Annotated in this window: 99 protein-coding genes and 1 tRNA gene (2 of these 100 only partly in view); 80 read left to right on the forward strand and 20 right to left on the reverse strand. The window is 71.1% G+C overall.

The genetic code is table 11. The features are described 5' to 3' along the window. The 3 genes from ACFYR3_RS11660 to ACFYR3_RS11670 form a co-directional block, all read left to right on the forward strand. A protein-coding gene (locus ACFYR3_RS11660; RefSeq protein ID WP_355839616.1) for a carbohydrate ABC transporter permease crosses the window boundary here: on the forward strand, positions 1 to 353 show its 3' portion. Its footprint begins 553 nt before the window's first position; the window shows 353 of its 906 coding nt (coding positions 554-906); the start codon falls outside the window, past its left edge; it ends in the stop codon at positions 351 to 353. Between the two features lies 1 nt (position 354). Beyond that, positions 355 to 1,017: a hypothetical protein gene (locus tag ACFYR3_RS11665; RefSeq protein WP_355839614.1), complete on the forward strand. Its 663-nt coding sequence runs from the start codon at positions 355 to 357 to the stop codon at positions 1,015 to 1,017. Positions 1,018 to 1,118: 101 nt separating this feature from the next. Continuing rightward, positions 1,119 to 3,857, forward strand: coding sequence for a Tat pathway signal sequence domain protein (locus ACFYR3_RS11670; RefSeq protein WP_389282587.1), 2,739 nt, complete (start codon positions 1,119 to 1,121; stop codon positions 3,855 to 3,857). A 21-nt stretch (positions 3,858 to 3,878) separates the two neighbouring features. Here ACFYR3_RS11670 and ACFYR3_RS11675 read toward each other — a convergent pair whose 3' ends face one another. Then, positions 3,879 to 6,458, reverse strand: a complete 2,580-nt coding sequence (locus tag ACFYR3_RS11675) for an SCO7613 C-terminal domain-containing membrane protein (protein WP_389282589.1) — start codon at positions 6,456 to 6,458, stop codon at positions 3,879 to 3,881. A 146-nt stretch (positions 6,459 to 6,604) separates the two neighbouring features. Here ACFYR3_RS11675 and ACFYR3_RS11680 point away from each other — a divergent pair, with 146 nt between their 5' ends. Next, entirely contained in the window at positions 6,605 to 7,051 is a 447-nt protein-coding gene (locus tag ACFYR3_RS11680) for an SRPBCC family protein (protein ID WP_355839608.1), read from the forward strand. Positions 7,052 to 7,090: 39 nt separating this feature from the next. Next, positions 7,091 to 7,162: transfer RNA gene (locus ACFYR3_RS11685), tRNA-Val, on the forward strand. 66 nt (positions 7,163 to 7,228) lie between these two features. Here ACFYR3_RS11685 and ACFYR3_RS11690 read toward each other — a convergent pair. Further along, positions 7,229 to 7,954, reverse strand: coding sequence for a 3'-5' exonuclease (locus tag ACFYR3_RS11690; protein ID WP_356785638.1), 726 nt, complete (start codon positions 7,952 to 7,954; stop codon positions 7,229 to 7,231). A gap of 170 nt (positions 7,955 to 8,124) precedes the next feature. Here ACFYR3_RS11690 and ACFYR3_RS11695 point away from each other — a divergent pair, with 170 nt between their 5' ends. The 3 genes from ACFYR3_RS11695 (at position 8,125) to thrS (ending at position 11,995) form a co-directional block, all read left to right on the forward strand. Beyond that, positions 8,125 to 8,691, forward strand: coding sequence for a DUF4365 domain-containing protein (locus ACFYR3_RS11695; protein ID WP_355839604.1), 567 nt, complete (start codon positions 8,125 to 8,127; stop codon positions 8,689 to 8,691). Next, complete coding sequence (locus ACFYR3_RS11700; RefSeq protein ID WP_355839602.1) at positions 8,688 to 9,905, forward strand: hypothetical protein; 1,218 nt, start codon at positions 8,688 to 8,690, stop codon at positions 9,903 to 9,905. The genes ACFYR3_RS11695 and ACFYR3_RS11700 overlap by 4 nt, the downstream gene beginning before the upstream one ends. A gap of 113 nt (positions 9,906 to 10,018) precedes the next feature. Then, positions 10,019 to 11,995, forward strand: a complete 1,977-nt coding sequence (thrS, locus tag ACFYR3_RS11705) for a threonine--tRNA ligase (protein ID WP_355839600.1) — start codon at positions 10,019 to 10,021, stop codon at positions 11,993 to 11,995. Between the two features lie 55 nt (positions 11,996 to 12,050). On the opposite strand, the gene ACFYR3_RS11710 is transcribed toward thrS, so the two are convergent. Beyond that, a complete protein-coding gene (locus tag ACFYR3_RS11710; RefSeq protein ID WP_355839598.1) occupies positions 12,051 to 12,707 on the reverse strand; it encodes a potassium channel family protein in 657 nt (218 codons plus the stop codon). Positions 12,708 to 12,774: 67 nt separating this feature from the next. Between ACFYR3_RS11710 and ACFYR3_RS11715 the strand changes: the two genes are divergently transcribed. Next, a complete protein-coding gene (locus ACFYR3_RS11715) occupies positions 12,775 to 13,335 on the forward strand; it encodes an HIT domain-containing protein (protein ID WP_355839596.1) in 561 nt (186 codons plus the stop codon). Positions 13,336 to 13,395: 60 nt separating this feature from the next. Here ACFYR3_RS11715 and ACFYR3_RS11720 read toward each other — a convergent pair whose 3' ends face one another. After that, positions 13,396 to 15,063, reverse strand: a complete 1,668-nt coding sequence (locus tag ACFYR3_RS11720; RefSeq protein WP_355839595.1) for a hypothetical protein — start codon at positions 15,061 to 15,063, stop codon at positions 13,396 to 13,398. Between the two features lie 171 nt (positions 15,064 to 15,234). Beyond that, complete coding sequence (locus ACFYR3_RS11725) at positions 15,235 to 17,430, reverse strand: elongation factor G-like protein EF-G2 (RefSeq protein WP_355839593.1); 2,196 nt, start codon at positions 17,428 to 17,430, stop codon at positions 15,235 to 15,237. 218 nt (positions 17,431 to 17,648) lie between these two features. On the opposite strand from ACFYR3_RS11725, the gene pgsA reads away from it, so the two are divergent. The 15 genes from pgsA (at position 17,649) to ACFYR3_RS11800 (ending at position 33,888) form a co-directional block, all read left to right on the forward strand. Beyond that, positions 17,649 to 18,371, forward strand: a complete 723-nt coding sequence (gene pgsA, locus ACFYR3_RS11730; RefSeq protein WP_355839995.1) for a phosphatidylinositol phosphate synthase — start codon at positions 17,649 to 17,651, stop codon at positions 18,369 to 18,371. Beyond that, positions 18,368 to 19,318, forward strand: coding sequence for a phosphatidylinositol mannoside acyltransferase (locus ACFYR3_RS11735; protein WP_355839591.1), 951 nt, complete (start codon positions 18,368 to 18,370; stop codon positions 19,316 to 19,318). Before pgsA ends, ACFYR3_RS11735 begins: the two co-directional genes overlap by 4 nt. Then, the gene (locus tag ACFYR3_RS11740; RefSeq protein ID WP_355839589.1) at positions 19,315 to 20,475 is read left to right on the forward strand and encodes a glycosyltransferase family 4 protein; all 1,161 of its coding nucleotides are present in this window, start codon (positions 19,315 to 19,317) and stop codon (positions 20,473 to 20,475) included. Before ACFYR3_RS11735 ends, ACFYR3_RS11740 begins: the two co-directional genes overlap by 4 nt. Positions 20,476 to 21,296: 821 nt before the next feature. Then, positions 21,297 to 21,842 carry a hypothetical protein gene (locus tag ACFYR3_RS11745; protein ID WP_355839587.1) on the forward strand — a complete coding sequence of 182 codons (546 nt, stop codon included), beginning with the start codon at positions 21,297 to 21,299 and terminating at the stop codon, positions 21,840 to 21,842. Positions 21,843 to 21,972: 130 nt separating this feature from the next. Further along, on the forward strand, positions 21,973 to 22,887 hold the full coding sequence (pdxS, locus tag ACFYR3_RS11750; RefSeq protein ID WP_355839993.1) for a pyridoxal 5'-phosphate synthase lyase subunit PdxS: 915 nt from the start codon (positions 21,973 to 21,975) through the stop codon (positions 22,885 to 22,887). A gap of 4 nt (positions 22,888 to 22,891) precedes the next feature. Next, entirely contained in the window at positions 22,892 to 23,497 is a 606-nt protein-coding gene (pdxT, locus tag ACFYR3_RS11755; protein WP_351130312.1) for a pyridoxal 5'-phosphate synthase glutaminase subunit PdxT, read from the forward strand. Between the two features lie 76 nt (positions 23,498 to 23,573). Next, positions 23,574 to 24,326: a YebC/PmpR family DNA-binding transcriptional regulator gene (locus ACFYR3_RS11760; protein ID WP_328556626.1), complete on the forward strand. Its 753-nt coding sequence runs from the start codon at positions 23,574 to 23,576 to the stop codon at positions 24,324 to 24,326. A gap of 132 nt (positions 24,327 to 24,458) precedes the next feature. Beyond that, positions 24,459 to 25,055: a crossover junction endodeoxyribonuclease RuvC gene (gene ruvC / locus ACFYR3_RS11765; RefSeq protein WP_355839585.1), complete on the forward strand. Its 597-nt coding sequence runs from the start codon at positions 24,459 to 24,461 to the stop codon at positions 25,053 to 25,055. Beyond that, positions 25,052 to 25,663 carry a Holliday junction branch migration protein RuvA gene (gene ruvA, locus ACFYR3_RS11770; protein WP_356785649.1) on the forward strand — a complete coding sequence of 204 codons (612 nt, stop codon included), beginning with the start codon at positions 25,052 to 25,054 and terminating at the stop codon, positions 25,661 to 25,663. Before ruvC ends, ruvA begins: the two co-directional genes overlap by 4 nt. A gap of 97 nt (positions 25,664 to 25,760) precedes the next feature. Then, entirely contained in the window at positions 25,761 to 26,855 is a 1,095-nt protein-coding gene (gene ruvB, locus ACFYR3_RS11775; protein WP_389282596.1) for a Holliday junction branch migration DNA helicase RuvB, read from the forward strand. 164 nt (positions 26,856 to 27,019) lie between these two features. Beyond that, the gene (gene yajC, locus ACFYR3_RS11780; RefSeq protein ID WP_355839579.1) at positions 27,020 to 27,541 is read left to right on the forward strand and encodes a preprotein translocase subunit YajC; all 522 of its coding nucleotides are present in this window, start codon (positions 27,020 to 27,022) and stop codon (positions 27,539 to 27,541) included. 141 nt (positions 27,542 to 27,682) lie between these two features. Beyond that, positions 27,683 to 29,440, forward strand: a complete 1,758-nt coding sequence (gene secD, locus ACFYR3_RS11785; protein ID WP_355839577.1) for a protein translocase subunit SecD — start codon at positions 27,683 to 27,685, stop codon at positions 29,438 to 29,440. Between the two features lies 1 nt (position 29,441). Beyond that, positions 29,442 to 30,557, forward strand: a complete 1,116-nt coding sequence (secF, locus tag ACFYR3_RS11790; protein WP_355839575.1) for a protein translocase subunit SecF — start codon at positions 29,442 to 29,444, stop codon at positions 30,555 to 30,557. Next, positions 30,554 to 31,093 (forward strand): adenine phosphoribosyltransferase, encoded by a 540-nt coding sequence (locus ACFYR3_RS11795; protein ID WP_355839573.1) that lies wholly within the window; start codon positions 30,554 to 30,556, stop codon positions 31,091 to 31,093. The genes secF and ACFYR3_RS11795 overlap by 4 nt, the downstream gene beginning before the upstream one ends. A gap of 230 nt (positions 31,094 to 31,323) precedes the next feature. Then, complete coding sequence (locus tag ACFYR3_RS11800; protein ID WP_389282599.1) at positions 31,324 to 33,888, forward strand: RelA/SpoT family protein; 2,565 nt, start codon at positions 31,324 to 31,326, stop codon at positions 33,886 to 33,888. Between the two features lie 116 nt (positions 33,889 to 34,004). Here ACFYR3_RS11800 and ACFYR3_RS11805 read toward each other — a convergent pair whose 3' ends face one another. Together ACFYR3_RS11805 and ACFYR3_RS11810 are read right to left on the reverse strand one after the other, a co-directional pair. Beyond that, positions 34,005 to 35,234 (reverse strand): DUF349 domain-containing protein, encoded by a 1,230-nt coding sequence (locus tag ACFYR3_RS11805; RefSeq protein ID WP_356785655.1) that lies wholly within the window; start codon positions 35,232 to 35,234, stop codon positions 34,005 to 34,007. Positions 35,235 to 35,368: 134 nt separating this feature from the next. After that, the gene (locus tag ACFYR3_RS11810) at positions 35,369 to 36,187 is read right to left on the reverse strand and encodes a peptidylprolyl isomerase (protein WP_355839569.1); all 819 of its coding nucleotides are present in this window, start codon (positions 36,185 to 36,187) and stop codon (positions 35,369 to 35,371) included. Between the two features lie 180 nt (positions 36,188 to 36,367). Between ACFYR3_RS11810 and ACFYR3_RS11815 the strand changes: the two genes are divergently transcribed. After that, positions 36,368 to 37,075: an MBL fold metallo-hydrolase gene (locus ACFYR3_RS11815; RefSeq protein WP_355839567.1), complete on the forward strand. Its 708-nt coding sequence runs from the start codon at positions 36,368 to 36,370 to the stop codon at positions 37,073 to 37,075. A gap of 12 nt (positions 37,076 to 37,087) precedes the next feature. Beyond that, the gene (gene hisS, locus ACFYR3_RS11820) at positions 37,088 to 38,350 is read left to right on the forward strand and encodes a histidine--tRNA ligase (RefSeq protein ID WP_355839565.1); all 1,263 of its coding nucleotides are present in this window, start codon (positions 37,088 to 37,090) and stop codon (positions 38,348 to 38,350) included. Positions 38,351 to 38,597: 247 nt separating this feature from the next. Here the strand turns inward: hisS and ACFYR3_RS11825 are convergent, their stop codons facing one another. Then, entirely contained in the window at positions 38,598 to 39,443 is an 846-nt protein-coding gene (locus ACFYR3_RS11825) for an ABC transporter permease (RefSeq protein ID WP_355839563.1), read from the reverse strand. Further along, positions 39,440 to 40,306: an ABC transporter ATP-binding protein gene (locus ACFYR3_RS11830; protein ID WP_355839561.1), complete on the reverse strand. Its 867-nt coding sequence runs from the start codon at positions 40,304 to 40,306 to the stop codon at positions 39,440 to 39,442. Before ACFYR3_RS11830 ends, ACFYR3_RS11825 begins: the two co-directional genes overlap by 4 nt. Before the next feature lie 139 nt (positions 40,307 to 40,445). Between ACFYR3_RS11830 and ACFYR3_RS11835 the strand changes: the two genes are divergently transcribed. The 3 genes from ACFYR3_RS11835 to rpsD all read left to right on the forward strand — a co-directional run bounded on the left by ACFYR3_RS11835 (position 40,446) and on the right by rpsD (position 43,454). Beyond that, a complete protein-coding gene (locus ACFYR3_RS11835; protein ID WP_355839559.1) occupies positions 40,446 to 41,081 on the forward strand; it encodes a vitamin K epoxide reductase family protein in 636 nt (211 codons plus the stop codon). Positions 41,082 to 41,159: 78 nt separating this feature from the next. Next, positions 41,160 to 42,515, forward strand: coding sequence for a replication-associated recombination protein A (locus tag ACFYR3_RS11840; protein ID WP_389282603.1), 1,356 nt, complete (start codon positions 41,160 to 41,162; stop codon positions 42,513 to 42,515). Positions 42,516 to 42,839: 324 nt separating this feature from the next. Next, complete coding sequence (gene rpsD / locus ACFYR3_RS11845; RefSeq protein ID WP_328556643.1) at positions 42,840 to 43,454, forward strand: 30S ribosomal protein S4; 615 nt, start codon at positions 42,840 to 42,842, stop codon at positions 43,452 to 43,454. A 39-nt stretch (positions 43,455 to 43,493) separates the two neighbouring features. On the opposite strand, the gene ACFYR3_RS11850 is transcribed toward rpsD, so the two are convergent. Then, the gene (locus ACFYR3_RS11850) at positions 43,494 to 45,662 is read right to left on the reverse strand and encodes an ATP-binding protein (protein WP_389282606.1); all 2,169 of its coding nucleotides are present in this window, start codon (positions 45,660 to 45,662) and stop codon (positions 43,494 to 43,496) included. 162 nt (positions 45,663 to 45,824) lie between these two features. Between ACFYR3_RS11850 and ACFYR3_RS11855 the strand changes: the two genes are divergently transcribed. From ACFYR3_RS11855 to nusB, 13 genes are all read left to right on the forward strand, one after another. Next, positions 45,825 to 46,259 carry a DUF948 domain-containing protein gene (locus ACFYR3_RS11855; protein ID WP_261702773.1) on the forward strand — a complete coding sequence of 145 codons (435 nt, stop codon included), beginning with the start codon at positions 45,825 to 45,827 and terminating at the stop codon, positions 46,257 to 46,259. Between the two features lie 7 nt (positions 46,260 to 46,266). After that, positions 46,267 to 46,638, forward strand: coding sequence for a DUF6167 family protein (locus ACFYR3_RS11860; RefSeq protein ID WP_355839553.1), 372 nt, complete (start codon positions 46,267 to 46,269; stop codon positions 46,636 to 46,638). Further along, a complete protein-coding gene (gene alaS, locus ACFYR3_RS11865; protein WP_355839551.1) occupies positions 46,638 to 49,310 on the forward strand; it encodes an alanine--tRNA ligase in 2,673 nt (890 codons plus the stop codon). Before ACFYR3_RS11860 ends, alaS begins: the two co-directional genes overlap by 1 nt. 11 nt (positions 49,311 to 49,321) lie before the next feature. Further along, the gene (gene ruvX, locus ACFYR3_RS11870) at positions 49,322 to 49,786 is read left to right on the forward strand and encodes a Holliday junction resolvase RuvX (protein ID WP_355839549.1); all 465 of its coding nucleotides are present in this window, start codon (positions 49,322 to 49,324) and stop codon (positions 49,784 to 49,786) included. 123 nt (positions 49,787 to 49,909) lie between these two features. After that, positions 49,910 to 51,862 (forward strand): endolytic transglycosylase MltG, encoded by a 1,953-nt coding sequence (gene mltG / locus ACFYR3_RS11875; RefSeq protein WP_389282609.1) that lies wholly within the window; start codon positions 49,910 to 49,912, stop codon positions 51,860 to 51,862. Continuing rightward, positions 51,843 to 52,682, forward strand: a complete 840-nt coding sequence (locus ACFYR3_RS11880; RefSeq protein WP_355839545.1) for a shikimate dehydrogenase — start codon at positions 51,843 to 51,845, stop codon at positions 52,680 to 52,682. The genes mltG and ACFYR3_RS11880 overlap by 20 nt, the downstream gene beginning before the upstream one ends. 270 nt (positions 52,683 to 52,952) lie before the next feature. Further along, complete coding sequence (gene aroC, locus ACFYR3_RS11885) at positions 52,953 to 54,137, forward strand: chorismate synthase (RefSeq protein ID WP_355839543.1); 1,185 nt, start codon at positions 52,953 to 52,955, stop codon at positions 54,135 to 54,137. A 29-nt stretch (positions 54,138 to 54,166) separates the two neighbouring features. Continuing rightward, positions 54,167 to 54,649 (forward strand): shikimate kinase, encoded by a 483-nt coding sequence (locus ACFYR3_RS11890; protein WP_389282718.1) that lies wholly within the window; start codon positions 54,167 to 54,169, stop codon positions 54,647 to 54,649. Continuing rightward, positions 54,646 to 55,737 (forward strand): 3-dehydroquinate synthase, encoded by a 1,092-nt coding sequence (gene aroB / locus ACFYR3_RS11895; protein ID WP_355839541.1) that lies wholly within the window; start codon positions 54,646 to 54,648, stop codon positions 55,735 to 55,737. The genes ACFYR3_RS11890 and aroB overlap by 4 nt, the downstream gene beginning before the upstream one ends. Before the next feature lie 192 nt (positions 55,738 to 55,929). Next, on the forward strand, positions 55,930 to 56,835 hold the full coding sequence (locus tag ACFYR3_RS11900; protein ID WP_355839539.1) for a Pro-rich N-terminal domain-containing protein: 906 nt from the start codon (positions 55,930 to 55,932) through the stop codon (positions 56,833 to 56,835). A gap of 90 nt (positions 56,836 to 56,925) precedes the next feature. Continuing rightward, on the forward strand, positions 56,926 to 58,032 hold the full coding sequence (locus tag ACFYR3_RS11905) for an aminopeptidase P family protein (protein WP_355839538.1): 1,107 nt from the start codon (positions 56,926 to 56,928) through the stop codon (positions 58,030 to 58,032). 60 nt (positions 58,033 to 58,092) lie between these two features. Then, positions 58,093 to 58,659 (forward strand): elongation factor P, encoded by a 567-nt coding sequence (efp, locus tag ACFYR3_RS11910; protein WP_355839536.1) that lies wholly within the window; start codon positions 58,093 to 58,095, stop codon positions 58,657 to 58,659. 2 nt (positions 58,660 to 58,661) lie between these two features. Beyond that, the gene (gene nusB, locus ACFYR3_RS11915; protein ID WP_389282613.1) at positions 58,662 to 59,096 is read left to right on the forward strand and encodes a transcription antitermination factor NusB; all 435 of its coding nucleotides are present in this window, start codon (positions 58,662 to 58,664) and stop codon (positions 59,094 to 59,096) included. A 237-nt stretch (positions 59,097 to 59,333) separates the two neighbouring features. Here nusB and bldD read toward each other — a convergent pair whose 3' ends face one another. Beyond that, the gene (gene bldD / locus ACFYR3_RS11920; RefSeq protein ID WP_037621142.1) at positions 59,334 to 59,834 is read right to left on the reverse strand and encodes a transcriptional regulator BldD; all 501 of its coding nucleotides are present in this window, start codon (positions 59,832 to 59,834) and stop codon (positions 59,334 to 59,336) included. A gap of 245 nt (positions 59,835 to 60,079) precedes the next feature. Between bldD and pyrR the strand changes: the two genes are divergently transcribed. From pyrR to ACFYR3_RS11990, 14 genes are all read left to right on the forward strand, one after another. Next, on the forward strand, positions 60,080 to 60,670 hold the full coding sequence (gene pyrR, locus ACFYR3_RS11925; protein ID WP_356783099.1) for a bifunctional pyr operon transcriptional regulator/uracil phosphoribosyltransferase PyrR: 591 nt from the start codon (positions 60,080 to 60,082) through the stop codon (positions 60,668 to 60,670). Positions 60,671 to 60,752: 82 nt separating this feature from the next. Further along, on the forward strand, positions 60,753 to 61,730 hold the full coding sequence (locus ACFYR3_RS11930; protein ID WP_355839530.1) for an aspartate carbamoyltransferase catalytic subunit: 978 nt from the start codon (positions 60,753 to 60,755) through the stop codon (positions 61,728 to 61,730). 4 nt (positions 61,731 to 61,734) lie between these two features. Beyond that, entirely contained in the window at positions 61,735 to 63,021 is a 1,287-nt protein-coding gene (locus ACFYR3_RS11935; protein WP_355839528.1) for a dihydroorotase, read from the forward strand. Then, a complete protein-coding gene (locus ACFYR3_RS11940) occupies positions 63,018 to 63,587 on the forward strand; it encodes a hypothetical protein (protein WP_389282616.1) in 570 nt (189 codons plus the stop codon). Before ACFYR3_RS11935 ends, ACFYR3_RS11940 begins: the two co-directional genes overlap by 4 nt. Further along, positions 63,584 to 64,741: a glutamine-hydrolyzing carbamoyl-phosphate synthase small subunit gene (carA, locus tag ACFYR3_RS11945; RefSeq protein ID WP_355839524.1), complete on the forward strand. Its 1,158-nt coding sequence runs from the start codon at positions 63,584 to 63,586 to the stop codon at positions 64,739 to 64,741. Before ACFYR3_RS11940 ends, carA begins: the two co-directional genes overlap by 4 nt. Further along, on the forward strand, positions 64,734 to 68,042 hold the full coding sequence (gene carB / locus ACFYR3_RS11950) for a carbamoyl-phosphate synthase large subunit (RefSeq protein ID WP_355839522.1): 3,309 nt from the start codon (positions 64,734 to 64,736) through the stop codon (positions 68,040 to 68,042). The genes carA and carB overlap by 8 nt, the downstream gene beginning before the upstream one ends. A 99-nt stretch (positions 68,043 to 68,141) precedes the next feature. Further along, positions 68,142 to 69,248, forward strand: a complete 1,107-nt coding sequence (locus tag ACFYR3_RS11955; protein ID WP_355839520.1) for a quinone-dependent dihydroorotate dehydrogenase — start codon at positions 68,142 to 68,144, stop codon at positions 69,246 to 69,248. Continuing rightward, complete coding sequence (pyrF, locus tag ACFYR3_RS11960; RefSeq protein ID WP_355839518.1) at positions 69,245 to 70,087, forward strand: orotidine-5'-phosphate decarboxylase; 843 nt, start codon at positions 69,245 to 69,247, stop codon at positions 70,085 to 70,087. Before ACFYR3_RS11955 ends, pyrF begins: the two co-directional genes overlap by 4 nt. Before the next feature lie 310 nt (positions 70,088 to 70,397). Then, positions 70,398 to 70,721, forward strand: a complete 324-nt coding sequence (locus ACFYR3_RS11965) for an integration host factor (RefSeq protein WP_016638838.1) — start codon at positions 70,398 to 70,400, stop codon at positions 70,719 to 70,721. Between the two features lie 37 nt (positions 70,722 to 70,758). Next, on the forward strand, positions 70,759 to 71,316 hold the full coding sequence (gene gmk, locus ACFYR3_RS11970) for a guanylate kinase (protein ID WP_355839516.1): 558 nt from the start codon (positions 70,759 to 70,761) through the stop codon (positions 71,314 to 71,316). Positions 71,317 to 71,353: 37 nt separating this feature from the next. Continuing rightward, a complete protein-coding gene (rpoZ, locus tag ACFYR3_RS11975) occupies positions 71,354 to 71,626 on the forward strand; it encodes a DNA-directed RNA polymerase subunit omega (protein WP_003982715.1) in 273 nt (90 codons plus the stop codon). Positions 71,627 to 71,717: 91 nt separating this feature from the next. Continuing rightward, the gene (gene coaBC / locus ACFYR3_RS11980) at positions 71,718 to 72,920 is read left to right on the forward strand and encodes a bifunctional phosphopantothenoylcysteine decarboxylase/phosphopantothenate--cysteine ligase CoaBC (RefSeq protein ID WP_389282620.1); all 1,203 of its coding nucleotides are present in this window, start codon (positions 71,718 to 71,720) and stop codon (positions 72,918 to 72,920) included. Positions 72,921 to 73,158: 238 nt separating this feature from the next. Further along, the gene (metK, locus tag ACFYR3_RS11985; RefSeq protein ID WP_355839512.1) at positions 73,159 to 74,367 is read left to right on the forward strand and encodes a methionine adenosyltransferase; all 1,209 of its coding nucleotides are present in this window, start codon (positions 73,159 to 73,161) and stop codon (positions 74,365 to 74,367) included. Positions 74,368 to 74,776: 409 nt separating this feature from the next. After that, the gene (locus ACFYR3_RS11990; protein ID WP_389282622.1) at positions 74,777 to 76,933 is read left to right on the forward strand and encodes a primosomal protein N'; all 2,157 of its coding nucleotides are present in this window, start codon (positions 74,777 to 74,779) and stop codon (positions 76,931 to 76,933) included. A gap of 321 nt (positions 76,934 to 77,254) precedes the next feature. On the opposite strand, the gene ACFYR3_RS11995 is transcribed toward ACFYR3_RS11990, so the two are convergent. Next, a complete protein-coding gene (locus ACFYR3_RS11995) occupies positions 77,255 to 77,797 on the reverse strand; it encodes a hypothetical protein (RefSeq protein ID WP_355839508.1) in 543 nt (180 codons plus the stop codon). 431 nt (positions 77,798 to 78,228) lie between these two features. On the opposite strand from ACFYR3_RS11995, the gene fmt reads away from it, so the two are divergent. Further along, entirely contained in the window at positions 78,229 to 79,161 is a 933-nt protein-coding gene (gene fmt / locus ACFYR3_RS12000; RefSeq protein ID WP_355839506.1) for a methionyl-tRNA formyltransferase, read from the forward strand. 135 nt (positions 79,162 to 79,296) lie between these two features. Next, the gene (locus ACFYR3_RS12005) at positions 79,297 to 80,730 is read left to right on the forward strand and encodes a transcription antitermination factor NusB (RefSeq protein ID WP_355839505.1); all 1,434 of its coding nucleotides are present in this window, start codon (positions 79,297 to 79,299) and stop codon (positions 80,728 to 80,730) included. Positions 80,731 to 80,994: 264 nt separating this feature from the next. Here the strand turns inward: ACFYR3_RS12005 and ACFYR3_RS12010 are convergent, their stop codons facing one another. Further along, complete coding sequence (locus ACFYR3_RS12010; RefSeq protein WP_389282625.1) at positions 80,995 to 83,337, reverse strand: MMPL family transporter; 2,343 nt, start codon at positions 83,335 to 83,337, stop codon at positions 80,995 to 80,997. A gap of 134 nt (positions 83,338 to 83,471) precedes the next feature. Here ACFYR3_RS12010 and rpe point away from each other — a divergent pair, with 134 nt between their 5' ends. From rpe to ACFYR3_RS12050, 8 genes are all read left to right on the forward strand, one after another. After that, entirely contained in the window at positions 83,472 to 84,158 is a 687-nt protein-coding gene (gene rpe, locus ACFYR3_RS12015; protein WP_389282627.1) for a ribulose-phosphate 3-epimerase, read from the forward strand. Positions 84,159 to 84,236: 78 nt separating this feature from the next. Beyond that, positions 84,237 to 85,280: a sugar-binding domain-containing protein gene (locus tag ACFYR3_RS12020; RefSeq protein WP_355839499.1), complete on the forward strand. Its 1,044-nt coding sequence runs from the start codon at positions 84,237 to 84,239 to the stop codon at positions 85,278 to 85,280. Between the two features lie 52 nt (positions 85,281 to 85,332). Beyond that, entirely contained in the window at positions 85,333 to 85,779 is a 447-nt protein-coding gene (locus ACFYR3_RS12025) for a ribonuclease domain-containing protein (RefSeq protein ID WP_389282629.1), read from the forward strand. Continuing rightward, positions 85,776 to 86,153 carry a barstar family protein gene (locus ACFYR3_RS12030; RefSeq protein WP_389282631.1) on the forward strand — a complete coding sequence of 126 codons (378 nt, stop codon included), beginning with the start codon at positions 85,776 to 85,778 and terminating at the stop codon, positions 86,151 to 86,153. Before ACFYR3_RS12025 ends, ACFYR3_RS12030 begins: the two co-directional genes overlap by 4 nt. Positions 86,154 to 86,260: 107 nt before the next feature. Then, a complete protein-coding gene (locus ACFYR3_RS12035) occupies positions 86,261 to 87,703 on the forward strand; it encodes a GuaB1 family IMP dehydrogenase-related protein (RefSeq protein ID WP_355839987.1) in 1,443 nt (480 codons plus the stop codon). 174 nt (positions 87,704 to 87,877) lie between these two features. Continuing rightward, the gene (locus ACFYR3_RS12040; RefSeq protein ID WP_389282632.1) at positions 87,878 to 88,276 is read left to right on the forward strand and encodes a hypothetical protein; all 399 of its coding nucleotides are present in this window, start codon (positions 87,878 to 87,880) and stop codon (positions 88,274 to 88,276) included. A gap of 282 nt (positions 88,277 to 88,558) precedes the next feature. After that, positions 88,559 to 90,061: an amino acid permease gene (locus ACFYR3_RS12045; RefSeq protein ID WP_389282634.1), complete on the forward strand. Its 1,503-nt coding sequence runs from the start codon at positions 88,559 to 88,561 to the stop codon at positions 90,059 to 90,061. A gap of 10 nt (positions 90,062 to 90,071) precedes the next feature. Beyond that, entirely contained in the window at positions 90,072 to 90,524 is a 453-nt protein-coding gene (locus tag ACFYR3_RS12050; protein ID WP_351131036.1) for an Lrp/AsnC family transcriptional regulator, read from the forward strand. Between the two features lie 131 nt (positions 90,525 to 90,655). Here the strand turns inward: ACFYR3_RS12050 and ACFYR3_RS12055 are convergent, their stop codons facing one another. Then, on the reverse strand, positions 90,656 to 91,396 hold the full coding sequence (locus ACFYR3_RS12055) for a GntR family transcriptional regulator (RefSeq protein ID WP_355839490.1): 741 nt from the start codon (positions 91,394 to 91,396) through the stop codon (positions 90,656 to 90,658). Between the two features lie 211 nt (positions 91,397 to 91,607). Between ACFYR3_RS12055 and ACFYR3_RS12060 the strand changes: the two genes are divergently transcribed. From ACFYR3_RS12060 to ACFYR3_RS12105, 10 genes are all read left to right on the forward strand, one after another. Continuing rightward, positions 91,608 to 92,765 carry an extracellular solute-binding protein gene (locus ACFYR3_RS12060; protein ID WP_355839488.1) on the forward strand — a complete coding sequence of 386 codons (1,158 nt, stop codon included), beginning with the start codon at positions 91,608 to 91,610 and terminating at the stop codon, positions 92,763 to 92,765. Continuing rightward, on the forward strand, positions 92,762 to 93,670 hold the full coding sequence (locus tag ACFYR3_RS12065; protein ID WP_356783113.1) for an ABC transporter permease subunit: 909 nt from the start codon (positions 92,762 to 92,764) through the stop codon (positions 93,668 to 93,670). The genes ACFYR3_RS12060 and ACFYR3_RS12065 overlap by 4 nt, the downstream gene beginning before the upstream one ends. Then, a complete protein-coding gene (locus ACFYR3_RS12070; RefSeq protein ID WP_355839484.1) occupies positions 93,658 to 94,476 on the forward strand; it encodes an ABC transporter permease subunit in 819 nt (272 codons plus the stop codon). Before ACFYR3_RS12065 ends, ACFYR3_RS12070 begins: the two co-directional genes overlap by 13 nt. A 3-nt stretch (positions 94,477 to 94,479) precedes the next feature. Further along, positions 94,480 to 95,541, forward strand: a complete 1,062-nt coding sequence (locus ACFYR3_RS12075; protein ID WP_389282638.1) for an ABC transporter ATP-binding protein — start codon at positions 94,480 to 94,482, stop codon at positions 95,539 to 95,541. 623 nt (positions 95,542 to 96,164) lie between these two features. Next, positions 96,165 to 97,646 (forward strand): HAD-IA family hydrolase, encoded by a 1,482-nt coding sequence (locus ACFYR3_RS12080; protein ID WP_389282640.1) that lies wholly within the window; start codon positions 96,165 to 96,167, stop codon positions 97,644 to 97,646. A 175-nt stretch (positions 97,647 to 97,821) separates the two neighbouring features. Next, positions 97,822 to 100,134: a nitrate- and nitrite sensing domain-containing protein gene (locus ACFYR3_RS12085; RefSeq protein WP_389282642.1), complete on the forward strand. Its 2,313-nt coding sequence runs from the start codon at positions 97,822 to 97,824 to the stop codon at positions 100,132 to 100,134. After that, complete coding sequence (locus tag ACFYR3_RS12090) at positions 100,124 to 100,624, forward strand: roadblock/LC7 domain-containing protein (RefSeq protein WP_355839476.1); 501 nt, start codon at positions 100,124 to 100,126, stop codon at positions 100,622 to 100,624. Before ACFYR3_RS12085 ends, ACFYR3_RS12090 begins: the two co-directional genes overlap by 11 nt. A 7-nt stretch (positions 100,625 to 100,631) precedes the next feature. After that, positions 100,632 to 101,012 (forward strand): DUF742 domain-containing protein, encoded by a 381-nt coding sequence (locus ACFYR3_RS12095; RefSeq protein ID WP_389282644.1) that lies wholly within the window; start codon positions 100,632 to 100,634, stop codon positions 101,010 to 101,012. 923 nt (positions 101,013 to 101,935) lie between these two features. After that, on the forward strand, positions 101,936 to 102,763 hold the full coding sequence (locus ACFYR3_RS12100; RefSeq protein WP_389282646.1) for a carbon-nitrogen hydrolase family protein: 828 nt from the start codon (positions 101,936 to 101,938) through the stop codon (positions 102,761 to 102,763). 61 nt (positions 102,764 to 102,824) lie between these two features. Further along, on the forward strand, positions 102,825 to 104,519 hold the full coding sequence (locus ACFYR3_RS12105) for an NAD(P)/FAD-dependent oxidoreductase (RefSeq protein WP_355839472.1): 1,695 nt from the start codon (positions 102,825 to 102,827) through the stop codon (positions 104,517 to 104,519). Between the two features lie 30 nt (positions 104,520 to 104,549). On the opposite strand, the gene ACFYR3_RS12110 is transcribed toward ACFYR3_RS12105, so the two are convergent. Together ACFYR3_RS12110 and ACFYR3_RS12115 are read right to left on the reverse strand one after the other, a co-directional pair. Next, positions 104,550 to 105,479 carry an LLM class F420-dependent oxidoreductase gene (locus ACFYR3_RS12110; RefSeq protein WP_356783120.1) on the reverse strand — a complete coding sequence of 310 codons (930 nt, stop codon included), beginning with the start codon at positions 105,477 to 105,479 and terminating at the stop codon, positions 104,550 to 104,552. Positions 105,480 to 105,571: 92 nt separating this feature from the next. Continuing rightward, positions 105,572 to 106,246, reverse strand: a complete 675-nt coding sequence (locus ACFYR3_RS12115; protein WP_389282648.1) for a DUF5995 family protein — start codon at positions 106,244 to 106,246, stop codon at positions 105,572 to 105,574. A 173-nt stretch (positions 106,247 to 106,419) separates the two neighbouring features. Between ACFYR3_RS12115 and ACFYR3_RS12120 the strand changes: the two genes are divergently transcribed. Continuing rightward, complete coding sequence (locus ACFYR3_RS12120) at positions 106,420 to 107,529, forward strand: glycoside hydrolase family 6 protein (RefSeq protein ID WP_355839983.1); 1,110 nt, start codon at positions 106,420 to 106,422, stop codon at positions 107,527 to 107,529. On the opposite strand, the gene ACFYR3_RS12125 is transcribed toward ACFYR3_RS12120, so the two are convergent. Further along, the gene (locus tag ACFYR3_RS12125; RefSeq protein WP_389282650.1) at positions 107,511 to 108,902 is read right to left on the reverse strand and encodes a uracil-xanthine permease family protein; all 1,392 of its coding nucleotides are present in this window, start codon (positions 108,900 to 108,902) and stop codon (positions 107,511 to 107,513) included. The two genes, ACFYR3_RS12120 and ACFYR3_RS12125, sit on opposite strands and share 19 nt — an antisense overlap. Before the next feature lie 254 nt (positions 108,903 to 109,156). Between ACFYR3_RS12125 and ACFYR3_RS12130 the strand changes: the two genes are divergently transcribed. After that, positions 109,157 to 110,365, forward strand: a complete 1,209-nt coding sequence (locus ACFYR3_RS12130; protein ID WP_389282721.1) for an alginate lyase family protein — start codon at positions 109,157 to 109,159, stop codon at positions 110,363 to 110,365. Positions 110,366 to 110,464: 99 nt separating this feature from the next. Further along, the gene (locus ACFYR3_RS12135; RefSeq protein ID WP_389282652.1) at positions 110,465 to 110,923 is read left to right on the forward strand and encodes an acyl-CoA thioesterase; all 459 of its coding nucleotides are present in this window, start codon (positions 110,465 to 110,467) and stop codon (positions 110,921 to 110,923) included. On the opposite strand, the gene ACFYR3_RS12140 is transcribed toward ACFYR3_RS12135, so the two are convergent. Beyond that, positions 110,883 to 112,094 (reverse strand): MFS transporter, encoded by a 1,212-nt coding sequence (locus ACFYR3_RS12140; protein WP_389282654.1) that lies wholly within the window; start codon positions 112,092 to 112,094, stop codon positions 110,883 to 110,885. The two genes, ACFYR3_RS12135 and ACFYR3_RS12140, sit on opposite strands and share 41 nt — an antisense overlap. Positions 112,095 to 112,225: 131 nt before the next feature. Between ACFYR3_RS12140 and ACFYR3_RS12145 the strand changes: the two genes are divergently transcribed. Continuing rightward, positions 112,226 to 113,458: an ROK family transcriptional regulator gene (locus ACFYR3_RS12145; protein WP_389282656.1), complete on the forward strand. Its 1,233-nt coding sequence runs from the start codon at positions 112,226 to 112,228 to the stop codon at positions 113,456 to 113,458. Positions 113,459 to 113,978: 520 nt separating this feature from the next. On the opposite strand, the gene ACFYR3_RS12150 is transcribed toward ACFYR3_RS12145, so the two are convergent. Both ACFYR3_RS12150 and ACFYR3_RS12155 read right to left on the reverse strand, forming a co-directional pair. Continuing rightward, entirely contained in the window at positions 113,979 to 114,728 is a 750-nt protein-coding gene (locus ACFYR3_RS12150) for an SDR family oxidoreductase (protein ID WP_389282658.1), read from the reverse strand. A gap of 289 nt (positions 114,729 to 115,017) precedes the next feature. After that, positions 115,018 to 115,343, reverse strand: partial view of an RNA polymerase sigma-70 factor gene (locus ACFYR3_RS12155; RefSeq protein WP_389282660.1) — the final stretch only. The gene runs 604 nt beyond the window's last position; 326 of the gene's 930 nt are visible here — the last part of the coding sequence; its start codon lies off the right edge, out of view; it ends in the stop codon at positions 115,018 to 115,020.

A 115,343-nucleotide genomic window follows, 5' to 3' on the forward strand; every position in this document is an offset into this window, starting at 1 on the left:
TGCGGAACCTGCCGCGCGAGCTGGACGAGGCGGCGCGGCTCGACGGCTGCGGGCATCTTCGGATCTACTGGTCGATCGTGCTGCCGCTGTGCCGTCCGGCCCTCATCACCAGCGCGATCTTCACCTTCATCAACGCCTGGAACGACTTCATGGGCCCGCTGATCTATCTCAACGAGCCCGGCAAGTACACGGTCTCCCTCGGCATGATGATGTTCCGCGACCAGGAGGGAGTCGCCAACTACGGCGGCATGATCGCGATGTCGCTGGTGGCGCTGCTGCCCGTGCTCCTCTTCTTCCTGGCCTTCCAGCGGTATCTGATCGACGGTATGGCGACGTCCGGACTGAAGGGCTGACATGGCCGTCACCCAGCCGAGATCCCGAGCGGGGGCCCGGACGACCGCGCGAGGCGGTGCGAGGCGGCGGGCCAGGGCGGCCAAGGCCCGCAGGGCGCCCAGGGAATCCGTCCTCGCCGAGAGGTTCGCCGTCTTCGCGGAGTGTCTGCTGACCGGTGTGTGGATCACGGTGGCCTCGCTGCCCCTCGTCACCGTTCCCGCCGCGTTCGCGGCCGGCGCGCGGCATCTGCGCCGGCGCACGGCTCATGAGGGCGGCGGACGGCGGGAGTTCGTGGCCGACTTCCGGGCGGCCGTACGGGGCGGCTGGCTCGTCGGAGCCGCCGGGTGGGCCGGGGCGGCGGCGGTCTGGGTGGACGTCCAGGCCGTGCGCGCCGGAATCCCCGGTGGTCCGCTCGTCGGCGCCGTCGGGCTGTTCGCACTGATCGGGGGAGCCGTCGCGGGACTGCGCGCGGCCGCGGTCTGGGAGCCGGGGGCGGCCTGGCGCGAGCTGCTCGCGGACGCCGGGCGCCGTACCGTCCTGGATCCCGCGGGGTCCTTCCTGCTCGTCGGCGGGCTGGTCGTGGTGGCCTGTTCCGCCCTGATCGTCGCGCCGTTGGCGGTCCCCGTCCTGGGGGCCGTCGCGGCGGCGGCCGTCGCCGTCGAGGAGCGCCGGCGACGCCGCTGAGTCCGCACTCCCATGGGCCGCGGCACCGAGCGCCCGGCCCACCTCCGTCATGCCCTCACCTCTGTCATGCCCCTGACCATCCCGTAAGGAAAGGAAAGGCCATGTCTCCCATCCCCCGCAGGTCCCTTCTCAAGGCGGCCGCCGTCGCCGGAGCCGCCGCGCAGTTCAGCTGGGCCCTCGGAACCACGAACGCGCAGGCCGCCCCCAGGGCCGGGGCCGCCGATGCGGACCCGGTGACCCTGGACTGGCTGGAGGACGGCGGCCTCGGCGCAGCCCCCGGTTCCACGGTCGGCGTGCCCTGGCCGAGGGGCACCCACCAGCAGGACCAGACGTTCGCGCTGACGGATGCCGACGGAAAGGCCGTCCCCGTGCAGTCCTGGCCGATCGCCTACTGGCCGGACGGCTCCCTCAAGTGGACCGCGCACGCGGTGAGTTCGGACGCGGGCAAGCTCACGCTGACCGCGGGCGAACCCGTCGAGCCCGAGCGGAAGGTCACCGTCGACAAGAGCGGCGGCACCATCGACATATCGACCGGGGTCATCGCCGCGAAGATCGGCAAGAGCGACTCCACGCTGGTCAAGTCCGTGACACGCGGCACGACCGAGATCGCCAGGAACGGCCGCCTCGTCCTCGTCCGCCAGCCGGAGATCGAGGACGAGGACCAGGGCGCCGAGAAGTTCGAGCGCTTCGAGAGCGCGATCTCCGCGGTCGAGGTCGAACAGGAGGGCCCGGTGCGGGCCGTCGTCCGCATCGACGGCAAGCACCGCAAGGGCGACCGGAGTTGGCTGCCGTTCTCGGTCCGCCTGTACTTCTACGCGGGCGCCGACTCCTTCCGCATGGTGCACACGATCACCTTCGACGGAAAGCAGGAGCCCGGGAAGAGCAGCGGCGACTTCGTCCGCGGGCTCGGCGTCCGCTTCACCGTGCCGATGCGGGACGCCGCCTACGACCGGCACATCCGGATCGGCGGCGACGGCACAGGCCTGCTCCGCGAGGCCGTCAAGGGCATCACCGGGCTGCGCCGCGACCCCGGAGCCGCCGTCCAGGCCGCCCAGTTCGCGGGGGAGAAGCTCGCCGACCCGTCCACCTGGGACCAGCGCGTCACCACCCGGCTCCAGTACATCCCCGAGTGGGGCGACTACACCCTCTCCCAGCTCTCCGCCGACGGCTTCACCCTGCGCAAGCGCACCAAGAAGGGGCACGGCTGGATCGGCGCCGGCGGCGGCCGGCGCGCCTCCGGCTTCGGCTACGTCGGTGGGCCGAGCGGCGGATTCTCCTTCGGGCTGCGGGACTTCTGGGAGAAGTTCCCCGCCCAGCTAGACATCCGGGACGCCCACACCGACGAGGCCGAGGTCACCCTCTGGCTCTGGTCGCCCGAGGCGCGGCCCATGGACCTGCGCTTCTACCACGACGGCATGGGCCAGGACACGTACGCCGAACAGCTCGAAGGCCTCAACATCACCTACGAGGACTACGAGCCGGGCTTCGGCACTCCCTACGGCATCGCCCGCACCTCCGAACTGCTCTTCTGGGCCAACGAGTCGACACCCACGCCCGAGAAGCTCGCCGAACAGGTCGACGCCGTAAGGGTGTTGCCCCAGCTCGCCGCCCCGCCCAAGCAGCTCATCGGGGCGAAGGTCTTCGGGCCCGGCCTCTACTCCGAGCCCGACCGGACCACACCCGCCAAGGCGAAGATCGAGGACCACCTCGACTTCCTCTTCACCTACTACAAGGACCAGGTGGAGATGCGCCGTTGGTACGGCTTCTGGGACTACGGCGACATCATGCACTCGTACGACCCGGTCCGGCACCAGTGGCGCTACGACATCGGCGGCTACGCCTGGGACAACTCCGAGCTGTCACCCGATCTCTGGCTGTGGTTCGCGTACCTGCGCAGCGGCCGAGCGGACATCTTCCGCTTCGCCGAGGCGATGACCCGGCACACCGGCGAGGTCGACGTCTACCACCTCGGCCAGTGGGCGGGTCTCGGCACCCGGCACGGTGTGCAGCACTACGCCGACAGCGCCAAACAGCAGCGCATCGCCAACACCACCTACCGGCGCTACTACTACTTCCTCACCGCCGACGAGCGCGTCGGCGACCTCATGCACGCCAACGTCGACTCCGACGAGACCTTCCTCGTCCTCGACCCGATCCGCAAGATCCGCACCGAGCCGTACACGCCGGACCGGCACGCGCTGTCGATCGGCTTCGGCACGGACTGGAGCGGGCTCGTCTCGGCGTGGCTGACCGAGTGGGAGCGCAAGGGCCCCAAGTGGGAGAAGGCCAAGGCGCGCGTGCTGTCGACGATGGAGACCATCGCCGCGCAGCCCAACGGATTCGTCCAGGGCTCCGGCCTGTACGACCTCGACACCGGCAGGTTCGCCGTCGCCACGGAGCCCGTGGTCGGTGTCTCGCACCTCTCGGCGGTCTTCGGCCTGAACGAACTGTGCGCCGAACTCATCGACCTTGTCGACATGCCCGCCTTCAAGGGGGCGTACCTCGACTACTGCCGCTACTTCAACGCCACCAAGGCCGAGCAGGCGGCCCGTTACGGCACCAACTTCGGCACCCTGCTGCTCTTCCAGGGCCACTCGCGCCTCGACGCGTACGCCGCCGTGCAGACCGGCGAGGCGGCCCTCGCCACCCGTGCGTGGACGAAGTTCTACAGCTCCGACGGCTACACCGAGGCCTCTCCATGGAAGACGGAGAAGTTGAGCGGTCCGGTCACGCTGGTGCCGGGCAGCGAGGCCAACTGGGTCTACACGAACGACACGGCGCTCTACGGCCTCGCCGCCATCGAGAATCTGGCACTTCTGGGCGACAGGATGCCTTCGTGACCGGTCCCGTGTGACCGGTCCCTAGTCCATCCTCCCCAACACCTCCCGCACCCGCCGTGCGTCGCGGATCCGCTGCTCGTACGTGGCACCCAGCGCGAGCAGCAGCAGACCGGCGAGTGCGGGAGGCGTCCAACGGGGGAGCGCGTCCACCACCTGCACGATGTACGGGGCGAGTTCGTGCAGGGCGTCCAGTACGAGCACGGTGCCGCCCAGCACCAGCGGAGCCTGCAGGCGGTGCCGGGCACCCAGCAGGGTGACGGCGAGCGCCGCGGCGCCCAGCAGCAGAGGGCGAGGCCAGAGCGCGTCGCCCCATGCCGCGAACAGGCTCGGCACGAGCGTCACGGACAGACCCGGCGCGTACGCCGTCCAGGACGACACCGCCGGGTCCTTGCGGCGCCTGAACGCGCCCACGAGCAGCGCCGGAACGGTCACCGGCAGCGTGTACGCCTCCGGGGAGCCGACCCCCCAGGCCGCGAGACGCACCCAGGCCGCCAGTACGAACAGCGCGGCGGCCGCGTAACCGACGGGGCGCCGGTCCTCCCGTACGGCCGTGCCGGCGGCGATCACCCCGCACAGGGCCAGGACCGTGGCGAGCATGGCCGGTTCGGTCACCGTGAGCGCGATGGCGAGCAGCCCCGCGAGGGCACCGGTGACCTCGATCGACACGGTCGTCGGCCCGTCCTCGACGCGCGCGGCCAGCAGTGCCGCGATCACCGGCACCAGCAGTACGAGCAGCGCGGTGTACTGGGGCTGCCAGCCCAGGGACGCGCCCGCCGCGCAGGCGAGGGCCGTGGCGTACCCGAGCGACGCGGGTGCCGCGACCGGGCCGAGGCCGGGCTGCCGGGCTGCGGCCGCGAACAGGACGGCCAGCGCGCCGAACACGGTCAGCGTCGCGGCCTCGGAGGCCAGCGCGAGGAACGCGAGGCTGAGGGAGGTGAGCAGGGCGAGCACCGGCGCCGTCACCGAGGGGTGCGTCCGGCGCGCGTACCCGAGCAGGGCCACCACCGTGAGCCCGTGCACGGACAGCCCGGCCGAGTAAGGGAGTTCGAGGGTGGCCGGAAGGACGAACACCGTCGCCCACGTCAGTGTCAGCGCGCAGGCCAGGGCCCGTGGACGCCATGCGGCGGGGCGGACGGCCACCACCAGGACCGCCGCGACGAGCGCCAGAACGAGTGGTGCGGTGACGGCGTCCGAGGGCCAGGGCAGGCCGCCCGCCACCGCGTCCCGCGCGCTCGCCGGAACACCGGACCAGACCGAGCCCGCCCGGCCGACGGCTCCCAGCAGGGTGATCACGACCACGGGCAGTGCCCATGCCACGCAGAGGGCTCCCACGCAGCCGGCGGCCAGGGCGATCCCACGGCGTACCGGCGCCGGAAGTCCGGTCCCCGCGACGGCCAACAGGGCGATCCCGCACGCCAGATGACCGGGAACCGTCCATGCGCCGGGCAGGGACGTGCGCAGCACGCCGCCGAACGCGACGACGGTGATCAGGCCCCCGGCCGTCGCGGTGCCGGTCGCGAGGCCCGGCTTCGGGGTGCCCCAGGCCGCCGTCAGCGCGATCGACGCGGCAAGGAGGAGGAGCGCCGCCGCACGGGCGGCGGCGCTCGGGCCGGCGGCCGTCCAGGACAGCCAGCCGGCGGCGAGGACGCCCCAGCCGCCCAGGCCGTACGCCCCGGCGGCGGCGACGACACGGACGGACTTCAGGGGCATGCGCAGCGCGAGCACCGCGTCGAACGCCGCCGTGACCAGCAGGGCGGCCGTGATGGCGTGCGCACCCGCGGCGGCGGCCACCGCCCAGAGGAGCAGCGGCAACTGCGCGGCGACCACGGCGGCGGGCAGCGGCAGCCGCAGAGACGGACGTACACCGGGGGTGGCCGCTTTCCGCCCATTGCCGGTGCCTGCGCCTGTGCCGGTGCCGGCGCTGATGCTGCGGTCGAGGTCCGGGCTCGGGGTGGCTTCCCGTGCTCCCGTCCCGCTCGTCGCCGGTCGCTGTCCCGTGCCCGCAGCGGACGGCTCCTGGGTGCCCGCGGCGGTTGTGGCGGCCGTTCGTGGCTCCGCCGTCCGACGCGGCGCGCCCGTCGCGAGTCCGTACGCCGCCCACACCGCGGCCAGCACCGCCGACGCGAGCGCCGAGTAGGCCACGCCGTCCGTGCGGGGGAGCGCGACCGCGTACAGCGCGTACGCGTCCAGGACCGTCAGCGCGAGGCCCAGCCCCGCGAGCGCCTCGGCGGTCGAGCGCAGCCCGCGCCGCAGCAGGAGCACGGGCGCGCCGAGCGCGGCCAGCGTCACCGCGCCGAGCACCAGCGACCGCCCCGCGATCCCCAAGTGCCCCCAGCCGACAAGCGTGAACGCGACGGCCGCGATGGTCAGCAGGATGCCGCCGAGGAGCAGCAGCGCGTCCTGCACACCGGGAGCCGTGGCCTCCGGCCGACGGGCCTGGAATGCCGGGGGTGCGGGGGGCGCGGTCCGTACGGGCGGCGGCTGGAGCGCGTGGACCAGCCAGGCGCGGCGGGTCAGCAACACGGCCCGGCGCGCGTCGAGTTGCCGCAGCTCGGTGTCGAGGAGCCGCAACTCCTCGGCCGGGGAGGGGATCTGGGACATACACCGGAGTGTGGTGCCGGTCACGTCCGTGGGCATGAGTGCGCGTACTCACGCCGTACTCAGATCGGCGGGCGGGCCCGGCCGGTACTTTCGGTACGCCGGTGGCGCGGCCGGTACATCCGGTCCGCCGTGGGCACACTCGTTCCATGGACTGGAGCCACTACCGCTTTCACACCGTGTGGGAGCTGCCCGCGCCGCCGGCGGACGTGTACACGGTCCTGGAGCGGGCCGAGGACTATCCGCACTGGTGGCCCCAGGTGCGCGAGGTGACCCCCGTCGACGACCGGACCGGCGTCATCCGGATCCGCTCGGTCCTGCCGTACGACATCACCATCACCGCCCGCGCGGCGCGCCGGGACCCGTCGGCAGGGGTCCTGGAGATGGCGATGTCCGGTGACCTGGAGGGCTGGGCGCGCTGGACCTTCGACGCCGCCGGCCGGGGAACCCGCGCCCGCTACGACCAGGAAGTGCGCGTGACCACGCCGCTGCTGCGGCGGCTCGCCGTGCCGGGACGCCCCTTCTTCCGGGCCAACCACGCCCTGATGATGCGCGCGGGACGGCGTGGACTGAGGGCCCACCTCGAAGCGGTTTGAACCCCACCCGCCGGGACCTGTATTGTTCAGTCCGTTCCCGGGCGATTAGCTCAGTGGGAGAGCGCTTCGTTCACACCGAAGAGGTCACTGGTTCGAACCCAGTATCGCCCACCCGGAGAAGACCGGTCCGTCATCGACGGACCGGTTTTTCGTTGTGCTCGCCCGCATCGGGCCCGGTCAGGCCGCCGCCGGCAGATCCGGGCGCAGCGGCCACGCCGGATCGACCGCCTCCGGTGCACCGCTGCGCGCGAACCAGGCCTGCAGCCCGCGCGCCTGTGCCGCGTGCCACACCGCCTGGAGCGTATGCAGCTCGGACGGCGACAGTCGCTCCAGCCGGGCCGAGAAACGGCGCCCCACCGCACGGACGACCTCCATCGAGGCCAGCGCGTCGGCCGCCGCGTCGTGCGCGCCCTCCAGTACCACGTCGTAGTGCGCGCACAGATCGGTCAGGGTGCGGCGGCCCTTGCGGTAGCGGTCCAGATGCTTGTCGAGGACGCGGGGATCGAGCACGCGCAGCGATGTCGACTCGAACCAGTGGTCGAGGGACGAGGCGCGATGCCTGCGCAACTCCCGGTCCAGCAGCGTCAGATCGAACGGGGCGTTCATCACCACGAGCGGCCGGCCCGCCGCGGCCTGCTCACTCAGCTCTCGGGCTATCTCCTCCATGACGGGCGACGGCCAGCGGCCGTTGCGCTGCAGATGTTCGTCCGTGAGCCCGTGCACCGCCGTCGCCCCAGCGGGCACCGGCACTCCCGGGTTCACCAGCCATCGGGTCACCCGCGGACGGGAACCCGGGGCGTCCTGGACGACGACGGCGGCCGACACGATCCTGTCGGTCTCGACGTCCACGCCCGTGGTCTCCGTGTCGAACGCGGCCAAAGGGCCCTCGTACCAGCACGTCATACGTACACAACTCCTTGTTCACCCACGGCAGCTGACGCACCGTCTTCTGCCTGTTTGGTGATACCCGGGCTGTTTGCGCCGTACGCCGGTAGGAGACAACAGAGGTACGGGTCTTTGCAGTTCAGCGACCCGTCGCGCGGATACATCAAGCCTGGAAGGCTGTTGGACTCATGGCACTCGCGCAGCCCGAACGGGGCGGGCTGCTGCCCCAGCGGACGGCACCCCATCGCGGATCACTCGCCACCACCGCCTGCATGGAGACCTTGCAGGTGGGCTACTTGCACGCCGTCGCGGCGGCCGCGGGCTGTTCACTGTCCCAGCCGTTTCCGGACAACGGCATCGACTGGCACGTCAGCCACAGCGCCCCCGGGCACACGGTCGACGACGAAGTCACCATCAAGGTGCAGCTCAAGTGCACGTACCAGATCCCGCCCAACCCTCCGGGGCCCGCCTTCTCCTTCACGCTCGACAACGAGCACCTGGCGAAGCTCGCGCGCACCCCGGTCTCGGTGCACAAGATCCTGGTCGTGATGCTCGTGCCCAGATCCCAGGACGACTGGCTGCGCGCCAGCCACGACCGGCTCGATCTGCGGCACTGCTGCTACTGGATCAACCTCGCCGGGCACGCCATCACGGGCCGGCGCCGGACCACCGTCCGCATCCAGACGGCCCGGATCTTCGACGACCGGGCCCTCTGCGAGATCATGACGAGGGTCGGGACGGGAGGCAGACCATGACACACCGCCCCATCGGCGAGGTACTGAGGCCGGTCAGGCCGCACCCCGCCGAAGCGTTCTGGAACGATCCGCCCACCCCCGACCAGGTCGACCCCGCCGTCTTCGGCGCGCTGCTGCGACGGCACGGCTGGCAGCGCCGCGGGGGAGCGGCCGGACGGTACGGCCGGTGGACCCCACCGGGGCCCGGGGGCGGCGGCACCAGCCTGCTGGTGCCGGAGAACCGGGCCTTCCCCGACAGCGACGACCTTCTCGGCGAGGCCCTCGTCGCGCTTGCCCGCAGCGGTTCCCCGTCCGCGCGCGACGTGCTCGTCGGCCTTGCCGTGCCCAGCGACGAGATCCGCTGGTGGCGGGAGGTGCCGACCGGTCCCGTGGGCGCGGCGCCCTGGACCGTCGAGGAGCAGTTGCGCGGGGCCGCCCGCCAGATGCTGCTCGCGGGCTCGCTCGCCACACGCGCGCGTGCCGGCTATTACGGCGCCCGCCACCGCAGGTCCGCCGGTGCCGCCCTGGAGAACGTCTTGGTGGGCGCGGAACCGGGCGGTCGAGGACTCACCGCGTTCGTGCCCGTCACCACCGGTCGGCCGCTCGCCGTACGACTGCACGAGGCGCTCTGCGCCGCCCGCGAGGCCATCGACTACCAGCGGGCCACCGGCGGCATGGACGCCTTCGACGCGGCCGTCGAGGCGGGCGTCAGCCATGAACTGATGGAAGCCCTGGTGGCTCTCGTCCGCGGCACCGAGGGGGCCCGGATCACCGTCGAGTGGTCGCCCGCCGCGGGAGTCCCCGAGGGCGGCGCGAACCCCGCCGAGCCCGTCGAGTTCTCGCCCGGCGATCTGCCCGTGCTGCGCGAGGCAGGGGCCCGCTATCTCCGCGAGGAGCCGTCCGTGCCCGTGCGGATCACCGGCGCCGTGGTCCGGATGCGCAGGTCGGGCCCGCGCGGGGAGGGCACCGTACGGCTGCGGGTCATCGCGGGCGCCGAGGTCCCGCACGTCCGGATGACCCTCGACGAGGAGGCGTACCGGATAGCGGGCCAGGCCCATCTGGTCGGGCTGCCGGTGCGGGTGCACGGGCGGCTGGAGAGCCGCGGCGGATTCCGCAGGCTCACGGACGCCTCCGGCGTCGTACCCGTACAGGTGGACGAGGCCGAGCGGGACCGGCTGATGAAGTCGCTCCAGGAGAACCTGGACTTCTTCGAGGAGGCGTGCAGCGGCGACTGACGGCGCACTGTCCACAACCGTTTCGCGGAGGGGACCCCGGGCTCGGTAGGATTCGGGGCATTGCCATGCCATGCCGTATGTGGTGTGGAGTCGCCTTCAGTCAGGAGAGTCCGGTGTCAGAGGTCCGTGTGATCATCCAACGCGATTCCGAGCGGGAAGAGCGCGTGGTGACGACGGGCACTACGGCCGCCGACCTCTTCACCGGCGAGCGCACCATCGTCGCGGCCCGCGTCGCCGGCGAACTGAGGGACCTCGCGTACGAGGTGCAGGACGGCGAGGAGGTCGAGCCCGTCGAGATCTCCTCCGAGGACGGCCTGAACATCCTGCGCCACTCCACCGCGCACGTGATGGCCCAGGCCGTGCAGGAGCTCTTCCCCGACGCCAAGCTGGGCATCGGCCCGCCGGTCAAGGACGGCTTCTACTACGACTTCGACGTCGAGAAGCCGTTCACGCCCGAGGACCTCAAGGCCGTCGAGAAGAAGATGCAGGAGATCCAGAAGCGCGGACAGCGCTTCTCCCGCCGCGTCGTCACCGACGAGGACGCCCGCGAGGAGCTGGCGGCCGAGCCGTACAAGCTGGAGCTCATCGGCATCAAGGGCTCCGCGTCCACGGACGACGGCGCGAACGTCGAGGTGGGCGGCGGCGAGCTGACCATCTACGACAACCTCGACGCCAAGACCGGCGAGCTGTGCTGGAAGGACCTCTGCCGCGGTCCCCACCTGCCCACCACCCGCAACATCCCGGCCTTCAAGCTGATGCGCAACGCCGCCGCGTACTGGCGCGGCAGCGAGAAGAACCCCATGCTCCAGCGCATCTACGGCACCGCCTGGCCCTCCAAGGAGGAGCTGAAGGCACACCTCGACTTCCTCGCCGAGGCCGAGAAGCGCGACCACCGCAAGCTGGGCAACGAGCTGGACCTGTTCTCCATCCCGGAACAGATCGGTTCCGGCCTCGCCGTCTTCCACCCCAAGGGCGGCGTCATCCGCCGGGTCATGGAGGACTACTCGCGCCGCCGGCACGAGGAGGAGGGCTACGAGTTCGTCTACACCCCGCACGCCACCAAGGGGAAGCTCTTCGAGACCTCGGGCCACCTGGACTGGTACGCCGACGGCATGTACCCGCCCATGCAGCTCGACGAGGGCGTGGACTACTACCTCAAGCCCATGAACTGCCCGATGCACAACCTGATCTTCGACGCGCGCGGCCGTTCGTACCGTGAACTGCCGCTGCGCCTCTTCGAGTTCGGCACCGTGTACCGGTACGAGAAGTCGGGCGTCGTGCACGGCCTGACCCGCGCCCGGGGCTTCACACAGGACGACGCGCACATCTACTGCACCAAGGAGCAGATGGCGGAGGAGCTCGACAAGACGCTCACCTTCGTCCTGAACCTGCTGCGCGACTACGGCCTCACCGACTTCTACCTGGAACTGTCCACCAAGGACCCGGAGAAGTTCGTCGGCTCGGACGAGGTCTGGGAAGAGGCCACCGAGACACTGCGCCAGGTCGCCGAGAAGCAGGGTCTCCCGCTGGTCCCGGACCCGGGCGGCGCCGCGTTCTACGGCCCGAAGATCTCCGTGCAGACCAAGGACGCCATCGGCCGCACCTGGCAGATGTCGACCGTGCAGCTCGACTTCAACCTGCCTGAGCGCTTCGACCTGGAGTACACCGGCCCCGACGGCTCCAAGCAGCGCCCGGTCATGATCCACCGTGCGCTCTTCGGCTCCATCGAGCGGTTCTTCGCCGTGCTCCTGGAGCACTACGCGGGCGCGTTCCCGGCGTGGCTGGCGCCCGTCCAGGCGATCGGTATCCCGATCGGCGACGCGCACGTGGAGTACCTCCAGAAGTTCGCCGCCGAGGCCCGCAAGAAGGGCCTGCGCGTCGAGGTCGACGCGTCCTCGGACCGTATGCAGAAGAAGATCAGGAACGCGCAGAAGCAGAAGGTGCCCTTCATGGTCATCGCGGGCGACGAGGACATGACGGCCGGTGCCGTCTCCTTCCGTTACCGCGACGGCTCGCAGGAGAACGGCATCCCCCTCGACGAGGCCATCGCCAAGATCGCGAAGGTCGTCGAGGAGCGCGCGCAGGTCTGATCGGCGCCGGTCGGCACCCCGGCCGTCAGCACGTGACGCGAAGCCCCCGGGAAGTTCAGCGCCCCGGGGGCTTCTCGTCGCCCTCGCGCGAGAACACCTGCAGCAGCCACGAGGAGAACGACCCCGTCACCGCCCCGAGCAGTGCCAGACCGCACACCATCATGGCGACCGCGATCACGCGCCCCCTCGGCGTCACCGGCGTCACGTCCCCGTACCCGACGGTCGAGAGCGTGGAGGCGGCCCACCACACCGAGTCGCCGAACGTGACGATCGTGGCGTGCGGCGCCGCGTACTCCGCCTGGTAGACGGCCAGGGAACCCGAGAAGCCGAGCAGCAGGACCGCGATGCCCGCGTAGAACATCACCCGCGCGTACAGCGGGAGCCGTGGCTCTCCGCGGCGCCGCAGCACGGCGTCGTAGAGCTTGACGACCCGCAGGGGACGCAGGAGGGGCAGGACGAGCACCACGGTGTCCAGCAGGTGGCGGTGAACGAACCGGGGGCCCTGTCCGCTCAGCCGCCACAGCACCAGGTAGTCGACGAGGAATGCCGCCCAGGTGACCATGATCACCGCGAGGCAGGCGTCCCGCCCGGCCTGGGGCAGACCGTGTGCCAGCACATGGACCGCGTACGCGGCGAGGAACAGCAGTGACGCGACCCCCAGTGGTACCTCGGTGCGCTGCTCCCAGCGGGTCATCGGGCTGTCGTCGTCCATGGCCACAGCTTCGCCGGAGGCGCCTTTGCCCGGTACCCGCCGACACGCCGCGAACGGGCGAAGCAATATGCTGCAACACATGACGAGTGAGCCGGAGCAGCAGATCGGAGTCGGAACGCGGGACGCGTTCCAGCGCCTTTGGACGCCCCACCGGATGGCTTACATCCAGGGCGAGAACAAGCCCACCGGCCCGGGGGCCGAGGACGGTTGTCCCTTCTGCTCGATTCCGGCCAAGTCCGACGAGGACGGGCTGATCGTGAGGCGCGGGGAGCAGGTGTACGCGGTGCTCAACCTCTACCCGTACAACGGCGGGCACCTGATGGTCGTGCCCTACCGGCACGTCGCCGACTACACGGACCTGACCGGGCCGGAGACCGCCGAACTCGGTGAGCTGACCAAGCAGGCCATGACCGCCCTGCGCACCGCCTCAGGTGCCCATGGCTTCAACATCGGCATGAACCAGGGCACGGTCGCGGGCGCCGGCATCGCCGCCCATCTGCACCAGCACATCGTGCCCCGCTGGGGCGGCGACACCAACTTCATGCCGGTCGTCGGCCACACCAAGGTCCTGCCCCAACTCCTCGCGGACACCCGCAAGATGCTGGCGGAGGCCTGGCCCACGTCGTAGTCCGGCCCGCCACGCGGCCCGGCGCGGGGCACCCGTCGGGGCGCCCCGCCCGTCGCGCGGCTACGCGTCGTACAGGTCGGCCTTGCGCGGCGCGGGATCCTGCACCGCCGTGCTGAGGAAGGCCGAGCGGTTGCCGAACTTCTCCGTGTCGACGCCGTTCTCCTCGAGGACCTTGATCGCCGCCGTGTGCACCACGCGCAGCACGGGTGTCGCGGCCCGCAGCGCGTCGTCCGCCATGAAGCGGTGCCGCCACGGCTGATCGGCCCAGGCGTGCCGCACCCCGAACGGCTCGGGCAGTTCCAGACTCCCGCCGATCCAGTTCAGCAGCGGCGGATACCAGGTCAGGGGCGCCCGCGCCGCGAGCCGTACGACCTCGTCGGCGGTGACCAGCGGCAGGCTCACCTTGCGGGTCTCCCAGAACTTGACGGCCTTCGCGACCTCTTTGGTCGGCGCCTCCGGCTTGCTGGTGAACAGCGGGTTCACCGGCCCCAGCGCGTGCCCGGTCACCTCGATGCGCAGCGTCTGGTGCAGCACGGTCACCGTGATCATCATGGTGATGATCAACTGGCCGTCCCAGAGCGTCCACTGGACCCCGAGATAGTGCCGGTCGCCGCTGCCGAACTGCTGCTTGTTGCAGATGTCCTGCACGGCGTGCGTCTTGATCGTGTAGGCGTCGACGTCCGTGCCGCCCGGCCGTGACACCGCCTTCGCGTTCTCGCCGATCGGTGTGACGATCCAGTGCTTTATCGAAGGCGCCGGAAAACCACCGGTGTTGAGCGGGCCGCGCTCCAGCATGCGCAACTGGTCGTGGATGTTGCGGATGACGTCCCAGCTGCGGAACGGGTGGATCTCCTTCTTCGCGTCCCGCGCCACCAGGTCCTCGGCGAGCTGCCAGCTGCCCCAGCGGGTGCCCATGCCGAGTATGCCCTTGGGCCCCGCGTAGAAGACCGAGTTGGACTGCTGCTCCGCGGTCAGCCGGGCGAGCGCCTGACGCAGCCGCTCCGCCGCCGTCTCGCCGGGGCTGCCGGGGACCGCCTCGGGAATCTTGGCGCCGATGCCGCCGCCCGACAGCAGGTTGTCCCAGCGGGCCCGCAGATCCTTGGCGGTGCGCTCGCAGATCTGCTTCGCCCACAGCCAGCCGACGACGGGGAGGACCACCGTGGCACGCGCGTACCAGGCCCAGAAGCCCGTGAACGGCATGCGGACGAGGAAGAGGACGGCCAGCGCGCCGACGGCGATCAGGAGTGTGGTGCCGAGCGCGGAACCGCGCTTGTCCGCGCGCTTGGCGATCTGCGTACGGATCTGGAAGACCAGCAGCCACACGATCAGTCCGGGCAGGAACAGCAGCCCGCACAGCACCATGACGGCCGACAGCCAGTTGTCGCGCTCCCGGCGGATGTTGGTCGCCGCGAGACAGTGCTCCACGATGACCTGCGGCTCGGTTCCGAAGGACTGGATGAGCGGTTTGCGGCCCGCGCCCAGCATGCGGGCCGTGACGGCTCCCGAGAAGGCCTCGCCGAGATTCGGCGCGAACAGCTTGATCCGCCCGGCCTTGACGGTGGACTGGTGCCATTCGTTGTCGGCTTTGAGGATCTCCTCCACCGGACTGTCGCGGTACGCAGCCGAGGCCAGCGCGAAGGTCGCCGCCGTCTGCCCCGCGGTGCCCGTGAGCGGCACTTGCGCCCCGGGAGTGAAATCGAAACCGTCGAACGCCACTTCCGCCCCCATCGCCGCCGCACCCGCTCCTGCGGCTTTCCCGACTTCGGTGTCCCGCACACCTGTTGATCAGGTCTTCGTCTTGATCAGGTCCTCAGAGTATCGGCCGCGGCGGACATTCGTCGGCGGACGGCCGAAGCCGCCCACCGACGGATGAAGTCCCCCGAGGAAGTCGCCCAACCTTCAGGTGCCGGGGGCCTGTTCGCGGAGCCGCTCGGCGATCTGCTGCGGCATGGGTTCGTGCCGCGCGTACCGCCGGTCGAAGCGCGCGGTGCCGTGCGAGATCGACCGCAGATCCACGGCGTACCGCCCGATCTCGATCTCCGGCACCTCGGCCCGTACGAGCGTGCGCCCGCCGCCCGCCTGCTCGGTGCCGACGACCCGGCCGCGCCGCCCCGACAGGTCGCTCATCACCGCGCCGACGTAGTCGTCGCCGACCAGGACGGTCACCTCGGCCACCGGCTCCAGGAGATGGATCCTGGTGTCGCGGGCCGCCTCGCGCAGCGCGAGCGCGCCCGCCGTCTGGAACGCGGCGTCGGAGGAGTCCACCGAGTGCGCCTTGCCGTCGAGCAGGGTGACCCGTACGTCGATGAGCGGATAGCCGGCGGCCACGCCCCTGGCGGCCTGGGCGCGCACACCCTTCTCGACGGACGGGATGAACTGCCGGGGCACGGCGCCGCCGACGACCTTGTCGACGAACTCGATGCCCGAGCCGCCGGGCAGCGGTTCGACCTCGATCTCGCAGATCGCGAACTGGCCGTGCCCGCCGGACTGCTTCACATGGCGACCGCGCCCGGTGGACGGGTCGGCGAACGTCTCCCGCAGGGAGACCTTGTGCGGGACCACGTCGACCTGCACGCCGTACCGGTTGCGCAGCCGTTCCAGGGCGACGTCCGCGTGCGCCTCGCCCAGGCACCACAGGACGACCTGATGGGTGTTCGGATTCTGCTCCAGACGCATCGTGGGGTCCTCGGCCACCAGTCGGCCGAGCCCCTGCGAGAGCTTGTCCTCGTCCGCCTTGCTGTGCGCCTCGATGGCGAGCGGGAGCAGCGGGTCGGGCATCTGCCACGGTGCCATGAGCAGCGGGTCGCCCTTGGCCGACAGGGTGTCTCCCGTCTCGGCGCGGTTCAGCTTCGCCACACAGGCGAGGTCGCCCGCGATGCAGTGCGTGAGGGCGCGCTGCTGCTTTCCGAACGGCCCGGACAGGGCGCCGATCCGCTCGTCGACGTCGTGGTCCTCGTGTCCGCGGTCGGTCAGCCCGTGCCCGGAGACGTGCACCGTCTCGTCGGGGCGCAGGGTTCCGGAGAAGACCCGGACCAGGGAGATGCGGCCCACGTACGGGTCGGACGCGGTCTTGACGACCTCCGCGACTAGGGGCCCGTCCGGGTCGCAGGCCTGCACCTCGCGCGCCGCGCCGTCCGGCGTGGTCACCGTGGGCGCCGGGCGCTCCAACGGGGTGGGGAAGCCGCCGGTGATCAGTTCGAGGAGCTCGACCGTGCCGAGCCCCTGCCGGGCTCCCTCGGCGGCCGGCGCGGCGGCCAGCACCGGGAAGAAAGTCCCTCGTGCCACGGCCCGTTCCAGGTCCTGCACGAGTGTCTTGAGGTCGATCTCCTCGCCGCCGAGATAGCGGTCCATGAGCGTCTCGTCCTCGCTCTCGGCGATGATCCCCTCGATCAGCCGGTTACGGGCCGCCTCGATGAGCGGTTGCTGCTCGGGTCCCGGCTCCGCCTCCTTGCGCTCCCCCGAGGAGTAGTCGAAGAGCTGCCGGGTGAGCAGTCCGATCAGGCCGGTCACGGGCGCGTGCCCGTCCGGTGCCTCGGCGCCGTGCAACGGCAGATACAGCGGCAGTACGGCGTCGGGGTCCTCCCCGCCGAAGGCCTCCGCGCAGGTCCGGGTCATCCCCTCGAAGTCCGACCGGGCCGATTCGAGGTGGGTGACCACGATGGCCCGAGGCATGCCGACGGCCGCGCACTCCTCCCACAGCATCCGCGTCGAGCCGTCCACCCCGTCCGAGGCCGAGACGACGAAAAGGGCCGCGTCCGCCGCTCGCAGACCGGCCCTCAGTTCCCCGACGAAATCGGCGTACCCGGGGGTGTCCAGGATATTGATCTTGTATCCGTCCCAGTCGACGGGTACCAGGGAGAGCTGCACCGAACGCTGCTGCCGGTGCTCGATCTCGTCGTAGTCGGAGACGGTGCCGCCGTCCTCCACGCGGCCCGCCCGGTTCACCGCTCCCGCCGTCAGCGCGAGAGCCTCCACCAATGTCGTCTTGCCCGATCCGCTGTGGCCGACCAGCACCACATTCCGTACGGACGCGGGGTGGTCGGCCGCCGTAGCCCTGCCGGCGGCTCCGGTGTGTGCATTCGCCTTGTCGCCCATGGCCTTGCCTCCCGTGCACGGTGAGGTCTCTGTGGGCGCGGGACATGCCGGGCCGCGTGCGGTGGCGGCACCGGTGACGCCCGCGGTGTCTTCGAGCTTTGCACTCGCGTCACGGTGCGTCCATACGGTGGACGCGATCGCGCCGTGACACCGGCGGCATCGGGTCGTGACACGGGGTGCGGGTGCCCGGCCATCGCACAAGCGCACGCGTGGCTACGATGGGCCAGCCGACGGCCAGCAGGGGCCGCCCGGCGACACCGACCCTCGGGAAGGCCATGCTGAACAAGTACGCGCGTGCATTCTTCACGCGTGTTCTCACACCGTTCGCCGCGTTTCTCATCCGCCGGGGGGTGAGCCCCGACACGGTCACCCTCCTGGGCACGGCCGGAGTCATGGCGGGCGCGCTGGTCTTCTACCCCAGGGGAGAGTTCTTCTGGGGAACGATCGTCATCACGCTCTTCGTGTTCTCCGACCTGGTCGACGGGAACATGGCGCGCCAGCTCGGCCGCGCCAGCCGCTGGGGCGCCTTCCTGGACTCCACGCTCGACCGGGTCGCCGACGGCGCGATCTTCGGCGGCTTCGCGCTCTGGTACGCGGGCAACGGCAACGACAATGTCCTGTGCGCCGTCTCGATCTTCTGCCTCGCCAGCGGCCAAGTGGTGTCGTACACCAAGGCCCGCGGTGAGTCGATCGGTCTGCCGGTCGCCGTCAACGGCCTCGTCGAGCGCGCCGAACGGCTGGTGATCTCGCTTGTCGCGGCAGGTCTGGCGGGCCTGCACACGTTCGGTGTGCCGGGCATCCAGGTGCTTCTGCCCATCGCGCTGTGGATCGTCGCCGTCGGCAGCCTCGTCACGCTGATCCAGCGCGTCGTCACGGTCCGCCGGGAGGCCGCCGAGGCGGATGCCGCGGTCGCCGCCCAGAACAGTGAGGCCACCTCGTGACCAGCCTGCAGGACCGGCTGGTGGACGGCGCCTACGCTCTCGGCTGGAGCACCGTCAAGAAGCTCCCCGAGCCGGTCGCCGTGCGCCTCGGCCGCGCGATCGCCGACGTCGCCTGGAAGAAGCGCGGCAAGGGGGTCCAGCGCCTGGAGAGCAACTACGCGCGCGTGGTGCCGGACGCGACACCCGAGCGGCTCGCCGAGCTCTCCCGGGCCGGCATGCGCTCGTACCTGCGCTACTGGATGGAGTCGTTCCGCCTTCCCGCGTGGAGCGAGGAGCGGGTACGGAACGGGTTCGAGATCAAGGACGCGCACCGCCTCACCGACGGGATCGCCTCCGACCGGGGCGTCATCCTGGCCCTTCCGCACATGGCGAACTGGGACCTCGCGGGCGCCTGGGTCACCACCGGGCTGAAGACGCCGTTCACGACCGTCGCCGAGCGCCTCAAGCCCGAATCGCTGTACGACCGTTTCGTCGCCTATCGCGAGGGCCTCGGCATGGAGGTCCTGCCGCACAGCGGCGGTGCCGCGTTCGCCACACTGGCCCGGCGCCTGCGCGACGGCGGACTGATCTGCCTGGTCGCCGAACGGGACCTGTCCGCGTCGGGCGTCGAGGTGGAGTTCTTCGGCGAGGCGACCCGGATGCCCGCGGGACCGGCCCTGCTCGCCCAGCAGACCGGCGCCATCCTCCTGCCCGTGACGCTCTGGTACGACGACTCGCCCGTCATGCGGGGGCAGGTGCATCCGCCCGTCGAGGTCCCCGAGTCAGGTACCCGTGCCGAGAAGACGTCTGTCATGACACAGGCGCTGGCCGACGCCTTCGCCAGCGGCATCGCCGACCACCCGGAGGACTGGCACATGTTGCAGCGTTTGTGGCTCAAGGACCTCGACCCCGGGAAGGCTCCCGAAGAGGGGTCCTCTTCCGGGGATCCCGAGAAGAGGAACCCGTGAGGATCGGCATCGTCTGCCCGTACTCCTGGGACGTCCCGGGCGGCGTCCAGTTCCACATCCGCGACCTGGCCGAGCATCTCATCGGCCTGGGGCACGAGGTCTCCGTCCTCGCCCCCGCGGACGACGACACCCCCCTGCCGCCGTACGTCGTCTCGGCCGGCCGCGCTGTCCCGGTGCCGTACAACGGCTCGGTGGCGCGGCTGAACTTCGGCTTCCTGTCGGCGGCCCGGGTACGGCGCTGGCTGCACGACGGCACCTTCGACGTGATCCACATCCACGAGCCGACCTCCCCGTCGCTCGGCCTGCTCGCGTGCTGGGCCGCGCAGGGGCCCATCGTCGCCACCTTCCACACCTCCAACCCGCGCTCCCGGGCGATGATCGCCGCGTACTCCATCCTCCAGGCCGCCCTGGAGAAGATCAGCGCGCGGATCGCCGTGAGCGAGTACGCCCGGCGCACCCTCGTCGAGCACCTCGGCGGTGACGCCGTCGTCATCCCGAACGGCGTCGACGTCGACTTCTTCGCCCGTGCCAAGCCCAAGCCCGAATGGCAGGGCGACACGATCGGCTTCATCGGCCGCATCGACGAGCCCCGCAAGGGCCTGCCGGTGCTCATGAAGGCGCTGCCGAAGATCCTGGCCGAGCGCCCGCAGACGCGACTGCTGGTCGCCGGACGCGGCGACGAGAAGGAGGCCGTGGAGTCGCTGCCCGCCGAGATGCGCTCGCGCGTCGAGTTCCTCGGCATGATCAGCGACGAGGACAAGGCCCGCCTCCTGCGCAGCATCGACCTCTACGTCGCGCCCAACACCGGCGGCGAGAGCTTCGGGATCATCCTGGTCGAGGCGATGTCCGCCGGAGCGCCGGTGCTCGCCGCGGATCTCGACGCGTTCGCCCAGGTCCTCGACCAGGGCTCCGCGGGTGAGCTGTTCGCCAACGAGGACGCGGACGCCCTGGCCGCCGCCGCGGTGCGCCTGCTCGCCGACCCGGAGCGCCGGGCCGGACTGCGCGAGCGGGGGAGCGCCCATGTACGGCGCTTCGACTGGTCGACGGTCGGTGCGGACATCCTGTCCGTGTACGAGACGGTCACGGACGGCGCCGCCGCGGTCGCCACAGACGAACGCACAGGTTTCCGGGCCCGCTTCGGCCTGGCCCGGGACTGAACGAGTCCGGACCCGCCCGAACCGAACGGGCCCCGCGCCGGACTCCCGGGCGGGGAAAACCGTACGTCCCGCGTGCGGCCCGGCACGCCGCAGCACCGCCACTCCCGCGCGCGGGTGGCCGGTCCGCGTCCGGACGGGCCTCTCGCGGCCGGTCCGCTTCCTGGACGGATTGCCGACGGCCTCTCACACCGGGCCCGTGCCGCACTCCCGTGCGGGGGAGCGCAGTCCGCGTCGCCAGCGGGACGCGGGCGGCCTGCTGAGCCGGCCTGGCGTGAGCTGGTCCCGCGCCGCGCTCCCGAGCGGGGAAGAGCCAGTCGTTCAGCATGGAGCTCTGGGCCCGCGGAACGCACAACCCGCGCGCGGGGAGGCCGACCCCGCTTTCCGGCGGGAACCAGCGGGCCCACTGAATCGGCCCACCGAACCGGCCCCGTGCCGCACTCCCGTGCTGGGCTCGGGGTGTTGCGGAGCCGTACTCCCGCGTGCGGGCAGGCCGGTCCGCTTCCCCGGCGGCCCGAGCCGAGAACGGCCTGAACCCGACGGTCCGGCCCACTCGGGCCGGGCGGCTGCCCAGCGGACGCCTCCGCCCCTCGCGCCGCACGGCGTGTTCCGCCCAGCCGGGTGCGCGCACCCGGCTTTCACGGATCCCGCGGACCCGGGCAACGGGGTGCGGCGGCCCGTGCCTCGCGCGCGCCGCCCCACGCGGCAGTCCAAGCGTCGGGGCCCCGCCGGGAACCCGTCCGACTCGTCGTCCCGACAGGGTGGCCCACGTTGCGCACGGGACCTGAGGGGCCCGCGCGCCCACACGGGTAGCCTTGCCGCCCGTGACCGCAACCCTCATCTGGATCCTCGTCGGCCTTGTCGTGATCGGCCTCTATCTGAGCTGGACCGCCGGGCGTCTCGACCGGCTGCACGCCCGCATCGACGCCGCCCGCGCCGCCCTCGACGCGCAGCTGCTGCGCCGGGCCTCCGTGACCCAGGAGCTGGCCACCTCCGGCGTGCTCGACCCGGCCGCCTCGATCGTGCTCTACGAAGCGGCGCACGCGGCCCGGCAGGCGGAGGAGGAGCAGCGCGAGGTGGCCGAGAGCGAGCTCAGCCAGGCCCTGCGCGCGGTGTTCGGGGAGACACAGCAGGTCGAGGCTGTCCGCCAGGTGCCCGGCGGTGAGGAGGCGGCCGGCGAGCTGGCCCAGGCCGTACGCCGGGTGCCGATGGCACGGCGCTTCCACAACGACGCCGTACGCGCCGCCCGCGCCCTGCGCCGCCACCGCAAGGTCCGCTGGTTCCACCTCGCGGGCCACGCCCCGTTCCCGATGGCCTTCGAGATGGACGACGAGCCCCCGACGGCCCTGGCGGACCGCCCGACGACCTGATGGACAGGGGTGGGCCGGAAGGAAAACGATCCACCGCCTCCCCATTGGCCCTTGCAGTGGACTGGTCACCTCGCGTTTCCTCGGAGTGCAGAAATCCTCTTTCACCCAGTGAGGTCAACCCGTGTCCAGCATGCTCTCCAACTCCGCCCAGTCCTCTGAGAACACCGCGATCGGCACCGCCCGCGTCAAGCGCGGCATGGCCGAGCAGCTCAAGGGCGGCGTGATCATGGACGTGGTCAACGCCGAGCAGGCGAAGATCGCCGAGGACGCCGGCGCCGTGGCCGTCATGGCCCTGGAGCGGGTCCCCGCCGACATCCGCAAGGACGGCGGCGTCGCCCGGATGTCGGACCCGAACATGATCGAGGAGATCATCGAAGCGGTCTCCATCCCGGTGATGGCCAAGTCCCGCATCGGCCACTTCGTCGAGGCCCAGGTCCTGCAGTCCCTCGGCGTCGACTACATCGACGAGTCCGAGGTCCTCACCCCGGCCGACGAGGTCAACCACTCCGACAAGTGGGCGTTCACCACCCCCTTCGTCTGTGGCGCCACCAACCTGGGCGAGGCCCTGCGCCGTATCGCCGAGGGCGCGGCCATGATCCGCTCCAAGGGCGAGGCCGGCACCGGCAACGTCGTCGAGGCCGTCCGCCACCTGCGCCAGATCAAGAACGAGATCGCCAGGCTGCGCGGCTTCGACAACAATGAGCTGTACGCCGCCGCCAAGGAGCTGCGCGCCCCGTACGAGATCGTCAAGGAGGTCGCCGAGCTCGGCAAGCTCCCGGTCGTCCTGTTCTCCGCCGGTGGTGTCGCCACCCCCGCCGACGCCGCGCTCATGCGCCAGCTCGGCGCCGAGGGCGTCTTCGTCGGCTCCGGCATCTTCAAGTCCGGCGACCCGGCCAAGCGTGCCGCCGCCATCGTGAAGGCCACCACCTTCTACGACGACCCGAAGATCATCGCGGACGCGTCCCGCAACCTCGGCGAGGCCATGGTCGGCATCAACTGCGACACCCTCCCCGAGACCGAGCGCTACGCCAACCGCGGCTGGTAGTCACATGAGCACTCCTGTCATTGGCGTCCTGGCTCTCCAGGGCGACGTACGGGAGCACCTCATCGCCCTGGCCGCGGCGGACGCCGTGGCCAGGCCGGTAAGGCGCCCCGAGGAACTCGCCGAGATCGACGGTCTTGTCATCCCTGGCGGCGAGTCCACCACCATCTCCAAGCTGGCCGTCCTCTTCGGAGTGATGGAGCCCCTGCGCGCGCGAGTCCGCGACGGCATGCCGGTCTACGGCACCTGCGCCGGCATGATCATGCTCGCCGACAAGATCCTCGACCCGCGCTCGGGCCAGGAGACCATCGGCGGCATCGACATGATCGTGCGCCGCAACGCCTTCGGACGCCAGAACGAGTCCTTCGAGGCGGCGGTCGACGTCCGCGGCGTCGAGGGCGATCCTGTGGAGGGCGTATTCATCCGCGCGCCCTGGGTCGAGTCCGTGGGCGCCGAGGCCGAGGTGCTCGCCGAGCACGAGGGCCACATCGTCGCGGTACGCCAGGGAAACGCGCTCGCCACGTCGTTCCACCCGGAGCTGACGGGCGACCACCGTGTTCACGGTTTGTTCGTCGACATGGTGCGCGCGAACCGGACACCGGCGTCCTTGTAGGATCTGTGGGGTCTTCCCAGGCTCCCAATGTCTGGGGGAGTCCGTACAGGTTGGGTTACGCGAAGGAGACAGGCAGATGTCCGGCCACTCTAAATGGGCTACGACGAAGCACAAGAAGGCCGTGATCGACGCCAAGCGCGGCAAGCTCTTCGCGAAGATGATCAAGAACATCGAGGTCGCGGCCCGCACGGGCGGCGCCGACGTGTCCGGCAATCCGACGCTGTTCGACGCCATCCAGAAGGCCAAGAAGAGCTCGGTCCCGAACAAGAACATCGACTCCGCGGTCAAGCGCGGCGCCGGTCTCGAGGCCGGTGGCGCGGACTACGAGACGATCATGTACGAGGGTTACGGCCCGAACGGTGTCGCCGTGCTCATCGAGTGCCTCACCGACAACCGCAACCGCGCGGCCTCGGACGTCCGCGTCGCCATGACCCGCAACGGCGGGAACATGGCCGACCCCGGCTCCGTGTCGTACCTGTTCAACCGCAAGGGCGTCATCATCGTCCCCAAGGGTGAGCTGGCCGAGGACGACGTCCTTGGTGCCGTGCTCGACGCGGGTGCCGAAGAAGTCAACGACCTCGGCGAGTCCTTCGAGGTCCTGTCCGAGGCCACCGACCTGGTCGCGGTGCGCACCGCGCTCCAGGAGGCCGGCATCGACTACGACTCCGCCGACGCCAACTTCGTCCCGACCATGCAGGTCGAGCTCGACGAGGAGGGCGCCCGGAAGATCTTCAAGCTGATCGACGCCCTGGAGGACAGCGACGACGTGCAGAACGTCTTCGCCAACTTCGACGTCAGCGACGAGGTCATGGAGAAGGTCGACGCCTGATCGAGGGCTTGCCCGGAGCGACGGGCCGACGGGACACCCCGTCGGCCCGTCGCTCTGTCAGTGGCACCCGATAGCCTGCACGAACTGGGGATACCTCCCAGCGGAGGCCGGCTACGTCGAAGGAGGGCCCGGGTGCGGGTGCTGGGTGTTGACCCCGGGTTGACCCGGTGCGGTGTCGGGGTGGTCGAAGGAGTCGCGGGCCGGCCCCTGACCATGCGCGGCGTCGGAGTCGTACGCACCCCCGCGGACGCCGAGCTGGGCCTGCGGCTGGTCGCCATCGAGCAGGGCATCGAGCAGTGGCTCGACGAGTACGAACCCGAATACGTCGCCGTGGAGCGGGTGTTCAGCCAGCACAACGTCCGGACCGTGATGGGCACCGCCCAGGCCAGCGCCGTCGCCATGCTCTGCGCGGCCCGGCGCGGCATCCCCGTCGCCCTGCACACCCCGAGCGAGGTCAAGGCCGCCGTCACCGGCAACGGACGCGCCGACAAGGCCCAGGTCGGCGCGATGGTCACCCGCCTGCTCCGGCTCGCCGAGCCGCCCAAACCCGCGGACGCGGCGGACGCCCTCGCCCTCGCCATCTGCCACATCTGGCGCGCCCCCGCCCAGACCAGACTCCAGCAGGCCGCCGCGCGGATCGGCCCCGACCGGGCCGTCGCGCAGAACAGACTTCAGCAGGCCGCAGCCGCGCACGCCTCGCACCAAGCATCGAAAGGCCGTACCGCATGATCGCCTTCGTCAGCGGCCCGGTCGCCGCCCTCGCCCCCGACTCCGCGGTCGTCGAGGTCGGCGGCATCGGCATCGCCGTCCAGTGCTCGCCCAACACGCTCTCGGGGCTCCGCATGGGACAGCAGGCCAAGCTCGCCACCTCCCTCGTCGTCCGCGAGGACTCGCTCACCCTCTACGGTTTCACCGACGACGACGAACGCCAGGTCTTCGAGCTGCTCCAGACCGCGAGCGGAGTCGGCCCGCGCCTCGCCCAGGCGATGCTCGCCGTGCACACCCCGGACGCCCTGCGCCGCGCCGTGTCCACCGGGGACGAGAAGGCCCTCATCGCCGTCCCCGGCATCGGCAAGAAGGGCGCCCAGAAGCTGCTGCTGGACCTCAAGGACCGGCTCGGCGAGCCCCTCCGCCCCGGCGGCCCGGCCATCGGCACGGCGGTCACCACCGGCTGGCGCGACCAGCTGCACGCCGCGCTCATCGGCCTCGGGTACGCCACTCGCGAGGCCGACGAGGCCGTCTCCGCCGTCGCCCCGCAGGCCGAGGCCGCCGAGGGGACCCCGCAGATCGGCCAGCTCCTCAGGGCCGCCCTGCAGACCTTGAACCGAGCACGCTGAACGGTCCCGGCCCCCGGGCCGGGCGCGTGCCCCGGTGCGGCCCGCGCCCGCCGTACCGCCGACCGCCCCACCACCACGAGACCACGAGGCACCACCGATGAACTGGGACGACACGAGAGACGAAGCCGCCGACGAGCGGCTCGTCGACCCCACCGCGGAGCGGTTGGTGGGATCGGTCGCCGACGGCGAGGACCAGGCCGTCGAGGCCGCGCTGCGCCCCAAGGACCTGGACGAGTTCATCGGCCAGGAGAAGGTCCGTGAGCAGCTCGACCTGGTCCTGCGCGCCGCACGCGCGCGGGGGGCCACCGCCGACCACGTGCTGCTCTCCGGCGCTCCCGGGCTCGGCAAGACCACCCTCTCGATGATCATCGCGGCCGAGATGGGCGCCCCCATCCGTATCACCAGCGGCCCCGCCATCCAGCACGCCGGAGACCTCGCCGCGATCCTCTCCTCCCTCCAGGAGGGCGAGGTCCTCTTCCTCGACGAGATCCACCGCATGTCCAGGCCCGCCGAGGAGATGCTCTACATGGCGATGGAGGACTTCCGCGTCGACGTCATCGTCGGCAAGGGCCCCGGCGCCACCGCCATCCCGCTGGAGCTGCCCCCGTTCACGCTGGTCGGCGCCACCACGCGCGCGGGACTGCTGCCGCCGCCGCTGCGCGACCGCTTCGGCTTCACCGCGCACATGGAGTTCTACGAGCCCGCCGAGCTGGAGCGCGTCATCCACCGCTCCGCCGGCCTCCTCGACGTCGAGATCGACACCGAGGGCGCCGCGGAGATCGCCGGCCGCTCCCGCGGCACGCCCCGCATCGCCAACCGCCTGTTGCGCCGCGTACGCGACTACGCGCAGGTCAGAGCGGACGGGATCGTCACCCGGGAGATCGCCGGTGCGGCACTGAAGGTCTACGAGGTCGACGCCCGGGGACTGGACCGTCTCGACCGCGGCGTCCTCGAGGCCCTGATCAAGCTTTTCGGCGGCGGCCCTGTCGGATTGTCCACACTTGCTGTCGCGGTGGGGGAGGAGCGTGAGACCGTGGAAGAGGTCGCCGAGCCCTTCCTCGTACGAGAGGGACTCCTCGCCCGCACTCCCCGTGGCCGGGTGGCGACACCCGCGGCATGGGCACATCTCGGCCTCACGCCACCCCGCCGGTCAGCAGGCGGAAACGGACAAGAAGACCTGTTCGGGGCGTGACGGCGTGCGCACGTACCGGGGCAGGAACCCCGGTGCCATGCTGAGCGTTGTTCCCTGAGTGCGGACTCGCTTAGACTCCGCCGATGCCGCCCTTGTCGACGGCATACATACCCCCATCCAGCAGGCCGCTCACCTGGTGCGGTCGAAGAAGGAAGTCCCGACCCGTGAGTCCCTACACCCTTCTCCCCTTCATCGTGCTCATCGGGGCCATGTTCCTGATGACCCGATCGGCCAAGAAGAAGCAGCAGCAGGCGGCTTCCATGCGCAACGAGCTGCAGCCCGGCTCCGGCGTGCGGACGATCGGCGGTATGTACGCCACTGTCAAGGAGGTCAACGACGACACGGTCCTCCTCGACGCGGCCCCGGGTGTTGACCTGCTCTTCGCGAAGAACGCGATCGGTGCGGTCCTCACGGACGACGAGTACAACCGCATCGTCCACGGCATCGAGCACGACCTGAAGGCGGACGGCACAGTCGTGCCGGACGACGCCTCCTCCCTCACCGAGACCGACGAGCCCGCCGCCGACGCCTCTTCCGACGCCTCCGACGACAAGCCCCTCGACCTCGGCAAGAAGGACGCGGCGGACAAGCCGGCCGACGAGGTCGTCGAGGCGAAGGCCGACCAGGCCTCCGACGTCGACGATGCAGAGCCGAAGAAGACCGACGGCGAGGCCGACGCGAAGTAGTCACGACCCGGGAGCGCGGCGCGGTCCGCTCGCGCCTCGCACCTCCCGGGACGTGCTGTTCTCGCACGGAGTCCCGACACCATGGCATGGCCGTCCACGCGCTCACCCGGCGCAGGGCGGCCCGAGAGGGAGTACGAGAAGGTGGCAGCACCGAAGAAGGGCCGGAGCGCGAGCGCCCAGAGCAGGCCGGGGCGCTCGCTGGCCCTGATCCTGATCGCCATCGCGGCGCTCACCGGAGGGATGTTCGCCTCCGGGCACACCACTCCGCGTCTCGGCATCGATCTCGCCGGCGGCACGAGCATCACGCTCACGGCGAAGAACGAGCCGGGCCAGCCCAACGCGATCAACAAGACCAACATGAACACCGCGGTCGACATCATGAACCGCCGTGTCAACGGTCTCGGTGTCTCCGAGGCCGAGGTTCAGACCCAGGGATCCGACAACATCATTGTCAACATCCCCAAGGGAACGAACTCCAAGCAGGCCCGCGACCAGGTCGGCACCACCGCCAAGCTCTACTTCCGTCCCGTGCTGACCACCGAGGTCTCCGGGGCCGACGCGTCGGCCAGCCCGTCGCCGAGCGCCTCCAGCAGTGCCTCCGGCAAGTCCACGGACAAGGCGACCTCGTCCTCCTCCGCCCCCGCGACGCCGTCGGCCTCCGCCACCACCCAGGGTCGCGCGGTCACCGACGCCCTGAAGGCGGGCTCCTCGCCGTCGCCGAGCGGCACCCCGAGCTCCTCGGCCTCCTCCAGTGCCGCTCCCTCGGCCAGCGCCAGCGTGGACCCCGCGACCGCCAAGCTGCAGTCCGAGTACGCCGCGCTGAACTGCGCCGACAAGGCGGCCCGCGCCACTGCCGGTGTCGGCGCCAAGCCGACCGAGCCGACCGTGGCCTGTGGCAAGAACTCCTCGGGCCAGTGGCAGAAGTACGTGCTCGGCCCGGCCGAGGTGTCCGGCACGGACATCAAGAAGGCCGCCGCCGTCTTCGACACGCAGAGCGCCGCGGGCTGGAAGGTCACCATGGACTTCACGTCCGGTGGCACCAAGAAGTTCGCCGACATCACCGCCAAGCTCGCCAAGAACCAGTCCCCGCAGAACCAGTTCGCCATCGTCCTCGACGGTGAGGTCGTCTCCGACCCGTTCGTCAACCAGGCGCTGACCGGCGGCAACGCGGAGATCTCCGGAAGCTTCAGCCAGACCGAGGCGCAGGACCTGTCCAACATGCTGAAGTACGGCGCGCTGCCGCTCAGCTTCAAGGAGTCCAGCGTCACCACGGTGACCGCAGCGCTCGGTGGCGAGCAGCTGCACGCCGGACTGATCGCCGGCGCCATCGGCCTCGCCCTGGTCGTCATCTACCTGGTGATCTACTACCGCGGCCTGTCGGTCATCGCCATCGCCTCCCTGGGCGTCTCCGCGATCCTCACCTACGTGCTCATGGCGCTGCTCGGCCCGGCCATCGGCTTCGCGCTGAACCTCCCGGCCGTCTGCGGTGCGATCGTCGCGATCGGTATCACAGCGGACTCGTTCATCGTCTTCTTCGAACGCATCCGGGACGAGATCCGCGAGGGCCGCTCCCTGCGACCCGCCGTCGAGCGTGCCTGGCCGCGTGCCCGACGTACCATCCTGGTCTCCGACTTCGTGTCGTTCCTCGCCGCCGCGGTGCTCTTCATCGTCACCGTCGGCAAGGTCCAGGGCTTCGCGTTCACCCTCGGTCTGACCACGGTTCTCGACGTCGTCGTCGTGTTCTTCTTCACCAAGCCGCTGATGACGCTCCTCGCCCGCAGGAAGTTCTACGCTGAGGGCCACCGCTGGTCCGGCCTCGACCCGAAGCGACTGGGCGCCAAGCCGCCGCTGCGCCGCACCCGTCGCGCGTCCGCCCCCGTCGACACGAAGGAGGCGTGAGATGTCGAAACTCGGCACCCTCGGCGCCCGGCTCCACCGCGGCGAGATCGGCTACGACTTCGTCGGAAAGCGCAAGATCTGGTACGGCATCTCGATCCTGATCACCATCACGGCCATCCTCGGCCTGACGGTGCGGGGCCTGAACATGGGCATCGAGTTCCAGGGCGGCGCCGTCTTCACCACCGGCAAGTCCAGTGTCTCGGTTAGCCAGGCGGAGACGTACGCACAAGACGCCTCCGGCCACGACGCGGTCGTCCAGAAGCTCGGCAACGGCGGACTGCGCATCCAGATCGCCGGTATCGACACCGACAAGTCGGACGCGATCAAGGACAAGCTCGCCACGGACCTGAAGGTCGACTCCGAGCAGATCAACGCCGACCTGGTCGGCCCCAGCTGGGGTGACGAGATCGCCAACAAGGCCTGGGAGGGCCTGGCGATCTTCATGGTCCTGGTCGTGATCTACCTGGCCATCGCCTTCGAGTGGCGCATGGCCATCGCCGCGCTGGTCGCCCTGATCCACGACATCACCATCACGGTCGGCATCTACGCCCTGGTGGGCTTCGAGGTCACCCCGGGCACGGTGATCGGTCTGCTCACGATCCTCGGTTACTCGCTCTACGACACGGTCGTCGTCTTCGACAGCCTCAAGGAGCAGACCAAGGACATCACCAAGCAGACCCGCTGGACCTACAGCGACGTCGCCGACCGCTCGATCAACAGCACCCTGGTGCGTTCCATCAACACCACGGTGGTCGCGCTGCTGCCGGTCGGCGCCCTGCTGTTCATCGGTGGCGGCGTGCTCGGCGCGGGCGTGCTCAACGACATCTCGCTGTCGCTGTTCGTCGGCCTCGCGGCCGGCGCGTACTCCTCGATCTTCATCGCCACGCCGCTCGTCGCCGACCTCAAGGAGCGCGAGCCGCAGATGAAGGCCCTGCGCAAGCGGGTCCTCGCCAAGCGGGCCCAGGCGGCCGCCCAGGGCGAGTCCCCGGAGCAGCGGGTCACCGAGTCGTACGAGGACGACGAGCCGGATGACGTCACGCCCGCGGTCGTCGGTCCCCGCAACCAGCCCGCGTCCCGCACCCGCGGCCGCGGCCGGCCCTCGGGGAAGCGCCGATGACCGGCATCGAAGAGCTGCTGTTCAGCCGTATCCGTGACGTGGCCGACTACCCGGAGCCGGGGGTGATGTTCAAGGACATCACCCCGCTCCTGGCCGACCCGGCCGCGTTCGGCGCGCTGACCGGCGCCCTGGCGGACATCGCCGTGCGCACCGGAGCCACCAAGATCGTCGGCCTGGAGGCCCGTGGCTTCATCCTCGGAGCGCCGGTCGCCGTCCAGGCAGGGCTCGGCTTCATCCCGGTGCGCAAGGCGGGCAAGCTCCCCGGAGCGACCCTGTCGCAGGCGTACGACCTGGAGTACGGCTCCGCCGAGATCGAGGTCCACGCCGAGGACCTGAGCGCGGCCGACCGCGTGCTGGTCGTCGACGACGTCCTCGCCACGGGCGGCACCGCCGAGGCCTCGCTCCAGCTCATCCGCCGGGCGGGCGCCGAGGTCGCGGGCGTCGCCGTGCTGATGGAGCTCGGCTTCCTGGGCGGCCGCGGCCGTCTGGAGCCTGCTCTGGCCGGCGCTCCCCTGCAGGCGCTCCTCACGATCTGAGGCCCGTCCGCTCACCACCCGGGAGACAGCCCCGGGAGAGGCCCCCGAAAGGCCTGAGACACCCGTAGGACACCGTGGAGGCGGGCCCGGAGGAATCCGGCGCCCGCCTCTGGCGTTCCTTCTGTACGAGGTCGCCCCCGGCGGCCGACAGCGAGTCCGGCGCGAAGGATCGCTACCATGGGGTTTCCGGAGCCTGACCGGGGGACCCGGATCGCGCACGAGGAGCCCTCTTGCCAGACGAGGCCCAGCCACTCGCCCCCAGCGCGGAACGCCTGGGGCGAACCGCCTCCACCCAGCCCGAGCCCGCCTCGGGCCCGGCGGAGACGCCCGCACGGAACGTCGCGAGCGGGCCGGTCGAGCACGCCCAGGCCGCGCCCGACGACACGGCGGCCGAGGAGGCACGTCCCAAGCCGGCCTCGCCCGAGCGCCCCGCGAACACCCCGGCGGTCCGTCCCGCGGCAGGTCAGGCCACACGCTCCGGCGGCTCCTCCAACCGCGTCCGCGCCCGGCTCGCCCGTCTCGGCGTCCAGCGCTCGAACCCGTACAACCCGGTTCTGGAGCCCCTGCTCCGGATAGTGCGCAGCAACGACCCCAAGATCGAGACGGCGACGCTCCGGCAGATCGAGAAGGCCTACCAGGTCGCCGAGCGCTGGCACCGAGGCCAGAAGCGCAAGAGCGGCGACCCGTACATCACGCACCCGCTCGCCGTCACCACCATCCTGGCCGAGCTGGGCATGGACCCGGCGACGCTCATGGCCGGTCTCCTGCACGACACGGTCGAGGACACCGAGTACGGCCTCGACACCCTGCGCCGCGACTTCGGCGACCAGGTCGGGCTGCTCGTCGACGGTGTCACCAAGCTGGACAAGGTCAAGTTCGGCGAGGCCGCCCAGGCCGAGACCGTGCGCAAGATGGTCGTCGCCATGGCCAAGGACCCCCGCGTCCTGGTCATCAAGCTCGCCGACCGCCTGCACAACATGCGCACCATGCGCTACCTCAAGCGCGAGAAGCAGGAGAAGAAGGCGCGCGAGACCCTGGAGATCTACGCGCCGCTCGCCCACCGCCTGGGCATGAACACCATCAAGTGGGAGCTGGAGGACCTCGCCTTCGCGATCCTCTACCCCAAGATGTACGACGAGATCGTGCGCCTGGTCGCCGAGCGCGCCCCCAAGCGCGACGAGTACCTCGCCATAGTGACCGACGAGGTCCAGTCCGACCTGCGCGCGGCCCGCATCAAGGCGACCGTCACCGGCCGCCCGAAGCACTACTACAGCGTCTACCAGAAGATGATCGTCCGCGGCCGTGACTTCGCGGAGATCTACGACCTGGTGGGCATCCGCGTCCTCGTGGACACCGTCCGCGACTGCTACGCGGCGCTCGGCACCGTGCACGCGCGATGGAACCCGGTCCCCGGCCGGTTCAAGGACTACATCGCGATGCCGAAGTTCAACATGTACCAGTCGCTGCACACGACGGTCATCGGCCCCAACGGCAAGCCCGTCGAGCTCCAGATCCGTACGTTCGACATGCACCGCCGCGCCGAGTACGGCATCGCCGCGCACTGGAAGTACAAGCAGGAGACCGTCGCCGGCTCCTCCAAGATCCGCACCGACGTGCCCCGGGCGGCCAAGGGCAGCGCGGGCCAGGACACCGTCAACGACATGGCGTGGCTGCGCCAGTTGCTCGACTGGCAGAAGGAGACCGAGGACCCCAGCGAGTTCCTGGAGTCCCTGCGCTTCGACCTGTCGCGCAACGAGGTCTTCGTCTTCACGCCCAAGGGCGACGTCATAGCGCTTCCGGCCGGCGCCACGCCGGTCGACTTCGCGTACGCGGTCCACACGGAGGTCGGCCACCGGACGATAGGAGCACGGGTCAACGGCCGGCTCGTACCGCTCGAATCCACCCTGGACAACGGCGACTTGGTGGAGGTCTTCACCTCCAAGGCGGCCGGCGCGGGCCCCTCCCGCGACTGGCTCGGCTTCGTGAAGTCGCCGCGCGCCCGCAACAAGATCCGGGCATGGTTCTCCAAGGAACGCCGCGACGAGGCGATCGAGCACGGCAAGGACGCCATCGCCCGCGCGATGCGCAAGCAGAACCTGCCGATCCAGCGCATCCTCACCGGCGACTCCCTGGTCACCCTCGCGCACGAGATGCGCTACCCCGACATCTCGTCCCTGTACGCGGCGATCGGCGAGGGCCATGTCACCGCCCAGAGCGTCGTCCAGAAACTCGTCCAGGCGCTCGGCGGCGAGGAGGCGGCCACCGAGGAGATCGACGAGTCCGTACCGCCCGCGCGGGGCCGAGGCCGCAAGCGGCGCAGCAACAACGACCCGGGTGTCGTCGTCAAGGGCGTCGACGACGTGTGGGTCAAGCTCGCCCGGTGCTGTACGCCGGTGCCGGGTGACCCGATCATCGGGTTCGTCACCCGCGGAAGCGGCGTATCGGTCCACCGCAGCGACTGCGTCAACGTCGACTCGCTCTCGCGTGAGCCCGAACGCATCCTCGAGGTCGAGTGGGCGCCCACCCAGTCCTCGGTCTTCCTGGTCGCCATTCAGGTCGAGGCCCTGGACCGGTCCCGGCTCCTGTCGGACGTCACGCGCGTTCTGTCCGACCAGCACGTCAACATCCTGTCCGCGGCCGTCCAAACCTCCCGCGACCGTGTCGCCACCTCCCGCTTCACCTTCGAGATGGGCGACCCCAAGCACCTGGGACACGTCCTGAAGGCCGTGCGGGGCGTGGAGGGCGTCTACGACGTGTACCGCGTGACGTCGGCCCGCAGGCCCTCCGAGGCCTGACACCCGCTGTCCGCCCGGCCACACGGCCGGGCACCACACGAAGGGGCTCCCGTACGGTGCGTACGGGAGCCCCTTCGCGTGTCGTCCGGCGGATCAGCCGCCAAACTCTTGTCCGATCAGCCGCCGAACTCCTGAAGACCCTTCAGCGCCTGGTCCAGCAGCGCCTGACGGCCGTCCAGCTCTCTCTGGAGCTTGTCGGCCTTCGCGGTGTTGCCCGCGGAGCGCGCCGCCTCGATCTGCCCCTGGAGCTTGTCCACCGCGGCCTGCAGCTGACCGGTCAGACCCTCCGCACGCGCGCGTGCCTCCGGGTTGGACCGGCGCCACTCGGTCTCCTCCGACTCCTGGAGGGCCCGCTCCACCGCGTGCATCCTGCCCTCGACCTTCGGGCGGGCGTCGCGCGGCACGTGACCGATGGCCTCCCAGCGCTCGTTGATGGAACGGAAGGCCGCACGGGCCGCCTTCAGGTCCTGCACCGGGACGAGCTTCTCGGCCTCCTCGGCCAGCTCCTCCTTGAGCTTCAGGTTCTCCGTCTGCTCCGCGTCGCGCTCGGCGAACACCGAGCCGCGCGCCGCGAAGAACACGTCCTGGGCGCCGCGGAAGCGGTTCCACAGGTCGTCCTCGTGCTCGCGCTGGGCGCGGCCCGCGGACTTCCAGTCCGCCATCAGCTCGCGGTAACGGGCCGCCGTCGGGCCCCAGTCCGACGAGCCGGACAGCGACTCGGCCTCGGCGACCAGCTTCTCCTTGGTCTTGCGGGCCTCCTCGCGCTGCGCGTCCAGCGAGGCGAAGTGCGCCTTGCGCCGCTTGGAGAACGCCGAGCGGGCATGCGAGAAACGGTGCCACAGCTCGTCGTCCGACTTGCGGTCGAGTCGCGGCAGTCCCTTCCACGTGTCCACCAGCGCGCGCAGCCGCTCACCGGCCGCCCGCCACTGGTCGCTCTGCGCCAGCTCCTCGGCCTCGACGACCAGCGCCTCCTTGGCGTGCCGCGCCTCGTCGGACTGCTTGGCCCGCTGGACCTTGCGTTCCTCACGGCGCGCGTCGACCGTCTCCACGAGCTTGTCCAGCCGCACCTTCAGCGCGTCCAGATCGCCGACCGCGTGGTGGGCGACCACCTGCTCGCGGATGTGATCAATGGCGGTCTGGGCGTCCTTCGCCGACAGGTCGGTGGTCTTCACTCGCTTTTCGAGGAGGCCGATCTCGACCACCAGGCCCTCGTACTTGCGCTCGAAGTAGGCCAGCGCCTCATCAGGAGAGCCGGCCTGCCAGGAACCGACGACCTGCTCGCCGTCGGCCGTACGCACGTACACGGTCCCCGTCTCGTCGACGCGGCCCCACGGGTCGCTGCTCACAGCGCCTCCTCCACATGATGCCTGTGAGGGGCGTCACGCCCCCTGGCATCGTCCACAGTTTCGTCACGGCCAACATAGGCGACCGGCGGGGCGGCTGTCCGCATCCCGCGCGACCGAAATTCAGCAGCTGGCGGTCAGGATTTCGTCACGGTCAGCTTGTTGATGACGACGGTCGCGTTGGGGGCGCCGTCGCCCTGGCCCGTACTCTCGCCGGCGGCCGCGATCTTCTCCAGGACCGTCAGGCCGGACTTGGAAATAGTTCCGAACGGTGTGTAACTGGGCGGAAGCTGACTGTCCTTGTAGACCAGGAAGTACTGGCTGCCGCCGGTGTGCTTCTGGCCGGTGTTGGCCATGGCGATCGTGCCCGCCGGGTACACGCCGCCCTTGAGCGTCTTGTCCTTCAGGTTCTCGTCCGGGATCGTGTAGCCGGGACCGCCGGAGCCCTGGGCCGTCGGGTCACCGCACTGCAGCACGTAGATGCCGTTGGTGGTGAGCCGGTGGCACTTGGTGTGGTCGAAGTAACCCTTGCCGGCGAGGAAGTCGAACGAGTTCACCGTGTGCGGGGCGGCGGACGCCTTGAGGGCGATGTCGATGTCACCGCACGTCGTCGCCATCTTCATGGTGTAGGCCGCCGACGTGTCGATGGTGACCGCCGGCTCCTTCTTCCAGGTGAGCTTCTTCACCGCGCCCGCGGCGGGCTTCTCGCACGGATCGGGCGCCTTGCTCGGCGTGGCGCTCGGCGTCACCTCGGCGCCCGCGTTGGCCTTCTTGTCGTCGCTCTTGAAGGCCCCGGTCAAGTACGACAGCGCACCGCCCGCGACGACCACGCCGACGACCGCCGCGATCACCGCGTTGCGTGTATGGGTCTTGCGTCGCGCCGATGTGCGGCGCTGCTGCTGTCGCAAGAACTTCTCCCGGGCGAGCTGACGCCGCCGCTGTTCCTGGCTGACCACCGGGTTTCTCCTCGTGCGTCTCGTACGTCGTGTGGGACGCGTGCGTCTCGTGAGCCGACCGCCTGCGTGTGCCCCGTACCGTATATGGGTTCGCTGAGGAATCGGCAGCGCCGGTAGGCTCTGAGCCACAGCCACCCGCCCCGTACGACACCAGCGCGTACGCCACCACGAAGGACGATCGTGCTCATTGCCGGGTTCCCCGCCGGGGCCTGGGGGACCAACTGTTACCTGGTCGCCCCCGCCGCGGGTGAGGAGTGCGTGATCATCGACCCGGGCCATCAGGCCGCCCAGGGAGTCGAGGACGCGCTCAAGAAGCATCGGCTCAAGCCTGTCGCGGTCATCCTCACCCATGGCCACATCGATCATGTCGCCTCGGTCGTCCCGGTGTGCGGAGCGCACGACGTGCCGGCCTGGATCCACCCCGAGGACCGTTACATGATGAGCGACCCCGAGCGGGCGCTCGGCCGGTCGATCGGAATGCCGCTGATGGGCGAGCTGACCGTGGGGGAGCCCGACGACGTGCGGACGCTGACCGACGGCGCGGAGCTGAAGCTGGCGGGCCTCGACCTCTCCGTCGCGCACGCGCCGGGCCATACGAAGGGGTCGGTGGCGTTCCGGATGCCCGAGAGCGCGGACATCCCGTCCGTGTTCTTCTCCGGGGATCTGCTCTTCGCCGGCTCCATCGGACGCACCGACCTGCCCGGCGGCGACATGGACGACATGCTCGACTCGTTGGGCCGTGTGTGCCTGCCGCTCGACGACTCGACCGTGGTGCTGTCCGGCCACGGCGCCCAGACGACCATCGGCCAGGAGCGCGCCACCAACCCGTATCTGCGGCAGGTGGCCGCCGGCCAGGGAGCCTCGCCTGCTCCCCGACGAGGAATGTGACGAGAGACTTTCGTGAGTACTTTCCAGGCCCCCAAGGGCACGTACGACCTGATTCCGCCGGACAGCGCCAAGTACCTCGCGGTCCGCGAGGCCATCGCCGCACCGCTGCGCAACTCCGGCTACGGCTACATCGAGACGCCCGGCTTCGAGAACGTCGAACTGTTCGCGCGCGGTGTCGGTGAGTCCACCGACATCGTGACCAAGGAGATGTACGCCTTCGAGACCAAGGGCGGCGACAGGCTGGCCCTGCGTCCCGAGGGCACAGCCTCCGTGCTGCGGGCGGCCCTGGAGGCCAACCTGCACAAGGCGGGCAACCTCCCCGTCAAGCTCTGGTACTCGGGCTCGTACTACCGCTACGAGCGTCCCCAGAAGGGCCGTTACCGCCACTTCTCCCAGGTGGGCGCCGAGGCGATCGGAGCCGAGGACCCGGCGCTCGACGCCGAGCTGATCATCCTGGCGGACCAGGCGTACCGGTCGCTGGGCCTGCGGAACTTCCGCATCCTGCTGAACAGCCTGGGCGACAAGGAGTGCCGCCCCGTCTACCGGGCCGCGCTGCAGGACTTCCTGCGCGGCCTGGACCTCGACGAGGACACGTTGCGCCGTGCGGAGATCAACCCGCTGCGCGTGCTCGACGACAAGCGCGAGGACGTCCAGAAGCAGCTGGGCGGGGCGCCGTTGCTGCGCGACTACCTGTGTGACGCCTGCAAGGCGTACCACGAGGAGGTGCGCGACCTGATCACGGCCGCGGGCGTCGCCTTCGAGGACGACGCCAAGCTGGTGCGCGGCCTCGACTACTACACGCGCACCACCTTCGAGTTCGTGCACGACGGTCTCGGCTCGCAGTCCGCGGTCGGCGGCGGTGGCCGTTACGACGGGCTGTCCGAGATGATCGGCGGCCCCGAACTGCCGTCCGTCGGCTGGGCGCTGGGCGTCGACCGTACGGTGCTGGCCCTGGAGGCGGAGGGCGTCGAGCTCGAACTCCCCGCGTCCACCAGCGTGTTCGCGGTGCCGCTCGGGGAGGAGGCCCGCCGGACGCTGTTCGGCGTGGTCACCGAGCTGCGCAGGCTCGGTGTCGCCGCCGACTTCTCGTACGGCGCGAAGGGGCTCAAGGGTGCGATGAAGAACGCGAATCGAAGCGGGGCCCGCTTCACGATCGTCGCCGGTGAGCGTGATCTCGCCGAGGGCGTCGTGCAGCTCAAGGACATGGAGTCCGGGGAGCAGACGGCGGTCGCGGTCGACGCGATCGTGGCCGACCTGCGGTCCCGCCTGGGCTGAGCAGGGCTCGTTCCCGGCGGGGGGCCAGTCCCCGAGATCGCCTGCCCGAACGCTGGAGGGGCTGACGGATGTCAGCCCCTCCAGCGTTCGGGGTGAGCCCCGGGGCACGGGGCTGGAGCCTTACTCCGGCAAGCCGAAGCGCATCGCGCTCGTCACCGCGGCCGTCCGGTCCTCCACCCCGACTTCCCGAAGCCCCGCAGCAGATGGGGCACCGGGCGGTGAGGGGCGGGGCGCGCGGCCGGAGTTGTCATCCGTCGCGACGGCTCTTCCAGCGGAAGGTCAGCAGGCACAGCAGCAACCCTCCGACACACCATGCCCCGAGCACCAGGGCGATCCGTCCGAACTCCCAGTCGCCCGCCTGCTCCAGAACCTTGGCGGAGTCGGGCAGGAACACCCCGCGCAGCCCCTGACACATCCACTTGAGGGGGAACAGCGCACCGATGTTCAGCATCCAGTCCGGGATGGTGTCGACGGAGATGTAGACGCCGGAGATGAACTGGAGGACGAGGAAGGGCAGTACGACTACCGACGTGGCGCTCCTGCCCGACTTCGGGACCGAGCTGATGGCGATGCCGAGCAGGGCGCAGGCCGTGAGACCCAGGACGAAGATCCAGCCGAAGTCCGCCCACTTGCCGAGGTCCGAGGGCAGGTCGACGTCGTACAGCGTGGTGCCGACGACGAGCAGGATCGCCGTCTCCAGGGCGCCGGTCACGAGAACCAGCCATATCTTGCCGAAGAAGTACGCGGCCGGCGGCATCGGTGTGCCGCGCAGCCGGCGCAGCACCTTCTCGTCCCGTTCGATCGCGATCGAGATGCCGAGGGACTGGAAGCTGGTCGACATGATGCCCGCGGCCATCATCGCCGGGACGTACAGCTGGGAGGCGGTGATGCCCGCGCCCTTCACGTCGTTGCTGAAGATCGACGCGAACAGGAACAGGAAGACGACCGGGAAGGCGAAGGTGAACACCACCTGGTCTCGCTGGCGGAAGAACTGCCTGATCTCCAGAGCGCCGCGCCGCAGTCCCAGCCCCCAGGCGCCGGGCAGCCGGCCGTTCGCGGTCTTCGTGCGCACGCGTACGTCGGTCGTGGTCATCGAGCGTCCTCCAGGCCGGTCAGTCGCAGATAGACGTCCTCCAGGGTGGGGCGGCTCACGCGGAGCCCCGGGATCTCCCCGTCGAAGCGGTGCGTGAGCTCGGCGACCGTCCTGGTGGGGGTGTCCGTGCGTTCGCTGCGCGGGCTGCCGTCGGCCTCCGTCCATTCGACCGTGGCCTCGGTACCGAAGCGCTCGCGCAGCGCGGCCGGTTCGCCCTCGGCGACGACCCGGCCCCGCGCGATGACCGCCAGCCGGTTCGCGAGGGCTTCGGCCTCCTCCAGGTAGTGCGTGGTCAGCAGGATGGTGGTGCCCTCCTCGGCCAGCTTGCGGATCAGGTCCCAGAACTGCCGTCGCGCGGCCGGGTCGAAACCCGTGGTCGGCTCGTCCAGGAGCAGCAGTTCGGGACCGCCGATCACACCGAGGGCCACATCGAGCCGGCGGCGCTGACCGCCCGACAGCGACTTGATCCTGCTGCCCGCCTTCTCCTCCAGGCCGACCAGGCCGATGACTTCCTCAGGGTCACGAGGATTCGGGTAATAGTGGGAGAAATGCCGCACCGTCTCGCCCACCGTCAACTCGGCGGGCGCGGATTCGTCCTGCCAGACGATTCCGACGCGTGAGCGCCACGCGCGCGTGCCCGTCGCCGGGTCCGAGCCGAGCACCGAGACCTCGCCCGCGTCCCGTCGGCGATTGCCCTGGAGGATCTCCACCGTGGTGCTCTTGCCCGCACCGTTCGGCCCGAGCAGGCCGAACACCTCGCCCCGCCTGATGCCGAGATCGATGCCGTCGACGGCGGTCACGTCCCCGTACTGCTTGCGCAGCCCGCGTACGTCCACCGCGAGTTGGTCCGCGTGTGTTGTCATGCCGACGAGCATCCCCCCGAACCGAACGCTCCGGGACGGCCGTGCGTACCTTCTTATGTGCACCGAACGGTGGACGGGCGGGCGCGTGCGGCACAATGAGCCTCCCCGCAGGCCCCTTCGAAACTACGGAAACGGCGTGATGAGCAAGACGACAGTCAAGGACATCCCGGCCGACCTGGAACGCCCCGCCGCTCCGCGGACGGTCGGCGGCAGCCGCGCCCTCGCCCTGCTGCTGGTGATCACGGGCGCGGCCGGTCTCCTTGCCGCCTGGGTCATCACGATCGACAAGTTCAAGCTGCTGGAGAACCCGAACTTCGTGCCCGGGTGCAGCCTGAACCCGGTCGTCTCCTGCGGCAACATCATGAAGAGCGCCCAGGCCTCGGCCTTCGGCTTCCCGAACCCCATGATGGGGCTCGTCGCCTACGGCATCGTGATCTGCGTCGGTGTGAGCCTTCTCGCGCGGGCCACCTATCCGCGCTGGTACTGGCTGACGTTCAACTTCGGCACGCTCTTCGGGGTCGCGTTCTGCACCTGGCTCCAGTTCCAGTCGCTGTACCGGATCAACTCGCTCTGCCTGTGGTGCAGCCTGGCCTGGGTCGCCACGATCACCATGTTCTGGTACGTGACCTCCTTCAACGTCCGCAACGGCTTCCTGCCCGCCCCGCGCTGGATGAAGAGTTTCTTCGGTGAGTTCACCTGGGTCCTGCCGACGCTGCACATCGGCATCATCGGCATGCTGATCCTGACCCGCTGGTGGGACTTCTGGACCAGCTGACGGGCCCCCGGGGATCGCCGGACCGCCTGACCGACGGCCCTGCGGGGATTGTCAGTGGCCCCCGGTAGGGTTCTTGACGTGGAGCCCGACCTGTTCACCGCCGCGGCAGAAGAACGCCAGGAGAAGGACCCGTCCAGCAGTCCCCTGGCGGTGCGGATGCGCCCGCGCACCCTCGACGAGGTCGTGGGGCAGCAGCATCTGCTGAAGCCGGGCTCGCCGCTGCGCAGACTCGTGGCCGAGGGGAGCGGCGGCCCGGCCGGACCGTCCTCGGTGATCCTCTGGGGCCCGCCGGGCACCGGCAAGACGACCCTCGCGTACGTCGTCTCCAAGGCCACCGACAAGCGCTTCGTGGAGCTCTCCGCGATCACCGCGGGCGTCAAGGAAGTACGCGCGGTCATCGACGGCGCCCGCCGCGCCACCGGCGGCTTCGGCAAGGAGACCGTCCTCTTCCTGGACGAGATCCACCGCTTCAGCAAGGCCCAGCAGGACTCCCTGCTCCCGGCGGTGGAGAACCGCTGGGTGACGCTGATCGCCGCGACCACCGAGAACCCGTACTTCTCGGTTATCTCGCCGCTGCTCTCCCGCTCCCTCCTCCTCACCCTCGAACCGCTCACCGACGACGACCTGCGCGCCCTGCTGCGCCGGGCACTCGCCGCGGAGCGCGGTCTCAAGGAAGCCGTCTCCCTGCCCGGGGACGCCGAGGAGCACCTGCTGCGGATCGCCGGCGGTGACGCCCGCCGCGCCCTGACCGCCCTGGAGGCCGCGGCCGGTGCCGCCCTGGACAAGGGCGAGCCGGAGATCACCCTCCAGACGCTGGAGGAGACGGTGGACCGCGCCGCCGTGAAGTACGACCGCGACGGCGACCAGCACTACGACGTGGCGAGCGCGCTCATCAAGTCCATCCGCGGCTCCGACGTGGACGCCGCCCTGCACTACCTGGCCCGGATGATCGAGGCGGGCGAGGACCCCCGCTTCATCGCCCGCCGTCTGATGATCTCCGCCAGCGAGGACATCGGCCTCGCCGACCCGAACGCGCTGCCCATAGCCGTCGCCGCCGCCCAGGCCGTCGCGATGATCGGCTTCCCCGAGGCCGCGCTCACCCTCAGCCACGCCACGATCGCCCTCGCCCTGGCCCCGAAGTCCAACGCCGCGACCATGGCCATCGGCGCCGCCATGGAGGACGTGCGCAAGGGCCACGCGGGTCCGGTGCCGACGCATCTGCGCGACGGGCACTACAAGGGCGCGGCCAAGCTCGGGCACGCCCAGGGCTACGTGTATCCCCACGACCTGCCCGAAGGCATCGCCGCCCAGCAGTACGCGCCCGAGGAGCTCACGGACCGGGAGTACTACACACCGACCCGGCACGGCGCCGAGGCGCGTTACGCGGACGCGGTCCAGTGGACCAGGAAACACCTCGGTAGAGGGCGGTCCTGAGCACCCTGTAGCATGGCTCGAAGCGCTGCGTCCCGTGTCCGGCCCCGGTCGGCATCACCCAACGGGACATGCAGTCGGAGCCCCGAAACCGTACTCGTACGACGAGGGGATCCAGGAGCGTCGCGCACCGTCGAAGGTGTCGCGGGCTGCCCACCACCACCCGGTTTCCGGGAACGGTCGGTGGGCTACTCGTGTGCTGCACGTAGTGCCCAGACCAGGGAGCGGCTGCCCGGCAGGCCCAGCAGGGCCCGCAGGGTTTCCCCGGCTGCGTATGCGACCTCCTTTAACCCGGGTGAGCCGGAAACAGGAAAAGAGATACAGACAGTGGCGAATCAGTCCCGCCCCAAGGTCAAGAAGTCGCGTGCGCTCGGTATCGCGCTGACCCCGAAGGCCGTCAAGTACTTCGAGGCCCGCCCCTACCCGCCGGGCGAGCACGGCCGTGGCCGCAAGCAGAACTCGGACTACAAGGTCCGTCTGCTCGAGAAGCAGCGTCTGCGCGCGCAGTACGACGTGTCCGAGCGCCAGCTCGTCCGCGCCTACGAGCGTGCCGCCAAGACGCAGGGCAAGACCGGTGAGGCTCTGGTCATCGAGCTGGAGCGTCGTCTCGACGCGCTGGTCCTTCGTTCGGGCATCGCCCGCACGATCTACCAGGCCCGCCAGATGGTCGTTCACGGCCACATCGAGGTCAACGGCCAGAAGGTCGACAAGCCCTCGTTCCGCGTCCGTCCCGACGACGTCGTGATGGTCCGCGAGCGCAGCCGCAGCAAGACGCTGTTCGAGGTTTCCCGCGCCGGTGGCTTCGCCCCCGACGGTGAGACCCCGCGCTACCTCCAGGTGAACCTCCCGGCCCTGGCGTTCCGCCTGGACCGTGAGCCGAACCGCAAGGAGATCCCGGTGATCTGCGACGAGCAGCTCGTCGTCGAGTACTACGCCCGCTGATCTTCTTACAGCGGACGCGGTACCACCTGCGCGTCAGCGTCAGCCCGTCGTCTCCCCGCCCTTCACGGTGGGCGAGACGGCGGGCTTTCGCATGTCCGGGGGCAGCCTGCGCGGCGACGGCACCGCCCCGAGCGGCGGAGCACCGGCCCCTTTGAGCGCACGGGCGACCGCCGCGTCCTGCCCGAGCAGCTCTCCCGCCCGCAGACACTCCTCGTACCGCTCGTCGCCCAGCCGCTGCCGGGAAAGGGCCGCACAGCGCTCGTGCGGCGCGTTGTAGTACGCCGAACCGAACAGCGGCAGGCCCACCGACGGCCACATCCGCGAGGCCGCCCCCTGGAGCAGCGCGGCCTCGGCCGCATCGCCGTCCACCGCCGTGACCAGGGCGAGCAGCTCGACGGCGAGGACGGCGCCGAGCAGATCGTGGAAACTGTGCGCGATACCGAGGCCCTGCTCCAGGAGATCCCGGGCCCGCGCCTGATCGCCCTCGACCTGGGCCTGGTACGCGAGGACGTACAGCGCGTACGCCAGCGCCCAGCGCTCCCCGTGGTCCTCGCAGACCCTGCGGACGTCCTCGCACAGCTTCACCGCGCCCGGCAGATCGCCCTGGAAGGCGAGCGCCATCGCCAGCTCGACCTGGCCCATCAGTACGTTGCTGTTCAGCTCGCCGATCTCGTGATAGCGGTCCAGCGCCGAGCGCAGCAGCGCTTCGGCGCGCGCCATGTCGTCCGTGACCAGGGCCAGACAGCCGGTGCGGTGTTCGGCGTAGGCGACCGCGACGGCGTTCCCGGAGCGCTCCGCCTCCTCGAGGCACTCCTGGAGCGCGGACAGCGCGGGCACCGGGTCCCCCTGGAGGACCGCCACATAGCCGAGCACCCACAGGGCCTTCAGCCGCGACTGGTCACGGTCGCCGTCGAGCTCGACACTGCGCTCCAGCCAGTGCCGGCCCTCCGAGAGCCGGCCGCAGCCGACCCAGTAGAACCACAGGGCGCCCGCCAAGTACTGGCCCAGATGCGCGTCGTCCGGTTCGGTGAGCGAGTACTCCAGCGCGCGGCGCAGATTCGGCAGTTCCGTATCGACGCGTGCCGCCACCTCGCCCTGCCGCGGCGAGAACCAGTCCAGCTCGCACCAGGTGGCCAGGCCCATGTACCAGTCGCGGTGCCGGCGCCGCAGCCGCTCCGCGTCGCCCGTCGCCGCCAGCCAGTCCGCGCCGTAGGCCCGCACCGTGTCCAGCATCCGGTAACGCACACCCGCCGCGGTCTCCTCACGCGAGAGCACCGACTGCGCGAGCAACGCGCCGAGCACATCGAGGACGTCGTCGGCGTGCAGTCCGTCCCCGCTGCACACGTACTCGGCGGCCTCCAGGTCGAACTGCCCGGCGAACACCGACAGCCGTGACCACAGCAGCCGTTCCCCAGGCGTGCACAGCTCATGGCTCCAGCCGATCGCCGTCCGCAGCGTCTGGTGCCGCGGCGGCGCGTCGCGCCCGCCGCCGGTCAGCAGCCGGAACCGGTCCTCCAGGCGGGCGAGGAGCTGCGCGGGCGACAGGGCGCTGAGGCGTCCCGCCGCCAGCTCCAGCGCCAGCGGGATTCCGTCCAGACGCCCGCACAACTCCTCGACGTCGGACCGGTTCCCCTCGTTCAGCGCGAAGCCGGGCACCCGGGCCGCCGCCCGGTCCGCGAACAGCTCCACCGCCTCCGCCGCGGCGAGCGGAGCCAGCGGGAACACCCGCTCGCCCCCGACCTCCAGCGGCCTGCGGCCCACGGCCAGCACCCGCAGTCCGGACGCCCGCCGCAGCAACTCGCCCACCAGCGAGGCGCTCACGTCCACCAGGTGCTCGAAACCGTCCAGGACCAGGAGGAGCCGGCGCCCGGCGAAGTGGTCGAGCAGCACCTGCCGCGTCGGCCTGGCCGTGTGGTCCGTCAGACCGAGGGCCTCGGCCACCGCGTACTCCACGAGGTCCGGGTCGTGCACCGCGGACAGGTCCACGCGCCAGACCCCGTCGCGTACGCCCGTCCGTGCCGCCGCGTGCGCCGCGAACCGGGTCTTGCCGACGCCTCCCATGCCGGTCACGGTGACCAGACGGACCGTCTCCAGCACCTCGGCCAGCCGTGCCAGTTCGGTGCTGCGCCCCACGAACGCGTCGAGTTCCAGGGGCAGATTGCCGGGTGTCGCAGGACCGGAGCGCCGGGCGCGGTGAGAACGCTGCATGGGATACGGAGCGTACTTAGTCATAAGCACTCCGTACAATCGCTTCGCGCAACTCCACACTCCGGAGCCGTTAAATGCGGTACGGAGCCCAGGCCCCGGCGCGATAGGCTCGGGTGACGACTTTTCGATGTTCAGGCACACAGTCAGGGAGCGGGTGCAACAGTGTCCGGTGGTGAGGTGGCCGGGATCCTGGTGGCCGTGTTCTGGGCGATCCTGGTCTCCTTCCTCGCCGTCGCGCTGGTGAGGCTGGCCCAGACGCTCAGGGCGACCACCAAGCTCGTGGCGGACGTGACCGACCAGGCCGTCCCGCTCCTGGCGGACGCCTCCGCGGCCGTGCGCTCCGCGCAGACGCAGATCGACCGCGTCGACGCCATCGCGTCGGACGTCCAGGAGGTCACGTCGAACGCGTCGGCACTGTCGACGACCGTCGCCTCCACGTTCGGCGGCCCGTTGGTCAAGGTCGCGGCGTTCGGCTACGGCGTGCGCCGGGCCATCGGAGGCCGTCGAGAGAATGTGCCCGACAAAGCGTCCCGGCGTACCGTGATCGTGGGCCGCACCGTCCCGTCCGCGCGGCGGGGAAAGCGGAAGAAGGACTGACGCAGCGATGTTCCGCCGTACGTTCTGGTTCACCGCAGGCGCAGCCGCGGGTGTATGGGCCACCACCAAGGTCAACCGCAAGCTCAAGAAGCTGACCCCCGAGAGCCTCGCGGCACAGGCCGCCAACAAGGCGATCGACGCGGGTCACCGGCTCAAGGAGTTCGCGCTCGACGTCCGCGACGGGATGGCCCAACGAGAGGCCGAACTCGGCGAGGTGCTCGGACTGAACGAGCGCCCGGACCCCGAACTGCCCACGCAGCGCCGGATCGCCGCGATCGGCGACACCGAGCAGCCCGGCTCCAAGCAGGTCGGCAACAACAAGCAGATCAAGTACATCGAGAACACGACGTACTCGTACAACCGGAATGAGGACCACTGATGGAGTCGGCTGAAATCCGCCGCCGCTGGTTGAGCTTCTACGAGGAGCGCGGTCACACCGTCGTCCCTTCGGCGTCGCTCATCGCGGACGACCCGACTCTGCTCCTGGTCCCCGCCGGCATGGTCCCCTTCAAGCCGTACTTCCTCGGCGAGGTCAAGCCGCCGTGGTCGCGCGCCACCAGCGTGCAGAAGTGCGTGCGCACGCCCGACATCGAAGAGGTCGGCAAGACCACGCGGCACGGCACGTTCTTCCAGATGTGCGGCAACTTCTCCTTCGGCGACTACTTCAAGGAAGGCGCCATCACCTACGCCTGGGAGCTGCTCACCTCGCCCCAGGACAAGGGTGGTTACGGCCTCGACCCCGAGCGTCTGTGGATCACGGTCTACCTCGACGACGACGAGGCCGAGACCATCTGGCGCGACAAGATCGGTGTCCCGGCCGAGCGCATCCAGCGCCTCGGCAAGAAGGACAACTACTGGTCCATGGGCGTCCCCGGACCCTGCGGACCGTGTTCCGAGATCAACTACGACCGCGGCCCCGAGTTCGGAGTCGAGGGCGGCCCGGCCGTCAACGACGAGCGGTACGTGGAGATCTGGAACCTGGTCTTCATGCAGTACGAGCGCGGCGAGGGCACCTCGAAGGACGACTTCGAGATCCTCGGCGACCTGCCCAGCAAGAACATCGACACCGGTCTCGGCATGGAACGCCTCGCCATGATTCTGCAGGGCGTGCAGAACATGTACGAGATCGACACCTCCATGGCCGTCATCAACAAGGCCACCGAGCTGACGGGTGTCGAGTACGGCGCCGCGCACGGCTCCGACGTCTCGCTGCGCGTGGTCACCGACCACATGCGCACCTCCGTGATGCTCATCGGCGACGGCGTGAGCCCCGGCAACGAGGGCCGCGGCTATGTGCTGCGCCGCATCATGCGCCGCGCCATCCGCAACATGCGGCTGCTGGGCGCCACCGGCTTCGTCGTCAAGGACCTCATCGACGTCGTGATCGCGATGATGGGCCAGCAGTACCCGGAACTCGTCAGCGACCGGCAGCGGATCGAGACCGTGGCCCTCGCCGAGGAGGCCGCCTTCCTCAAGACGCTGAAGGCCGGCACGAACATCCTCGACACGGCCATCACCGACACGAAGGACTCCGGCGGCACGGTCCTCGCCGGCGACAAGGCCTTCCTGCTCCACGACACCTGGGGCTTCCCGATCGACCTCACCCTCGAAATGGCCGCCGAACAGGGCCTGTCGGTGGACGAGGACGGCTTCCGCCGCCTGATGAAGGAGCAGCGGGACAAGGCCAAGGCCGACGCCCGGGCCAAGAAGACCGGTCACGCCGACCTCGGTGCCTACCGTCAGATCGCCGACGCCGCCGGAGAGACCGACTTCATCGGTTACGACCGCACCGAGGCCGAGTCGACGGTCGTCGGCATCCTCGTCGACGGTGTCTCCTCCCCGGCCGCCACCGAGGGCGACGAGGTCGAGATCGTCCTCGACCGCACCCCGTTCTACGCCGAGGGCGGCGGCCAGATCGGTGACACGGGCCGCATCCGGGTCGACACCGGTGCCGTCATCGAGATCCGCGACTGCCAGAAGCCCGTCCCGGGTGTGTACGTCCACAAGGGTGTCGTACACGTCGGCGAGGTCACCGTCGGCGCCAAGGCCCAGGCCACCATCGACGTACGCCGTCGCACGGCCATCGCCCGCGCCCACTCGGCCACGCACCTCACGCACCAGGCGCTGCGCGATGCCCTCGGCCCGACGGCCGCCCAGGCCGGTTCCGAGAACCAGCCCGGTCGCTTCCGCTTCGACTTCGGCTCCCCGTCCGCCGTCCCGACGGCCGTGATGACGGACGTCGAGCAGCAGATCAACGAGGTGCTCGCCCGCGACCTGGACGTGCACGCCGAGATCCTGAGCCTCGACGAGGCCAAGAAGCAGGGCGCCATCGCCGAGTTCGGCGAGAAGTACGGCGAGCGCGTCCGCGTGGTGACCATCGGCGACTTCTCCAAGGAGCTGTGCGGCGGCACACACGTGCACAACACCTCCCAGCTCGGCCTGGTCAAGCTGCTCGGCGAATCGTCCATCGGCTCCGGGGTACGGCGCATCGAGGCCCTGGTCGGCGTCGACGCGTACAACTTCCTGGCCCGTGAGCACACGGTCGTCGCCCAGCTCCAGGAGCTGGTCAAGGGCCGTGCCGAGGAGCTTCCGGAGAAGATCTCCGCCATGCTCGGCAAGCTGAAGGACGCCGAGAAGGAGATCGAGAAGTTCCGCGCGGAGAAGGTCCTGCAGGCCGCCGCCGGTCTCGTGGAGTCCGCCAAGGACGTCAACGGAGTGGCCCTGGTCACCGGTCAGGTCCCGGACGGCACGGGCGCCGACGACCTGCGCAAGCTGGTCCTCGACGTGCGCGGCCGCATCCAGGGCGGACGGGCCGCAGTCGTGGCCCTGTTCACCGTGGCGGGCGGCAAGCCGCTGACGGTCATCGCCACCAACGAGGCCGCCCGCGAGCGCGGTCTCAAGGCCGGCGAGCTGGTCCGCGCCGCCGCCAAGACCCTCGGTGGCGGCGGTGGCGGCAAGCCGGACGTGGCCCAGGGCGGCGGCCAGAACCCCGCCGCCGTCGGCGAGGCCATCGACGCGGTCCAGCGCCTCGTCGCCGAGACGGCCAAGTAAGGGCCGTGGACATGCGCAGAGGACGTCGGCTCGCGATCGATGTCGGGGACGCCCGGATCGGGGTCGCCTCGTGCGACCCCGACGGGATCCTCGCGACACCGGTGGAGACGGTCCCGGGACGTGACATCCCGGCCGCCCACCGCCGGTTGCGGCAGCTCGTCGAGGAGTACGAGCCGATCGAGGTCGTCGTCGGGCTCCCTCGCTCCCTCAAGGGGGGCGAGGGCCCGGCCGCGGTGAAGGTCCGTGCCTTCGCCCAGGAGCTCGCGGGCGGGATCGCTCCCATTCCGGTGCGGCTCGTGGATGAGAGGATGACCACAGTCACGGCCGGTCAGGGCCTGCGCGCCGCGGGCGTGAAATCGAAGAAGGGCCGGTCGGTCATCGACCAGGCGGCCGCCGTCATTATTCTGCAGCAGGCGCTCGAATCCGAACGGGTGTCAGGCAAGTCCCCCGGCGAGGGCGTCGAAGTGGTCATGTGATCGCGATACGGTAACGTTCCGCCCGATGCGGTGGTGTTCGAACAGCCTTCGCACAGTAAAGAGGCGGACGGGAGCCGAGCCACACGAGCCGGCAGCTGCCGGCTCGCGGCCTGTAGGGGATCGATGACTGAGTATGGCCGGGGCCCTGGCTCCGAACCGTGGCATCCGGAGGACCCGTTGTACGGGGACAGCGGATGGGGCGGACAGGCCGCCGACGGCCAGTCCGCCTACGACGGCGGCCAGCCGCAGCACTATCCGCAGCAGCAGGCGCAGCAGGGCGACTGGGGCCAGGGGCAGCAGCAGTACCCGCCACAGGGCCAGCCGGGGCAGTACCAGGACCAGCAGCAGTTCCAGCAGGGGCAGCAGTTCCAGGGGCAGCAGCAGTACGGCGACCAGGGGCAGCAGCAGTTCAACGGCCAGGGTCAGCAGCGGTATCCGGGTCAGGGCCAGCAGCAGTACGGCAACCAGGGTCAGCAGCAGTACCCGGGGCAGGGCCAGCAGCAGTACGGCAACCAGGGTCAGCAGCAGTACCCGGGGCAGGGCCAGCAGCAGTACGGCGGCAACCAGGGCCAGCAGCAGTACCCGGGGCAAGGTCAGCAGCAGTACCCGGGTCAAGGTCAGCAGCAGTACCCGGGTCAAGGTCAGCAGCAGTACGGCGACCAGGGTCAGCAGCAGTACCCCGACGGCGGGAACACCGGGGCGCAGTCCCAGGTTCCGTACGCCGCGGACCCCGCCGACCCCTACGCCGGGCAGTACACGGGTGAGCAGCCTGACTTCTACGGCACCCCCGATGCCTATCCGCCGCCCGAGCCGCCCGCCCGCCGCCGCGCCGAACCCGAACCGGAGCCCGACTGGGACCCGGGACCGGACCAGGGCGAGCACGCCTTCTTCGCCGGTGGCGACGATGATGACGACGACGACTTCGACGACGATGACGACCCGAAGAAGGGCCGGGGCCGCGGTGACCGCAAGGGCGGGGGCGGCGGCACAGGCAAGAAGAAGCGCCGCAGCGGCTTTGCCTGCCTGGTGGTCGTCCTGGTCTTCGGAGGCGGTCTCGCCGGAGCCGGGGTTTTCGGCTACCACTACTACCAGAATCGTTTCGGCTCGGCTCCCGACTTCGCGGGCGAGGGTTCGGGGCAGGTCGCCGTCATCATCGCCAAGGGCGAGGGCGGCTACGTGATCGGCCAGAAGCTCAAGGCGCTCGGTGTCGTCAAGAGCGTCGATGCCTTCGTCTCCGCTCAACAGAAGAATCCCAAGGGCAAGTCGATTCAGGCCGGTGCCTATCTTCTGCGGAAGGAGATGTCGGCCGCGAGTGCCGTCGAGCTGATGCTCGACCCCAAAAGCCAGAACAATGTGACCGTGCCTCCCGGTTTCCGCAATGTCCAGGTGTACGCGGCGATCGACAAGAAGCTCGGACTCGCCGACGGCACGACCAGTGGCGTGGCGAAGAAGGAATACAAGAGCCTCGGGCTCCCGAGCTGGGCGAACAGCAACAAGGACATAAAGGATCCGCTGGAAGGGTTCCTCTACCCGCTCACGTATCCCGCGGCCAAGGGCATGAAGCCCGAGACCGTGCTGAAGGGCATGGTCGCGCAGGCCAACAAGAAGTACGCCGCGATGGGACTCGTGGCCAAGGCGAAGGCCCTCAAGCTGGACAATCCGCTCCAGGTGGTCACGGTCGCGAGCCTGGTCCAGGCCGAGGGCAAGACGCATGACGACTACCGCAAGATGGCCGAGGTCGTCTACAACCGGCTGAAGAGCACCAACACCGAGACCAACCGGAAGCTGCAGTTCGACTCGACCTTCAATTACCTGAAGGGTCAGAGCAAGATTCGCATCAGTTCGTCCGAGATCAACAGTAATCCGGACCCGTACAACACGTACACGCACGCGGGTCTGCCGCCCGGTCCGATCGGCAATCCGGGTGACGAGGCCTTCAGGGCGGTTTTCAACCCCACGAAGGACGGCTGGCTCTATTTCGTGGCGACCGACGGTCAGAACAATACCGAATTCGCCAAGACGCTGGCCCAATTCCAGAAGCTCAAGGACCAATTCAATGCCAGCTCGGGCAACTGATGTCCGCCGGGCCGCGGTGCTCGGTTCGCCGATCGCTCACTCCCTCTCCCCGGTGCTGCACCGCGCCGCGTACCGGGAGCTGGGCCTGGGGGAATGGTCGTACGACCGCTTCGAGGTCGACGAGGAGGCCCTGCCCGGGTTCTTCGAGGACCTCGGACCGGAATGGGCCGGGCTCTCGCTGACCATGCCGCTCAAGCGGGCCGTGATGCCGCTGGTCGACGAGATCAGCGAGACGGCGGCCTCCGTCGAGGCGGTCAACACCGTCGTGTTCACCGAGGACGGGCGGCGCGTCGGCGACAACACCGACATCCCCGGGATGGTCGCCGCGCTGCGCGAGCGGGGGATCGAGCAGGTCGACTCGGCCGCCGTTCTCGGTGCCGGCGCCACCGCCTCCTCCGCGCTGGCCGCCCTCGCGCGGATCTGCACCGGCGAGATCGTCGCGTACGTCCGCAGCAAGGAACGGGCCGCCGAGATGCGGCAGTGGGGCGAGCGGCTCGGCATCGAGGTGCGCACCGAGGACTGGACCGACGCCGAGCAGGCGCTGCGGGCTCCTCTGGTGATCGCCACGACTCCGGCGGGCACCACGGACGCACTGGCCGCCGCAGTCCCGGAGCGCCCCACGACCCTCTTCGACGTGCTGTACGACCCCTGGCCGACCGACCTCGCGGCGCGCTGGTCGGCGTACGGCGGAGCCGTCGTCGGCGGACTCGATCTCCTCGTGCACCAGGCGGTGCTCCAGGTCGAGCAGATGACCCGGCGGGCGCCCGCGCCGCTCGGCGCCATGCGCAGGGCGGGCGAACACGCGCTCGCCGCCCGCTAGGCGACACCGGTCGAGCCCGGGCGGGCAGGCAGCCGAGAGCCGGCCGCCGAGACGCCCGGGACAGGCCCGCTCCGGCGCCCCCGGGGCGCGCCCGGGCCGGTGCGACCCGGCCGGGTGCGTCCGCCTGATGGACCTGCGGCCGGTTCCCGCCCCCGGACGTGGGAGGATCGGAGACGGCGGGCCAGGGCCGCGCACCCGGTCGCGCCGTCGCCGTACGCGAGGACGCGTGTACGCAGCAGCAGTACCAGGGCGCGAGCATGAGGAGCACCGTTGAGCAGGTTGCGCTGGCTGACCGCGGGGGAGTCCCACGGTCCCGCACTTGTCGCGACGCTGGAGGGTCTTCCCGCCGGCGTCCCGATCACCACGGAGATGGTGGCGGACCACCTCGCCCGGCGGCGCCTGGGCTATGGACGCGGTGCCCGGATGAAGTTCGAGCGCGACGAGGTCACCTTCCTGGGCGGCGTACGCCACGGTCTCACCATGGGCTCCCCGGTCGCCATCATGGTCGGCAACACCGAGTGGCCCAAGTGGGAGCAGGTCATGGCGGCCGACCCGGTCGCCCCGGAGATCCTCGCCGACCTGGCCCGCAACGCCCCGCTGACCCGCCCCCGGCCCGGCCACGCCGACCTCGCCGGCATGCAGAAGTACGGCTTCGACGAGGCCCGGCCGATCCTGGAGCGCGCCTCCGCCCGCGAGACCGCGGCCCGCGTCGCGCTCGGCGCGGTCGCCCGCTCGTACCTCAAGGAGACGGCCGGGATCGAGATCGTCTCGCACGTCGTCGAACTGGCCGCGGCCAAGGCGCCGTACGGCGTCTACCCGAAGCCCTCGGACGTGGAGAAGCTCGACGCCGACCCGGTGCGCTGCCTCGACGCCGACGCCTCGAAGGCGATGGTCGCCGAGATCGACCAGGCCCACAAGGACGGCGACACGCTCGGCGGCGTCGTCGAGGTGCTCGCGTACGGCGTACCGGTGGGCCTCGGCTCGCACGTGCACTGGGACCGGCGCCTCGACGCCCGGCTCGCGGCCGCGCTCATGGGCATCCAGGCCATCAAGGGCGTCGAGGTCGGCGACGGCTTCGACCTGGCCCGCGTGCCCGGCTCCCAGGCCCACGACGAGATCGTCCACACCGAGGACGGCATCCGGCGCACCACCGGCCGCTCCGGCGGCACCGAGGGCGGTCTGACCACCGGCGAACTGCTGCGCGTCCGCGCAGCGATGAAGCCGATCGCCACCGTGCCGCGCGCGCTGGCCACCATCGACGTCGCCACCGGCGAGGCCGCCAAGGCCCACCACCAGCGCTCCGACGTCTGCGCGGTCCCGGCCGCCGGCATCGTCGCCGAAGCCATGGTCGCCCTCGTCCTCGCCGACGCCGTGGCCGAGAAGTTCGGCGGCGACAGCGTCCCGGAGACCCGCAGGAACGTGCGGAGCTACCTCGAGAACCTGGTCATCCGGTGACCGCCCCACGGCTGGTCCTGGTCGGCCCGATGGGGGTCGGCAAGTCCACGGTGGGCGCGCTCGTCGCCGAGCGGCTCGGCTGCGCCTACCGGGACACGGACGACGACATCGTGGCCGCGCAGGGCCGCACGATCGCCGACATCTTCGTCGACGAGGGCGAGTCCGCCTTCCGCGCGATCGAGAAGCAGGCGGTGCGCGAGGCGCTCGCCGGGCACGACGGTGTGCTGGCGCTGGGCGGCGGTTCGATCCTCGACGCGGACACCCGCGAGCTGCTCGGCGGCCACCAGGTCGTCTACCTCTCGATGGACGTCGAGGAGGCGGTCCAGCGGACCGGGCTGAACGTGGCCCGGCCGCTGCTCGCCGTCAACCCCCGCAGGCAGTGGCGCGAGCTGATGGAGGCACGCCGCCACCTGTACACCGAAGTCGCCCGCGCGGTCGTGGCGACCGACGGCCGCACCCCCCAAGAGGTCGCCCAAGGGGTCCTCGACGCACTGGAGTTGAAGGAAGCATGAGCGAGGCAGTGACCCGCGTCCAGGTCGGCGGCACCGCGGGCACCGACCCCTACGAGGTCCTGATCGGCCGTCAACTCCTCGGCGAGCTCGGCGGATTGATCGGCGACAGGGCCAAGCGCGTCGCCGTGATCCACCCCGAGGCGCTCGCCGGCACCGGCGAGGCGCTCCGCGCCGACCTGGCCGAGCAGGGCTTCGAGACCGTCGCCATCCAGGTGCCGAACGCCGAGGAGGCCAAGACCGCCGAGGTCGCGGCCTACTGCTGGAAGGCGCTCGGCCAGTCCGGCTTCACCCGCACCGACGTCATCGTCGGCGTCGGCGGCGGCGCCACCACCGACCTGGCCGGCTTCGTGGCGGCGACCTGGTTGCGCGGGGTGCGCTGGATCGCCGTTCCCACCACCGTGCTCGCCATGGTCGACGCGGCGGTCGGCGGCAAGACCGGCATCAACACCGCCGAGGGCAAGAACCTCGTCGGCGCCTTCCATCCGCCCGCGGGCGTGCTCTGCGACCTGGCCGCGCTCGACTCGCTGCCGGTCAACGACTACGTCTCCGGGCTGGCGGAGATCATCAAGGCCGGTTTCATCGCCGACCCGGTGATCCTGGAGCTCATCGAGTCCGACCCCGAGGCGGCCCGGACGCCCGCGGGCCCGCACACCGCCGAGCTGATCGAGCGCTCCATCAAGGTCAAGGCCGAGGTCGTCTCCGGCGACCTCAAGGAGTCGGGGCTGCGCGAGATCCTCAACTACGGCCACACCCTCGCGCACGCCATCGAGAAGAACGAGCGCTACAAGTGGCGGCACGGCGCGGCCGTCTCCGTCGGCATGCACTTCGCCGCCGAACTCGGCCGCCTCGCGGGCCGGTTGGACGACGCGACCGCCGACCGGCACCGCACGATCCTGGAGTCCGTCGGTCTCCCGCTGAGCTACCGCTACGACCAGTGGCCGAAGCTCGTGGAGAACATGAAGGTCGACAAGAAGTCCCGCGGCGACATGCTGCGCTTCATCGTCCTCGACGGGCTGGCCAAGCCGACCGTCCTGGAGGGCCCGGATCCGGCCGTCCTGCTCGCGGCCTACGGCGAGGTCGGCGAGTAACGGGCGGCGCCCCGCGCGGACGTATGTTCCGAAGGACCCCTGCTCAACCCGTTTTGCCTCTCGCTCCCGGGCACTTCGCACGCTCCCCGGCCGTTCACACAACGGCGGCCGGGGAAGGTACCGTTCGGTAGCGACGGGACCGGCGTCCCGTCCGCCAGCGCACATCGCCTGTACGAGACGGAGTGGCACCGGATGCAGCACGCAGTGGGGGCTCCGCTGCCGCCGCCCCATCAGCCGGGGCGTGGACCGGCCGCCGGATGGTCGCCGGCCGGACAGTACCCGGGGCAGCAGGGTCCCGCGCCCGCTCCGGGTTTCGCCGGAGCGCCGGTGCCGCCCGGCGCCCCTCCCACGCAGACCCCGCAGCATCACCTGCCGCCGCATCAGATGCCCCCGCAGCCTCCGCAGTACCCGTCGGTGCAGCCTCCGCCGCACCCTCCCGTCCCGCCCGCGCCGGACAGCACCGGGCATGTGCAGCTGCCGCCGGGCGTTTCGGTGGCCATGCCGAGCCCGCCGCCCGCGTCGGGCGCGCCCGATCCGGCGGCCACCACGCTCGCGGTCCTGCTGATCGGCCCCGCGGGCGCGGGAAAGACCAGCGTCGCCAAGTACTGGGCGGACCACCGCCGGGTGCCCACGGCCCACATCAGCCTCGACGACGTGCGCGAATGGGTGCGCTCGGGCTTCGCCGACCCGCAGTCGGGATGGAACGACCATTCCGAGGCGCAGTATCGTCTCGCCCGCCGCACCTGCGGCTTCGCTGCCCGCAACTTCCTGGCCAACGGCATCTCGTGCATCCTCGACGACGCCGTCTTCCCGGACCGCCCGGTCGTCGGACTCGGCGGCTGGAAGCGGCACGTGGGCCCCGGGCTGCTGCCGGTCGTGCTCCTGCCGGGCCTGGAAGTGGTCCTGGAGCGCAACGCCGAGCGCTCCGGGAACCGCAGGCTCAGCGACGAGGAGGTCGCGCGCATCCACGGCCGGATGGCCGGCTGGTACGGCTCCGGGCTCCCGATCATCGACAACTCGCAGCTCGACGTGGCGACCACGGCCCGCGTGCTGGACGACGTCCTCGCGCGGTCGATCGCCAGCCCGCCGCAGTGGTGAGCGGGCCCCGCGTCCGCCGTTCCGGGCGCCGGGGTACCCGTCCGGCCCTCTGAACCGGCGACATCCGGCCACCACTCGTACGCTCGGTTCATGTCAGAGGTGTACGCGACCCGCAGAGAGCGGCTCCGGGAACGCAGTACGGCGGGCGGCAGCGCGACCGCGCTGGTGACCCGCCCCGCCAATGTGAGGTATCTCGCCGGCGCGGCGCCGCAGGGCTCCGTGCTCCTGCTCGGCAGCGTCGAGGACGTGCTGCTGTGCGGCTGCCCGCCGACCGGTGAGGCCATGGAAGGGCGCCCCGACGAGGCGCTGAACGTGCGGGTGCTGCCGCGCGCCGGCGGTGATCCCGCCGTCGCGGCCGCCGGTCTGGCGGCAGGCCAGGGTGCCGAGTCCCTCGCGGTCGAGGAACACCACCTGACCGTGACCCGGCACCGAGCCCTCGGCTCGGTCGCGCCGCGGCTGCGCCTGGCCGACCTGGGCGGCGCGGTGGAACAGCTGCGCGTGATCAAGGACGAGGAGGAGATCTCCTGTCTGCGGATCGGCGCGGAAATCGCCGACCAGGCGCTCGGTGAACTCCTCGAATCCATTCTCGTCGGCCGCACGGAACGCCATCTCGCCCTGGAACTGGAGCGCCGGCTCGTCGACCACGGCGCGGAGGGACCGGCCTTCGCGACCTCGGTCGGCACCGGCCCGAACTCGGGACGGCGCGGCCACCGGCCCACCGACCGGCGCGTCGAGGAAGGCGACTTCCTCTCCGTCTGTCTCGGCGCGACCTATCGCGGCTACCGGTGTGAGATCGGTCGTACGTTCGTGATCGGCACCTCGCCCGCCGACTGGCAGATCGAGCTGTACGACCTCGTCTTCGCCGCCCAGCGGGCAGGACGGGAGGCGCTGGCACCCGGCGCCGCCTACCGCGATGTGGACCGCGCGGCCCGTCAGGTACTGGGCTCCGGGGGCCATACCGAAGGCCTTCCACCGCTGACGGGGCACGGTGTCGGGCTCGAAATCGACGAGGACCCGCAGCTTGCCCCCGCGGCCATGGGTAAACTGGACGCTTGCGTGCCGGTCACCGTCGAACCGGGAGTCCACCTTCCGGGCCGGGGCGGTGTCAGGATCGATGACACGCTCGTCGTGCGCCCTGAGGCGGACGGCGGACCCGAGCTACTCACCATCACGACCAAGGAGCTGCTCGCGCTCTAGCTTTTCGAGCTGTGCGCGTGCGCCGGGGTCGTCCACGTCAGTCCAGGAGATTCCGCAACCGTGGCTTCCACGAACGACCTCAAGAACGGCCTGGTGCTCAAGCTCGACGGAGGCCAGCTCTGGTCCGTCGTCGAGTTCCAGCACGTCAAGCCCGGCAAGGGCCCGGCCTTCGTGCGCACCAAGCTGAAGAACGTGCTCTCCGGCAAGGTCGTCGACAAGACGTTCAACGCCGGCGTCAAGGTCGAGACGGCCACGATCGACAAGCGTGACATGCAGTTCTCGTACATGGACGGCGAGTACTTCGTCTTCATGGACATGGACACGTACGACCAGCTGATGGTCGACCGCAAGTCCGTCGGCGATGCCGCCAACTTCCTGATCGAGGGCTTCACGGCCACCGTCGCCCAGCACGAGGGCGCGGTGCTCTTCGTCGAGCTGCCGGCCGCCGTCGAGCTGGTCATCCAGGAGACCGAGCCGGGCGTCCAGGGCGACCGCTCCACCGGTGGCACCAAGCCCGCCACCCTGGAGACCGGCCACCAGATCCAGGTCCCGCTCTTCATCACCACCGGTGAGAAGATCAAGGTCGACACGCGCAGCAGCGACTACCTCGGCCGGGTGAACAGCTAACCGTGGCTGCCCGCAACACGGCCCGCAAGCGCGCCTTCCAGATCCTCTTCGAGGGCGACCAGCGCGGCGTGGACGTCCTGACGGTCCTCGCGGACTGGATCCGGCACTCCCGGTCCGACACCCGGCAGCCGCCGGTCAGCGAGTACACGATGCAGCTGGTCGAGGGCTACGCCACCAAGGTGAGGCGGATCGACGAGCTCCTCGCGCAGTACGCCGTCGGCTGGACGCTGGACAGGATGCCGGTCGTCGACCGCAACATCCTGCGCGTCGGTGCCTACGAGCTGATCTGGGTCGACGAGACCCCGGACGCCGTGGTGCTCGACGAGGCGGTGCAGCTGGCCAAGGAGTTCTCCACGGACGAGTCGCCCTCGTTCGTGAACGGCCTGCTGGGCCGGCTGAAGGACCTGAAGCCGTCGCTCCGCCGCGACGAGGACTAGGACCTGTCCGGCCGATCACGGTGGAGGATGCCACCCGTGCCTGGCCGGCAGCCGTAGTCGTACGGCCCCAAGGGGGCGTACGGAACGCCGGAGGGCCCGCAGCACGATCGCTGCGGGCCCTCCGGCGTTCCCGTACCTCGAAGGCTCCCGAAGCCCGCAGACGGCCGCCGGGGTGGCCGGAACCATCAGGTTCCGGCCACCCCGGCGGCACGTTTCTGCTGAGCTGTCCTAAGGGATTCAGCCCTCGTCGTGGGCGACCGCGCGGCGCGCGTCCGCGTCCAGGACGCCCCAGCTGATCAGCTGCTCGGTCAGGACCGAGGGGGACTGGTCGTAGATGACGGCGAGGGTGCGCAGGTCGTCCTGGCGGATCGACAGCACCTTGCCGTTGTAGTCGCCGCGCTGCGACTGGATCGTCGCCGCGTAGCGCTGGAGGGGGCCCGCCTTCTCGGCCGGCACGTGCGCCAGCCGCTCCAGGTCGAGGACCAGCTTCGGCGGCGGCTCGGCGGCCCCGCCCGGAGTGGTCCCGGGCAGCAGCTCCTGGACCGGAACCCCGTAGAAGTCCGCCAGCTCGGCAAGGCGCTGCACGGTGACAGCGCGGTCGCCGCGCTCGTACGAACCGACCACGACCGCCTTCCAGCGTCCCTGGGACTTCTCCTCCACTCCGTGGAGGGAAAGGCCCTGCTGGGTGCGGATGGCGCGGAGCTTGGCCCCGAGCTGTTTGGCGTATTCGCTGGACATATAGCTCCCCGGACGCTGTATCAACGTGCGGCTCCGCCGCGCGGCTGGTGACTCACTGTGAGGTTACGCAGCGTTACTCTCCCCCGTCAAGCCGAAGGATTTTCGACCGCCTCCCGTACGGGTGTCACCGGGGGTGGCTGAAAGCGATGTGATCAGGCGCGTTGCCGGGCTGGTACCGTTGATGGCGCAAATCCGACGTCCTTTAATGATCCGTCCCGTGAGGCGGAGAAGGAGGTCCGTTTCCTATGGACACCCAGCACGACAAGCAGCAGTACGAAGCCGATGCGCGGCCCGTTCTCGAGGCGCCCGACATCGCGCGGGTGCTGACCCGCATCGCCCACGAGATCGTCGAACGCGCCAAGGGCGCCGACGACGTGGTGCTCCTCGGCATTCCGACCCGGGGTGTCTTCCTGGCCCGCAGACTGGCCGAGAAGCTCCAGGAGATCACCGACCGCAAGATCCCGGTCGGATCCCTCGACATCACCATGTACCGCGACGACCTGCGCATGCACCCGCCGCGTGCGCTGGCCCGCACCGAGATCCCGGGTGACGGCATCGACGGCCGCCTCGTCGTCCTCGTCGACGACGTGCTCTTCTCCGGCCGCACCATCCGCGCAGCGCTCGACGCGCTGAACGACATCGGCCGCCCGCGCGCCGTGCAGCTCGCCGTCCTCGTCGACCGGGGCCACCGCGAACTGCCCATCCGCGCCGACTACGTAGGCAAGAACCTCCCCACGTCGTTGCGGGAGACGGTCAAGGTCCAGCTCGCCGAGGAGGACGGTCGCGACACCGTGCTGCTCGGTGCCAAGCGGACCTCCGCGGGCGAGCCCCAGTAGCACTCCGGTCCCCGCCGCCGAGTGCGCTCCCGCGCGCCCGCATGCCCGAATCCTCCCTGAACTTCCTTACGGAGCCTGACAGATGCAGCGTCATCTCATCTCGGCCGCCGACCTCACCCGCGACGACGCCGTCCTGATCCTCGACACCGCCGAGGAGATGGCCCGGGTCGCCGACCGGCCGATCAAGAAGCTGCCGACCCTGCGCGGCCGCACCGTCGTCAACCTCTTCTTCGAGGACTCGACCCGGACCCGGATCTCCTTCGAGGCCGCCGAGAAGCGCCTCTCCGCGGACGTCATCAACTTCACCGCCAAGGGGTCGAGCGTCTCCAAGGGCGAGTCCCTCAAGGACACCGCCCAGACCCTGGAGGCCATGGGGGTCGACGCCGTCGTCATCCGGCACGGCGCCTCCGGAGCCCCGTACCGGCTCGCCACCTCCGGCTGGATCGACGCCGTCGTCATCAACGCGGGCGACGGCACCCACCAGCACCCCACGCAGGCCCTGCTCGACGCCTTCACCATGCGCCGCCGGCTGGTCGGCCGGGACGCCGGGATCGGCCAGGACCTGGCCGGCAAGCGCATCACCATCGTCGGCGACGTCCTGCACAGCCGCGTCGCCCGCTCCAACGTCGACCTGCTGCACACCCTCGGCGCCGAGGTCACCCTCGTCGCGCCGCCCACCCTGGTGCCGGTCGGCGTGGAGAGCTGGCCCTGCGAGATCTCGTACGACCTCGACAGAACCCTCTCCAAGTCGGACGCCGTGATGATGCTGCGCGTGCAGCGCGAGCGGATGAACGCGGCGTTCTTCCCGACCGAGCGCGAGTACTCGCGTCGCTACGGGCTCGACGGCGACCGCATGGCGAAAATGCCGGAGCACGCCATCGTGATGCACCCAGGTCCGATGGTCCGCGGCATGGAGATCACCGCCGAGGTCGCCGACTCCGAGCGATGCACCGTCGTCGAGCAGGTCGCCAACGGTGTCTCCATCCGCATGGCCGTCCTGTACCTGCTCCTGGGCGGCAACGAGCCCGCCGTCACCCACACCCGTACCGAGGAGAAGTAAGTACATGAGCAAGATCCTGATCCGTGGTGCGAGGGTGCTCGGCGGCGAGCCGCAGGACGTCCTGATCGACGGCGACACGATCGCCGAGGTCGGTACGGGGCTGTCCGCGGAAGGCGCCGAGGTCGTCGAGGCCGAGGGCAAGGTACTGCTGCCGGGCCTCGTCGACCTGCACACCCATCTGCGCGAGCCGGGCCGCGAGGACTCCGAGACCGTGCTGACCGGCACGCGCGCGGCGGCGAGCGGCGGCTTCACGGCCGTGTTCGCCATGGCCAACACCTTCCCGGTCGCCGACACGGCCGGCGTGGTCGAGCAGGTCTACCGGCTCGGCCAGGAGCACGGCTACTGCGACGTCCAGCCGATCGGCGCCGTCACCGTCGGCCTGGAGGGCAGGAAGCTCGCCGAACTGGGCGCGATGCACGAGTCCGCGGCCGGTGTCACGGTCTTCTCCGACGACGGCAAGTGCGTCGACGACGCGGTGATCATGCGCCGCGCGCTGGAGTACGTGAAGGCCTTCGGCGGCGTCGTCGCCCAGCACGCGCAGGAGCCCCGCCTCACCGAGGGCGCCCAGATGAACGAGGGGGTCGTCTCCGCGGAGCTCGGACTCGGCGGCTGGCCCGCGGTCGCCGAGGAGTCGATCATCGCCCGCGACGTCCTGCTCGCCGAGCACGTCGGCTCCCGCGTCCACATCTGCCACCTGTCGACCGCCGGTTCCGTCGAGATCGTCCGGTGGGCCAAGTCCCGCGGCATCGACGTCACCGCCGAGGTCACCCCGCACCACCTGCTCCTCACCGACGAACTGGTGCGCTCGTACAACCCGGTCTACAAGGTCAACCCGCCGCTGCGCACGGAGCGGGACGTCATGGTGCTGCGCGAGGCGCTCGCCGACGGCACGATCGACATCGTCGCGACCGACCACGCGCCGCACCCGCACGAGGACAAGGACTGCGAGTGGGCCGCCGCCGCCATGGGAATGGTCGGCCTGGAGACCGCGCTGTCCGTCGTCCAGCAGACGATGGTCGAGACCGGACTGCTCGACTGGGCCGGCGTCGCCGACCGCATGTCCGTCAAGCCCGCCGCGATCGGCCGGGCCACGGGCCACGGACGTCCCGTCTCGGCAGGCGAGCCCGCCAACCTCACGCTGGTCGATACCGCATACCGTGGGACGGTGGACCCCGCTGGCTTCGCCTCGCGCAGCCGCAACACCCCTTACGAGGGCCGTGAGCTGCCGGGCAGGGTCACCCACACCTGGCTGCGGGGCAAGGCCACCCTCGTCGACGGGAAGCTCGCGTGACACCTCTCATCTCCCTGGCCGCCGCCGGACAGAAATCGGCGGAAGTGACCGACTGGTCCGCCCGGATCGGCTGGCTCGTCGGCCTCGCCCTCTTCGTCGCGCTCGTCTACTGGCTGATGCGCGAGGGCTGGAAGTGGCGCGGCACCCTCCAGGGTGACCTGCCCGAGCTGCCCGCCGCGCCGGAAGACCCCGGCCCGGTGAAACTGAGCATGAGCGGCCGCTACCACGGCTCCACCACCGCCGGGCAGTGGCTCGACCGCATCGTGGCGCACGGCCTGGGCACCCGCAGCCGGGCCGAGCTCACCCTGACGGACGCGGGACTGGACGTCGTACGCCCCGGAGCGGACGACTTCTTCGTCCCGGCCTCGCAGCTGCGCGAGGCCCGGCTCGACAAGGGCATCGCGGGCAAGGTCCTCACCGAGGGCGGACTCCTCGTCGTCACCTGGGCGCACGGCGACAGGCTCCTCGACTCCGGTTTCCGCTCGGACCGCGCGGCCGAGCACAACGAATGGGCCGACACCCTGAACGACATGATCAACAAGACGGAAACGGAAGGCGCACGATGACGACCTCCACTCAGGGGAACGCCTCGCAGAGGAAAGAGGCGCTTCCCGCCGTACTCGTCCTGGAGGACGGCCGGGTCTTCCGCGGCCGTGCCTACGGGGCCGTGGGGGTGACCTTCGGCGAAGCGGTGTTCTCCACCGGCATGACCGGCTACCAGGAGACCCTCACCGACCCGTCCTACCACCGCCAGGTCGTCGTGATGACGGCCCCGCACGTCGGCAACACCGGAGTCAACGACGAGGACCCCGAGTCGGGGCGGATCTGGGTCGCCGGATACGTCGTCCGCGATCCCGCGCGTGTGCCCTCCAACTGGCGTTCGCGGCGCTCGCTGGACGAGGAGCTGCGCAACCAGGGTGTCGTCGGCATCAGCGGGATCGACACCCGCGCCCTCACCCGCCATCTGCGTGAGCGCGGCGCCATGCGCGTCGGCATCTTCTCCGGCAACGCGCTGCCCGACGCGGGCACCATGCTCGCCGAGGTGCGCCAGGCGCCCGAGATGAAGGGTGCGGACCTCGCCGCCGAGGTCGCCACCAAGGAGCCTTACGTCGTCCCCGCGATCGGCGCGAAGAGGTTCACCGTCGCCGCCGTCGACCTGGGCATCAAGGGCATGACTCCGCGCCGGATGGCCGAACGCGGCATCGAGGTGCACGTGCTGCCCGCGACGGCCACCGCCGAGGACATCTACGCGGTGAATCCGGACGGGGTGTTCTTCTCCAACGGTCCCGGTGACCCGGCGACCGCCGACGGTCCCGTCGCTCTCATGAAGGAGGTCCTTGCTCGCAGGACGCCGCTGTTCGGGATCTGTTTCGGCAATCAGATCCTCGGCCGGGCGCTGGGCTTCGGCACGTACAAGCTGAAGTACGGGCACCGCGGTATCAACCAGCCGGTGCAGGACCGTACGACGGGCAAGGTCGAGGTCACCGCGCACAATCACGGCTTCGCCGTCGACGCCCCGCTCGACGAGGTCTCCGAGACTCCCTTCGGCCGGGCCGAGGTCTCGCACGTCTGCCTCAACGACCAGGTGGTGGAGGGCCTCCACCTGCTCGACCGGCCGGCCTTCAGTGTCCAGTACCACCCGGAAGCGGCGGCAGGGCCGCACGATGCCGCCTACCTGTTCGACCGCTTCGTATCCCTGATGGAGGGCCAGCGTGCCTAAGCGCACCGATATCCAGTCCGTCCTGGTCATCGGCTCCGGTCCGATCGTCATCGGCCAGGCCGCCGAGTTCGACTACTCCGGCACCCAGGCGTGCCGCGTCCTGCGCGCCGAGGGCCTGCGGGTCATCCTCGTCAACTCCAACCCGGCGACGATCATGACGGACCCGGAGATCGCCGACGCCACCTACGTCGAGCCGATCACCCCGGAGTTCGTCGAGAAGATCATCGCGAAGGAGCGGCCGGACGTCCTGCTGCCGACGCTGGGCGGTCAGACGGCCCTGAACACCGCGATCTCCATGCATGAGCAGGGTGTGCTGGAGAAGTACGGTGTCGAGCTCATCGGTGCCAACATCGAGGCGATCAACAAGGGCGAGGACCGCGACCTGTTCAAGGGTGTCGTCGAGGCCGTCCGCGAGAAGATCGGCCACGGCGAGTCCGCCCGCTCCGTCATCTGCCACACCATGGACGACGTCATCGCGGGTGTGGACACGCTCGGCGGCTACCCGGTGGTGGTCCGCCCGTCCTTCACGATGGGCGGCGCCGGTTCCGGCTTCGCGCACGACGAGGACGAGCTGCGCCGCATCGCCGGCCAGGGACTCACCCTCTCCCCGACCACCGAGGTGCTCCTGGAGGAGTCCATCCTCGGCTGGAAGGAGTACGAGCTGGAGCTGATGCGCGACAGGAACGACAACGTCGTGGTCGTCTGTTCCATCGAGAACTTCGACCCCATGGGCGTCCACACCGGTGACTCGATCACGGTGGCGCCGGCGATGACGCTGACGGACCGTGAGTACCAGCGGCTGCGTGACATCGGTATCGCGATCATCCGTGAGGTCGGGGTGGACACCGGTGGCTGCAACATCCAGTTCGCGGTCAACCCCGAGGACGGCCGGATCATCGTCATCGAGATGAACCCGCGTGTGTCGCGGTCCTCGGCGCTGGCTTCCAAGGCGACCGGTTTCCCGATCGCGAAGATCGCGGCGAAGCTGGCCGTGGGCTACACGCTCGACGAGATCCCGAACGACATCACCGAGAAGACCCCGGCGTCCTTCGAGCCGACCCTCGACTACGTGGTCGTGAAGGCGCCGCGTTTCGCGTTCGAGAAGTTCCCCTCCGCGGACTCGACCCTGACGACGACGATGAAGTCGGTCGGTGAGGCGATGGCGATCGGCCGCAACTTCACCGAGGCGCTGCAGAAGGCGCTGCGCTCGCTGGAGAAGAAGGGCAGCCAGTTCACCTTCGTCGGCGACCCCGGCGACAAGGCCGAGCTGCTGCGCGAGGCCGCCCGGCCGACCGACGGCCGTATCAACACCGTCATGCAGGCGATCCGTGCGGGCGCGACGCAGGAGGAGGTCTTCGAGTCCACGAAGATCGACCCGTGGTTCGTCGACCAGCTGTTTTTGATCAGGGAGATCGCGGACGGGCTCGCGGCCGCGGACAAGCTCGACCCCGAGCTGCTGGCCGAGGCCAAGCGGCACGGCTTCTCCGACACCCAGATCGCCGAGATCCGCGGGCTGCGCGAGGACGTCGTGCGTGAGGTGCGGCACGCGCTGGGAGTGCGCCCGGTCTACAAGACGGTCGACACCTGCGCCGCCGAGTTCGCGGCGAGGACGCCGTACTTCTACTCCTCCTACGACGAGGAGTCCGAGGTCGCGGCGCGGGAGAAGCCCGCGGTGATCATCCTGGGCTCCGGTCCGAACCGGATCGGGCAGGGCATCGAGTTCGACTACTCCTGCGTGCACGCCTCCTTCGCGCTGAGCGAGGCGGGCTACGAGACGGTGATGGTCAACTGCAACCCGGAGACCGTCTCCACCGACTACGACACCTCCGACCGCCTGTACTTCGAGCCGCTCACGCTGGAGGACGTGCTGGAGATCGTGCACGCGGAGTCGCTGGCCGGTCCGGTCGCGGGGGTGATCGTGCAGCTCGGCGGGCAGACCCCGCTCGGCCTGGCGCAGGCGCTGAAGGACAACGGGGTGCCGATCGTGGGCACCCCGCCGGAGGCGATCCACGCCGCCGAGGACCGCGGCGCGTTCGGCCGGGTCCTGGAGCAGGCGGGCCTGCCGGCCCCCAAGCACGGCACCGCCACCACCTTCGCCGGGGCCAAGGCCATCGCCGACGAGATCGGCTACCCCGTCCTGGTGCGGCCCTCGTACGTCCTGGGCGGACGCGGCATGGAGATCGTCTACGACGAGACCCGGCTGTCCTCCTACATCGCCGAGTCCACCGAGATCAGCCCCTCCCGGCCGGTCCTGGTCGACCGGTTCCTCGACGACGCGATCGAGATCGACATCGACGCACTCTACGACGGCCAGGAGCTCTACCTCGGCGGCGTCATGGAACACATCGAGGAGGCCGGCATCCACTCCGGCGACTCCGCCTGCGCGCTCCCGCCGATCACGCTCGGCGGGTTCGACATCAAGCGGCTGCGCGCCTCCACCGAGGCCATCGCCGAGGGCGTCGGCGTCCGCGGCCTGATCAACATCCAGTTCGCGCTGGCCGGCGACATCCTCTACGTCCTGGAGGCCAACCCGCGCGCCTCACGCACCGTCCCCTTCACCTCCAAGGCGACCGCGGTGCCGCTCGCGAAGGCCGCCGCCCGCATCTCGCTCGGCGCGACCGTCGCCGAGCTGCGGGCCGAGGGGCTGCTCCCGGCGAACGGTGACGGCGGCACGCTGCCGCTGGACGCGCCGATCTCCGTCAAGGAGGCCGTCATGCCGTGGTCGCGGTTCCGTGACATCCACGGCCGCGGTGTCGACACGGTGCTCGGCCCGGAGATGCGCTCCACCGGCGAGGTCATGGGCATCGACTCCGTCTTCGGCACCGCGTACGCGAAGTCGCAGGCGGGTGCCTACGGCCCGCTGCCGACCAAGGGCCGTGCGTTCATCTCGGTCGCCAACCGCGACAAACGCTCGATGATCTTCCCGGCGCGTGAACTCGTCGCCCACGGCTTCGAGCTGATGGCCACCTCCGGCACGGCCGAGGTCCTCAAGCGCAACGGCATCAACGCCACGGTCGTGCGCAAGCAGTCCGAGGGCCAGGGCCCCAACGGTGAGCGGACCATCGTCCAGCTGATCCACGACGGCGAGGTCGACCTCATCGTCAACACGCCGTACGGCACCGGCGGCCGCCTCGACGGCTACGAGATCCGCACCGCGGCCGTCGCCCGCTCGGTGCCCTGTCTGACCACGGTGCAGGCACTCGCCGCCGCCGTCCAGGGCATCGACGCCCTCAACCACGGCGACGTGGGCGTCCGCTCACTCCAGGAACACGCCGAACATCTGACCGCGGCGCGTGACTAGCAGCCCTGAGGGGGACACCGGAAACGGTGTCCCCCTCTTCATGAGGCCCCCTGCCCCTTCAAGAGGCGCCCTTCACCGGGCTCTTTCGAGGACATGATCATGTACAAGCTGTTCTTCAACCTCGTCTTCAAGCGGATGGACCCGGAGCAGGCCCACCACCTCGCCTTCCGCTGGATCCGGCTCGTCGCCCGCGTTCCCGTCCTGCGCACCTTCGTCGCCGCCGCGCTCGCGCCCCGGCACAAGGCGCTGCGCACCGAGGCGCTCGGGCTGCGCATGCACGGCCCCTTCGGACTCGCGGCGGGCTTCGACAAGAACGCCGTGGCCATCGACGGGATGTCGATGCTCGGCTTCGACCACATCGAGATCGGCACGGTCACCGGGGAGCCGCAGTCGGGCAACCCCAAGAAGCGGCTGTTCCGCCTCGTGCCGGACCGCGCGCTGATCAACCGCATGGGGTTCAACAACGAGGGCTCCGCGGCCGTCTCCGAGCGCCTGGCGGCCCGTACGCCCGTCTTCAGGACCGTTGTGGGCGTCAACATCGGCAAGACCAAGGCCGTCCCCGAGGCCGAGGCCGCCGCCGACTATGTGAAGTCGACCGAGCGGCTGGCCGCGCACGCCGACTACCTCGTGGTCAACGTCAGCTCCCCGAACACCCCCGGCCTGCGCAACCTCCAGGCCACGGAGTCGCTGCGCCCGCTGCTGACCGCAGTCCGCGAGGCCGCCGACCGCGCCGTCACCGGCCGGCGAGTCCCGCTCCTAGTCAAGATCGCGCCCGACCTCGCCGACGAGGACGTCGACGCGGTCGCCGATCTCGCCGTCGAACTCGGCCTGGACGGGATCATCGCAACGAACACGACCATCGCGCGCGAGGGGCTCGGACTGACGTCCGACCCCTCCCTGGTGAAGGAGACCGGCGGCCTCTCGGGTGCGCCGCTCAAGGCGCGCTCCCTGGAGGTGCTGCGCCGCCTCTACGCGCGCGTGGGCGACCGCATCACCCTGGTGGGCGTCGGCGGCATCGAGAACGCCGAGGACGCCTGGCAGCGCATCCTGGCCGGCGCCACGCTGGTCCAGGGCTACAGCGCCTTCATCTACGAAGGTCCCTTCTGGGGCCGCGCGATCCACAAGGGGCTCGCCGCCCGCCTGCGGACGAGCCCGTATGCCACCCTCGCCGACGCGGTCGGCGCCGACGTGAGGAAGTCCGTATGAGCCTGGAACCCTTCGGCGCGCGCCTTCGCCGCGCCATGGACGAGCGCGGTCCCCTGTGCGTGGGCATCGACCCGCACGCGTCCCTGCTCGCCGACTGGGGGCTCGGGGACGACATCGCGGGTCTGGAGCGCTTCAGCCGCACGGTCGTCGAGGCGCTCGCCGAGCGGGTCGCCGTCCTCAAGCCCCAGAGCGCGTTCTTCGAGCGGTTCGGGTCGCGCGGGATCGCCGTCCTGGAGAAGTCGGTCGAACAGGCGCGGGCGGCCGGGGCGCTGGTCGTGATGGACGCCAAGCGCGGTGACATCGGCTCGACCATGGCGGCGTACGCCGAGACCTTCCTGCGCAAGGACGCGCCGCTCTTCTCGGACGCGCTGACCGTATCGCCCTACCTGGGCTACGGCTCGCTGAAGCCCGCGGTGGAGCTGGCGCGCGAGAGCGGGGCCGGGCTCTTCGTCCTCGCGCTCACCTCCAACCCGGAGGGCGGCGAGGTGCAGCACGCCGTCCGCGCGGACGGACGAACCGTCGGAGCGACGATGCTCGGGCATCTGGCCGCCGAGAACGCGGACGAGACGCCGCTCGGCTCCTTCGGAGCGGTCGTCGGTGCCACCCTGGGCGATCTCTCCTCCTACGACCTGGACATCAACGGCCCGCTCCTCGCGCCCGGCATCGGTGCCCAGGGAGCGACCGCGGCCGATCTGGCGGGCGTCTTCGGGTCCGCCGTGCGCAATGTCGTCCCGAACGTGAGCCGGGGTGTTCTGCGTCACGGTCCCGACCTCCTGGCCCTGCGCGAGTCGGCCGAGGGGTTCGCGGAGGAGATCAGGGCGGCTGTGGCGGCCGCCTGAGACCTCCGACAGCCGTTCGAGAGCCCTCCGACGAGTGCCTTCCGAGCGCCCCGAGTCTGAATACATTCTCAAATCCGGGGAGGTATGTCGGAAATGTCGGGCCTCAGGGAGGCTGACCAGGACTTTTCCTTTGTTCTCGCTGACTCCGGCGCACTTGCCCGCTAGTCTCCGTCGAGTGGGGGCACCTCCCACCGCCTCAAGGCAGTGGGAGGAGAGCGGGCGAGCGTGTTGCCCGTAGCTCCCAGGTGTGGGGCGACTAGGTTCCTCACCGGTCCGTATCCGACAGTTCGACATCCGAGGTGACGTAGGCGTGGCTCTTCCGCCCCTTACCCCTGAACAGCGCGCAGCCGCGCTCGAAAAGGCCGCCGCGGCTCGCCGGGAGCGGGCCGAGGTCAAGAATCGACTCAAGCACTCCGGCGCCTCGCTTCACGAGGTCATCAAGCAGGGTCAGGAGAACGACGTCATCGGCAAGATGAAGGTCTCCGCTCTCCTGGAGTCCCTGCCGGGCGTGGGCAAGGTCCGCGCCAAGCAGATCATGGAGCGACTCGGGATCTCCGAGAGCCGCCGTGTGCGTGGTCTCGGCTCGAATCAGATCGCCTCTTTGGAGCGCGAGTTCGGTGGTTCCGGCGCCTGAGTCCTGGACACCCCGGGATTGCTGGAATAATCGCTGCATGAGTGAACGTCCGCGGCTGACCGTGCTCTCCGGCCCCTCAGGGGTCGGCAAGAGCACGGTCGTCGCTCATATGCGCAAGGAACACCCCGAGGTCTGGCTCTCGGTGTCGGCGACGACCCGCAAGCCGCGCCCCGGTGAGAAGCACGGTGTCCACTACTTCTTCGTCTCCGACGACGAGATGGACAAGCTGATCGCCAACGGCGAGCTCCTGGAGTGGGCCGAATTCGCCGGGAACCGCTACGGCACTCCGCGCGCCGCCGTCCTGGAGCACCTGGAGTCGGGTGCGCCGCTCCTCCTGGAGATCGACCTGCAGGGAGCCCGGCAGGTCCGAGAGTCCATGGAGGACGCGCTGCTCGTGTTCCTGGCCCCGCCCTCCTGGGAGGAGTTGGTGCGCAGGCTCACCGGGAGGGGCACCGAACCGCCCGAGGTGATCGAGCGCCGCCTGGACGCGGCGAAGATCGAACTGGCGGCCGAGCCGGAGTTCGATGTCACCCTGGTCAACACCTCCGTCGAGGACGTGGCGCGCGAGCTGCTAGCCTTGGTGGAAGTTGTTTGATCTTTCAGGTCAATTTCCACCTTTCGGAAGGCAGAGCGTGTCCTCTTCCATCACTGCTCCCGAGGGCATCATCAACCCTCCGATCGACGAGCTTCTCGAGGCCACCGACTCGAAGTACAGCCTGGTGATCTACGCGGCCAAGCGTGCCCGCCAGATCAACGCGTACTACTCACAGCTCGGCGAGGGCCTCCTCGAGTACGTCGGTCCGCTCGTCGACACCCACGTCCACGAGAAGCCGCTGTCGATCGCCCTGCGCGAGATCAACGCGGGACTGCTGACCTCCGAGGCCGTCGAAGGCCCCGCTCAGTAGTCGTTCATTTGCTCATCCCAGGCCCGGCGGCGCGACTGCCGGGCCTGTGGTGTGTCATGGAGACGTACGTTTCCGAGCCAGGGGAGAGACGGTGGACAAGCCGAAGGTCGTTCTGGGGGTCAGCGGTGGCATCGCCGCGTACAAGGCCTGTGAACTGCTGCGACGACTGACGGAGTCGGGCCACGACGTACGGGTCGTACCCACCGCGTCCGCGCTGCACTTCGTCGGCGCCGCCACCTGGTCCGCGCTCTCGGGCCACCCCGTCTCCACGGAGGTCTGGTCGGACGTCCACGAGGTCCCGCACGTCCGCATCGGGCAGCACGCCGACCTCGTGGTGGTCGCCCCCGCGACCGCCGACCTGCTCGCCAAGGCCGCCCACGGACTGGCCGACGACCTCCTCACTAACACCCTGCTCACCGCCCGCTGCCCGGTCGTCTTCGCGCCCGCCATGCACACCGAGATGTGGGAGCACCCGGCGACCCAGGAGAACGTGGCGACCCTGCGGCGGCGCGGTGCCGTGGTCGTCGAGCCCGCCGTGGGGCGCCTGACCGGCGTCGACACCGGCAAGGGGCGGCTGCCCGACCCGGGGGAGATCTTCGAGGCCTGCCGCCGTGTGCTCGCCCGGGGGGTCGCCGAGCCGGATCTCGCCGGCCGCCATGTCGTCGTCAGCGCGGGCGGCACCCGTGAGCCCCTCGACCCGGTCCGCTTCCTCGGCAACCGTTCCTCCGGCAAGCAGGGGTACGCGCTCGCCCGCACCGCCGCCGCACGCGGCGCCCGGGTCACGCTGATCGCGGCGAACACGGGCCTCCCGGACCCGGCCGGGGTCGACGTGGTCCAGGTCGGCACCGCCGTGCAGATGCGGGAGGCCGTGCTGAAGGCGACCCCGGACGCCGACGCGGTGGTGATGGCGGCCGCGGTGGCGGACTTCCGCCCCCAGGCGTACGCGGCCGGGAAGATCAAGAAGAAGGACGGCCAGGAGCCGGAGCCGATCGTCCTGGTCCGCAATCCGGACATCCTCGCGGAGATCTCCGCGGACCGCGCGCGCCCCGGCCAGGTGGTGGTCGGATTCGCCGCCGAGACCGACGACGTCCTCGCCAACGGACGGACGAAGCTGGAGCGCAAGGGCTGCGATCTCCTGGTGGTGAACGAGGTGGGGGAGCGCAAGACCTTCGGTTCCGAGGAGAACGAGGCGGTGGTGCTCGGGGCCGACGGCAGTGAGACCCCGGTGCCCCACGGACCCAAGGAAGCCCTGGCCGAGACGGTGTGGGACCTGGTGACACGCCGACTGGTGTGAAAGCTCACTCATCGCACACGTCACCCCAAAGACCGCAAAATCGGGCGTGGCGACCCTGGCGAAGAGCCACGGCGATGGCGCAGAATGCCCGTGCCGCAGGTCACAGGGGTTTCGAGAGGCGAGACAGGGGTCCTGCGGCTGAGCGCGACCGATAAACTGTTCTCGGACGACGCCGGGCGCAGCTCCCGTCCCGTCCACCAATGATCAGCCAGCAGCCGCTGCAACCACAGGGAGCGTTGTGTCCCGTCGCCTGTTCACCTCGGAGTCCGTGACCGAGGGTCACCCCGACAAGATCGCTGACCAGATCAGCGACACCATTCTCGATGCGCTCCTGCGCGAGGACCCGACGTCCCGGGTCGCCGTGGAGACGCTCATCACGACCGGCCTGGTGCATGTGGCCGGAGAGGTCACGACCAAGGCGTACGCGCCGATCGCCCAGCTGGTCCGCGACAAGATCCTGGAGATCGGCTACGACTCGTCGAAGAAGGGCTTCGACGGAGCGTCCTGTGGCGTGTCGGTGTCGATCGGTTCCCAGTCCCCGGACATCGCGCAGGGTGTCGACACGGCGTACGAGTCCCGTGTCGAGGGTGACGAGGACGAGCTGGACAGGCAGGGCGCGGGCGACCAGGGCCTGATGTTCGGGTACGCGACGGACGAGACCCCGAACCTGATGCCGCTCCCGATCCACCTCGCGCACAAGCTCTCGCGCCGGCTCTCCGACGTCCGCAAGAACGGGACCATCCCGTACCTGCGCCCCGACGGCAAGACCCAGGTCACCATCGAGTACGACGGCGACAAGGCGGTCCGTCTGGACACCGTCGTCGTCTCCTCGCAGCACGCCTCGGACATCGACCTGGACTCGCTGCTCGCTCCCGACATCCGCGAGTTCGTGGTGGAGCCGGAGCTGAAGGCCCTCCTCGACGACGGCATCAAGCTGGAGACCGAGGGCTACCGCCTGCTGGTGAACCCGACCGGCCGCTTCGAGATCGGCGGCCCGATGGGCGACGCCGGCCTCACCGGTCGCAAGATCATCATCGACACGTACGGCGGCATGGCCCGCCACGGCGGCGGCGCCTTCTCCGGCAAGGACCCGTCCAAGGTCGACCGCTCCGCCGCGTACGCGATGCGCTGGGTCGCGAAGAACGTCGTCGCCGCGGGCCTCGCCTCGCGCTGCGAGGTCCAGGTCGCCTACGCCATCGGCAAGGCCGAGCCGGTCGGTCTGTTCGTCGAGACCTTCGGTACCGCCAAGGTCGACGCCGAGAAGATCGAGACCGCCATCACGGAGGTCTTCGACCTCCGCCCGGCGGCCATCATCCGCGACCTCGACCTGCTGCGCCCGATCTACGCGCAGACCGCCGCGTACGGTCACTTCGGCCGCGAGCTGCCCGACTTCACGTGGGAGCGCACGGACCGGGTGGACGCCCTGCGCAAGGCCGCGGGCCTGTAGTCCGCGAAGGCTTCGTCAGAGCCGTGAGGCCCGGTACCCCGAGGGGGTGCCGGGCCTCACGGCTGCGTGGGTAAATCGGTGGTCCCGACCGGCCGGAATTCGTACGCTGGTGATCTCCCGGTGCGATGGCCGCGGTTACTTCGGTGGAGCACGCCCATGGCGTGCGGTGAATCTGGATCATGTTCCGCTGCCGCCCGGATCTCGGGAGAACCGACGTCGCTCCGCCCGGTGCGACGGCCGCGGATACTTCTGGGGCCGATGGCCCCTCGCAGGTTCGAATCCTGCTGCCGGTCCTGACCGGTATGGCCGAGCGGTCCATGGCAAAAGCGCCCTGACGGCGTTCGTGATCCGCGGCCGGTCTGATCTCGGGCGGGCGGCGCTGTCAGTGCGGTCTGGTAGGAATATTGCTGTGAGCAGCGCGAACGGGCGACCCGGCGACGGCGCGGGCGGCGCGGACGGCGCGCCGCCCGAGCAGCTTGCGCTGATCCGGGAGGCCGTGCGCCAGGCCAAGGAGCCGAAGGCGAAGCCGCGGACCTGGCGGGGAGCCGCGCTGGCGAAGGAGCTGCCCGTCGCGCGGGTGCTCGTCGACAAGGGCGTGCTGCACCTCGACCGCTACTTCGACTACGCCGTGCCCGAGGATCTCGACGAGGCCGCGCAGCCGGGCGTGCGGGTCCGGGTGCGGTTCGGTGCGGGCGGACGCAATGTCCGGTCGGGGCGGCGCGAGGGCGGCGGTCTGATCGACGGATACCTCGTCGAGCGGGTCGCCGAGTCCGACTACTCCGGGCCACTGGCCGCCCTCGCCCAGGTCGTCTCGCCCGAGCCCGTCCTCGGGCCCGACCTGCTGGGACTCGCCCGCGCCGTCGCCGACCGGTACGCGGGATCGCTCGCCGACGTGCTGCAACTGGCCGTGCCGCCCCGGCACGCCCGCGCCGAGGCACGGGAGTCGCCGGTGCCCCCGCCGCAGCCCACCGCACCCGACCCCGGGACCTGGCGGCGGTACGGGAGGGGGGCGGACTTCCTCGCCTCGCTCGCCTCCGGTGGTGCTCCGCGCGCCGTGTGGACCGCGCTGCCCGGTCCCGAGTGGGCCGAGGAGATCGCCCGCGCGGTGCAGGCGACGCTCGCCTCCGGGCGCGGCGCGCTCGTCGTCGTACCGGCCGGACGGCCCGCCGCCCGCGTGGACACCGCCCTCAAGGCCCTGATGGGGGAGGGTCAGCACGCCGTGCTGACCGCCGACGCAGGGCCGGAGCGGCGCTACCGTGACTGGCTCGCCGTACGACGGGGGTCCGTACGGGCCGTGGTCGGCACCCGGGCCGCCATGTTCGCGCCCGTACGGAATCTGGGACTTGTCGTCGTCTGGGACGACGGCGACGACGGACACAGCGACGACAACGCTCCCTTCCCGCATGTCCGGGAAGTGCTGGAGCTGCGCTCCTCGCGCGACAAGTGCGGCTTCCTGCTGGGGAGTTGGACCTGCACGGTGGAGGCGGCGCAACTGGTCGAGAGCGGCTGGGCACTGCCGCTGGCCGCCGACCGGGAGCAGGTGCGCGCCGCCGCGCCGCTGGTACGGACCGTCGGGGACGGCGATCTCGCGCGCGACGAGGCCGCTCGGGCCGCCCGGCTGCCCACGCTCGCCTGGCAGATCGTCAGGGAGGGACTGCGGCAGGGGCCCGTGCTGGTCCAGGTGCCCCGGCGGGGATATGTGCCCCGGATGGCGTGTGCCCAGTGCCGGGCGCCCGCGCGGTGCCGGCACTGCGCGGGCCCGTTGGAGGCGCAGGACGCCCAGGCACTGTGCTGCGCGTGGTGCGGGCGGGACGAGACGGCCTGGCACTGCCAGGAGTGCGGCGGGTTCCGGCTGCGGGCGCAGGTCGTCGGTGCCCGCCGGACCGCCGAGGAACTGGGACGGGCGTTCCCGGCCGTGCCGGTGCGCACGTCCGGGCGGGAGCAGGTGCTGGACACGGTGTCCGCGGCGCCCGCCCTGGTGGTCAGCACGCCGGGAGCCGAACCCGTCGCCGAGGGCGGGTACGCGGCGGCACTGCTGCTCGACGGCTGGGCGATGCTCGGACGGCCCGATCTGCGGGCGGGCGAGGACGCGTTGCGCCGGTGGACAGGGGCGGCCGCGCTGGTCCGTCCACAGGGAGCGGGCGGCACGGTCGTCGTCGTGGCCGAACCGACCCTGCGGCCCGTGCAGGCGCTCGTACGCTGGGATCCCGTCGGGCACGCGGTGCGTGAGCTGTCGGAGCGGGCCGAGCTGGGATTTCCGCCCGTCTCCCGGATGGCGGCGGTGTCCGGGGCGCCGGAGGCGCTCGCCGGATTCCTCGCCGCCGCCGAATTGCCGCCCGACGCAGAGGTGTTGGGGCCCGTACCGATGCCGACTACCGAGGCAGGGCGGCCCCGGCGACCCGGTGGGCCGCCTCCTGGGGACCCGGGGGAGCGGGTGCTCATCCGGGTGCCCCCGGGGAGTGGCGCCGCGCTGGCGGCGGCACTGAAGGGCGCACAGGCCGCGCGCATGGCCCGCGGGGGCAGCGATCCCGTACGCATCCGGATCGATCCGCCCGACATCGGGTGAGGCCCGGCGAGGTCCGGCGAGGCTGGGGGGGGGGAGATCCGGCGAGACCGGGTGGGATCCGGCGAGGTCGCGCGAGTGGGGATTGCGGGGCGCCGGGCGTGCGGTTGTCGCTGTGGGCCGGCTGTCGGCGTGAGCAGTGGGCAAGGGCTGCGGGCCTGAACAGGCGCCTGGGAGCTGGGAGCTGGGGCAGAGGCTGCGCGCGGACGACCGCTCGCACCGGCGGATCCGGCAGCCTGCGTTCGCGCAGCGCGCGCGTGTGGATGTAGGACTGCCCCCCGGGGTCTTGGCGCCGGGAGGCAGTTGTCGTCTCGGGGGGTCGGGTCAGCCGTTGCGTGGGCCCGGGAAGGCCGTGGACCTGACCTCGTCGCGGAGGGTGGGGCTGCCGGCCGTCGGCTGGGTCGGCATGGAGCGGGCGGCGGGCACGGTCGGCACCGGGGGGAGCGCGGTGTTGACGGCGACCGTGCGTGTCTCGGCCGGCTCCGTGGCGCGCTCCGCCTCGGCGGCGGCCTGGGCGGCGGCGCGGCGCGCGCCGTAACGCCGGTGCACCGCCTGCTTGGTGACCCCGAGGGCCGAGCCCACCGCGTCCCACGAGAATCCGAGTGAGCGGTCGAAGTCCACGGCGGCCGTGACCAGGGTCTCGACGCTGTCCCGCAGCTCCTGGGCGAGACGGACGGTCGGGGCGGGAGCGCGTCCGTAGACGACGAAGCCCGTGGACGGGCCGGAGCGGCGCGGGCGGTAGACGTTGCCCAACTGGGCGGTGAGCGTGCGCAGTGCGTCCACCTGCCGGCGGACCCGCTCGATGTCCCGCACCAGCAAGTGCAGGCTGGCCCGAGCCTGGGCGTCGTGGGTTGCGTGGTCGGCCATGAACAAGCCTCTCGAACCGGCGTTGAAAAGGATCGGGCCGCGCATGTGCCGCCCGCTGTGGTCAACTCTTTCTTGACCAACGCGTGGACGGGTGAGTGGTCACGCTGCGGGGGCGCAAGGGCATATGCACGGGGCGCGTCCCGTTCTGTACGCCCCCCGTTGTGTGGTGGACGCGCCCCACCTGCCGATGAGCGGGCCGCACCCCCGTGCCGTGTGCGGGGAACACCGTCCGTGCCGATGTGCGGGCAACACCGTCCGTGCCGACGTGCGGAGCACACCGCCCGCGCGTGCCCGGGGACATGGCCCCTGAAGAACCCCCGAGCCCTTGGGCCCCGCGCGGCATAGACTGGTGCGCTGCCCCGTGGCTTCGCCTGAACCGGCACGAGCGCGGGGGATGGAAGAGCTCCCGCCCGAGAGGCCAACCGCCACCCATGAAGCTCGTCTTCGCAGGTACCCCCGAGGTCGCCGTTCCCGCCCTGGACGCCCTGATCGCCTCCGGGCGGCACGAGGTGGCCGCCGTCGTGACCCGGCCGGACGCGCCGGCCGGACGGGGGCGACGGCTCGTCGCGAGTCCGGTCGCCGAGCGGGCGGTGGAGGCCGGGATCGAGGTGCTCAAGCCCGTGAAGCCCCGGGACGAGGACTTCCTGGCCCGGCTGCGGGAGATCGGCCCGGACTGCTGTCCCGTCGTCGCGTACGGGGCGCTGCTGCCCCGGGTCGCCCTCGACATCCCGGCCCAGGGCTGGGTCAACCTGCACTTCTCGTTGCTGCCGGCCTGGCGCGGCGCCGCCCCCGTCCAGCACGCGATCATGGCCGGCGACGAGATCACCGGCGCCACCACCTTCCTGATCGAGGAGGGCCTCGACTCGGGACCGGTGTACGGGACCGTCACCGAGGAGATCCGGCCCACCGACACCAGCGGGGACCTGCTGACGCGGCTCGCCTTCGCGGGGTCCGGACTGCTCGCCGCGACGATGGACGGGATCGAGGACGGCACGCTCAAGGCCGTACCCCAGCCCGCCGACGGCATCAGCACGGCATCGAAGATCACCGTCGAGAGCGCCCACATCGACTGGGCGGCCCCGGCGCTGCGCGTCGACCGCATGGTGCGCGGGTGCACGCCGGCCCCCGGCGCCTGGACCGTCTTCCGCGCCGAGCGGCTCAAGCTCATCCAGGTCGCGACGGTGCCCGACCGTACGGACCTCGCCCCGGGCGAGCTGTCCGTCGCCAAGAACAACGTGTACGTGGGCACCGGTTCCCACGCCGTCGAGCTGCTCTGGGTGCAGGCCCAGGGCAAGAAGCCGATGCGCGCGGCGGACTGGGCCCGCGGGGTGCGGATTCCCTCCGGGGAGCGCCTCGGCGTCTGACGCCGCCCGTCTGGCGTTACCCGTCTGACGTCGGCCGTCTGGCGCCGTCTGTCCGACGGCGGTCGGCGTCTGACGTCGGCCCCGCGGCGTACGCTGATAAGCGCATCTTTTTCCTGGATCCGGAGCACCTTTTTCGTGACTGAGCAGCCCCGTCGGCCGCAGAAGCCCGGCAAGCCCTACCGCCGCCCCCAGAAGGACCCGGTCCGCATGCTCGCCTTCGAGGCGCTGCGGGCTGTGGACGAGCGGGACGCGTACGCGAACCTCGTCCTCCCGCCGCTGCTGCGCAAGGCGCGGGAGAAGGGCGACTTCGACACACGGGACGCCGCGCTCGCCACCGAGCTGGTGTACGGCACGCTGCGCCGCCAGGGGACGTACGACGCCGTCATCTCGGCCTGCGTCGACCGGCCGCTGCGGGAGGTCGACCCGCCGGTCCTCGATGTGCTCAGTCTCGGTGTCCACCAGCTGCTCGGCACCCGCATCCCGACGCACGCCGCCGTCTCCGCCTCCGTCGAGCTGGCCCGGGTGGTGCTCGGCGACGGGCGGGCCAAGTTCGTGAACGCCGTGCTGCGCAAGGTCGCGCGGCAGGACCTCGACGCCTGGCTGGAACAGGTCGCGCCGCCCTACGACGAGGACGCCGAGGACCATCTCGCCATCGTGCACTCGCACCCGCGCTGGGTCGTCTCCGCGCTGTGGGACTCGCTGGGCGGCGGCCGGGCCGGCATCGAGGACCTGCTGGAGGCCGACAACGAGCGGCCCGAGGTGACCCTCGTCGCCCGGCCAGGACGCTCCACCGCCGAGGAACTCCTCGACGCCCTCGACGAGGACTCGGCGCTTCCCGGGCGCTGGTCGCCGTATGCCGTGCGGCTCACCGAGGGCGGCGAGCCGGGCGCCATCGACGCCGTACGGGAGGGCCGTGCGGGTGTCCAGGACGAGGGCAGCCAGCTCGTCGCGATCGCCCTCGCGAACGCGCCGCTCGACGGCCCCGACCGGGTCTGGCTGGACGGCTGCGCCGGACCCGGCGGCAAGGCCGCGATGCTGGCGGGCCTCGCCGCCCGGCGGGGCGCGACGCTGCTCGCCTCCGAGAAGCAGCCGCACCGGGCGGGGCTCGTCGCCAAGGCGCTCGCCGGGAACCCCGGCCCCTACCAGGTCATCGCTGCCGACGGCACCCGCCCGCCGTGGCGGCCCGGCACGTTCGACCGGGTGCTCATGGACGTGCCCTGCACCGGCCTGGGCGCGCTGCGCCGCCGTCCCGAGGCCCGCTGGCGGCGTCGCCCCGAGGACCTCGACGGCTTCGCGACGCTCCAGCGCGGACTCCTGCGCACGGCGCTCGAATCGGTGCGGGTCGGCGGTGTCGTCGGGTACGCGACCTGCTCGCCGCACCTCGCCGAGACCCGCGCGGTCGTCGGCGACGTCCTGAAGCACTTCGAGGACGGCTCCGCCGAACTGCTCGACGCCCGTCCGCTGCTGCCCGGCGTGCCCGCTCTGGGGGACGGCCCCGACGTACAGCTGTGGCCGCATCTGCACGGCACGGACGGGATGTATCTGGCCCTGATCCGCCGAACCGGCTGACCGCCCGGCACGCTCGGTACGGCCGGTCCATCCGACTGAGCCACGCTGCCCAGCTCTGCTGAGCCACGCTGCCCAGCTCTGCTGAGCCACGCTGCCCAGCTCTGCTGAGCCACGCTGCCCAGCTCTGCTGAGCCGTGCCGCCCACCTTTCGGTCGGCTGCGCTGCCCGGTTCTGCTGGGCCGCGCCCCCGGCTTCGTTCAGCCCGCGAGGGGCGGCGCCGCTCTGCCCTGCCCACGCGGCGTGGGCGTGCTTCGGTTCGCTTCGTCAGCCGGGCGGCGAAGCCGGGTTGGAGGGTTCCCCGGGTCCTCCGGCTTCCCTGGATCCTCCGGTTTCCCCGGGTCTCCCGGCTTCGCCGGTAGTTCCGGGCTTCCCGGTTGTTCCGGATCTCCCCGAGGTCCCGGGGGCGCCCGGGGTTTCCGGGGTGTCGGGTGGGCCCGGCTTCCCTGCCGTTCCGGGGGCCCCGGAACCGTCCGGCTCGGCCGCGTCCGCGGGCGGGCCGCCGCCGTCCTCGTGGGCGAGCCGGTTCGGCCACCACACCTTCGGGCCCACGTCGAGGAAGAGCGCGGTGACCAGCACCGAGCGCACCACGAAGGTGTCCAGGAGCACACCCAGGGCGACCGCGAAGCCGATCTCCGCGAAGCCCACGATGGGCAGGGTGCCGAGCGCCGCGAAGGTGCCGGCGAGGACGAGACCGGCCGACGTGATCACCGCCCCGGTGGTGGCGAGCCCCGTCACCACACCGGGGCGGGTGCCGCGGTGGGCCGCCTCCTCGCGGATACGGGTGGTCAGGAAGATGTTGTAGTCGATACCGAGTGCCACCAGGAACACGAAGACGAACAGCGGGAAGGCCACGTCCTCGCCCGCGTAGTCGAAGACGTGGCGGAAGGCCAGTGCGCTCACGCCGAGGGCGGTGGCCAGCGACAGCACCACGGTCCCGATCAGCAGGAGCGGGGCGATCAGAGCCCGCAGCAGGATGCTCAGGACCAGCAGGACCACCACCAGGACGAGAGGGATGACCAGGTAGTTGTCGTGCGTCTGGGCGTTCTCCATGTCCAGCAGGGCCGCCGAACCGCCGCCCACCTTCGCGTCGGCGCCGGGCACGGCGTGCACCGCGTCGCGCACCCGCTCCACCGTGGCCTTCGCCGCCGCGCTGTCGGCAGGGGCGCGGGTGGTCGCCTCGAACAGCACCTTGCCGTCGTGCACGGGCGCGGTGCCCGGCGGCACACCGATACTCGCCTGCACCACACCCGGGTCCGCGGCCACGGCATGACCGACCTGCCTGCCCTGGGCCGCGTTGGACACGATGACCAGGGGATCCCCGTCACCCGCGGGGAAGTAGCGGGCCGACACCTGCTGGCCGACGATCGAGTCCGGCTTCCCGGTGAACTGGTCGGCGTTGGAGATGCCCGCGGCCCGCAGCTGGATCAGGCCGAGGGACAGCAGCCCGAGCGCCAGCGCCGTGGCCACCCAGAAGGTCCGCGGGCGGCGGGCGATCCGGCGGCCCATGCGCGCCCAGACGCCGCTCTTGGTCGGATCGGCCGAGCCGAGGTGCGGGACGGAGGGCCAGAAGATCCAGCGCCCGAAGACCAGCAGCAGGGCGGGGAACAGCGTGAGCATGGTGAGCAGGCCGACGCCCACGCCGATGGCCGCGACCGGGCCGAGGCCCCGCGTCGAGTTCATCTCGGCGACCAGGAGCACCAGCATGCTCAGCACGACCGTCGCGCCCGAGGCGAGGATGGCCGGACCGGCCCGGTTCATGGCGAGGATCATCGCCTCGTGGCGGTCCTCGTGGCGGCGCAGCTCCTCGCGGTAGCGGGCGACCAGCAGCAACGCGTAGTCAGTCCCCGCGCCGAACACGAGCACGGTGAGAATGCCCGCGCTCTGGCCGTTCACCGTCAGACCGGCGTGTTTCGCCAGCAGATAGATCAGCGCCTGGGCCGTGAACAGGGCGACGACCACGCCGAGCAGCGGGACGAACAGCAGGGTCGGGCTGCGGAAGGTGATCAGCAGCATCACGACGACGACGGCCATCGCGGCGTAGAGCAGGGTCGAGTCGATGCCCTTGAAGGCATTGGAGGAGTCCGCGGCGGTACCGCCGGGCCCGGTGATGTGCACGGAGAGCCCGTCGGCGCCCTTGCCCACCTGGTGCCGGACGGAGTCGACGGCCGGGCCGATCCGCTGCCAGCCGGCCGCGTCCATGGTGATGGGGATGTAGATCTGCGCCGCGCGCGGATCCGCCGGCCGGTCGAAGACCGGTCCCCGGGTCTCCGCGCCGCGGATGCCGTGCTCCCGCAGCGCCTTCACCTGCTGGACGTCCTCGGCGATCTGCCGCCGGTCCTGCGGCGTCAGGCCGTCCGGGCGCGCGTACACGACGACCGCGGGAATCTGCTCGGGCCGGAACTCATTCGAGATGTCGAGGACTTGGGTGGACTCGGCCGAGCCCGGCAGCCAGGACTGGGCGTCGTTGTCCTGGGCGTCGCTGAGCTTCGCTCCGAGCGGTGCCACGAAGACGAGCACCAGCAGCCACAGGGCCAGGACCAGCCACTTGGACCGGCGTCCGCACACGACCCCGATGGCCGCACGCTTCCAGGCGTCGAGCCGCTTCATGCCCACCCCCGAGGTCGGACGCAGCGCCGCTGGGCCGCCCAGGATGGCATGCCGGACGCTCGTACGACATCCGCGGAACAACCCAGGTCCGGACCGAGGCGGGCAACCGGCCCGGGGCATGGCAGTCTTGGGGCATGGCCGTGCAGATCAACCCCAGCATCCTGTCCGCCGACTTCGCCCGTCTTGCCGAGGAGGCAAAGGCGGTGGAAGGCGCGGACTGGCTCCATGTCGACGTCATGGACAACCATTTCGTACCGAACCTCACGCTCGGGGTGCCGGTCGTAGAGTCTTTGGCCCGTGCGACGGACATTCCGCTGGACTGCCATCTGATGATCCAGGACGCCGATCGGTGGGCTCCCCAGTACGTGGAAGCGGGTGCCGGCTCCGTCACCTTCCACGTGGAGGCGGCCGCCGCGCCCGTCCGGCTGGCCCGTGAGATCCGGGCCATGGGCGCTCGCGCCTCCATGGCGCTCAACCCCGCGACCCCCATCGAGCCGTACGAGGACCTGCTGCCCGAGCTCGACATGCTGCTGATCATGACGGTCGAACCCGGATTTGGCGGCCAGGCTTTTCTTGACATCATGCTCCCCAAGATCCGCCGCACGCGCGAGTTGATCAGCAAGCACGGCCTGGAACTGTGGCTCCAGGTCGACGGCGGTGTCTCGGCGTCGACGATCGAGCGGTGCGCGGAGGCGGGTGCCGACGTGTTCGTCGCCGGTTCGGCGGTGTACGGGGCGGCGGACCCGGCCCAGGCGGTACGTGCACTGCGCACCCAGGCGCAGGAGGCGACTGCCCATGCGTCGTGGGCGTGCGACCACTGAGCCAAGGGAACGTGAACGCCGCCCATCAGGGCGGATCAAGTGCGCCGGATCTGCAAGGATGAACGGCGAATCCAGAGTGTGAACAGAAGTGAGGAGATCGCCGTGTCGGGTATGTCGGCGGGCCGGTCAGCCATGCGGATGGGACCCGCTGAGCTGGTCCAGGCGGCGGCCATGGCCCGCCGCTTCTACCTAGAGGGCAAATCCAAGATCCAGATCGCCGAGGAGTTCGGTGTCAGCCGCTTCAAGGTGGCCCGGGTCCTGGAGACCGCTCTCGAACGGGATCTCGTGAGGATCGAGATCCGCGTCCCCGCCGAGCTGGACGCGGAGCGCTCGGACGCGCTGCGTGCCCGCTACGGCCTGCGGCATGCCGTGGTCGTCGAGTCCCCGGCCGAGGCCGAGGAGTCGCCCGACCCGGAGAACCTCGGTGAGGTGGCCGCCGACCTGCTCGGCGAACTCGTGAATGAGGGTGACGTGCTCGGCCTCGCCTGGGGCCGGTCCACGATCCACATGGCGGCTGCCCTGGACCGGCTCCCGCCGTGCACCGTGGTGCAGCTGACGGGTGTGTACGACGCCGGGACCGCCGAGCGCGGCTCCGTCGAGGCCGTCCGGCGTGCCGCGCAGGTGTCGGGCGGCGACGCCCACCCCATCTACGCGCCGATGCTGCTCCCCGACGCGGCCACCGCGGCGGCGCTGCGCAACCAGACGGGGATCGCCCGCGCCTTCGAGTACTTCGACAAGGTGACGGTCGCCTGCGTCTCCATCGGCTCCTGGGAGCCCGGCATCTCCACGGTGCACGACATGCTCAGCGACGAGGAACGCGCCCACTACGCGTCCCTCGGTGTCGCCGCCGAGATGTCCGCGCACCTCTTCGACGCCGAGGGCCGGCGGGTCGGGCGTGACCTGGGCGAGCGCTGCATCACGGTCGAGGCCGACCGGCTGCGCCGTATCCCCGAGGTCGTCGCCATAGCGGGCGGTCAGCGCAAGGCGGCCGCCATCGACGCGGTGCTGCGGTCCGGGCTCGTCACCAGTCTGGTGACGGACACCGCGGCCGCGGACGCGCTGATGACGGCGGGACCGCCCCCGCGTCCGGCGCTGAACCGGGCGGACCCGGACGGGCCCTGAGGTCGACACCCAGCGCGCGCCGCGGGGGGACGGCCGTGACAGCATCGACGTCATGCTGCTGCGGCCGTCCCCCCGCGCGTTCGCGGGCCTTCTGTTCGCCGGACTGCTGGTCTGTCTGACGGTCCTGCTGACGGGCTGCTCGTCCACGGGCACCACCGGCTCGGGCGACCCCGCGGCCACGGCCGCGAGCGGTGCCACGGCGGTCCCGTCCTGGGCCGGTGGCCTGCCGGTCGTCCCCGCGGCCGCGCTCCCCGCCGAAGCGCGTGCGACCCTCGTCCTCATCGACCGGGGCGGCCCCTTCCCGTACGCCAAGGACGGCGCCGTCTTCGGCAACTTCGAGCGGGAACTGCCGGGGCACGACAGGGGGTACTACCACGAGTACACGGTGCGGACCCCGGGCGAACGCGACCGCGGGGCCCGGCGCGTCGTCGCCGGACAGCACGGCGAGATCTACTACACCGGCGATCACTACAACTCGTTCAAGGCGGTGCTGAGATGACGCACGGTCCGCTCGCGGAGGTGTGCCGCTCGGCCGGGTGGCAGGTCACCGAGCTCGACCTCACCGGGGTCCTCGACAAGTCCGGCTTCATGGAGCGCTGTGTCCGCGCCCTCGACCTGCCGGAGTGGTTCGGGCGGAACTGGGACGCGCTCGCCGACGTCCTCGGCGACCCCGACTGGGGACCGGCCAGTCCGGGCAGGCTGCTCGTGGTGACCGGCTGGCGCCCCTACGCGCGGACGCGGCCCGACGAGTGGGAGACCGCCCAGGAGGTCCTTCAGTCGGCCTCCGGCCACTACCAGCAGTTCGACGCCACCCTGTCGGTCGTCCTCGTCCTTGGAGGATCCGACCAATTGCCCCCTGACCAGCCTGGATGATCTGTCCGGGGACCGCACGGGGGCTGTCGTGGGAGAATGAAGTACGTGCTCTTCCCCCTGGCTGACCTGTCCGGGGGCCACCTCTGATCGACTGGGATGTGCAGCACGTGCGTTTCCTCAACGACATCCAGCCCCCGTACGACCTGACGTACGACGACGTCTTCATGGTGCCCAGCCGCTCCGCGGTCGGCTCGCGTCAGGGCGTGGACCTCAGCTCTCCGGACGGCACGGGCACCACCATCCCGCTCGTCGTCGCCAACATGACGGCGATCGCGGGCCGCCGGATGGCCGAGACCGTCGCCCGCCGCGGGGGCCTTGTCGTCATTCCGCAGGACATCCCGATCGACGTCATCACCGAGGTCGTCTCCTGGGTCAAGGGGCGCCACCTGGTGCTCGACACCCCGATCGTCCTCGCGCCCCACCAGACCGTCGCCGACGCACTGGCGCTGCTGCCCAAGCGCGCGCACAACGCGGGCGTCGTCGTGGACGAGCACAGCCGTCCGGTCGGCGTGGTCACCGACGCCGACCTCACCGGCGTGGACCGCTTCACCCAGCTGTCCGAGGTCATGTCCAGGGACCTGCTGCTCCTCGACGCGGACATCGAGCCCCGCGAGGCGTTCAACCGTCTCGACGGCGCCAACCGCCGCTACGCCCCCGCCGTGGACGCGGACGGCAAGCTGGCCGGCATCCTCACCCGCAAGGGCGCCCTGCGCGCCACCCTGTACACGCCGGCCACCGACGCGGGCGGCAGGCTGCGCATCGCCGCCGCCGTCGGCATCAACGGCGATGTGGCGGGCAAGGCCAAGCAGCTCCTGGACTCGGGCGTCGACACGCTCGTCATCGACACGGCGCACGGTCACCAGGAGTCGATGATCAGCGCCGTCAGGACGGTGCGCGCGCTCGACCCGCAGGTGCCGATCGTCGCGGGCAACATCGTCGCCGCCGAGGGCGTCAAGGATCTCGTCGACGCGGGCGCCGACATCATCAAGGTCGGCGTCGGCCCCGGCGCCATGTGCACCACCCGCATGATGACCGGCGTCGGCCGGCCGCAGTTCTCCGCCGTCCTGGAGTGCGCGGCCGAGGCCAAGAAGTACGGCAAGCACGTGTGGGCCGACGGCGGAGTCCGCCACCCGCGTGACGTGGCGATGGCGCTGGCCGCCGGTGCCTCCAACGTCATGATCGGCTCCTGGTTCGCCGGCACGTACGAGTCCCCGGGCGACCTTCAGCAGGACGCCGACGGACATCTGTACAAGGAGTCGTTCGGCATGGCGTCCGCGCGTGCCGTCAAGAACCGCACTAGCGAGGAGTCCGCGTACGACCGGGCCCGCAAGGCGCTGTTCGAGGAGGGCATCTCCACCTCGCGGATGTTCCTCGACCCGTCCCGTCCGGGCGTCGAGGACCTGATCGACTCGGTCATCGCCGGCGTCCGTTCCTCCTGCACCTACGCGGGCGCGAACTCCCTGGAGGAGTTCGCCGAGAAGGCGATCGTCGGTATCCAGAGCGCGGCCGGCTACGCCGAGGGCAAGCCCCTGCACGCCAGCTGGAGCTGACCCGCCCCTGTTCCCCGCACGGCCCCTGTTCCCCTCCCGGGAGCAGGGGCCGTACGCGTGTCCCCACTCGTGAACAGGGGCCGTACGTGTGGGCGGCCTCCGGTGTGTGTGGCCCGCGGCCCGATTGCGTCAGGCCTTCTTGACGTCAAGCCTGCTTGACGTGACGCTGGAGGCATGGCGACGACACCGCACAGCATCGAGGCGCAGTACACCCTGCTGACCGCCGTGGCCCGGCTGGACGAGCTGCGCGTACGCGACTCGCTGGCCGGGGCCAGGAGCGACGCGGAGGCGCTCGACCGTGCCGGACTCCTGGAACTGCTCGCGCTCAGCGAGGTGGTCGCGCAAAAGGCGGCGTACGGCCGTCAGCTCACCGTGCGCGCCGCCCGTGAGTCAGGCGCCTCCTGGTCCCAGATCGGCGCGGCTCTCGGTACCAGCAAGCAGGCCGCCTGGGAGGCCCACACGCGCTGGATCGACGCCCAGGCGGCGGTGTACGGACAGCCCGGCCGGCTGGGCTTCGACGATGAGGACGTGGCGCGGGCGCGGGCCGTGGCGGGGGAGCCGGACGAGAGCTGACGCCCTGTCAACTCGGCTGTCTCCACGGCCTCGTCATCCGCTGGAAAGGCGCCTTGCGCAACCATCGAAAGGCGCCGCGCAACGAACATGCGCCGGGATGCGATGAACGCAACGATCTTGCGGAGATGCGCAAGGTTGCTGCATTACGCCCGTGAAGCCCGGACTCATAGGGTCAAGCGCTGTACACAGGCGTGGCGGGGACCCCGCTCGGTGGGTCCCTCCTGTCAGGGGTGCCGCCGGTCCCCGCCTTTTTTCGACCGGCAGCGATGAAGGAGCCAGCGCGTGCTCGACCAAGGCGCACCCCCGCAGTCCCGATCCACGTCCGCCCCACCGTCCCCGGGTCTCGGCGCGCGTCTCATGCGCCGCAAGCCGGTGGAACGCCTGGTGGAGGAAGGCGGCCAGGGCGAGGGGGGCTCGCTGCGGCGCTCCCTCGGCCTGTGGCAGCTCACCATGATCAGCATCGGTGCCACGCTCGGCACCGGCATCTTCGTCGTCCTCGGCCAGGCCGTCCCCAAGGCCGGGCCCGCGGTCACCCTGGCCTTCGTGATCGCCGGCCTCACGGCGCTCTTCTCCGCCCTCTCCTACGCCGAACTGGCCGGCACCATCCCGGTCGCCGGATCCTCGTACTCGTACGCGTACGCAACGATGGGCGAGCTGATCGCCTGGATCTGCGGCTGGTGCCTGGTCCTGGAGTACGGCGTCTCGGTCGCGGCCGTCGCGGTCGGCTGGGGCGAGTACCTGAACGAACTGCTCGACGGCACCATCGGCGTCACCATTCCGGACGCACTGTCCGCGCCGCCCGGTGACGGAGGCATCTTCAACCTGCCCGCGCTCATCGTGGTGATGCTCGCGATGGCGTTCCTGCTCGGCGGAGCGCGGGAGTCCGCGCGCGCCAACACCATCATGGTGGCCGTGAAGATCGCCGCGCTGGTGCTGTTCTGCGCGATCGGCGTCCAGGGCTTCCGCTCCGGCAACTACGACCACTTCATGCCGCTCGGCATGGCGGGCGTCAGCGCCGCCGGCGCCACCCTGTTCTTCTCCTACATCGGCTTCGACGCCGCCTCCACCGCCGGTGAGGAGGCCAAGGACCCGCAGCGCGACCTGCCGCGCGCGATCATGCTCTCGCTGGTCATCGTGACCGCCCTGTACGTCCTCGTCGCCGCTGTCGCCGTCGGCGCGAAGCCCTGGCGGCAGTTCAACGACTCGGAGGCCGCGCTCGCCGGGATCATGAAGGACGTCACCGGGCAGACCTTCTGGGCCACGCTGCTGGCGGCCTGCGCGGTCATCGCCATCGCGAGTGTCGTGCTGACCGTGCTGTACGGCCAGACCCGCATCCTGTTCGCGATGGGCCGGGACGGCCTGGTGCCCAAGGTGTTCGCCAAGGTCCACCCGAAGACCGGCACGCCCCGCGCCAACACGGTGATCGTCTCGCTGTTCTGCGGTGTCCTCGCCGCCGCGATCCCGCTCGGTCAGCTCGCCGACGCCACCAGCATCGGCACGCTCTTCGCCTTCGCGCTGGTCAATGTCGCGGTCGTCGTGCTGCGCCGGACGCGCCCGGCCATGCGCCGCACTTTCCGGGTTCCGCTCGCGCCGGTGCTGCCCGCGATCGGCTTCCTGCTGTGCGTGTGGATGATGGCCAGTCTCTCCGCCGTCACCTGGGTCGTCTTCGGCGTCTGGATGGCCGTCGGGCTCGTGTTCTACTTCAGTTACGGCTACCGCCGGTCCCGGATGGCGACCGCGGAACCCGTCGCCGAGCAACCCGTAGAACCCCTCGCAGAAAAGTGAACCACCCGCAGTGCTGAACGATCTCGACGAACGCATCGTGCACGCCCTCGCCGAGGACGCCCGTCGCTCCTACGCGGACATCGGGCAACTGGTCGGCCTGTCCGCGCCCGCCGTGAAGCGGCGGGTCGACAGGCTGCGGGCCACCGGGGCCATCACCGGGTTCACCGTGCGGGTGGACCCGGCGGCGCTCGGCTGGGAGACCGAGGGCTTCGTCGAGATCTACTGCCGGCGGAACACCTCGCCGGAGACCATCCAGCGCGGTCTGGAGCGCTATCAGGAAGTCGTGGCCGCCTCCACCGTCACCGGGGAGGCGGACGCGCTGGTGCAGGTCTTCGCCTCGGACATGCGGCACTTCGAGCGGGTGCTCGAACGGATCGCGGGGGAGCCGTTCGTGGAGCGGACGAAGTCCGTTCTCGTGCTTTCGCCGCTGCTGCGGAGGTTTTCCTCGGGGTCGCCTACGTAGTCGGCGCCCCCATAAGGGCTGGTGCGCCCCAGGGGGTGGGGGTCCTGCCTCTGCGCGGCTGCGGGATTGTTGCGGCTGGGCGCGCAGTTCCCCGCGCCCCCGACGGGCGCTCCCGCGCCCGGAGCGGACCGCTACTCCGCCGTTTTTCTTGCCAGGGCGTTGTTGCCTATCGAGTTGTGGACGCTGAAGCTCACCGCGTCCGAGCGGTAGCGGTCGTCGGACCATTCCACCGGGCGGCCCTCGCGGGTGGTGGTGACGCGGCGGACGCGCAGCAGGGGGCTGGTGCGGCGGACTCCTAGGAGGTCCGCGTCCTGGGCGCCCGCCGCGACGGCGTCGATGACGTGCTCGCCGTACGCGAAGACCAGGCCGGTGTCCTCGAAGAGCCGCTGGGTGACGGAGGGGCACTCGGGCTCGATCGACGCCACGGCGGCGGAGATCCAGTCCGCGTACACCGTGCGCTCCAGCAGGACCGGCTCGCCGTCCAGGCCGCGGACCCGCAACACGTGCAACACCGGTTCCTTCTCCCGGAGTTGGAGACGGACGGCGTCCTCCGCCGTCGCCGGGCGGTACTCCTGCGACACCACGTGTCCCGTCGCCTCGCGCCCCATCGCGCGCGCCCACTGGGCAAAGCTGCGCAGCTCGGCGAAGCTCTGGCTGCGGCGGCCGGCGAGGACCACGCGGCGGGCGCCCTGGCGCGACCCGATGAGCCCCTCGGCGGTCAGGGCCGCGACGGCCTGGCGGACCGTGCCGCGCGAGACTCCGTAGTGGGCCGCGAGGTCGGTCTCCGCCGGCAGCAGACTGCCCACGGTGTACTCCTCGCGGTCGATCGCCCGCCGCAGCTCCTCGGCGATCTCCTCGTGTCGCGCCGCCATTCTTCCCCTCTGATTCGACCACTGTGTACAGCCTGATCAGCCTAATCGACATCGGACCGTGATCCGTGTCGGCCGGGATTGTGCAGGGAATAGGGGGTCACGGTTTCACCAAAGTTTACGAACAAGACACCATCGGCGGGCCTACTGGGGCCAACTTGTTCAGACAAGTTCTCCGTACCACCCCACCCTCGTGCGTCACCCTGGAGAGACCGTGACCGTGTTCCTGCCGAGGACCGCCCTCCTCACCGGCGGCCTCGCCGTCGCCGCAGCCCTCACCCTGAGCGCCTGCGGCGCCGCTCCCGACGACAAGGCGACCACCGCCGACGGCAAGAGCGCGGCCACCGCGACCTCCGCCGCGGACTTCGGCGGTCTCGACGCCCTGGTCAAGGCGGCCAAGAAGGAGGGCACGCTGCACGCGATCGCCCTTCCCCGCGACTGGGCCAACTACGGCGCCCTCATCGACGGCTTCACCAAGAAGTACGGCATCAAGATCGACGTCGAGAGCCCGGACGGCACCAGCCAGGACGAGATCAACGCCGTCACCTCGCGCAAGGGCCAGGACCGCGCCCCCGACGTCCTCGACCTCGGCAGCTCCTTCGCACTGAGCGCGGCCCAGCAGGGGCTGCTCGCCCCGTACAAGGTGACCGCCTTCGGTGACCTCCCCGAGGGGCAGAAGGACGCGGCCGGCCGCTGGTTCAACGACTACGGCGGCTACATATCCATCGGCTGCGACGCCAAGAAGGTCAAGGAGTGCCCGACGACCTTCAAGGACCTGCTCAAGCCGCAGTACAAGGGCCAGGTCGCGCTCAACGGCAACCCCACCAAGTCCGGTTCGGCCTTCGGCGGCGTGTACGCGGCCTCGCTGGCGAGCGGCGGCTCCTTCGACGACATCCAGCCCGGCCTCGACTTCTTCGCCAAGCTGAAGAAGAACGGCAACTACACGCCCGTCGAGTCGACCCCGGCCACCGTCGAGAAGGGCGAGACGCCCATCAGCATCGACTGGGACTACCTGAACGCCGGTTACGCCGACGAGTTCAAGTCCAAGGGCGTCGACTGGAAGGTCGCCATCCCCTCCGACGGCCAGTACGCCCAGTACTACTCCCAGGCCGTCAACAAGGACGCCCCGCACCCGGCGGCCGCCCGACTGTGGCAGGAGTACCTCTACAGCGCCGAGGGCCAGAACCTCTGGCTCAAGGGGTACGCCCGCCCGGTCCTGATGCCCGCGATGGAGAAGGCCGGCACGCTCGACAAGACCGCCGCCGCGAAGCTCCCCGCGGTCACCGGTACCCCGAGCTTCCCGACCGAGGACCAGCAGAGCAAGGCCAAGACCGTGCTCGGCCAGGGCTGGGGCAAGGCCGTCTCCGGATGACCACCGCTATCACCGAGGCCCCGGCCGACGTGGCGCCCGCCGCTGCCCACCAGCAGCGGCGGCGCCGCCGCGCCACCGGCCGGCTCGCCGTCCTCCCGCTGCTCGTCTTCGTGGCGATCTCCTTCGGCGTCCCCGCGCTCGCCATGCTCAACGGCGCTTTCACGGTCAAGGACCAGACCACCGGCGCCAGTTCGTACACCACGGCCAACCTGACCGGCTCGTTCCAGGGCGCGTACCTGACCGCACTGATCGGCAGTGTCAAGCTGTCCGCCGTCTCCGCGGGCCTCGCGACCGTCCTCGGACTGCCGCTCGCCCAGGCCGTGGTCACCTCCCGCTTCCGCGCGCTGCGCGAGGCCGTGCTCACCGCCTCCGGGGTCCTCGCCAACTTCGGCGGCGTCCCGCTGGCCTTCGCCTTCGTCGCCACCCTCGGCAACTCCGGTGTACTGACACGGCACTTGAGCCTCACCGACAAGGGCTGGAACCTCTACAGCTTCTGGGGCCTGGTCGTCGTCTACCTGTACTTCCTGATCCCGCTCATGGTCCTCACCATCACGCCCGCCCTCGACGGCCTGCGCTCCCAGTGGCGCGAGGCGGCGCAGAACAACGGCGCCACCTCCGTCCAGTACTGGCGGCACGTGGCGCTGCCCGTCCTCGCGCCCTCGCTCCTCGGCGGACTCGTGCTCCTCTTCGGCAGCGCCTTCGCCGCGTACGCCACCGCCGCCGCCATGGTGGGCAGCGCGGTGCCGCTGGTCACCCTGCAGATCGCCGACGCCATCTCCGGCAACGTGCTGGTCGGCCAGGAGAACGTGGCGCTCGCCCTCAGCCTCGACATGGTCCTCATCGCGGGCCTGGTCATGGCCGTGTACCTGCCCCTGCAACGACGGAGCGCGCGATGGCTCGCCTGAACCTGTGGCGCTGGGTGGTCCTCGCCCTCGCCGCGCTGTACTTCCTGGTGCCCATGGCCGCGTCCGTGATCTTCACGGTCGATGTGCCGGGGCAGGGCGTCACGTTCGACGCCTACAGCCAGATCGTGTCCGCCGACGGATTCGTCTCCAGCCTGCTGCTCTCGCTGGAACTCGCCGTCGCGACCATCGTCGTGGTGCTGCTCCTGATGGTGCCCGCCACGGTCGCGCTGCGGCTCGGCTCGCCCCGGCTGCGGCCGGTCGTCGAGGTGGTGTGCTCACTGCCGCTGGTCGTCCCGCCGATCGCGTTCGTCGCCGGGATCGCCACCGTCCTGAAGTGGGGGCCCGACCACCTTTCACGCACCCCGCTGTTCCAGACCTTCGTGGCGATCCAGGACCCGGGCTTCCCGGTCGTCCTCGTCCTCGCGTACGTCGTGATGGCGCTGCCGTTCGTGTACCGGGCCCTGGACGCGGGACTGCGCGCCGTCGACGTGCGCACTCTCGTCGAGGCGGCCCGCAGCTGCGGCGCGAGCCGGCCGCAGGCGCTCCTGCGCGCGGTGCTGCCCAATCTGCGCGGCGCGCTGCTCAACGCCTCCTTCCTCACCCTGGCCCTGGTGCTCGGCGAGTTCACGGTCGCGCGCCTGCTCGGCTACCAGCCCTTCGCCGTGTGGATCTACAACGTCGGCGGCTCGCAGGCCCAGATGTCCGTCGCCGTCTCCGTGCTCAGCCTGTTCCTCACCTGGGCCCTGCTCCTCGCGCTCGCCGTCTTCGGCGGCCGCTCCCGTACCGCTTCCGCCTCCCGGGGATGAACCATGACAGTCGCCACGCTCGACAAGGCCGCCACCGTCGAATTCCGGGGGCTCCGGCGGGAGTTCGGCCCGACCGTCGCCCTCGACGGCCTGGACCTCACCGTCCGTCCCGGTGAACTCCTCGCCCTGCTCGGCCCCTCCGGCTGCGGCAAGACCACCGCGCTGCGGATGCTCGCCGGATTCGAACATCCCGATTCCGGTGAGGTGCTGGTCGACGGCGAGGACATCACCCGGGTTCCGGCACACCGCCGCGACGCCGGGATGGTCTTCCAGTCGTACAGCCTCTTCCCGCATCTGAGCGCCCTGGACAACGTGGCCTTCGGACTGCGGATGCGCAAGGTGCGTACGGCCGAACGGCGCTCCCGCGCGGCCGAGTTGCTCGATCTCGTGGGCCTCGGGGACAAGGGTGAGCGGTTCCCGCACGAGCTCTCCGGCGGCCAGCAGCAGCGCGTCGCGCTGGCCCGCGCGCTCGCCCTGCGGCCCCGCGTCCTGCTGCTGGACGAGCCGCTGTCCGCGCTGGACGCCAAGGTGCGGCTCTCGCTGCGCGAGGAGATCCGCCGGCTCCAGCTGGAACTCGGCATCACCACCCTGTTCGTGACCCACGACCAGGAAGAGGCGTTGTCGATGGCGGACCGGGTCGCGGTGATGCGGGCCGGCCGGCTCGAACAGTGCGCTTCGCCCGCCGAGTTGTACGGGCGTCCCGCCACCGCCTTCGTCGCCGAGTTCGTGGGCACGATGAGCCGGATTCCGGGGACCCTCGACGGCGACAGGGTCGAAGTCCTCGGCCGACGGTTGCCGGTGGACGGGGACGCGCCCGCCGCGGGGGAGGTGGATGTACTGGTACGGCCCGAGGCGGTTCGGGTGAGCGCCGACGACGCGGGGGACGCCAGGGTCGTGGCCACCGCGTTCCTCGGCGCGGCCACCCGCGTGACCGCGCGGCTCGCCGACGGCACCGAGGTCAAGGCCGACCTGCCCACGCACGAGGCCGCGACGCTGACCTCGGGCGCTGCCGTGACCGTCACCCTCCCGGACCGTCCGGTCCTGGTCGCCGAGCGCACGAGCTGAGGAGCGACCGGCACCGCCCGCCCGAGGTCGCCGAGCAGCCCGCCCCGCGCGGGGGGCGGGGCGGGCTGCTCGGGTACTGCGGCGGGCGTGGGGCGAGCCTCGGGTACCGCGGCGGGGCGGCGGCCGAGGGCGCGGCATGCGAGGACCGGCGCCGGTGTCCGTGAGGAGGGTGCCGTCGCGACCCACGCCGAGGGCGGAACCCGCATCACGCGACTTCGGCCCACTCCGTGGGCGGTCCCCGCATTACACGGCGTTGGGCTTGGCGTCGGTGCCGATGCCGATGCCGGTGCCGGGCCCCGCGCGACGGTCGGACGCGTCGGGCACGGCACGGGGCGCCGTACTCCGGAAGGTCCCCGAAACGGTCGGCGGGGCGTGCGGCCCGGCAGCCCGCGGTGCCGCTGGGTCCGGGCAGGCGGCGTTCCGGGGGCCGTGCCCGCGTGCCACGCCGTCAGGTCGGCATCGAACGGTCGGGGCTGCCCCGCCCGGCAGCCCTGCGGAACTCCGGTCCCGCACCGCCCGCGGCGACCCCGGCCTGCGGACCACATCCGACCCTGACCACCCCGCCGACCCGCTCAGTCCCCCACTCAGCCCCCCACTCACCCCCACCGAAGAAAGAGAACACCGTGACCCACCGCACCACCGCCCGACTTCCTCTCCAGGCCGTTCTGTTCGACATGGACGGCACGCTCGTGGACACCGAGCGGCTGTGGTGGGAGGCGGTGGAGCAGGTGGCCGACGGGTTCGGGCATGTGCTGACGGGGGCCGACCAGCCGCAGGTGCTCGGGCGGCCCGTCGAGTACACCGCCGCCTGGCTGGCCGGGGTCACCGGCGCACCGGGGGAGGGGATCGCCGCCGAGCTGCACCAGCAGTTCGCGGACCGGGTCCGTACGGGCATCGTGCCCCGCCCCGGGGCGAGGGAACTGCTCGACGCGCTCGCCCGCGAAGGCGTGCCCACCGCCCTGGTGACCGCCTCCCCGCGGGCGGTCGCCGACACGGTCCTGGAGGCGCTCGGCGCCGAACGCTTCGCCGTCTCCGTCACCGCCGACGACACCGAACGCACCAAGCCCGCCCCCGACCCCTACCTCGCCGCCTGCCGCGCTCTCGGCGTCGACCCCGCCGCCTGCGTCGCGGTCGAGGACACCCAGACCGGTGTCACCTCCGCCGAGTCGGCGGGCTGCGCCGTCCTCGCCGTGCCCTCGCTCGCGCCGATCGCGCCCGCGGCCGGCCGTACCGTGCTCGGCAGCCTGGAGGGCGTGTCCCCGGCCCGGCTGCGCGCCATGGTCGCCCCGGGCGAGCTGCGGGTGATGAGCTGGAACCTCTGGTTCGGCGGCACCAAGGTGGACGGGTACCGCGAGAAGCAGCTCAAGGTCATCGCCGAGACGGGCGCGGACGTGGTCGGCCTCCAGGAGACGTACGGGAACGCGGCTCGGGAACTCGCCGACGCCCTCGGCTGGCACCATCACCGGGCGGGCGACAACCTCGGCGTCATCAGCCGCCACCCGATCGTCGCCGGGCTCGGCGACCCGGACGTCGGTTTCTACGGGGGGACCGGCGTCCGGATCGAACTGGACGGCGGGCAGCGGGTGGACGTCTGGAGCGTCCACCTCGACTGCGCGCCGTACGGCCCGTACGAGGCTCGCTTCGACGGACTTCCGACGGCCGAACTGATCGCGCACGAGAGCGGGCGGCTCGCCCGGATGCGGGAGATCCTGCGGCGGATCGCCGACACCTCCGAGGCGTCCGTTCCGGTCGTCCTGACCGGCGACTTCAACGTGCCCTCGCACCTGGACTGGCCGGATGTCGCCTGGCCGGTGACGCGGGCCGCCGAGGAGGCGGGCCTGCGCGACTCCTACCGCGAGGCCCACCCCGACCCGGTACGGGATCCCGGACACACCTGGTCGCCCGTCCACGCCGAGCACGAGGACGGCAGCGGGCGCCCCGAACCGCAGGACCGGATCGACTTCGTCCTGCACCGGGGCCTGACCGTTCTCGACTCCCGCACCCTGGTCAGCGGCACCCCGCGTCCCTGGCCCGAGGTCGCGGGCAACGACTGGCCCTCCGACCACGCGGCGGTCGTCACCGTCTTCGCCGTGCCCGGAGAATGACGAGAAGGACCGGGAGGTGGCGTGCCGTAAGAGTTGAACGGTGAGTCAGTCCGGACCATTGCGGTCCGGGCTCGCCATCCACTAGTTTGAGCCGCGATCGCTACCCGCGAGTAACACCCGATGGGTTACCGACCGTCACCCGGCCACCCGACCGTCCTGTCGTCCTGGGGAGACCATGCGCTGGCCCTTCGGTCGTCCGTCCACGGTCCGTTCGCGGATCGTGGCCCTCTCGATCGCTCCGGTGATCGCCCTCATGACACTGTGGAGTTTCGCCATGGTGTCCGTCACCGGCGAACTGCGCGCGCTCGTCCGCCTCCAGGGTGTCTACAACACCTTCGGCACGCCGGTCGACACGGCGATCGGCCAGATCCAGATCGAACGGCGCCTCGCCGCCGCGTACTTGGGCGCGGCGAACGGGACGAAGGCGGGCGCCGACCTGCTGGCCCAGGAACGCCGTACCGACCGCGCCGTGACCGCGCTGCGCACGGTGGTGCGGAACGGGGACCGAAGCCGGCTCTCCGGCCATCAGCGGCAGGCGGTCGACGCCATGCTCCACTCCGCCGACGGGCTGGAAGGGCTGCGCGGCCGGGTGCTGTCCCGCTCCGTCACCTGGGACCGGGCCGTGGCCGAATACAGCGCCCTGGTGGAACCGGGCTTCGACGTCGAGTCCGCGCTCACGGCGCTCCAGGCGGGACAACTGGCCCGTGAGGCACAGGTCGTCGTAGAGCTGGTACGGGTGCGGGAGTTCGTGTCGCGCGAGGACGCGCTCGTCGCCGGTGCACGGGCCGCCGGAACGCTCACCGACCGCCAGTACGACACCCTCACCGCGACCATCGAGGACCGCCGGGTCTTCGAGCGGACCTACGTGCCCGACCTGCCGGCCGACTCACGCGCCCTTTTCGAGGCCTTCCAGCGCGAGGACCTGCACAAGGAGCTGACCCGGGACGAGGACGCCCTGCTGCGGGCAGGCGCGCAGCGCGCGGGCGAGGCCGTCGCGGCCGGCTCCTGGCGCACCACCACCGACCGTGCCGTCAAGCGGTACATGCGGCTGTGCACCCGGTCGGCGATCAACTCCGCCGCGCGCGGACGGTCGTTCGCCTACCAGGAGCTGGGCAAGGCCGCCATCGTCGGCGTGCTCGGACTGGCCGCCGTGGGACTGTCCCTGTGGTTCGCGGTGCGCGGCGCCCGGCGCATCTCGCGCCGCCTGGAGTCGCTGAGGGATGCCGCCGACCTGTTGACCAACCGTCAGCTTCCGCACGTCATGGAGCGGTTGAGCGCCGGTGACGAGGTCGACGCCGCCGCCGAGGCGCCGCCCCTGGCCGACGTGGAGGCGGTGGTCGACGAGATCGGTCAGGTCGGCCGGTCCTTCAACACCGCCCGGCTCGCCGCCGTCGAGGCCGCCGTCAAGCAAGCCACCCTGCGCCGCGGGCTGTTCGCGGTGCTCCTGAACATCGCCCGCCGCAACCAGGCGCTGGTGCACCGCCAGCTCAAACTCGTCGACACGCTGGAGCGGCGCACCGACGACCCGGACATCCTGGACGACCTGTTCCGGATCGATCACCTCACCACGCGCATGCGGCGCCACGCGGAGAGTCTGATCATCCTCTCCGGCTCGGCCCCGGGCCGCCGTTGGCGGCGGCCGGTGCCCGTCGCGGAGGTGGTGTCCTCCGCGGTGAGCGAGATCGAGCACTACACCCGTGTGGTGGTCCCCCCGATGCCCGAGGTGGGCGTCGCGGCGGACGCCGTCGCCGACGTCGTCCATCTGATCGCCGAACTCGTCGAGAACGCCACCGTGTTCTCGCCGCCCCGCACCCAGGTCACCCTGCGCACCGGGCGGGCCGGGAGCGGGTTCGTCCTGGAGATCGACGACCGGGGTCTCGGTCTCGCGCCCGAACAGATCGAGGAGGCCCAGCGCACCCTCACCACGCCGGACGACTTCGACCCGACCCGGCACGACCGGCTCGGCCTGTACGTGGTGGGCCGGCTCGCCGCACGGCACGGCATCAAGGTCACGCTGTGCCGCTCCCCGTACGGCGGCACGACGGCGGTGGTGCTGTTGCCGGAGGCGGTTCTCGCGCCGGTGGAATCGGCGCGCTCGGCGGTCGGGGCGGATTCGGCCCCGGTGGGGCTCCCCTCACGGACGGGCACCGTGGTCCTCCCGGAGCAGCGCAAGACGCGGCGGGAGGAGGCCGGCCCCGTGTCGCAGGACACTTCGGTCCCGGCCCCGCCCGAGCTGCCCACCCGGGTCCGCCAGCGGGCCCTCGCCCCCGAGCTGCGCACCGCGGCTCCAGTGGCAGACGAGACGCCGGAGCGCGAGGTCACTCCGGAGGAGATGCGCGCGGTCTTCGGGGCCTTCCAGCGCGGCCTCGACCGCGGCCGCAAGGGCCTGCCCACGCAGCCGGGCACCAGCGGGTCCGGCGCCGCGCGGCCCGGCCCCGCGCAGCGAACCGACACCGAGGAAGGGACGGACGCCGACGATGCGCCCTGACCAGCTCCCAGAGCACCCTGCCCAGACCCTTGAGGGCCGGCACCCGGAACCGGCGGGTGCCTCCGAGTCCGGGGGCGACTCCGACCGGCCCGGCACCGATCTCGGGTGGCTGCTCGACGACCTGGTTGCCAGGACCGACCATGTCCGCCAGGCCGTGCTCCTAACTGCCGACGGACTGCCGCTGAGCTGCTCGGAGGGCATGGGTAGACGGGACATCGAACACCTCGCCGCCGTCTGCTCCGGCTTCCACAGCCTCGCCCGTTCGGCGGGCGAACGCTTCGCCGCGGGCGGGGTGCGCCAGACCATGGTGATGCTCGACGACGCCTACCTCTTCATCACCCCGGCGGGTGACGGGAGCCGGCTGGCCGTGCTCAGCGAGGTCCAGACGGACGTCGGACAGCTCGCCCATGAGATGGAACTGCTCGTCCGCCGCGTCGGCCGCCACATGGCCGCCGCCGTACGTTCGGCGGCTGACCCCGCGGGCCACTGATCCGCCCGTGACCGACGATCACTGGTACGAGGACGAGACCGGGCCGATGGTGCGGCCCTACACCGTCACCGGGGGCCGGACCCGGCCCTCGGACCGGCACGTCATCGATCTGATGTCGCAGGTCACGGTCCTGGAGACGGAGGCCGGGCAGCCCGGTGTCGATCATGCCGCGGCGGCCCTGCTCGACCTGGCCCGCCGCGCACCCCGGCCGGTCGTCGAGCTCGCCGCGGACGCCGACCTGCCGCTGACCGTCGTACGCGTCCTGCTCGGCGATCTGGCCGAGGCCGGTCTGCTGCGCATCGACGAGCCGTACCGGCCGCCGCCCGGCGGTCCGGCGGCCGACCCTGAACTGCTGCGCGAGATCGTGGAGCGGCTGCGCGAGCTGTGAGCGCCCGTCTGGGGGCCGGATGCGAGGTCGGGCCGCCGGGGGGCGGACCGTCCGGGGGGCTGGATGCGGGGTCGGGCCGCCCGGAGGGCTGGACGCGGGAGTCGGAACGCCCGGACCGCCGGCCGCCGGATCGCCGGCCACCGGAGGCCGGGCCACCGGCTACCGGCCGCCGGCCACCCGCCACCGGCCGCCGGATCGCCGGCCGCCGACCACCGGACGACCGGACGCCGGACGACCGGACGCCTGACCACCGGCTACCGGCCGCCGGACCACCGGCCACCGGACCGCCGGCCACCAGCCTCCGGCCACCGGACCACCGGCTACCGGCCGCCGGCTATCGGACGCCGGACGCCGGACCGCCGGCCACCGGACCGCCGGCCACCGGCTACCGGCCGCCGGCTATCGGACGCCGGACCGCCGGACGCCGGACGCCGGACCGCCGGCCACCGGACCGCCGGCCACCGGACCGCCGGCCACCGGCCGCCGAACCACCGGCCGCCGAACCACCGGCCGCCGAACCACCGGACGCCGGACCACCAGCCTCCGGACCACCAGCCTCCGGACGCCGGACGGGACCGGCTGGAATTCCCACGTGTCGCCCTGTCTCCGGTCCGAGTCCGGGCCGCCCCCGTACCTCCCCGGTCCGATTCCGGTTCGTCTTCGTGTCCTCCCCGGTCGGTCTCCGAGTCGTCTCCGCGACCTCTCCGTCCCGGGGCGCGAAACCAGTCTGTGACCTGCGTCTCCAGGGGGTCGGGGCCAAGACCGGGGTGCGCGGCGAGGTGCGCAACGAATCGCCGCCGGGGGCAGGGCGCACGCAATGAATCGTTCGGTGGCGCGCAACGGGTCCTTCTTGTCCCCCCGAGCCGCCCGACCGTACCGTCTATCGAGCCCCCGAATCCCCCTCGTACCGGTGGAGAACCCGCATGCGCACAGCCCTGCTCCAGAGCTCCGGCCGCCCCGGCTCGATCGTCGAGAACCTCAAGGTGCTCGACGAGGCCGCGAGCCGTGCCGCCGCGGCGGGCGCCGGGCTGATCGTGACGCCGGAGATGTTCCTGACCGGCTACGCCATCGGTGACGACATCGCGCGCCTCGCCGAGCCCGCGGACGGCGACTCCGCCGACGCGGTGGCGGAGATCGCCACCCGGCACGGCGTGGCCGTCGCCTACGGCTACCCCGAACGCGAGGCCGGACGAGGCGAGGGCGAGCACTCCACGGCCGACGCCGGGGCGAGGGTCTTCAACTCCGCGCAGCTGATCTCCGCCGACGGCACCCGGCTCGCGAACTACCGCAAGACCCACCTCTTCGGCTGCTTCGAGCACGACCACTTCACGCCCGGCGACCAGCCCGTCGTGCAGGCGGAACTGAACGGCCTCCGGGTCGGCCTCATGATCTGCTACGACGTCGAGTTCCCGGAGAACGTCCGCGCGCACGCCCTGGCCGGCACCGACCTGCTGCTCGTGCCGACAGCGCAGATGCACCCGTTCCAGTTCGTCGCCGAATCCGTCGTCCCGGTGCGCGCCTTCGAGAACCAGATGTACGTGGCCTACGTCAACCGCACCGGGCCTGAAGGGGAGTTCGAGTTCGTCGGACTGTCCACGCTGGCCTCGCCCGACGGAGTCGCCCGGGCCCGTGCGGGCCGCGGCGAGGAACTGGTCCTGGCGGACGCCGACCCCGTCCTCCTCGCGGCCTCACGCGAGACGAACCCGTATCTGAAGGACCGTCGCCCCGGTCTCTACGGGTCCCTCATCTGATCTTCGGCCCGGTCCGACAAGCCTCCCCCTCACCAGTTTTCGCGCAAGGAGTCCGTACCCCATGACGTCCACCGTGCCCACCGCCGTCCAGCACGCAGACGTGCAGCAGCCGCCGATCACCATGTTCGGCCCGGACTTCCCCTACGCCTACGACGACTTCCTCGCGCACCCCGCGGGCCTCGGGCAGATACCCGCGACCGAGCACGGCACCGAGGTCGCCGTCATCGGCGGCGGACTCTCCGGCATCGTGGCCGCGTACGAGCTGATGAAGATGGGCCTCAAGCCCGTCGTGTACGAGGCCGACGAGATCGGCGGCCGGCTGCGCACGGTCGGCTTCGAGGGCTGCGACCCCTCGCTCACCGCCGAGATGGGCGCGATGCGCTTCCCGCCGTCCTCCACCGCCCTCCAGCACTACATCGATCTGGTGGACCTCGAGACCCGGCCGTTCCCCAACCCCCTCGCGGAGTCCACGCCGTCCACGGTCGTCGACCTCAAGGGCGAGTCGCACTACGCGACCTCCGTCGACGACCTGCCGCAGGTCTACCGCGACGTGATGAACGCCTGGAACGCCTGTCTCGAGGACGGCGCCGACTTCTCCGACATGAACCAGGCCATGCGGGAGCGCGATGTGCCGCGCATCCGGGAGATCTGGTCGAAGCTGGTCGAGAAGCTCGACAACCAGACCTTCTACGGCTTCCTCTGCGAGTCGGAGTCCTTCAAGTCCTTCCGGCACCGCGAGATCTTCGGCCAGGTCGGCTTCGGCACCGGCGGCTGGGACACCGACTTCCCGAACTCCATCCTGGAGATCCTGCGCGTCGTCTACACCGAGGCCGACGACCACCACCGCGGCATCGTCGGCGGCTCCCAGCAGCTTCCGCTGCGCCTGTGGGAGCGCGAGCCGGAGAAGATCGTCCACTGGGCGTACGGCACCTCGCTGTCGACACTGCACGACGGCGCCCCGCGTCCTGCCGTGACCCGGCTGAACCGCACCGCGGGCAACGGCATCACGGTGACGGACGCGAACGGCGACATCCGTACGTTCAAGGCGGCGATCTTCACCGCCCAGTCCTGGATGCTGCTCTCCAAGGTCGCCTGCGACGACTCGCTCTTCCCGATCGACCACTGGACGGCGATCGAGCGCACCCACTACATGGAGAGCTCCAAGCTCTTCGTGCCCGTCGACCGGCCGTTCTGGCTGGACAAGGACGAGGAGACGGGCCGTGACGTCATGTCGATGACGCTCACCGACCGTATGACGCGAGGCACCTACCTCCTCGACGAGGGCCCGGACAAGCCCGCCGTCATCTGCCTCTCGTACACGTGGTGCGACGACAGCCTGAAGTGGCTGCCGCTCTCCGCCGGCGAGCGGATGGAGGTCATGCTGAAGTCGCTCGGCGAGATCTACCCGAAGGTCGACATCCGCAAGCACATCATCGGCAACCCGGTGACCGTGTCCTGGGAGAACGAGCCCTACTTCATGGGCGCGTTCAAGGCCAACCTGCCGGGTCACTACCGCTACCAGCGCCGCCTGTTCACGCACTTCATGCAGGAGGCGCTGCCCGAGGACAAGCGGGGCATCTTCCTCGCGGGCGACGACATCTCCTGGACGGCCGGCTGGGCCGAGGGCGCCGTCCAGACCGCGCTGAACGCGGTCTGGGGCGTCATGCACCAGCTCGGCGGGACGACCGACCCGACCAACCCCGGGCCCGGCGACGTCTACGACGAGATCGCACCGGTGGAACTGCCCGAGGACTGACCCTTCCCCGCGGGGCGCGCGGCGGGCGGGTCAGACCCCGGCCGCCCGCGCCGCCTCGTACACCTCGGCGGCCACGTCCTTCAGTTCCTGGGCGTCCCGCACCGAGCTCTGCAGGTCGAAGAAGATCTCGCCGAGGCCGAGCTCGGCGTGGGCGACCAGGTCCTCGACGATCTGGTCGACGCTGCCCTGGAAGGGCTGGCGGTTCGCACCCTCGTACCCCTTCGCCGTGTACTGCGGGTTGGTGCGCAGCACGGTCCGCAGTGGCTCCGTGCGGCCGCGCTCGGCTGCCAGGTCCTGCAACTGGGTCCACTGCGCCGCCAGTTGCTCGACGCCCATGCCGATCGGCATCCACCCGTCGGCGTGGTCGACGAGCCGGCGCCGCGCCTTTTGGGTGTTGGCGGCCAGCAGGATCGGGATCGGCCGGGCGGGCTTGGGGCCGACCGCGGCCGACGCGATCTTCGTGAGCGTGCCGTCGTAGACCACCGGGTCGGGACCCCACACCGCGCGGCACACCCCGATCACCTCGTCGAGGGCCTGGCCGCGCTCCTCGAAGGGCCGCGGGGAGGCCGCCGCGTACTCGTCGAGCGACCAGCCCGAGCCGAAGCCCGCGACGACCCGGCCGCCGCTCGCCGCGTCGAGCGAGGCGAGGGCCTTGGCGAGCTGGAAAGGCACGTGCAGCGGGGCCACCAGGACGCTGGTGCCGAGCTCGGCGCGCTCGGTGGCCGCGGCCGCGAGAGTCAGGGTGACCAAGGGGTCGGCGACGCCGCGGTACCCCTCCGGCCAGGCCAGTCCCTCGATGCCGTACAGACCCTGCGTCGGGGGATCCGGGAACAGGGCTCGCTCGAAGACCCACAGGCTCTCGTACCCGATGGCCTCCGCGGCGCGTGCCACGTCGGGCACGTCCCGTCCGAGGTCGTACTGCTTCATCTGCGGGAGGGTGAGGCCGAGTCGCGTCGTCATACCTGTGTGCTCCTTCGCATCAGGGAGTGCCGACCGTTCAACGTACAGTGATCCGCGCCGAGTTCCGGTGAGGACCGCGCCGCGTGGCCGGATCAGTCCGGCAGGGGAGTGAGCAGCATCCGGCCGGCCAGGCCCACCGCCGCGTCGAGGCGCTCGCCGAACTCCTCGGCCAGGTCGGGGAGTCCGCGCAGCGCCCACAGGGCCCGCGCCGCCGCCCAGGTGGCCTCGCGCGCCCGCTCCAGACTCCAGGAGCCGAGCAGATGGGTGAGCGGATCGGCGATCTGGAACAGGTCGGGGCCCGGCATCAGCTCTTCGCGGATGCGCTCCTCCAGCGAGACGAGGAGATCGCCCACACGGTCGAACTCGTCCTCCAGGTCCGTCGGTTCGCACGCGAGGGTACGACAGGTGTCCACCACGGCGAGCGCCAGATCGTGCCCGATGTGCGCGTTGATGCCCGCGATCGCGAACTGCAGCGGACGTACCCCCGGATGGCGGCGGAAGCGCAGCAGCGGCCGCCAGCAGGCGGGCACCCGGCCCTCCTCGGCCACCGCCAGATAGCGCTCCGCGAACCGTACGTCCAGCGTGATCGCGGCCCGGCGGTCCGGGAATACCCCGGCGTCCAGATGCCGGTCGAACTCCTCGGTGACGGTGAGGTAGACGCGGTTGAACACCGCGAGACCGTCGCGCTCGGGGAGCCTCGCGTCCAGGGCGCGCATACGGGAGACGACCGTGTCAACGGAAGTGGTGAACTGTGCCGACTGCGCCATGGGGGCAGCGTCCCAGTCCTAGGGTGGCCGACGTGCCGCCGGGCCGACGGCTTCCCCAGAACGGGGGAACGCGGTCGTGGCGGGAGTGGGGGGAACAGTACGTGTCAGGCTTACGTGCCCAGCGGCCGGCCCAGCGCGGGACCGGGCCCGGCCGGTCCGCCGCACGCGGTGTCATGGTCACCGTGGCCTCGGTCGTGGTGGCGGTCGGCACCGTGACGGGGACGGTGTCCGCGCTCGACGATGGGCACCGCGCGGAGGACGCGAAACCGCTGGTCACCCACTCGTCCGCGCTGGGCACGCCGTCGGCTGTGCCGATGCCCTCGCTCAGCTCCGCCGCGCCGTCCCCGTCGAGGCAGGCCTCCCCGGAACCGGCTCCCGAACCCTCGCCGACCGCGCGGAGGCCGCGGACTCCGGCAGCCCCGGCCCTCCTCTACCGCCATTCCGACTCCCAGGTACGCGACTGGCTCGACACCCACCCCGGTGACGCCCGGCGCGCGGTCATCGAGTCCCGGATCGCCGACCGCCCGGCCGCCGTGTGGTTCGCGGACTTCACGCCGGCCACCATCACCGCGCGGGTCGGGGCCGTGACATCGGCCGCCGCCGCGCAGGGCCGGGTGCCCGTCCTCGTGCCCTACGCCATCCCGCGGCGCGACTGCGGCGGCGCCTCGGAGGGCGGGGCGTCCGACCTCGCCGCCTACGACGGCTGGATCGACGGGATCGCGGCAGGGCTCGGTTCGGGCGAGGTCGTCGTCGTCCTGGAGCCCGACTCGGTCGCCCAGTCCGACTGCCTCACCGAGGGCGGGCGGGCCGGCCGCTTCGCCTCCCTGGCCCGCGCGGGACGCGTCCTGAAGGCGGCGAACCCCAGGGCCCGGGTCTACTACGACGCGGGCAACTCCGACTGGAACCCGGCCGCCGCACAGGCCGCGCTGCTCCGCCGGGCGGGCGCGGCCTCACCCGCCTCGTCCGACGGCATCTTCACCAACGTCTCCAACTTCAACCGGACGACTGACGAGATCGCCTACGCCCGGCGCGTGCTGTCCGCGCTGGGCGGGCCCGCGGGATTCGGCGCGGTCATCGACACCAGCCGCAACGGCAACGGCCCCGCCGCCGGCGGCGCGTGGTGCGATCCGCCGGGCCGCAGGATCGGACAGGCACCGACCCTGAGCACCGGGGAGGCGGGGATCGACGCCTACCTGTGGGTGAAGCCGCCGGGTGAGTCGGACGGCTGCCGGGGCACAGCGGGCACCTTCTCGGCGGAATACGCCTATGAGCTGGCAGGCTGATCCCCGGGATCGTCGTACGCCGACGTCCCCGAGTCGAGGAGCGGCTCCTGCTTGAGGTGGGCCGGGGCCATCGCCCGCAGCGCGTGGTAGCCGGTGATCACGACGACGGTGCCCAGCGCGATGCCGTTCAGCGAGAAGTTGTCGGTGAACTTCAGGGTGACCCCGCCGATGCCGATGATGATGCCCGCGGCGGCCGGCACCAGGTTCAGCGGATTGCGCAGGTCCACCCCGGCGTTGAGCCAGATCTGGGCGCCGAGCAGCCCGATCATGCCGTACAGGATGACGGTGATGCCGCCGAGGACGCCGCCCGGGATCGCCGCGACCACGGCGCCGAACTTGGGGCACACGCCGAAGAGCAGGGCGAAGCCGGCGGCGGCCCAATAGGCGGCCGTGGAGTAGACCCGGGTCGCGGCCATCACGCCGATGTTCTCGGAGTACGTGGTGTTGGGCGGGCCGCCGACCGCGGTGGAGAGCATGGAGGCGGCGCCGTCCGCGGAGATCGCGGTGCCCAGCTTGTCGTCCAGCGGGTCGCCGGTCATCTCGCCGACGGCCTTGACGTGCCCGGCGTTCTCGGCGACCAGCGCGATGACGACCGGCAGCGCGACGAGGACCGCCGACCACTGGAAGGAGGGTCCGTGGAAGGACGGCAGCCCGATCCAGTCGGCGTTCTCGACCCCGGAGAGGTTCAGGCGCCAGTGGTCGGTGACCTTGCCGCTCGCGTCCACCGAGTGGATCCGGCCGAAGATCCGGTCGAAGGTCCAGGAGATGACATAGCCGAAGACCAGTCCGAGGAAGATCGCGATGCGTGACCAGAAGCCGCGCAGGCACACCACGGCCGCGCCGGTGACCAGCATGGTGAGCAGGGCCGTCCACTCGTCCTGCGGCCAGTAGGTGGACGCGGTCACCGGCGCCAGGTTGAAGCCGATCAGCATGACGACCGCGCCGGTCACGATCGGCGGCATCGCGGCGTGGATGATCCTCGCCCCGAACCGCTGGACGGCGAGCCCCACCAGGAACAGCACGACGCCGACCACGAAGCACGCGCCGGTCACCGTCGCGCTGGTCCCGCCCTGTGCACGGATCACGGCGGCGACGCCCACGAAGGAGAGCGAACAGCCCAGGTAACTGGGCACGCGGCCGCGGGTGGCGAGCAGGAAGATGACCGTCGCGACACCGGACATCATGATCGCGAGGTTGGGGTCGAGACCCATCAGGACGGGTGCCACGAAGGACGCCCCGAACATGGCCACCACGTGCTGGGCGCCGAGCCCGAAGGTCCGGGGCCAGGAGAGGCGTTCATCGGGGCGGACGACCGCTCCCGGGGCGGGAGTCCGCCCGTCGCCGTGCAATTTCCAGCGCACGCCGAGGTCCATGGTGAGGATTCGCTTTCTCTGTACGTGAATCGGTCCGGACCATAGTCAGGGCCAACCAGCGGCCTCTACGCTCGCACGGCCCTACTCGTGAACATCGTTCATATGTCTGATCGGAGTGTTCCGTGAGTGCACGATCCAGACTGGGCGTGGTGGTCGCCGCGGCCACCGTCGCCCTCGCGTCCGTCGTCGTCCCCTCGGCGTCCGCCCGTACGGCGTCCGTGGTCACCGCCTCCACGTCCGCTCGTACCGAGTCCGTGGACGTCCACTCGGCGTCCGCTCGCTCCGCGCCCGGAATCCCGAGGACCGCGGTCCTCGACGGCGGCCGGCTCCGGCGGACCCGCATCCGCCTGGACCACGGCGACCGCCGACTCGCCCACTCGCTGCGGGCGTTGACGGCCCGCGCCGACAACTGGCTGGACCAGGGCCCCTGGACGGTCGTCGACAAGCCGAAACCCGCCCCCGGCGGCGATGTGCACGACTACCTCAGCCAAGCCCCGTACTGGTGGCCCTCGCAGCCCGCCACCGCCGACAACCCCTGGGGCTGTCCGTACGTCCAGCGCGACGGACAGCGCAACCCCGAGGTGGACACCGGTACCGACCGACAGGACGTCGAGAAGGTCTTCGACTCGACGTACGATCTCGCGCTCGCCTGGTACTACACCGGCAGGAAGCAGTACGCCGAGAAGGCCTCCCGGATCCTGCGCACCTGGTTCCTGGACCCGGCCACGAGGATGAACCCGAACCTCGACCACGGCCAGTTCATCCCCTGCAAGTACGACGGCCGGGCCATCGGCATCATCGACTTCTCACAGTCCTACACGAGCGTCCTCGACGCGATCGCCGTCCTGGACACCGGCGCCCCCGGCTGGTCCCGGCACGACCGGGCCGCGATGCTCGACTGGAACACCGGCTTCCGCGACTGGCTGACGGACAGCGCCTTCGGCAAGGAGGAGGGCGCCGCCCGGAACAACCACGGCACGTTCTACGACATGCAGCTCGCCGCCCTCGCGTACGCGACCGGTGACCAGGCCCTCGCCCGGCGGACCGTGCTCGACGCGCGCGCCCTGCGGATCGACCCGCAGATCGCCGCCGACGGCACTCAGCCCCAGGAGCTGGCCCGCACCCGCAGTTGGCACTACTCGACCTTCGACCTGGTCGCCTACACCCGGCTCGCGGCCATCGGCCGCCATGTCGGCGTGGACCTCTGGTCCTATCAAGGGCCGGACGGTCAGAGCCTGTTCAAGGCGGTCGACTACCTGTTGCCCGCGGCGACGGGCGCCCAGCCGTGGAACCACCCCGAGCTGGAGTTCCATCGCTTCGCGGCGAGCGATGTGGTGCACGCGGCGGCCGACGCGGGGGACCGGGCCGCGCGGGCCGCCGTGCCGAAGCTCGAAGCGCCGCCCGGTGGCGATCTGTGGGAGCTGCGGCCGGCCGCCGAGCAGCTCGACTCGATCACCGGCTGATCCCGCCCGGACCGGGCTCCTGAGCGTTTGCTTAGGATGGGGCATCATTTTCAGCCAGGCCGCCCCATCCGCACGCCGTACGTCTCAGGAGTCCCGCCCGTGATCGCCGAAGCCCCCGTCGCCCCCGCCCTCCCGTACGGACGGCTGCTGCCCGTCACCGTCCACTTCGACGACCTCGACGCGCTCGGACTGCTGCACAACGCCCGCTACCCGGTCATGGTCGAGCGGGCCTGGACCGCACTGTGGAACGAGAGCGGCTTCGGCTTCGAGGGCGACTGGGAGGCGGCGGGCGACTCGTGCAACGCCGTCAAGGAACTGCGGATCGCCTACGAGGCCCCGGTCAGCCGTCCCGGCGCGTACGCCGTCCACCTCTGGCTGGAAAGGCTCGGGAACACCGGGCTGACGTACGGCTTCCGTTTCTGCTCCCTCGACGGCGCCGTCACCTACGCGCACGGAACCCGTGTGCTCGTCCGGCTCGACGCCGGGACGCTGCGCCCGACGCCGTGGAGCGACCGCTTCAGGGCCGTGGGTCGGGAACTGCTGCGCTCGGGGAACTGACCTTCGGACGGGTGCGGTCGCCCGCGCGCAGCACACCCGCGAGCGCGGTGAGCCCGAACGCCAGGACCGTGACCAGCCCGAACGACACCACCAGGCTCGTCGCCTGCGCAACCGACCCGATCAGGCTGGGCGCGATCAGACCCGAGGTGTACGTGATGGTCGCCACGCCCGCGATGGCCTGACTGGGATTCGGGCCGCTGCGTCCGGCCGCCGCGAAGCAGAGCGGGACGACGACCGCGATACCGAGGCCGAGCAGTGCGAAGCCGCCCATAGCCACCGCCGGCTGCTCGGCGACGACGATCAACAGCCCGCCGAGCACGGCCAGCACACCGCCCGCCCGCACGGTGCGCACGGCGCCGAATCGGTTCACCACCGAGTCGCCGACCAGCCGGGCCACCGCCATGGTCAGCATGAAGCCGGTGGTCGAGGCCGCGGCGAGACCGGCCGAGGTGTCCAGCCGGTCGCGCAGATAGACCGCCGACCAGTCCAGGCTCGCGCCCTCGGCGAAGACCGCGCAGAAGCCGACCGCGCCGATCAGCAGCGCCGACCGGGGCGGCAGCGCGAACCGTGGCGGCGGCTCCTCGTCCTCGGCGGGCTGCAGGTCGAGCACCCAGCGGCAGGCGACCAGACCGACGAGGGTGAGGGTCGCCGCGGCCAGGGCGTGGTGCAGGCGTGCGTCCGAGCCCAGCTGCGCGGCGAGCGTGCCGGCCGCCGCGCCGATCAGGGCGCCGGCGCTCCACATCCCGTGCAGCCCGGACATGATCGACTTGTCGAGCCGGTTCTCGACCTCGACACCCAGCGCGTTCATGGCGACATCCGCCATCCCCGCCGTGGCGCCGTAGACGAACATCGCGAAGCACAGGGTGAGCAGGCTCGGCGCGAGCGACGGCAGGACCAGCGCCACCGTCCACAGGGCCATGAGTCCGCGCAGCGCCGTACGGCTGCCGAAGTGGTGGGTGATCCGGCCGGCCAGCGGCATCGAGCAGGACGCGCCCAGAGCGGTGAAGGCGAGGGCGAAACCGAGCTGCCCGGCACTGACCGACGCATGGTCCTGGATCCACGGCACGCGGGTCGCGAAGGACCCGGTGACGGCTCCGTGCACGGCGAAGACGGCCGCCACGGCGTACCGGGCGCGCTTGACCTCGCGCTGGTCGTAGACCACTTCACTCATGCTCCGGCCCCTCCCCGGGTGATGGTTCCCCATTCCGCCGCCGTAAACTATCAGGAACCCTGCCTGATAGATAGACGACTGTCGGCCGCCCGCCCGCCGGACGGCCCCGCACTTCTGGGAGGATTCCCGGCATGCCCGCATCCCCGAGCACCGCACGGGCCATCAACGACCGGCTCGCCCTGCGGCTGTTGCAGCAGGAAGGCCCCTTGACGGCAGGGCGGCTGAAGCAGCTCACCGGACTGTCCCGGCCGACCGTCGCCGACCTCGTCGAACGCCTCACGGCCTCGGGCCTCATCACGGTCGTCGGGGAATCGGGCGAGCAGCGGCGCGGCCCGAACGCCCGGGTCTACGGGATCGTCGCGGACCGCGCCCACCTGGCCGCGCTGGACGTCCGTACGGAGGGAGTCTCCGTCGTCGTGTCCGACCTGGTCGGTCACGTCCTGGCCGAGGCGTCCGTGCCGATCGGCGGGGACACCGGGACCGGACCGGCGGTGGAGCAGGCGGTCGCGCTGGTCGAGCGGGTGGCGAAGGCGGCGGGGACCCTCGGGGCGACGCCCCCGCGCGAACTCGTCCGGGGGTGGGGCAGGCTGCACACGGTCGGCATCGGCGCGCCCGGCCTGATCGACCCCGCCACCGGCGAACTCCGCGACTCCTCCGGCCTGCCGGCCTGGCACCGGCGGCTGGTCGCCGCTCTCCAGGAACGGCTCCCCGAAGCCCGCGTCCTCGTCGAGAACGAGACCAACCTGGCCGCGCTCGCCGAACAGCGCGACGGCGTCGCCCGCGACCGCGGCACCTTCGTCCTGCTGTGGCTCGGCCACGGCACCGGCGCCGCCGTCGTCCTCGACGGCGCCCTGCGCCGCGGCGCCTCCGGAGGCACCGGGGAGATCGGCTTCCTGCCCGTGCCCGGCACCACGACCCTCCCCTCGGCGACCGACTGCGAGGGCGGCTTCCACTCGCTGGCCGGGTCGGCGGCGGTCGCGGTGCTGGCGGCGGAGCACGGCGTCTCGGCGGAGCCGGACGCCCATGAACCGCACGCCGCGGCGCTGGTGAGACAGGCGGTGGCGGCACCAGGCTCCCCGGAGGCCGCCGGCTTCCTCGACGCCCTCGCCGACCGCCTCGCCATCGGGGCGGCCTCCGTCATCGCCGTACTGGACCCCGGCTGCGTGGTCCTCGGCGGCGAGGTCGGCCAGGCGGGCGGCGCCGCGCTCGCCGCACGGGTCGAACGGCGGCTCGTCCGGATGTCGCCGCTCCCGACCGAGGTGCGGGCGAGCACGCTGGGCGGAGGCGCGGTGCTGCGCGGCGCCCTGCTGACGGCACGCGACGGCGCCCAGGACGAACTGTTCGCTCCGCCGTCGGTGCGGTAGGTCCCGAGGACAGGGGAATCCCGGGGTGGTGTGCCGGGCCGGGGCGGGGGGTCGGCGGTGAGGGGCCGGGGGTGGGGTCCAGGGAGCACGGGTGGCGTACTGGGCCAAGGCGGGGTGGCGGACCGTGGGGTGATGGGGTCCGGGCCGGGGTGTAGGTGACCCGGGGTGGCGTGCCGGGCCGAGGCGGGAGGTCGGCTGACGTGGTGGGGTGACGAGGCCGGGGTCCAGGGATCCCGGGTGGTGTGCCGGGCCGAGGCGGGAGGTCGGCGGACTTGGTGGGGTGACGAGGCCGGGGTCCGGGGGTCCCGGGTGGTGTGCCGGGCCAGCGCGGGGGCGGCGGACTCGGTGGGGGGATGGGCCCGGGCCCCGGGCCAGGGGACCCGGGGCGGTGCAGCGGTCCGGGATCCGGGGAAATCCCGGGTGGCCCGGCGGCCCGGGCTTCCAGCGATCCCCGAGCCGTGGCCGGCGGGCGGTGGCGGGGGCTGCCGAGGCCGGCGGCCAACCGAGGCCACCGGGCGAGTCAGCGTGTGTTCTGGGAGCGCGCCTTCAGGAAGTCCTCGAAGGTCCCCTTCCCCACGGCGCGCCTCGGTGCGAGGTGGTGCCCGTCCCTGAACGCCTGGTAGGCCCGGCCCGCCAGACGTACGTCGAGCAGCGGGCGTCGCTTCCCGGTGGCGCGCAAGTGGGCGGACGCCAGCGAACGGAAACTGCGCACCTGGGGCCCGCCCATGTCCTCGACCCGCCCCGCGGGTGCCCCGGCGGCCAGTTCGGCCAGCCGGTCGGCGACCTCGGCGACCTCGATCGGCTGGTCGGAAACCCCGGCGGGGAGGAGCAGTACGGGCAGCTTGGCGAGCCCGGCGAGGACCTGGGCGACGAGGTTGTGGAACTGAGTGGTGCGCAGGATCGTCCAGCCGAGCCCGGACTCCTCGATGAGCTTCTCCACGGCCCACTTGGTCTTGTAGTAGCCGAACGGGACCCTGTCCACGCCGATGATCGAGATGTAAACCAGATGCGGGACGGCCGCCCGGCGCGCGGCCGCGATCAGCTGCGCGGCCGCCCGCTCGTCGCCTCCTCGTGGCGAGGTCGCGCAGTGCACGATCGCGTCCACCCCCGCGACGGCCGCGTCCAGGCCGCTGCCGCCCTCGCGCAGATCCACGGCGTACGGCTGCGCGTGCCGGCTGAGCACCCGCACCTCGTGGCCGTCCGATCGCAGTCGCTCGGTGACGAGCCGGCCGAGGGTACCGGTGCCGCCGGTCACCAGGATCGTGGTCATGTTTGTTCAGCCCTTTCGACGCCGGACACTCCCGGGTGGAGCGCCCTTCACCGACTGAGACGGGACAGCCCGCGCGGATGTGACAACAACCGGTGCGGGACCACGATCGCAACCGGCGCGCAGCCATGACCGCAGCCCGGTGCCGCCGGACGGCCGCGGGCCCTGTGTGCGCGGCACAGTCGGCCACGGACCCCGCGCGGGCGGCACCGGCGGAACCAGCGTCACCGGCGGAACCGGCGACAGCGGAGCCCGGCGAGGCGTCCGGCCCATCGGCTCTCGCCGCTTCCGCTCACCCCGGGATCCGGGTCTGCGCCAGCTGGCGCCCCACGAACTCCAGTTTGTCGGGGTTCATGACCACCCGCACTTCCGTGAACACACCGTCGCGGGCTTCGAAGGCGACAACGCCGATGACGCCGCTGACACCGGCGACCCCGTCGGCGCCCTCGGGCCCGCGGGCGATCAGCCCGGCACGGCCGTTGACCTCGGTCATCGACAGGCCGACGCCGTCCGCCGAGGCCCGGCCGAGGACACCGGCCAGGAAGCGCAGCACCTTCTCGCGACCCTCGACGGGCCGCAGCGCCGCGGAGACCTTGCCGCCGCCGTCGGACCACCAGA

Source organism: Streptomyces sp. NPDC005784 (genome assembly GCF_042871525.1).
GTDB lineage: Bacteria > Actinomycetota > Actinomycetes > Streptomycetales > Streptomycetaceae > Streptomyces.

Bases quoted from the DNA above. Each gene is read 5' to 3' on its own strand.
- ACFYR3_RS11665 (WP_355839614.1), top strand. From the start codon at position 355: ATGGCCGTCACCCAGCCGAGATCCCGAGCGGGGGCCCGGACGACCGCG.
- ACFYR3_RS11670 (WP_389282587.1), top strand. From the start codon at position 1,119: ATGTCTCCCATCCCCCGCAGGTCCCTTCTCAAGGCGGCCGCCGTCGCC.
- ACFYR3_RS11675 (WP_389282589.1), bottom strand. From the start codon at position 6,458: ATGTCCCAGATCCCCTCCCCGGCCGAGGAGTTGCGGCTCCTCGACACC.
- ACFYR3_RS11680 (WP_355839608.1), top strand. From the start codon at position 6,605: ATGGACTGGAGCCACTACCGCTTTCACACCGTGTGGGAGCTGCCCGCG.
- ACFYR3_RS11690 (WP_356785638.1), bottom strand. From the start codon at position 7,954: ATGACGTGCTGGTACGAGGGCCCTTTGGCCGCGTTCGACACGGAGACC.
- ACFYR3_RS11695 (WP_355839604.1), top strand. From the start codon at position 8,125: ATGGCACTCGCGCAGCCCGAACGGGGCGGGCTGCTGCCCCAGCGGACG.
- ACFYR3_RS11700 (WP_355839602.1), top strand. From the start codon at position 8,688: ATGACACACCGCCCCATCGGCGAGGTACTGAGGCCGGTCAGGCCGCAC.
- ACFYR3_RS11710 (WP_355839598.1), bottom strand. From the start codon at position 12,707: ATGGACGACGACAGCCCGATGACCCGCTGGGAGCAGCGCACCGAGGTA.
- ACFYR3_RS11715 (WP_355839596.1), top strand. From the start codon at position 12,775: ATGCTGCAACACATGACGAGTGAGCCGGAGCAGCAGATCGGAGTCGGA.
- ACFYR3_RS11720 (WP_355839595.1), bottom strand. From the start codon at position 15,063: ATGGGGGCGGAAGTGGCGTTCGACGGTTTCGATTTCACTCCCGGGGCG.
- ACFYR3_RS11725 (WP_355839593.1), bottom strand. From the start codon at position 17,430: ATGGGCGACAAGGCGAATGCACACACCGGAGCCGCCGGCAGGGCTACG.
- pgsA (WP_355839995.1), top strand. From the start codon at position 17,649: ATGGGCCAGCCGACGGCCAGCAGGGGCCGCCCGGCGACACCGACCCTC.
- pdxS (WP_355839993.1), top strand. From the start codon at position 21,973: ATGCTCTCCAACTCCGCCCAGTCCTCTGAGAACACCGCGATCGGCACC.
- pdxT (WP_351130312.1), top strand. From the start codon at position 22,892: ATGAGCACTCCTGTCATTGGCGTCCTGGCTCTCCAGGGCGACGTACGG.
- ACFYR3_RS11760 (WP_328556626.1), top strand. From the start codon at position 23,574: ATGTCCGGCCACTCTAAATGGGCTACGACGAAGCACAAGAAGGCCGTG.
- ruvA (WP_356785649.1), top strand. From the start codon at position 25,052: ATGATCGCCTTCGTCAGCGGCCCGGTCGCCGCCCTCGCCCCCGACTCC.
- ruvB (WP_389282596.1), top strand. From the start codon at position 25,761: ATGAACTGGGACGACACGAGAGACGAAGCCGCCGACGAGCGGCTCGTC.
- secF (WP_355839575.1), top strand. From the start codon at position 29,442: ATGTCGAAACTCGGCACCCTCGGCGCCCGGCTCCACCGCGGCGAGATC.
- ACFYR3_RS11795 (WP_355839573.1), top strand. From the start codon at position 30,554: ATGACCGGCATCGAAGAGCTGCTGTTCAGCCGTATCCGTGACGTGGCC.
- ACFYR3_RS11825 (WP_355839563.1), bottom strand. From the start codon at position 39,443: ATGACCACGACCGACGTACGCGTGCGCACGAAGACCGCGAACGGCCGG.
- ACFYR3_RS11830 (WP_355839561.1), bottom strand. From the start codon at position 40,306: ATGACAACACACGCGGACCAACTCGCGGTGGACGTACGCGGGCTGCGC.
- ACFYR3_RS11835 (WP_355839559.1), top strand. From the start codon at position 40,446: ATGAGCAAGACGACAGTCAAGGACATCCCGGCCGACCTGGAACGCCCC.
- ACFYR3_RS11850 (WP_389282606.1), bottom strand. From the start codon at position 45,662: ATGCAGCGTTCTCACCGCGCCCGGCGCTCCGGTCCTGCGACACCCGGC.
- ACFYR3_RS11860 (WP_355839553.1), top strand. From the start codon at position 46,267: ATGTTCCGCCGTACGTTCTGGTTCACCGCAGGCGCAGCCGCGGGTGTA.
- alaS (WP_355839551.1), top strand. From the start codon at position 46,638: ATGGAGTCGGCTGAAATCCGCCGCCGCTGGTTGAGCTTCTACGAGGAG.
- ruvX (WP_355839549.1), top strand. From the start codon at position 49,322: ATGCGCAGAGGACGTCGGCTCGCGATCGATGTCGGGGACGCCCGGATC.
- mltG (WP_389282609.1), top strand. From the start codon at position 49,910: ATGACTGAGTATGGCCGGGGCCCTGGCTCCGAACCGTGGCATCCGGAG.
- ACFYR3_RS11880 (WP_355839545.1), top strand. From the start codon at position 51,843: ATGCCAGCTCGGGCAACTGATGTCCGCCGGGCCGCGGTGCTCGGTTCG.
- ACFYR3_RS11890 (WP_389282718.1), top strand. From the start codon at position 54,167: ATGGGGGTCGGCAAGTCCACGGTGGGCGCGCTCGTCGCCGAGCGGCTC.
- aroB (WP_355839541.1), top strand. From the start codon at position 54,646: ATGAGCGAGGCAGTGACCCGCGTCCAGGTCGGCGGCACCGCGGGCACC.
- ACFYR3_RS11900 (WP_355839539.1), top strand. From the start codon at position 55,930: ATGCAGCACGCAGTGGGGGCTCCGCTGCCGCCGCCCCATCAGCCGGGG.
- ACFYR3_RS11905 (WP_355839538.1), top strand. From the start codon at position 56,926: ATGTCAGAGGTGTACGCGACCCGCAGAGAGCGGCTCCGGGAACGCAGT.
- bldD (WP_037621142.1), bottom strand. From the start codon at position 59,834: ATGTCCAGCGAATACGCCAAACAGCTCGGGGCCAAGCTCCGCGCCATC.
- pyrR (WP_356783099.1), top strand. From the start codon at position 60,080: ATGGACACCCAGCACGACAAGCAGCAGTACGAAGCCGATGCGCGGCCC.
- ACFYR3_RS11930 (WP_355839530.1), top strand. From the start codon at position 60,753: ATGCAGCGTCATCTCATCTCGGCCGCCGACCTCACCCGCGACGACGCC.
- ACFYR3_RS11935 (WP_355839528.1), top strand. From the start codon at position 61,735: ATGAGCAAGATCCTGATCCGTGGTGCGAGGGTGCTCGGCGGCGAGCCG.
- carA (WP_355839524.1), top strand. From the start codon at position 63,584: ATGACGACCTCCACTCAGGGGAACGCCTCGCAGAGGAAAGAGGCGCTT.
- ACFYR3_RS11955 (WP_355839520.1), top strand. From the start codon at position 68,142: ATGTACAAGCTGTTCTTCAACCTCGTCTTCAAGCGGATGGACCCGGAG.
- pyrF (WP_355839518.1), top strand. From the start codon at position 69,245: ATGAGCCTGGAACCCTTCGGCGCGCGCCTTCGCCGCGCCATGGACGAG.
- gmk (WP_355839516.1), top strand. From the start codon at position 70,759: ATGAGTGAACGTCCGCGGCTGACCGTGCTCTCCGGCCCCTCAGGGGTC.
- ACFYR3_RS11995 (WP_355839508.1), bottom strand. From the start codon at position 77,797: ATGGCCGACCACGCAACCCACGACGCCCAGGCTCGGGCCAGCCTGCAC.
- fmt (WP_355839506.1), top strand. From the start codon at position 78,229: ATGAAGCTCGTCTTCGCAGGTACCCCCGAGGTCGCCGTTCCCGCCCTG.
- ACFYR3_RS12010 (WP_389282625.1), bottom strand. From the start codon at position 83,337: ATGAAGCGGCTCGACGCCTGGAAGCGTGCGGCCATCGGGGTCGTGTGC.
- rpe (WP_389282627.1), top strand. From the start codon at position 83,472: ATGGCCGTGCAGATCAACCCCAGCATCCTGTCCGCCGACTTCGCCCGT.
- ACFYR3_RS12025 (WP_389282629.1), top strand. From the start codon at position 85,333: ATGCTGCTGCGGCCGTCCCCCCGCGCGTTCGCGGGCCTTCTGTTCGCC.
- ACFYR3_RS12030 (WP_389282631.1), top strand. From the start codon at position 85,776: ATGACGCACGGTCCGCTCGCGGAGGTGTGCCGCTCGGCCGGGTGGCAG.
- ACFYR3_RS12040 (WP_389282632.1), top strand. From the start codon at position 87,878: ATGGCGACGACACCGCACAGCATCGAGGCGCAGTACACCCTGCTGACC.
- ACFYR3_RS12055 (WP_355839490.1), bottom strand. From the start codon at position 91,396: ATGGCGGCGCGACACGAGGAGATCGCCGAGGAGCTGCGGCGGGCGATC.
- ACFYR3_RS12065 (WP_356783113.1), top strand. From the start codon at position 92,762: ATGACCACCGCTATCACCGAGGCCCCGGCCGACGTGGCGCCCGCCGCT.
- ACFYR3_RS12070 (WP_355839484.1), top strand. From the start codon at position 93,658: ATGGCTCGCCTGAACCTGTGGCGCTGGGTGGTCCTCGCCCTCGCCGCG.
- ACFYR3_RS12075 (WP_389282638.1), top strand. From the start codon at position 94,480: ATGACAGTCGCCACGCTCGACAAGGCCGCCACCGTCGAATTCCGGGGG.
- ACFYR3_RS12085 (WP_389282642.1), top strand. From the start codon at position 97,822: ATGCGCTGGCCCTTCGGTCGTCCGTCCACGGTCCGTTCGCGGATCGTG.
- ACFYR3_RS12090 (WP_355839476.1), top strand. From the start codon at position 100,124: ATGCGCCCTGACCAGCTCCCAGAGCACCCTGCCCAGACCCTTGAGGGC.
- ACFYR3_RS12100 (WP_389282646.1), top strand. From the start codon at position 101,936: ATGCGCACAGCCCTGCTCCAGAGCTCCGGCCGCCCCGGCTCGATCGTC.
- ACFYR3_RS12105 (WP_355839472.1), top strand. From the start codon at position 102,825: ATGACGTCCACCGTGCCCACCGCCGTCCAGCACGCAGACGTGCAGCAG.
- ACFYR3_RS12110 (WP_356783120.1), bottom strand. From the start codon at position 105,479: ATGACGACGCGACTCGGCCTCACCCTCCCGCAGATGAAGCAGTACGAC.
- ACFYR3_RS12115 (WP_389282648.1), bottom strand. From the start codon at position 106,246: ATGGCGCAGTCGGCACAGTTCACCACTTCCGTTGACACGGTCGTCTCC.
- ACFYR3_RS12120 (WP_355839983.1), top strand. From the start codon at position 106,420: ATGGTCACCGTGGCCTCGGTCGTGGTGGCGGTCGGCACCGTGACGGGG.
- ACFYR3_RS12125 (WP_389282650.1), bottom strand. From the start codon at position 108,902: ATGGACCTCGGCGTGCGCTGGAAATTGCACGGCGACGGGCGGACTCCC.
- ACFYR3_RS12140 (WP_389282654.1), bottom strand. From the start codon at position 112,094: ATGAGTGAAGTGGTCTACGACCAGCGCGAGGTCAAGCGCGCCCGGTAC.
- ACFYR3_RS12145 (WP_389282656.1), top strand. From the start codon at position 112,226: ATGCCCGCATCCCCGAGCACCGCACGGGCCATCAACGACCGGCTCGCC.
- ACFYR3_RS12150 (WP_389282658.1), bottom strand. From the start codon at position 114,728: ATGACCACGATCCTGGTGACCGGCGGCACCGGTACCCTCGGCCGGCTC.